Origin of the sequence: Anaerobacterium chartisolvens (assembly GCF_003337415.1) — a bacterium.
GTDB lineage: Bacteria > Bacillota > Clostridia > Acetivibrionales > DSM-27016 > Anaerobacterium > Anaerobacterium chartisolvens.
The window spans coordinates 73,645-175,290 of the sequence record NZ_QPJT01000002.1 but is presented as its reverse complement, the minus strand read 5'-3'; the positions used below and the strand labels follow the sequence as shown (position 1 = coordinate 175,290).

Genomic DNA, 101,646 nt, shown 5'->3' with positions numbered 1-101,646 from the left:
CCATCAGTTGCAGCACCCGGCGGACGCGGCTACATGACTCCTCAAGCTGTAATAGCAAAGGATTCCGCCGGCAACCCGCTCCCCGGTATCCCCGTCACGTTTGAAGTCCCTGCCAACGGCTACCTGACATGCGTTATGCGAGGATATAATAAAAACACAATAACGGTGACTACAGACTCAAACGGAATGGCCTCCGCTGCAAATACCCACCAGGATTTTCTGGGAGAAGGCTTCCAGGTATACTCACAATACCCCGCCATCACCCAGACATTGCAGGTGAAGGCAACCGCCCCCGGCGCCAATACAGTTTCGTTCAATGTAAAGGTAGCAACGGTAATTCCCGGAACCACGCCTGTCGATCCTCCTACCAACGGAACATTATTTGCAGTCTCCCCCGTGGAACAGCAGATTAGCCTGTCAAATCCATCAGCCGCAGCACCCGGCGGACGCGGCTACATGACTCCTCAAGCTGTAATCGCAAAGGACTCCGCCGGCAACCCGCTCCCCGGTGTTGCCGTTACATTTGAAGTCCCTGCCAACGGCTACCTGACATGCGTTATGCGAGGATATAACAAAAACACAATAACGGTAACTACAGACTCAAACGGAATGGCCTCCGCTGCAAATACTCACCAGAGTTTTCTTGGAGAAGGCTTCCAGGTATACTCGCAATACAGCCACATCACTCAGACATTGCAGGTGAAGGCAACCGCTCCCGGCTTAAAAGCAGTTACATTTAATGTAAAAGTAGGGACTGTAGGCTATAAATTTTAAATCCCTGTTTAATCAGATAGGCCACAAGAGCTAAAAAACTAATACATAGGGGGACGCTGGCAACATATGTTAGCAGCGTCCCCCTTTTTTGTTTCACAATATAAACACAGCATATGTGAAAATACAATTGAAAATAATTGTTTTTAATGATAAAATATTGTAGTAAATTACATAATATGATTTTACAGGCAATAACCTCCGTAAAATCAGTTTCACACTGAATTTTTGTTATGCATTTTTTTTATAAAGGAGGTCATTTATTTGAATAACGCAACCAAAGATAATGCTATGCTGCAAGTAAGGTACCCGCTCATTACATCCTATACATCCGACGCGCATATGCTGGCTATACTTAGCGCCTATCCGCATACTGAAGAGTGGGTATTCAATAACTACATCAATCTCTTGGGTGAAGAGCCTTCAATTAGGAATGATTTTTCAATATTAAGATTTCACTCCTGGTTAATAAGAAAAGCATGTCCCTATTTTAAAATAAGATATTTTGACAAGAAGTTTTTTGACTCGGATATAACTGAGTTTATTATTTCAAAAATAGACTCAGGCAATTATGTCACTATATTATACGATCAATACTATATTCCAAGTTCAACAAACTATAACAGAACCCATTTTGCACACGAACTGTTAATTTACGGTTATGATAGAAAAATGAAGGTATTTTATGTGGCGGATTTCTTCGAAAACAGCAGATATACATTTGCGGCCGAACCCTTCATCCATGTAGAAAGAGCAATAATTAGCGCATTGGAATCTGAACCGTTCTCATGCAATGAAATAGAATTCTGCAATGTAAATTATAAGTTTAACAATTATTTTCTGTACAATTCTTTAAACAACTTTCTATACTCTAAAAACACAATAGCAGAAGGCGAAAATGTCGTCTTCTCAGACTGTGAAAAGGAACAGATACAAAAAGGTAAATATATATTCGGCATAAAGACCTACGGTTTACTGAAGCGAATATTGTCGGAGGTATTGCATGATATAATGGATTTCAGCGATATCAGGCCCTTACACGTGATCCTTGATCATAAAATAATGATGTGCGAACGGCTAAAGTATCTGGTAAATGCCGGTGTGCTGGATGGTACTGATCCTATCATAGCCCAATACTCAGACATAAAGGATATATGTCAAGCCAACCGCAACCTTTTTATTAAATTTGGCATGACAAGGGACTTAGGTCTAATAGATAAAATATTTTATAAGATGGACATAATGGAATCCTTAGAAATAGAAGCAATAACTTATTTTATCAAAAAATTGTCCGTTTAACATATGTTTAAAAGAAGGTCTGTTCAAGGAGAGACCCTTAAATAAAGAGAGGAAACAATTTAAAATGAGGACTAAAATCGAATTGGAGAATATAGAACCATTTTGTGAGGCATGGTATATAGACTGCTTTTATAATTTAGTCTTTTCCGTACTTAAGCATTTTAACAAGGATATAAGGGAGCTGCTGGTTAACGACATCTTTTTGTATAAATATTCCAAGAACTCCCTTACCATGACTGTAAAAAGCATAAGGCCACTCAACGAGCTGCAGAATGATATTGGCATAGCAGTTGAAGAAATAGCCCCCGGCGAAAACCTGATAGTGGATTTTACGGAGCTTTTATCAAAAGGCAGCCCTCTTATTGTATTGCAGGATCTTTACTTTGCATCGTACAGGAATGAGTTTTACATGAAAAATCATCACCTACACACTGTGCTTTTATATGGATTTGACAAAGACGAAAAATACTTTAATATTGTTGAACAAAGCTTTATGGACAGTTATTTTTATAAAAAAATGTATGCGTCATTTTCAGATATATTTAATGCCTGTGAAGGCGCATTCAACAATTTTTCGGACAAAGCCGTTTCCAATATGGGATTTTATTTGAAGGATCCATCTGCGCCATGTAACCGTCCAACGGATTTAAATATATACCGGCAAAAGCTTATTGAAAATTATTTAAAGCATAAGTCAGAGGTTGAGGAGTCTATTATTCATATTGAGAATTTTTATAATGACTTCAAAGATATAATCTTAAGGGAGGCTTTATTTTGGGAGAATGTCGATTCGATCATTGAAAATTGTAATTTGATAATTAGTAATAAGAAAGCCGATTTGTATAAATATATTAAACTATTCGACTCGCAGCCGGAGTTAAAATTGCATCTGATTGAATCGATTATAAACGAATGGGAAACAATCAGAGGATTGCTCCTTAAGCTCAGACTGACAATGTCGTATAAAATGCAATTATTAAATTCTTCAATGAACAGAATAAATAATATTATCCGGCTGGAGCATGAGTTCCACAATGAGTTTAATAAATTTGCCGAAAAAACAAGGGGAAATAAATAATGACAGAGTTCTTTTGTATGGATTTAAAAAGCTATTTTAACCATAAGCTTATTGCCGAAGATAATTGCTCCGACATGGTTAAGTCAAGATTTGACAGCTATGGAATATCAGAGCCCGGCCGCAAGGAAAGAGTGCTTTATAGCCCCCGCTCCCTTCCGAATTCCCTTGAGCATATCAAGCCCAATAATATATTATTTATTTTCCCGGATAGTTCAATAGATAAGTACGATAATATTTCGTGTGAGGGAGAGGTCATTTATACTCCTGATTTAATGTGTACATCCGTATGCTTTCTTGGATTATCCGATACCTCCAATTTAAAAGATAAAGTCAGGCTGATTTTTTCAGACGGCTCGTCCGGGGAAATTGAAATCTTATTCTATAAATGGCTTCAAGGTGAAAACCTATATATAACCGATATCAAAAATGAAGATTGTAAAATAGCGCTGAAATCAATTAAGGATAACGCATCAATAGGATATATATACAGCTATGAAGCAAAGGTACCGGAAGACGGGAAAAGGTTGTCATGCATAGTGCTTCCTATCAACCCCTGCTTGCATATATTATCCATAACCCTTAAATTCGCCCCCGATTCACTATAATTCCAAGTAATACTGCGTTTTTAACAATTGAACGCCCATCACCAAGCAAGCCTTGCAGACCAATGCCCATGATTATTTTGATTTTATCATAGAAAGCTTATTTTACTGCGGCTTATTTCACAGTCTCATTAAACAGCATTTTATTAGCCACAATAGCAACCGGGCCGATGTAGTTTAATTTCTGCATAATAGAGCTTGTGACTATAAAATCCTCTTTATAGCTCCCATTATTAATTAACTTATAGTTCTCCACAAATCTGTTATATATCTCTTTATTTTCAAAAGCCTTTCCAAACAGCAACACCCTCCTCGGCGAAAGCAGGGTTACCGCATTGCTTAATATAATAGCAAGATTTTCAATTATACCGTTAATATATCTCTGTATCGGTTCATCACTTGAATCAATGTAATCAAATACATTATCAACATTAAGATTTTGAATATTCCCCGAAAGCCTTTCCAAAAGCTCAACTGCATTTTCTTTGGAAACAATCTCCTTAATAGCCTTATACACCGCTCCTTTAGAAGCAATTGTTTCTATACAGCCCCTTCTTCCGCATCTGCATAAGCTGCCGTTCCTGTCCACAATAAAATGCCCCAGAGAGGATGATTTGAAATTTTCCCCCACATATATTTCTTTGTTAATTACAACAGCCGACCCCACCCCGGGCCCCCATTTCATAAACAGCATATTGTCAACATCCCTTGACCTGCCATATACAATTTCCCCTAATGCAAAGGCTCTTACATTATTATCAATGAACACAGGAAGCAAAAGCTCCTTTTCAATAATCTCCTTAACCGGAACTTCCTCCTGCCAAATGTCGTATGCCGCCCTGCTTATACCATTATCTCTGTCTACAGAGCCTATTATTCCAACGCCTATGCCAAGGATGTCATTTTTTTGTATGTCGGCCTCCCAAAGCATTCTGATACAATTATTGTTTATCATTCTAAGGTAGCTCCCGGGAGAAACGGTGTTGTCGGTATCAATTTTTTTTGAAAGAATACTGTCTCCTTTCAAATCGGCTATGCTAAGATAAGTAAAATCAGGCTCAATATTTATGCCTATTATATATTTATAATTTCTATTTATATCAATCAGCAGCTTTTTTCTGCCTGCGCGCTTTTCTTCCTCAACCTCGCCTTTCTCAATAATAATGCCTTCCTCGATTAACTCATGGCAAAGAATAGTCACAGCCGCCGGTGTCAATTCCAAAATTGCGGCGATGTCCTTTCTTGGCATCGCTCCATTGGCATTAAGGGTTCTTAAAATTGATACCCTGTTTTTTATCCTTACATTTTCCAAGTTAATCCCGGCTTTTGCCATTGCGCTTATCCTCCGCTTATATACTACTATATATATTGTCTAATATTTAATAAACTTTGACAAGAAATATTTTAATATCGGTGTATCCTTTGCCTTCGAGGCCGAATAATTTCCCCTTTGAGTTAAAAGTCCCGCTATATTAGCATGAACACTCCCGAAATCAGCAACACTCCGTAAACAACCTTTGTAAAGGAATTCCCCTTTATCTTTCTATGGGCATAATTCCCAAGTATCATTCCCACCACAAGGAATGGCAGCGTCCATAAAAGCAGCTCCAGCACCGGAGGGGTCATTGCCCCCTGCCTGACATTTTTAAAAATTATAATGCTGTTAAGAGTAAACCACAGCATACATATCGTCGCCCTGAAATTGCTTTTATCGGGAAGCGCCTCAGCGGCGTAAATAACAATAAAAGGCCCTCCCGAGCCAAAGGCTCCGTGAATAATGCCTCCAAGAAAGAGAATAAAATTAAGCAGATATTTTTTTACTTTCGACATCCCTGTCGCGGCCTTCCCAGCAGCACGACCAGCCTCCCCGCACCCGCAAGCCGCAGCCGGCTTTGCTTTAAAAGCCGCATAAAGCCCCCGGACAGATACGGCAATCATAAAAATTCCCAGTACCCTTTTTAATATTGCATCGGGCAGAAAGGTAAACAGCCACATTCCAATAGGAAGGCCCAGTATGACAAAGGATACTATTTTTATGAATTCCCTCCAAACAATGCTTTTAAAGTCGATAATAATGATATAGAGGGCCAGAAGCCACGCAATAACTACAAGAACGGGCACGGCTGTTTTTATGCCTGCAAGTGAAGTACAAAAGGGAAGGGCCAGGACAGTGCATCCAAAGCCCGTTATTCCCTCAATAAAATGTGTTACCATAACAACCAGGCCAAACAATAGAATACGCAATAGGCTCATCTGGATTTCTCCTTCAAGCTCCTGTACATTTTCAGAATGCTTTCCAGATCCATGGCAACAGGATTATTCAACATATTTGGATGCTGGCTGAGCCGCGCCAGTTCCTCCAGTTTTTCTTCAGGAATGCCTGCGTCAGCCAGAGTAATCTTCATGTTCATCGCCCTTTTCATTTCAAGTATGCTGTCTGCCATGCCGTATGCGTCGGTAAAGCCAAGCATCCTTGCAAAGCCATGAAGCCTCCCGTTTTCCGCTTCCGCATTAATCCTTGTAAAAGCGTCCAGTGTGAAAGCGCAAGCCTCCCCATGGGGAATGTGATATACACTGGTAAGCGGGAAAGAGCAGGCATGAGATCCAGCCGTCTTAGGAAGGCCGAAGGCGAGCCCCGCCATTACCGACGCTTCGCTCATTTTTTCTCTTGCTTCCAAATTCCCTGCATCTAAGTAAGCCGGCAGCAGATATTCAAAGACCAGCCTTGCGGAATGTAATGCCATAGCGTCACATATGGGCTGGTGGTTTTTGCTCCAAAAGCCCTCCAGAGCATGGGACAAAACATCCATGCCGGTGGATGCTGTAATAGCCGAAGGCACCGTCAATGTCAATGCGGCATCAATAATGGCGCACATGGGAAAGAAGTTGTCCGATACCAGAGGTGCCTTAACCCCTCTTTCGGGATCCGAAAGCACAGCCACAGGCGTGACCTCGCTTCCCGTACCCGATGTCGTCGGGATGGCAATCAGAGGGATAAAATCCTTTTCAAACTTCCTTTTTCCGCTGTGGAACTCAACCACCGAATAAGGAGTCCTGCAAACCGAGCAGGCGGCCTTGGCACAGTCAAGGGAGCTTCCGCCCCCAAGGGCCGCAACAAATTCAATATTTTTTTCACGGATAAGCCTTGCACAGTCATCAACATTTGTTACCGTAGGATTTGGTGTGATATCCGAGAAAACTTCGATAAGAGCCCCCCGAGAATAATCAGACACTTTAGATGCCAATCCGTTTTTCACAAAAACCGGGTCGCTGACTAAAAGGCCGTTTTTTAAGCCAAAGCCGGCAAATATTTTATCCAGCGATTCTACCTTTCCTGTTCCGAAAATCAGCTTTACCGGTTGAGAATACGTCCATTCCATTTTCTATCCTTCCTTTCGCTGTGCTTAAGCGGCATAAATATTTTTAATTGCCGGCTCATGCTACTCTCCGTAAATATCATTTTCAATATCCGCCACTTTTCCAGCGGCCTTTTTGAGGAATTCCTGCCTCCACTCCTCCAGACCCTGTGTGAATTCAGTGTTAAGGAAGGCATCCACCAGTTCAAAGCCCATATTTTCCGCTATAATCCAGCCACCCATTGTCAGAATATTGGCATTATTGATGGCTCTGCATTTGACAGCACCGTATAAGCTTTCAACCACCGCGGCATAGACACCCTTGTATTTGTTTGCTACTATGGCCATGCCCATTCCAGTACCGCAAATCAGGATGCCTCTTTCATATTCCTTATTTTGTATCTTTTTGGCCACTACCGGCGCAACCTCAAAATACGGGATTCCTTTTTCAAAGTCCTGTGTCCCAAAGTCATCCACCTCATACCCTTTTTCCGTCAAATATTTCTTTATTGCTTCCTTCAAATAAAACCCCGATTTATCCGCTCCTAATGCAATCCTCATATTATCAGCCCTCACCTTTCTTCTTAATTACTTCAAAAGCAGCTTCTACTATATCTTCCGCCGTCATTTTATACTTTTTAAGCAAATAGTCCGTTTTGGCAACCTCGCCGAAGTGGTCGTTAACTCCTACAGCCTTTACAGGAGCGGGGCAATCCTCGGATAAAACCTCGCACACGGCTGATTTCAACCCTCCTATGATATTGTGATTTTCACATGTTACGGCGGCGCCTGTTTTCCTGACCGAATTTACCACCGCTTCCCTGTCAATGGGCTTGATTGTATGGATGTTAATCAGCTCGGCTTGGATTCCCTTTCCCTTCAGTATTTCACACGCCCGTGCGGCATGAGCCACCATTATCCCACTGGCAAAGATCGAAACATCCCCGCCCTCTTTGATAACATCTGCTTTGAAAAGGTCAAATTCGTAATCCTCGCCAAAAACAGCGGGTGCGGGCTTCCTGAAGAGCCGTATATATACCGGGCCGTCATACTTAATAAGCTCCGGCATTGCCTTTGCCATCTGCATACCGTCCACAGGCTCAAAAATAACCATACCCGGAATACTCCTTAAAACACCTATGTCCTCCATACTCATATGCGTACCGCCGTTTAACTCCGCGGATATTCCCGGATCTGAGCCTACAATCTTAACATTCCGTTTTGCGTACGCAATTGAAATTGCTACCTGGTCGCAAATACGCCGTGTGGCAAAAGGAGTGAACGAACCGATAAACGGTATGAATCCGTACGCAGCAAGCCCGGCGGCAACCGAAGCCATATTTTGCTCTGCAACACCCACATCAAAAGCCCTGTCGGGAAATTTGCTTCTTAGCCCCAAAGTCCCGTTGGCTCTGGCAAGATCCGCGTCTATACATACCACTCTTTCATCCTCTTGCATGATCCTTTCAAGCTCGCCGGCAAACACCTGTCTCATTTCCATATTCTCATACATATCCTCTTGCCCCTCCTATTCAAGTTCTTTCAAAGCCTGCAGCCTCTGTTCTTCCGTCACAGGCATATTGTGGCTGGCAGCCCCTGCATTTTCAGCAAATTTAACGCCCTTGCCTTTAATTGTATTAAGTATAATCATTGTGGGCTTTTCGTCACTTTTCTTAGCCTCCGAAATAGCTGCGGATATTTCCTCCACATCATGTCCGTCCTTTACTACAATGGCATTCCAGCCGAAGGCTCTCCACTTAAGGTCAAGAGGGTCCAGCCCATTTACTTCTTCCACGCTCCCGTCAATCTGAAGCTTGTTGTAATCTGTAAAGCCTATAAGATTATTGAGCCTTTGCTGAGACGCAAACATGGCCGCTTCCCAAATCTGGCCCTCCTGACTTTCCCCGTCGCCTACGATAGTATATATTGTGGCATTGTCCTTCTTTATCTTTGAGCCCTTTGCCATCCCTACCGCACAAGAAAATCCCTGTCCGAGAGAGCCTGCCGTCATATCAATGCCTCTGGTTTTCAGCATGTCGCAGTGGCTTGGCAGAGATGTCTCAGGACGGTTCAGCGTATCGAGAAGGCATACGTCAAAATAGCCCTTATCTGCCAGAACAGAGTAGAGCGCCGGTCCCGCGTGCCCTTTGGACAGTACAAACCTGTCCCTCCCTTCCATGCCGGGATTCTCCGGGTCTATATTCATTTCCTTGTAATAAAGCACTACCAGCGCTTCCACAACGGATAAGCATCCTCCAACGTGTCCGACACCCAGCTTACCAATGGAATCCATTGTCAATTTTCTGATTTGCCTGCTTTTTTCAATTAAAAAAGCAGATCCGCTATTGTTCATTGTCAGTCCCCCTTATACAAATAATTGGTTAAATTTTTTAATCAATAAGCCCGCAAATATCCAAATATATACTAAAAAATACTTCTTCCTTAAAAGCGGCAGAATAAATATATAGAGCTGCCGGAGCTTAAAAAGAGCCTAAGAAACCTTTATGATGACCTTTGTTCCTGATTTTGAATTTAAAGCTTCTTCATAAGCCTCATTCACTTCCTCCAATTTATATATTTTATCTGTCACTATTTTGCTGAAAATCTCCTTTAAAGGAGTGGACATCAGCTCCGCTGCCTCTACCAGATCCTTCTTTGTATACATCTGGCTTCCTATAAAGAAGGTTTCATATTTGCACATCTGGAAAATGCTTGTTTCTATTTCCCTTGAAAAGGTTCCTAAAATAACCATTACTTCAGGAGAAGGCACAATATCCCTTAGCATCTCAAAAACCGCTTTATTTCCAGTGCATTCAAAGGCTACCGGCCTTGCTCCCTCTTCCCCGGTAAAATCTGTAATTTTATTAATGACCTTAAAGCCCAACCCCTTGGCAAAATTTATTCTGTCCTGATTAATCTCCACAATGGTAACATTGCAGCCCCTGACCTCCTTTAAAAGCAGCCCGATAAGAACGCCAATTGTTCCCGCTCCTGTTATAATGACCTCCTTGCCGCTATACCTCACCTTTTCTAATAACCCCGTGCTGTGAACAGCAACAGCCGCAGGCTCCAGCAACGCCCCCTGCAAATCTCCGCAGTCATCGGGTAAAACAATCAAATTATCTACAGGTATAGCTACTTCCTCCGCAAGGCAGCCGGAGGTCTGAAAACCTATTACTTTTCTGTCAATGCATAAATTGGGCTGTTCCAATTTGCAATATTCACATTCCCCGCATCCCATCAGAGGCACAACAGCTACCCTGTCACCCAACTTCAGCCTTTCCTCGCCTGTACTCACCTGAGTTACAACTCCAACCGCTTCATGTCCCAATACCACCGGCGCCTTAACCTTGGGGTGGTGCCCGATATATACATGCAGATCGGAGCCGCATATTCCGCAATACAATATTTTTACCACAGCTTGGCCTTTGTTGGCTTTAGGCTTGTCTGCTTCTTCGATAATAAATTTTTTTGTTTCTACCAGCCTTGCTTGCTTCATAAAATTCCCTCCCAAGCTAATCTTACCCCAGCCTTTGCTTCCAATCGTCAAATATTTGAGTGAGGACTACCACCACTTAATCATATCCGTCACCTTTTGACGTATATCAATAAACCTTGGATCAGCTATATTCCTCGGCCTTTCCAGATCTATAACAACCTCCGATTTGACAGTAGTAGGCTTCTGTGACAGCACCAGGCATCTTTCTGCAAGATAGACCGCTTCTTCGATATTATGCGTAATAAATATAACTGTACTCCCCGTGGCCTTCCAAAGCTTTATTACCTCATCCTCCAGATAATAGCGCAGCTTTATATCCATCTGACCGTAAGGCTCATCCATCAAAAGCAGGTCGGGGTGCATGGCAAAGGACCTTCCTATAACTATCCTCTGCTCCGTACTGGCTGAAAGCTGGTGCGGATACGACTTCCTGAACTTTTCAAGACCAAGAAGTCCGATAATCTGATCCGTCCTCTCTTTAATTATCCCTTCGGCTACCTTTTTTGTTTCCAGTCCATACCTTATATTCTGTTCCACAGTAAGCCATGGAAATGCCGAAGGCTCCTGAAACACAAAGGACAGGTTATGCTTCTTAGGGTCTGCCGGTTCCCCGTCAATCAGTATCTGCCCCTCTGTTGGTTCAATAAGCTTTACCAAAAGATTTAAAAAGGTAGTCTTCCCGCAGCCTGTAGGACCAACGATACACAAGAATTCTCCCTTTTTTATATCAAAGGACGCATTGTCAAGCACCAATAAATCACCGAATTTCTTTGTCAGGTTTTTGACTTGAACTTTTATATCACTGCCCATTTCCGTTTCCTCCAAACTCCACAAATTTTTTCTATAAAGCCAGATCGGTGTTATCCGCTATTTCCTTTCTCAACTGGAGAAATTCAAGGGCCATGTAGTCTCTCGGCCTTTCCAGCTTGGGAATGTATTCGGCCTTAACCGTCGCAGGGCAGCCGCTTAACAAAATGATTCTGTCCCCCAGATAGATTGCTTCCTCTATATTATTGGTAACAAATATTACCGTTCTTTTATCCTTTCTCCACATTTTCAGAATTTCTTCTCCCATCTGATAACGCGTCTGTGCATCCAAGGCACCGAAGGGTTCGTCCATCAACAATATATCCGATTCGCTGGCATACGCCCTTGCAATTCCCACCCTCTGCTTCATACCGCCGGAGAGCTGTTTGGGATATGAATCCTCAAAATTCTCAAGGCCCACCAGCTTTATATAGTTTCTGGCACTTTTTCTTCTTTGCTCCTTGTCAATGCCTTTTAGCTTCTGGCTCATTTCTACATTTTCAATTACCGTTTTCCATGGAAACAGAGCATACTTCTGGAACACCATCCCTATTTCTCCCATTTTCATTTCCTTTATATCTTCTTTTCCATTTTCGTTCCCTTTAATATAATTGATTGTTCCCGATGTGGGAGTATCCAGCCCTGCCAGTATGTTCAGAAGCACCGTCTTTCCGCACTGTCCGGGTCCCAGTAATACAAGGAACTCATTTTCCTTCACATCAAGGGATATATTGTCTAAAACCTTTGTCTCCCCGCTTTTCTCAACAAAGGTCTTACAAAGATTTTTGATTCTTATCTTGTCTGCCATGGGCACATCTTCCTTTCAAACTTGGTTAAAGAGAACGTTATCAATGCGCTGACAAGTCCAATAACTATCATGCATACGATTATCAGCGACGAATCTCCCGACTCCATTCCTCTTACAATCAAAAAACCGACGCCCTGCTTTGCAACAACCATCTCTGCGGCAAGCACGCACATCCACCCGCTGCCAAGAGCAGTCTTCATTCCCGCAAGTATTGCAGGCAGGCTTGCAGGCATCGCAACATCCCAGAGAAGCTGTCTTTCATTGGCGCCAAGAACCTTTCCGGCACTAATCAACAGAGAATCTATCATTTTTATTCCGGAAAACGTATTGAGCACAATCGGAACAAAGGAACCGATAAAAACAATAACCACCTTTGGAGTTTCACCAATTCCAAACCACAGTATAACCAGAGGTATCCACGCAATGGGAGGAATTGGGCGTAAAATTTCAAATATCGGACCGAAGAAGGCATTGAAGCGTTTATTCCATCCCAGCATAACCCCAAGGAATATACCTGCAAAGCTTGCAATAAGGAATGCGATAATAACTCTTTTTAAGCTTACCAATAAATGTATGAAAATAGTGCCATTGGCTACAGGCTTATAAAGGAGCTCGATAAACCTCTTGAAGGTTTCAAAGGGAGTGGGGATAAGCCCTCCGCCGCTGATGGAGACATATGTCCATGCAAGCAGAAGCAGAAGCACAGATAAGGCGGACAAGCCCAGATAAAATTTATTTTTCAATATATTAGTTTTCATTTTTTTGCCCTCCATGGTGCTATTTTACTTTCAAACCGATTAAGGACAAAGGCCATAAGCGCTCCTGTAAAACCGATTGTCAGCATTCCCACAATAATGATGTCGGGCCTTATCAGAGTCCTTCCCATTTGGATCATATACCCCAGTCCGCTGGTTGAGGCCAGCAGCTCCGCTGCCACCAGAGTTGACCATGCTGCTCCAAGGGAAATCCTAAAGCCCGCAAACACCATAGGAATGGCGGAGGGAATACAAATTGTTTTGAATATGTGCCAGTTGGAAGCGCCAAAGGTTTTGGCAACATTTATTAACACCGGATTTGTAAGCTTCACTCCCACATAGGAATTTATTACGCACGGGACAAAAGCAGAAACAAATATTATAAACGCTTTTGCAGGCATTCCGATTCCCAAAAGGAGGATTATAATAGGAATCCATGCTATGGGAGGAATCGGCCTCACTATTTCAAAAATAGGGTTTGCAAAATACTCGATGGCTTTATACCATCCCATTAAAAGACCCAGCGGCGTTCCGATAACAATTGCCGCTATAAATCCGTATAACGAAAGCTGAAAGCTTGTTAAGAAATGATTTTGGATTGTATCTCCGTCAGGCTGCACTTCAGACAGCTTGGCGATAAACGTGCTTACAACCTCCCCTGGCTTGGCCATAGTCCTTTCAGAAATCAAACCGAGCGATATGGATAAGTGCCATATTAAAAAGAAAGTGGCAAGTCCGCATACAGACAAGATAATATTAGTTATATCATATTTTCTGGTTTGCAAAGTTTCAACCCCTCCTGATTTTAATATGACGGCGGCGGGCAGCAGTTGATACCCGCTGTCGTCATATTAACTACTAAATTACATTTCTATTTCTGTGTCAAGGCTTGAATAAACTGACCGTCAATAAAGTTGTTCTTCAGAAGCTTTTCCTTGTCTGCAGCCTTGATGGTTCCCTGTTCTATAAAGAAGTCAATAATTTTCTCCATTATGGTGTCAACCTCACGCTTTCCATACTCCCCCTTAAAAATCTTTGCTTCATAATCAAGGGTAGGAAGCGGACGATCCTCAACAAATTTCAGGGCTCCTGCTTCGTCATTCTTTATACCGTTATCAGTCTGCATCTGCAAAAGGAATTTGGCCTGTACGTTGATATCCTGATTGAGCTTATCACAAGCTTTAAAATACTCCTCCAGCCATTTTTTCACCGCATCAGGCCTTTCCTTAATAGCCTTGTCGCTGGCTACAATAACAGTAGGCATTACCTCACCCGTTGCAAGCCCGGATGAAACCTTAACCCAGCCCTCTGCGGGAGCATTATTATTAATGGGTGACCACAATGCGACTATATCTCCCTGTCCGGCTTTGAAAGCTGCAAACGCTTGCGGCACCTCCATATGAACTATCTTAACATCGTTCACTGTAAGTCCAAGCTTATCCAGAGTTGCAATTAACATAAAGTGTGCACTTGTAGCTGTGGGGCACAAAATTGTTTTACCCTTCCACAGCTCCGCCGTACCATAAATATCAGGGTGATCCTTCACTTCACCCTTCACCTTGGCAATAGGGCTGTCCGGCCTTACCCAGTAATCCACAGACACCGTATCGTCTACTGCAAAAGCGATAATGTGTGAATTATAGCCGACACCGCCTAAAATTGCCGGCGGCGAGCCCATTGCTCCCACTTCCCACTGATCTGCGCCTAAAGCTTCATTTTGTGAAGGCCCCGAAGTGAAAAATAAGATGTTGGCATCCAGTCCAGCCTCCTTAAACCAGCCTTCCTTCTGGGCTACATAGCTAGGTAATCCATGGCTGTAGGGCTGATGGCTGACATTAATCTTGACAACGCTTGGCTTCTCATTTTTGCCCCCACCATTCGCATCCGTACCGCCCTTCTGCGTTTCACCGCATCCGCCCATCACAATACCTGTCAGCAATGTAATCAGCACTACTGATAACACAGCCAGTCTCTTTCTCATACTATTTCCTCCTCATAATTAGGTTTTAAGGCTACATTTCAGCAACCCCATTATAATTCAAGGCTTTTAAGCCTTAAAATCTTGAGTTTTCTTAACTGAAGGAAAAGCAATAGAATTATTTTGAAATTTTTATTTGTGTTGAAATATTTATAAATCGCTGCTTGCTTGTAAGGTAAGTATCCCTATACGTATTTGTAATGATTTAATATTTTAATCAAACTTAGAAATCTGATACTGTACTGTATTCATATCGTTCTTTACTATCAAATCACAAATCATCATCAGGCTTGTAAATCAACGTTCTTAGTTCGCATTTATATCTTACTTCATAAATCAGTATATGTCAACTAATTTGTTAAAAATTCATTAAAATATTTAATTAATTATTTTTTGAGGATTATCTTTTTAGATACTATAGCAGAAACAGGCAGTAATAAGCTAAGTATACTTCAAAACAAAACATGTGAATTATGTTTTTAGCATGTGTAACAACATACCTTATTCGACAATTATTATAAAATTTATATGATATAATCCTATAAAGAAAGATAATTATATGTTATTTGCCTATTAATGATAGTATATTTGGGGGAGGGCTCAATTTATGTCGCAAGCATACAAAGGACTTGAAGAATATGATAGGCAACATCTGAAGGATTTTATTTCAGAGCTTGAAGGTAAGAATATAAGGCTTTGGCTTGAGAATGACTTGCTGTGTTATGAAGCACCAAAAGGTGCTATGGATGAAGAAGTAACTAAATTGCTGAAAAGCAGAAAAAATGAAATTATTAAATACTTTAAACATGAGCAAGGTTCACCTTCGGTTGATAATTTATCAGGGCATGCCCAAGAAAAACAATTAAAAGTGGCTATGCAGAGAGAAATCACCACATATCTTCACAGGAGCTTGCCTTTGTGCATTATTCTTGCCCACGAGAAGCTTCTTCCATGGTATTACTGCAAGTTTATTCAAATATTTTCCCATGCTGACAGCAACTGTTATGTGGAATTTAATTATTTGGAGAATTATGACTGCTGCAATGAGGTAGCGGACATTATATGCATGGGATATAACCTGCTAAAACACACTCCCGATATAATTGACTTTATTATTGAAAATATTAATATGGGATATTATTTAGTTATCAATGTGGATGAGTATTACCTGTGTAATAAGAATGCCTACAACAATAGTCATTTTGTCCATTCCTCCCTTATATATGGGTATGACAGCAAAGAAAGAAATTTAAAAGCGATAGGCTTTAACCATGATTACCTGTTTACTGAAATGACGTTTAGCTATAGTAAATTCAGGCAGGCTTTTGAAAGCGGGAAGCTTTGCTATAAGGAATCCGCTCCATGGTGTGAGTGGTCGTGCGTACAATTAATAAGGGCCAAACAATGCGATACAGAATACCCTTTTAGCTTAAATAAATTTACAGAGGAGCTTAGAAGCTATATATTTTCAATAGGGGACAGAGGAAAAATGTACTCTTTTGGATACAATGAGAATCAGGTTAAGTATGGGTTTGAAGTTCATAACGTGCTTACGGAGAATATAAAAAATCTCATCAACGGTACATTTACTATAGATTATAGAGCTATCCATCTTCTGGCTGAGCATAAAAAATGCCTCTATGACAGGCTGGAATATATAGCCTCCCGATATAATATATCTGAAGACTTTAAAGCCTTCAATTGTCAATATTTCGAAATAGTGGAGGAGTTTAATAAACTGAGAGTCAGATTTCTTGTTCAATCCTCAAGGCAGCCTGATGCCGGGGGATTGTCGGATGAGAATAAAAATGTATTCAACACCATAATTGATGGCATTAATGCTATTAAAAATCAGGAGTACATTATTTTAAAAGACATATATGAGTATCTTAAAAAAATACAGATTGAGACCATTTACTGATACCCTGAGTATAAATTATTCTAAAACTACATTCTTACAGGAGATATAAAATGAGAAAATATAGTTTTATAATTCCGGCCTACCAAAGTAAAATACTGCTTAAAAATACTTTAGAGGCTTTAAACCATCAACTGGGGTTTACCGGTGAAGGCTATGAGGTTATAGTGGTTGATGACGGTTCCACCGACAGCACCTATGACTTAATAAAAAATATTGGCACAAGCTACAGCTTGAAATACATTTATCTCGAAAGATGTGCTGTTTCCAGCCGTTCAAGGGCAAGAAACCATGGTCTGAAGAAGGCATGCGGAGATATAATAGTTTTCATAGATGCAGATATAATAGTAAGAAATAACTTTCTGCTGGAATTGGATAGGTGCTATTCAATGGACAGTAACCTGCTTATAGCTGGCACCCGCCTGCTTCTGCCTGAAAGGGTTGACTATGGAATGCTTTTGGATGGGAGCGTATATGAAAAATATCGGTTTAGTAAGGAAAATGAAGAGCTTATGGAATTCAGGCATAAAATATTTGACCACCTGTCATATAATGCCGCTGCTATGAAAAATCCGTTTCTGTATACATTATCCTGCAATATGTCAGTACCAAAAACATGGCTTGAAAAAGTGGGAGGGTTTGATGAGGATCTAAAAAGATGGGGCATAGAAGATATAGAATTGGCTTACAGGCTGTTCAAAAAAGGAATAAGAATAGTATTTAACAGCAGGAATGAAGTTCTGCACCAGTTCCATGGAAAACAGGAGGATTTTGTGACGGAAGATAAAATCTCCGGTCTTGATGAGAATATTAAGGTGTTTTTAAAAAAGCATCCCGGTGCATTAGGCCTTAAGGAGCATGAGATATATCAGCTTTTCAGGAGCATAGCAACATACTACAAGGACCTCGAAAAAAGATATGATGCGGGTGAGACTATTATGCTGGAGTTTAGAGACAAGCAGAGGCTTGGGCAGTTTAAAGAGGAGCTTATTATGCTTGCAGAGGATAAGTCAGGTGAAATTATTGTAAATGACTTTGTCGAAGATACCGATCTGGATATATGGATACAGCTGCAAAGCTATAGCAGGTGCATAGTAAAATACTATCCTGCTTCAAAATCATGTATATAAGCAAGGGGCTTAATGATAAACTGTATGCCCTCAAATCCTTTTAAAGCATAATAATATGGATGTATTAACTATAAAATTTTCAAAAGTACAATAAAAATTGCATCCTATACAGATTATGTAACCTTATATATTAATTTTTACAACATATCGCTATATAGGACGCGATAAAGATTTTACATGGAGGATATAACTTGATGGAAGAAATTTTTTTGACCCGTAAGGAATACATCTAAGAAAAGTGCCTGATGACAGACCCGTGAGACATTTCCTCGCAAGGCATCTTTTCGTTGTAGTTAAAAATTTCTGTAAGCAATTATATCCTCTATGTTTGTAAAATCTTTATCGCTACATATATATATTAATTATTTTGATAAGTAAATATAATATTAAATTTAAGTAATATATTTACATTTATGCATATTATATGATAATATATTGTTGTCAATATGAACATTTGTAAGCTTTAAACTGCTGCAAAAAGTCTGGAATAAAAATATATTTATACTTGGAGGAGATAAAAATGATTAACCAGCATAATAGCCACATTCACAAAATGAGACTTGAATCCTTCGATATTCCTATCATCTATAGCACGTTTCCAGGAAACTTTGATATGCATATTAATGGATGGTCTTTCCGGAATGATAAAGACAATAGCATGATAGAGGTTGAACTCACAAAAGAAGAAATAGAGGAGCTTAGCCAAAAGGGGCTTATTTCAAAAATACAGCAGATTGGGGATCAAAGATACCTGATTAAACGGCTGCGGACGCTGGACATTGAAATAGCTTCCGATTATGCTATAGACACAATGAATAGTTTAAAAAGCAGATATGATGAAGGCCATTACACAAAGAAGGATGGGTCTTATGATATTGATGCTCTAAAAATGGATTTTGCAAGTATATACAGAACAACATGCACCCAGAGATGCCCTCATTGTTTTAATCAGGAAGACGATTTTTATATACAGAAAATAATAAAAGGCCAAAAGCTTATGAAGTGGTCGGAAACTTTGGCTTTACTTAAACAAGCCAAGCGTTTCGGACTGGAATCTGTAAAATTTCTGGGAATAGGAGAAATCTTTTCAAATGCTCAGTTATTTAATATTTTAGATGATATCCGCAATGAAGGCCTTATTATTGCAATCTTTACAAAAGGTACGGCATTAGGAGATGACGAAACAGCTAAAAATTGTAATTATAAAGGCATAGAAACTGCCGAAGATCTGGTGGAGCGAATTTCGCAATATCACAATGTCAGCATTTTACTGGGCGCTAATTCTTTTGTTCCTGATTTTCAGGACACAATGGTCGGCTGCGGAAAAGATGGAGGTGTAAAAGATTATACTTATAAAAGGAACCGTGCTCTAAAGCTGCTTATAAAGCATAAATTCAACGATCCCCAATACGGAAAAAGACTGGCGTTGATAGCCGCACCAGTAACTCCAAAAGTAAGCGACGAAACGGTAGAAATGTACGAATGGGCTATAAAACGGAATATGCCGGTTGTAACCATACCAACAATGGTAAGCGGTAAGGGATCGGGTGAATTGGAATGGCTTTTAGGACAATTTGAATATGATGAAACTCTTATTAAAAGATATGATCCACAGAAGGTATTAACCAGAGAGCAAAGGTATACGCAATGGCTTATAGACTTTTATTCCGATATATATGTAAAAGCTCTCCAATTGGGAATATATGATATGGATACCTTAAACAACGAAGGCTTGTCCGGATACGCCGGTGCGGCGAAATGTCAGCAGTCACATAACGGAATGTATATAAGGCTGCCCGGCTCGGTACAGGAATGTCCCGGCCGCTGTATAGGCGCCGAAATTATTGAAGATTTGAGGGAGCAAAGCCTTCTGGCTACCTGGATAGGAAGCATAAATCATGACAGGACGGTAAATTGCAGGGCACTATGCTCTGTAAAAATGAAAGATTTGACCAACAGCAATGTACATGTCTGCGACTGCTGCAGGGTGTATGACAATGTAGGCTCAATGCCTCTGGAACTGGAGCAAAAGGTTCTTGAAAACTTAAACACAATGTTGTATTGTAATTTTAAAACTGTAGGAGGGTATTAGTTTGAATAGTGATAATAAGTTAAGAAAAAGTTCCCAGACAGTTCAGGAGGTTTTGAACAAATATGGTCTTGAGTTAAGGGTTGTGGAATTTGACGAGTCTACAAGAACATCTCAGGACGCAGCTAATACTATAGGGTGTGAGCTGGGTCAAATAGCCAAATCTCTTATATTCAGGAGCAAGGAGTCCAAAAAACCTGTATGTGTAATTGCAAGCGGGAAAAACCGTGTAAACGAGAAAAAGATAGCTCAATATATCGGTGAAAAAATTGAAAAAGCAGATGCCGCTTTTGTTCTGGAGCATACGGGCTTCGCTATAGGAGGTATTCCTCCTGTGGGCCATGCCACAGAAATGTCTCCCCTTATAGACGAGGATTTGATGGAATATATCGACATCTGGGCTGCCGCCGGTACTCCTCATGCTGTATTCAAACTTTCTTCAGAGGATTTATTAAAAATTACAAAAGGCCAGATCGTTTCCGTTAAATAACTAATAACAGGATTAGGCCATTAAAGGGCCTAATCCTGTTATTAATACAAATTGTTCACTGTGTACCGCTTGCGCTTATATTACAAAAGTTCTATTATCTTATCCACTATTGGCGCATAGTGCTTATCGGTTATGCCAAAATCTTTTTCTTTATATGTCCAGGCGGCCCTGCCGATATGATATTTCTCAAACAAGGCGTGCATATCGCAATACCAGTTTAAAGTACTGTCAAGCGGCGCCTGATCTATGACTCCATATTCTCCGCAGTAAAGCGCCACGCCTCTTTCCTCCGCTATGGAAGCAGCCTCCTTAATGTGCTTTTCAATAAATTCCTGTCCAATCTCTTGTAATGTTTCTTTCAGCATTTCTGCTCCTTCGTCGCCAAGTCGCTCGGAATGTTTTTTATATACTTCCGCCGCATCGGGGTAATATGTTGTTATATCTTTAGGCATCTGCTTTACCCAATGGGCTTTTTGATGTGTAAAAAGCTTAGGCTCATAAAAATGAAAATTGTAAATGATATTTTCATCGCAAGGGCTGTCAAGCAGTCTTAACGAGTAAGCATCATTCCAATTTGGCCCTCCCAAAATTATTTTTGTATCAGGCGCATATATTCGGATAGTCCCGATTGCCTTTTCGCAAAGCGCATTCCACGATTTGCCGTTATTTGCTTCCACCATTTCATTTAACAGCTCAAAAGCAATCATATCGGGATATTTTCCATACCTTTTTGAGATTTCAACCCATAGATTAATAAATCTCTCTTTTAACAGCTCATTGCTAAAAAATGTATTGGCAGCTTTGTTCCCATTTTCGAGTATATCCGTGAACATATATCCCGCTGTCTTATGTAAATCAATGATGAGGTTAAGTCGATATTTTTGGCACCATGCAAAGCAATTGTCAATGTACTTAAACCCTTCCTCCTTATATTGCCCCGACTCATTTTCAATCGCTTCATAATCAACGGGAAGCCTTACGTGATCAAGTCCCCATGATGATATTTTTTTTATGTCGGCTTCAGTTATAAAAGAGTCATAATGTTGTTTGTTATGCCAGCCTTGGGATAACCAGCCTCCCAGATTAATCCCTTTATAAAACCCTGCAAATGTTTTCATGCTATATTCTTCCCCCCATTATTCTTATTTAATATTACCGCGTCCCAATCGTTTGGAAAACGGATAGTATTTTGGCGTACTGCTTCTACGGCCTAAAAGCTGAATCCATATATCCAGATCAGTGTCCTCCACATAATCATTTACAATTATTTCTTTGTTTTTTTCGTTTGAAAGGCACAGCAGCGTCTCTTTGAGCTCCGGCAGCCTTTCTCTGTCCCTGAATTCGACTAATTCGAGTGTTGGAAGCTTCTCATGGTATAAATTGAAATCAATATCCTCTCTTCCCTTAAATATTTCGTCAATCAATTCCCTTGGCTTATCAATAGCGCAAGGATGCCTGTCAATAAAATATTGAATATTCTTCTCGTATGCCGCAAACTTGTCCTCCCCAATTATATCACTGCCTCCATGAAACTGGTGAAGAACCTCTAGCTTGCTGTTAACAAAAACTTTTATACCGGCTTCATAGCACCTGCACGCAAGCTCTATATCTTCAGCGCCCCACCCCCTCATGCTTTCATCAAAGCCGCCCGCTTTTTCAAGCCACGCCTTTGGTATTATAAAATTGCAGCCGTATGCCTTAAGCCATGGATATTTCAATGCCGCGGCATTATACGAGTATGTATCAAACAAAGAATATCTGTTTTCCAGAATTTTAGAATTTCCGCTTGCAGAGGAATATTTCTTAAATACACTCCTGTCCCTCACACTCTCCCTTGTAACCTCATCATCCAGCATTAGTCTGGTGCCTATTAACAAAAGATTCTCTTCCGCATTATAGTATCTGTTTACTTCCTCTAAATAATTTTCATTGACAATAATGTCAGAATCAATAAACACTATCACATCTCCTGCCGCATTTCTCCAGCCATGGTTCCGCGCCCTTGATATGCAGGATTCATCACACCTTCTTAAATAAAAGTATTTAAGCTCATAATTCCTGTCGATTTCTCTTATACTGCTGTATAAATCATCGCAAGAGCCATCGTCAACCAATATTACCTCATAGCAGCCTTTATAACAATCCCTTTGATGTCCCAGAGCCTCCAGCGTATTTATGATATGGTCTTTCCTGTTGTAAACGGGTATAACGAAACTAATTTTCATCATGTTATCTCCTTATGATATACATACCGAATATTATTCTATTGGACTTAATTCTTTCAATGGTATGATACTCCTTACCACCTCCACAACCATTAAATACTGCCTGAAGCACCGAGATATTTAAGTAAGCTGGCTGATGTGCTAAAAAAACAATACAGACATTGATTCTGTATTTCCCAAGATTGGCATTGCAGCATAAAATTTTACATTTTGCTACACAAGCCTAACAATTATATTACTAAAATACTTTATATATGTCAACTTATAGTATTAATACTTATATATTAGGAAATAAACTTAAACACTTTGAGCAGCGTCCCCATAAGGGGACGTGCAAAAACCCGGGATAGCAAGCTCCCGGGTTTTTAAAATCCATTTACATTTATATTTATAATATTATGCATATCAAGCCGCCGCTGCCTTCATTGATTATTTTCTGCAGCGTCTCCTGAAGCTTTAGCTGCGCATCCTCGGGCATTCTGAACAGCTTGTTTTGCAGCCCCTCGTTTACAAGCTCATGCAGCGACTTTCCAAATATGTTCGACTCCCATATCTTTCCCGGATCGCTTTCAAACTCCTTCAGAAGGTAGCTGACCAGCTCCTCGGACTGCTTCTCTGTACCCACAATAGGCGCTATTTCAGTTTCTATATCCGCTCTGATCATGTGAATAGAGGGTGCGCTGGCTCTGAGCTTTATTCCAAATCGGGCACCCTGCTTGACTATTTCAGGCTCCTCCAACGACAGCTCCTCCATCTGCGGCATAACCATACCATAGCCCTTAATCTTTACCTCATGCAGGGCATATTCAATTTTTTCATACTCCCTTTTTATTCTCGACAGATCCTTCATCATTCCCACCAGTCTGTGCTCGCCTTCGATTTCCAGCCCCGTGGTTTCACTTAAAACCCTGTAGAACAGCCCGTCTGAGGTGCTGAGGTCCACCAGTATATTGCCTTCCGCAAGGTTTATTCTATCTATATAAGCCCTTTTTATAAAATCATATTCTCCGAACATTCCTATGGCATCCTTTGCCTCGCGTATCTTGGCTACGCCCTTAAAGGTATCCTTTATCGCATTTATTATATCGGCCTTCAGCCAATGCTCATCCTCTAAAGTCTCTATCCATCTCGGAATATTTATCCCCATCTGGTCGATAGGGAATTCATAAAGTATATTTTCCATTATGGAATTTATATCCTCTACTCTAAGCTGCGCACAATTCACATTAATAACAGGTACTGAATATTTATCCTCAAGCTCGTCTCTAAGTTTAATTGTTTCGGCATCCGACGGTCTTGTTGAATTAAGTATGATTACAAAAGGCTTGTTAATGGATTTAAGCTCATTTATAACTCTTTTTTCCGCTTCAATATACTCTTCCCTGTCCAGATCCGTTATGCTTCCATCAGTAACCACCACTAATCCGATAGTAGAATGCTCGGTAATAACCTTTTTTGTCCCAAGCTCGGCGGCCTCCTCAAAGGGAATCTGGTGGTCATACCACGGAGTGGATACCATTCTTGGGCTTTCATCCTCCATATATCCCAGAGCACCCTTTACAAGATACCCCACGCAGTCAACCAGCCTTACCTTAAGCCGTACATTTTCATCAACTGTAATTTCAACAGCCTCATTGGGCACAAATTTAGGCTCGGTTGTCATTATTGTACGTCCTGTGGCACTCTGAGGCAGCTCATCCTTTGCCCTCTCCTTCTGATATGCGTTTTCTATATTAGGTATAACCAGCAAATCCATAAATCTTTTAATGAATGTGGATTTACCCGTTCTCACAGGGCCTACTATACCTATATAAATATCTCCCTGCGTCCTCTCAGCTATCTGCTGATATATGTTATATTTCTCCACCCCTAGAACCTCCCTTAAATTATTATCCTATGGCTTGCAAATTCCACGGCTAAAAGTATGCATTTGATATTTTTACAGCCAATGAGGCTAAAAAGTGCTGTCCCTTATCAATATAATATATGTCCGTATTTATTTAATATTACAAAAAAAGTGAACGCCTTTTAGCGGGCTTTATTTGGGTATGCAATTTGAACCATACTTTTTACCCAGATATTCATATCTTCGAATGTGCCCATGATATTACAGTTGTTGACCAGTCTGCCGGAATATGTATAGCCATGCTTGCTCAGCACAATATTGATTCCGCCGGAAAGGGCACGTGATAAACTGTAGAAAGTTTTAAAGCCTTTTGCTGACAGCTCCTGCTCGAGATGATATACCAATTGGCTCAATAATCCTTGCCCTCTGTATTCGGGCAAAGTCGCACAATCCGTAATTTCAGCGTGAAGCATTTGAGGGTCTATGTCCGCAGAGGCGGTGCTTACCAGCTTGCCGTCAGCCAAAGCAACCTTAAACAAAACATGTTCGCCCATCACTTTTTTAATATAGTCAGGATTGTCCATGGGAGTGGGATAGGTTTTAAAGACTTCTTTAAACAAATTCGCCACACTGTCAGCGTCGTCAGGCAGGGCTGTTCTTACCTGAAAGGAACTCTGGCGGAAAACAAACTGATTTTTCACTTCATTGGCCTTCCGAACTATCCGGTCTTCCTCGTCGGTATTTTTACTGACGAGCCTTTTTTTATCTGCAAAATAAGAAAGGCAATAGCCTTTTACACCTTTAAAATAGCCGTCCATCATCCCTTCCTCCAAATATCCGGCATCAAGAAAATTCGTTATGCTTCTTTCAGGGATAGTACAGATTACTTTACCCAGCCGATACTTTTTACAAAGCAATATCAGCTTGCCGGGCAGCCCTTCAACCTTACCGGTATAATCAAGCAGTTTGATTCTTTGATTATGCAGGTCGGCATAGACATTCGCAGCTAAGCCTTCCTCTTCCAGTACAATAGGGAATCCATACTGTGGGCTTTCTATTTCCGCCATTCCTTTTGTCTCCTCAAACGGTTATTTTCGTGTGGTACCAGACTTAACTTTTTTTCCATAAAAAGCTTTTCAATCCCTGTGACGGGACGGTCTAGGTATTCATCACAGAAAGCACAGTCCAAGCACGAGCTTGATTTATCCTGAGGCTCGGTGTAGGTACAGATGATGCCTTCATAATTTCTTAAGATTACCTTGTCGGCTGATTGAGAAATGAGGTATTGGGGAAAGACTGGGATCTTCCCTCCACCGCCTGGGGCATCTATGACATAAGTAGGAACGGCAAAACCCGAAGTATGACCTCTCAGCAATTCAATGATCTCGATGCCTTTACTGACGGGCGTCCTGAAATGTTCGATACCCGATGATAAATCGCATTGATATAAGTAGTAGGGCCGGACTCTTATTTTGACCAATTCCTGTACCAATTTGCGTATGATGTACGGGCAATCGTTCACTCCGCGCAAAAGAACGGTCTGATTTCCCAGCGGCACGCCGGAATCGGCAAGCTTGGCACAGGCTTCCTTGGCTTCGGGAGTAATTTCATGCGGATGGTTGAAATGTGTATTCAGCCATACGGGATGATAGGCTTTAATAATGCGGCATAAATCATCCGTAATCCGCTGTGGCAAGACCACAGGAGTACGGGAGCCGAAGCGGATAACCTCCACATGGTCGATTGCGCGGAGGCTGCCGAGAATAAACTCAATGGTCGCATCTGCAACCAGCAGGCTGTCTCCCCCTGAAATCAAAACGTCCCTGATTGCCGGGGTATTTTTAATATAATCTATGGCCTTTTGCAGGCTTTTCCGCGGCAGGGCGTTATCAGTGCTGCCGGCCATCCTCCGCCGAGTGCAGTGGCGGCAGTACATGGCACACTGATCCGTGATCAGGAAAAGAACCCGGTCAGGATATCGATGAGTGATCCCTTTGACGGGAGAGTCAACCTCTTCGTGAAGGGGGTCATCCATGTCACACTTGGATTTCTCAATTTCAAATGGGAGGGGTATGGCTTGCTTGCGGATGGGATCCTTTACGTCTTTGGGATCGATAAGAGTGGCATAGTACGGTGTAACGGCCATCCTGAGCTTGCCCAGACATTCCCGGACACCATGCTTTTCGTCCTCTGTCAGCACAACGACTTGCTCCAGTTCCTCAATTGTGGTTATTCTATTGGCAACCTGCCATTTCCAGTCATCCCATTGGCTTTTCAATACATTTTTCCATAACGGCACGTCGGTGTATTCTCTTCGCATTTTTTTTAAATTCTTTCCTTTAATATAGTTTATTCAACAATCCATTATTATTCTGCCGCATAAAACTATATTTATAAGTATGAATTTATATTCATGTCAATGCTTATAGGACAGCCGCCAATTATTTAGATTTGTATTCCCTGTTAGACCACGCCTTTATAGACCGCTCACCTTTTTGTGAATTCCGCTTCCAAAAGCAGATAAAATTGTGGCATATGGACTCCATTTACATCCATGCCTTTCGTCCTATTGTAAGCAAGTTTTGGGTACCGTTGAAGTTCCCTATTTTCGTAGCAAAGTTCCTTAATAATTTAATCTATAATACAAATACTATAAAAAAGGCATTTACGAGGAGGTTTCATATGCAGAATCTTTCAACAAAGGAAGTAAATTATATAAAAGATCTATTATCATGGGAATTACTCACTACAAAGAAGTGTTTTCATTATGCAAACCAGGAGATAAACCCTGCTCGCCAGAAAATATTCTTTGATACGGCAAATATGCACCAGCAAAACTATTTAGGTCTTTTAAACTATGTTGATCAAATTATTAAAAAGCAAGGAGGGCAAATACAATAATGGATACTCAATCTATGGTAACTTCAAAAATGGGAGTACAAAAAATAGGCAAAACCGTATCCGATGAACTTCCCAAGGTAAAGGATGTTAACTTGAATATCAGAGACAAGCTGAATGATATCCTGTTTTATGAAAAACACAACCTTGTGAATTATCAGATTGCTATAAATGAAATGATAAATGATGATCTTCGGGCCCTGCTGTTAAGCAATCATAGCAAAATACAAAATACACATACAACCTACTTCAGCGAATTATTCAACTTGGGTGAATACCAAGCCGATATTGCAACACCCCCTCAGGTAAGCGACATATTTGATGTTTTTAATGGTTATAAAACCCAGCTTCCAATTAAGCAATAACTATTAGTACAACCCGGCTTGCCGGGTTTTTTTATATAGGGAGCACTATGGAAGCACTTGCAGTTGTTACAAGGAATCATTATATAGAAAGCATACACTATGGCTATGTTTGTACCGTTCTTAAAGTCAGGCGCTGCTGATACTTTGGGCTTTTCGAGCTGGAGAACTTCCCGGTAACCGGCAATTTCAAGCATAACATTCAAAATATCCGGCTTTGCTTCAATAAATAATTCCTGCTATGCATCTATTTCACAAATACCTCTATGGCTTTATTTATGAAGCTGACCGACATTGGAAGCCCTTCCCCCTTTTCTCCGTCTATGCTTACGTTGATATCGCTGCTGGATATTATGGTGCAGGCTTTGGCCTTCAGCTTCACGACATTTTTGTTATTGATATAAGAATTGCTGAGTACGTTAAAAAACAGGTTCGCCAAATCCATATGAGAGCAGCTTTTTATAAGCACAATGTCCATTATGCCGTCTGAAATATCCGCTTCCTCAATAAGGTTATGAAAACCTGCCGCGTGCTTTCCGTTGAGTATTATAAATAAAAGAATATCCTCCTCTATGGATAATTCTTCGGTCTTTAAAACAACCTTGAACGGCTTTATGCTCGTTACCTCGCTTAATGCCTTGAGATAGTACGCAAAAAGCCCGAAATTCTTTTTAAGCTCACTGTGAGTGCTGAAGGAAACATCTACAAATACCCCTCCCGCACAGGTGCTTAAAAAATAATGCTTGTCATTGATTAGCCCTACATCAATCCTTGACGTATTGCCCCCCAGCACTATATCTATAAGCTCGTCGGCATTTGCGGGGAGCCCTAAGCACCTTGCCAGATCATTGCTGGTTCCCCACGGAAAAATGCCCAGAGGGATACTGATGCCGTGCTTTAAAATTATGTTCACTATGAAGTTAACCGTTCCGTCCCCTCCCGAGACAGCGGCAAACTCATATTTATCCAGCTTTAAGACTGTCACCAGCATGTCTTCACATTCCAGATCTATTCTAAAAGGCTGAAGCAATATACCGTGAGACTGAAATCTCTGTATGATATGATCCAGCCTGTTTATTATGCTGTGATCCCCCGACATGGGATTATAAATTAAGATGGCCTTTCTCATAGCTTTAACCTCCGCCTTTTGCAAAACACGCTTTTTTATGCCTCCCAACTGCTTTCGTGGACTACCTCCTCGATTTCATGGGTTTTGTCCCTCATCATTAAATCCACCACCGCCTGCTTGGGGTTTTTGCCGTTAAACAATATGTTATACGCCTCAACCGTTATGGGCATGGATACCCCCATTTTGTGTCCAAGCTGGTACGCCGGCTTTGTGGTGGAAATTCCTTCAACAACCATTTTAACCTCCTCCAGTGCCTGGCTTACCGATTTGCCCTGCCCTATGAGAATACCGGCCCTTCTGTTTCTGCTGTGCATACTGGTGCAGGTAACTATCAAATCACCTATGCCGGTGAGCCCGCTGAAGGTTTGAGGCTTGGCGCCCATAGCCTTTCCCAGTCTGGCTATTTCGGTTATACCCCTTGTCATTAGAGCCGCCTTTGTATTGTCTCCGAAGCCCAGTCCGTCTGAAATCCCCGCACAAAGCGCGATTACATTTTTAAGAGCCCCGCCCAATTCCACTCCTATTATGTCGGGGTTTGTGTATACCCTGAATTTAGGTGTCATAAATATTTCCTGAACCGCTTCCGCCGCCGCCCTGTCAGGACTTGCCGCTACTACCGTGGTGGGTATGTCTCTGGCTATCTCTTCAGCATGGCTCGGCCCCGACAGCACCACCGCTTCCGCTCCGGGAATTTCCTGCTTTATTACATCGGACAATATAAGACAGGTATTTTCCTCAATCCCCTTAGAGCATGTTATCAAAAGCCCTCCATCTTTCATATACTTCCTTATACCCGCGGCATTTGCTCTGGTCGTCTGCGCAGGCACGGCAAGCACAACCGCATCGGCCCCCGCAAGAGACTGCTCCAGATCACAGGTGCAATTCACACCCTCGGGAATAGCCACGCCGGGAAGCCTGTGTATATGCTCCCTTATATTATTAATCATGTCGGCCTCTTCACTGAATGGCGACCAAATTTTTACGCTGTGTCCGTTTTTGGAAAGAAGAACAGAAAGGGCAGTTCCCATACTCCCGGCGCCTATTATGGCAATATTTTTTTTCATAAAGACCTCCATTCAACTTATTTTTTTTCTCCCAGCTTTCGCTCGGTGCCTCCCAGTATTCTCTTTATATTTTCACGGTGCTGAAAAACAGCAAGCAGCGCAAGTATACCGGAAAAAATCACAAACACAGGCCCCTTTCCCAACAGCAACGAGCCCACAGGCAGCAGCGCAGCCGCAATAATAGACCCTAATGAAACGTACCTTGTAAGTGCGACAATGATTATAAAAACCCCAAGAAGCGTAAGAGCCATTGCGGGGGCCATCATAAGAGCTACCGATAAGGTTGTCAGTATGCCCTTTCCCCCTTTAAAATTAAAATACAGAGGCCAGTTATGACCCGCTATACTGAAAATTCCTCCCATCATGAGTCCCATGTCCCCAAGATAGTCTCTGTTGAATATTTCTGCCGTCACGCCTCCGCGCATTATATACAAGCCTGCAATACATGCCAATACGCCTTTTAATATATCTCCTAAAATAACCAGTGCGGCGGCTGCCTTCCCCAAGGTTCTTAAGGTGTTTGTCATCCCGGCATTTCCGCTGCCGTGCTTTCGCACATCCACTCCATAGAATTTACCCACAATAAGAGAGCTGTTTGCACTGCCCAAAAGATATCCTATAACACCCGCTATCACCAGCTTGACCACGACAATAAACATCAGGAATACCTCCCTTATCCAATTTATTTTTTTATACTTATATACAAGGATATTTTGTCATGACTTTTCCTTTTCTCTGTGTATTAATTTTATAGGCGTCCCCTCAAACCCAAAATTCTTTCTTAACTGGTTTTCAAGGTATCTTTCATAGGAATAGTGAAAAAGCTCCGAATTATTTATAAATATAACAAACGTGGGCGGCTTGACCGCCACCTGTGTAGCATATAATATCTTGAGCCTTTTTCCTTTATCCGAAGGCGGCTGAACCATGGCAACCGCTTCCCCCACAAGATCATTGAGCATCCCTGTGGAAATCCTGAGTGCCGCCTGATTTGCAACATACTTTATCAGTTCATAAATTTTGTTTACCCTCTGCCCGGTTTTGGCAGAGATAAATATTACCGGCGCATAGGTCATAAAGCCCAGCTTTTCGTGCACCCTCTTGCGGTACTCCTCCAGTGTGCCGGTTTCTTTCTCGACTATATCCCATTTGTTTACCACAATAATGGAAGCCTTCCCTGCTTCATGTGCATATCCCGCAATCTTTGTGTCCTGCTCGGTAACTCCGTCCACGGCGTCAATCAATATAAGGCATACATCCGCCCTGTCTACTGCTCCCCATGCACGCATTACGCTGTATCTTTCAATGTTTTCCTCCACCTTGCTCTTTCTTCTTATCCCTGCGGTATCAATGAACACAAACTTATCGCCGTCTACCTCCGCATATGTATCTATAGCATCTCTGGTAGTCCCCGCCACCTCGCTTACAATGACCCTTTCCTCTCCGAGTATCTTATTTATAAGAGAAGACTTTCCGGCATTGGGCTTTCCTACCACCGCCACCTTTATTACCTCGGCGTCGTATTCGTCCTCCACATCCTCGGAAAAATACTTGAATATCTCATCCAGCAAGTCTCCCATTCCAAGACCATGAACGGACGATATCGGCATTATATCCCCCAATCCCAGATTATAAAATTCATAAGCCTCGGCAGGAAGCTCGCCCACCCTGTCAACCTTATTAACGGTCAGTATAACGGGCTTGCCCGACTTCCTGAGCATGACGGCAACCTCTTTGTCGGAGGCGGTAAGCCCATCCTTCATGTCTACCATAAAAACTATTACCTCTGCCATCTCGACAGCCATCTCCGCCTGCCTTTTCATTTGCTGCATTATCTTGTTTTCACTATAAGGCTCTATTCCCCCGGTGTCTATCAGCGTAAATTTTCTGCCTCTCCACTCCACCTCTGTATATATCCTGTCGCGGGTAACTCCCGGAGTGTCCTCAACAATAGATATTCTTTTACCTGCAACATAATTAAAAAAAGTCGATTTACCCACATTAGGTCTTCCAACTATTGCCACAATAGGTTTTGCCAATATTTTCACCTCTATATTCCATAATAAGTCCTACTTATTATATAATCTTTCCCACTACTTTTTCAATAAAGTCTTTGCCGTCATTCTCAACAACGGCTATTTTTACATTAAGCTGCCGCTCCATTGCCTCTACACTGCAATCGTCCAAAAGAACCCTCTCTCCCGCACGGAGCATACTTGACGATATAAGAAGCTCCTCTCCCAGAGCCTTGTCCTTTAATTGGGAAATAATGTCCCCTCCCGTCAGCAGACCCGTTACTGTAACATTTTCTCCAAAAAATTCATTTTTTATAGCAAATACATTTACCTTTACAGTGCCAAGCCTTCTTTCAAGCACATCCGACAATTCCCGTATAAGAGCGAATGCAGAAACACCCGTAGCTATACTGACCTTCCTCGGAGACACGCATTTTAAATCCGCTGCTTCAAGGAATTCATAAAATTCATGCTTTAGCGACGCGGCAAGCCCCACCCCGTTCTCTATCTGCGGGAAATCCTCATACTCCTCATATCGGGGCAAAGGCACTCCCGCCATTATATAGAACTCATCGGAAAGATATGCAAGCCTTGAGCGGTATTTTTTATGCAATCTCTTTTGCCATTTATGCATCTGGCCTATAACCTCGGCAGACGCTTCCTTCCCATAAGGCTCCAGATGCTCAAGCCCTTCTCTGTACCTGCTTATTCCCACAGGCACTATTGAAATGCTTTTTATCCCCGGATACAGCACGGCAAGCTCGGAGATTGTCCTGTCAAGCTCTTCTCCGTCATTTATCCCTCTGCATAGGACAATCTGGCAGTTTATTTCGATCCCGTGAGACGTCAGCTTTTTTATCCTGTCCAGTATATTGCCTGCAAACCTGTTTTTAAGCATATACCTTCTAAGCTCTGGATTTGTACAGTGTACAGATACATTAATGGGAGACATCCTATACCTTATAATCCTGTCTATATCGTCGTCACTCATATTTGTTAAGGTGACATAATTTCCCGTAAGAAACGAAAGCCTTGAGTCGTCATCCTTAAAGTACAGTGTATCTCTCATTCCGGGAGGCAATTGATCTATGAAGCAGAATATGCATTTATTTGTACAGCTTTTCTCGCGGTCTATCATTGAGAATTCAAAATCAATTCCCAAATCCTCATATTCGTCCTTTTCTACCTCTATGCTCCATATCTCTCCGTTCTTTTTAAGAACCTCAAGCACCAGCTCCTGATCTGCAATAAGAAACCTGTAATCAAATATATCTTTAATTTTTTCACCGTTTATTGATAGTATGGCATCACCCTGCTCAATGCCCGCCTCCTCAGCTATACTCAGCGGTAAAACGCACTGAACGGCAGCCGGCTGATGTTTCAAAAATTAGTCCTCCTCAAGAAAAAAGCAGCAGTTTTAAAAACCTGCCGCTTTTCCGGTTTATAACATATTATTTAGCTTCAACTTTAATGACTTCTTTCCCCTTGTAATAACCACATTCCTTACAAACTCTATGAGGCAGTTTAAAAGAATGACACTGGGGACAGCTTACCAGCCCTGGTATTGTCAGCTTCCACTGTGACCTTCTGGCACCGGTCCTGGCTTTGGACCATTTACGCTTTGGATTTGCCATGCATTACACCTCCCTACCACTGCAACCGTAAAACGCTGCTTACATATAAAATTAAATATTTTAATTGTTAAAAAAATTTTTTAATGCTTCCATACCTGGATGTATGGCATCCGTTCTGCAGTTACATTCATTGTGATTTAAGTCTGCACCGCATGTCGGACATATCCCCTTACATTCCTCCGAACACATCTTCTTCATTGGAAGATTCAATATGATATTATCTATAAGCACCTTATCAAGCTCTATGAAGCCGCCTTCATATGTATATACCTCTACATTCATATTTTCCCCGGCATTCACAAACTCCTCACATATAAGCAAATCCAGCTTATCATGGATCTCCTTAAGGCACCTGTAACATCCTACCGTATAATCGGTCTTCAGTCGCCCATTCAGCTTTAAAACTCCCCCTACATTTGCCACACTTCCGTTAAACTCAACGGGGGCATTAAATAAAAACTCATGGTCTAAAATAGAATTTAAATCCTCAATCAAACTATTATACTCTATTTGCAATGAGGATCCATCAGTTTTTTCAATACCTGAAATATCAACCTTCATAAGCCACCTCTTAAACCGACAAAAGATATTATACTAACTAATATATCTTTTGTCAATAAATTATCCTGATATTGCGGGGTACTTATTTTATTATGAGCCAAATAAGCTTTCTGTATGTACCCATGTATTGAAGAATTTTTATTATATGCAGGACACGATAAAGATTTTACAAACATAGAGGATATAATTGCTTACAGAAATTTTTAATAGCAACGAAAAGATGAATTTGGGGGAAATGTCTCTAGGGCACGAGCATTCATTCACTTTTCTTAGATGTATTCCTTACGGGTCAAAAAAATTTCTTCCATCAAGTTATATCCTCCATGTAAAATCTTTATCGCTATATATAAATGGAATAATTTATGTCCTTATTCCATATCCTTCAGATTCTTTTCAAACGGGGGATAAGCTATTCCCTTTTCAGTGATTATAGCCGTTATATACCTGCTCGGCGTTACATCAAACGCGGGATTCATTACGTCTATTCCCTCGGGAGCAACAGGGATTCCCTTTATATGAGTAACCTCCTCACGACTTCTCTCCTCTATGGGTATGCTGTCACCCGTCTGCATTGAAAAATCAATTGTGGAAACAGGGGCCGCAACATAAAAGGGTATATTGTTTTCCTTCGCCAGAACCGCCACCGAATATGTCCCTATCTTGTTTGCGGTATCACCGTTTACGGCAATCCTGTCCGCCCCGACAATCACACAGTCTATTTTGCCCAGCTTCATAAAATGCCCCGCCATATTGTCGCATATTAGCGTAACGGGAATACCGTCCTGCTTAAGCTCCCATGCCGTAAGCCTCGCTCCCTGAAGGTAGGGCCTCGTTTCATCTGCAATAACCCTTATGTTTTTCCCCTCGCTGTGCGCCATCCTCATCACGCTGAGCGCGGTGCCGTAGTCACAGGTTGCAAGCGCACCTGCGTTGCAGTGTGTAAGTATTGTGTAATTGTTTTTTATGAGCTTGTTTCCATGCATTCCTATTGCCTTGTTGGTTTCAACATCCTCACAATCCATATTGCAGGCCTCTTGTGCAATAATGTCCTTGATCTCCGAAACAGACCTGTCCCTGTTGTCCAAGGCCTTGCGGTACACCCTGTCTATGGCCCAGAAAAGGTTTACCGCCGTGGGTCTGGTTCCGCGCAGAACATTGCATATCTCATCCAGCTCGCAGAAAAACTCCTCCTTTGAGCCATCCCGCGCCGAAAGCGCACCTATGGCCACGCCATATGCCGCTGAAACTCCTATTGCAGGAGCCCCCCTCACTATCATATCCCTTATGGCGTCAGCCACCTCCATATAGGTGGCACAGTCTACTACCTTATATTCAGAAGGCAGCTTTGTCTGATCTATCAGCTTTAAAATACCGTCCTTATACTCAAGCGGTCTCATGTTCTTCCCTCCTTAAATTGCATGAATCAAAAACATTATACCATATCACAAGGATTTTACGCCTTTGCCCTTTTGCGCTTAAGAATAACATACACTATCCCCGACGCCGTCAGTACGCACAGCAGCGCAAGCCCAATGCCGTTGTAAGTTTTGAGAACACTGTTTATACGGGAAATATTATTTCCTATGAACCTTCCAAGTAAAAGCGCCAGCGTGTGGTGTACGACAGTTGAAGCCACAACAGACAGGTACACATCTCTGCGCCTGACCTTGAACATTCCCGCCATCAAAAGCATTATCGCATTTACGCCCGGCACAAACTTGCTTATTACTATTGCATACACCCCATATTTCTTAAATATCCTGTCCGCTCTTTTTCTGTGCTTTTCGTCAACGTATCTTTTTATGAGCCTGTACTTAAACACATCGCTTCCCTTGTTATACCCAAATATATAAATTACTATAGAGCCCAAAACAGTCCCTGCCATGGCATTTAAAAAAACCGTGGGAAAGCTGTAGAATATACCCAGTGTCGTAACATACCCCCCGAAAACCAGTATCGTATCCCCGGGGTGCGGAGGGAAAACCATCTGAAGCACGGAAGAAATAAATAAAATGAAGTATACCAAAAAAACATTCTTTTCAACAAATTCCTTTAAGAATTCAATTATAGCTGCTTCCATCCATGCTGTCTCCTTTTTCGCAAACCCGCATTATGCATAACTTATCTGGAATTTTCAAAAATAAGCTTGCATTTATCCGCGCGGTATTTTGTTATAACATGCTCCACCGCCTGAGAGCTCTTGGAGTACAAAACATTCTCTATTCTTATAAGGGCTTGTCCCGTCTGAACCTGCAAAAACTGCGAATCACACTGCTCGGCATATATGACCTCAAGGCAGCTCTTTGTTTTAGCGGGTATTAACGGGTACTTCCCTCTCATTATATCGTAGGACGGCTTTTTGTCTTTTATATCCTCAACTATATTGGGAAACAGGCTTATGGGTATATAAGAGACATTTAACGCAAATACCTCTCCGTTCCGTACGGAAACATACTTTATCTCGGCAAAATCCACCCTCTGGTTCCGCAAAATAGTAAAAACCTCGTCCAGCTTCTGAAATTCGGTGTTTTTTATAACAGCTATAGAAATAATCTCTTTTTCTCCGGGTACCTCACTGTCTAAAAGTGAATCGGTAAAGCCTGAATAGCTTTTTATGTCAATATGCGTCTTGGATTTGGAAACAAATGTGCCCTTGCCCTTCTCTTTATACAAATATCCGCTGTTTGTCAATTCGCTTATTGCCTGGCGGACAGTCGGCCTGCTGATATTGTATATATCACACAGCTCCTGCTCGGAAGGTATTTTTGAGTCCTGTGCATAGTCGCCGCTGTCTATTTTCTTAAGTACTAATGCTTTTAGCTGGCAATATAAAGGTACATCACTATATTTGTTTATCACAAGAGAGCCTCCTCACACAAACATTTCCTGACATAATTACGCCTTAACTAATTCTATAGTATTATCGGTTATTCTTCAACAATATTTTACAGCCTTAAACCTTGAGAATTACGTCTATATCTCCTGTATAATTCTTTTCCAGAACAGGCCTCACAAATTGGCTTATAAAGTCGTCAACCTGCTCGGGGGCTCTTCCCACATAATTTTTAGGCTCCAGCACCGAATACAGCTCCTCGAGAGTCATTCCGAACATGTTGTCGGAAGCTATTCTTTCCATAAGATCGTTCTTTTTCCCTTCAACCTTAACCTGCTTTGCCGCCTCAAGGGAATGAACCCTTATCCTTTCATGCAGCTCCTGCCTGTCGCCTCCGCGCTTAACAGCCTCCATCATTATGTTTTCGGTTGCCATGAACGGAAGCTCCTCCATAACATGCCTGTGTATAACCTTAGGATAGACCACAAGCCCCTCCGAAACATTGATGTATATGTTAAGTATGGCATCGACAGCCAAAAATGCCTCCGGCACGCTTATTCTTTTATTTGCGGAATCGTCAAGAGTCCTCTCGAACCATTGGGTAGAGGCTGTAATGGCAGGATTTAAGGCATCCACTATTACATACCTTGCAAGAGATGAAATCCTTTCGCTTCTCATGGGATTTCTCTTATATGCCATTGCCGACGAGCCTATCTGCTTTTCTTCAAACGGCTCCTCAATTTCCTTCATGCTCTGCAAAAGCCTCATATCATTGCTGAACTTATACGCGCTTTGGGCGATCTGGCTCAATACATTCAATACTCTGCTGTCAAGCTTCCTTGTATATGTCTGGCCCGATACCGGGAACACACTGTCAAAGCCCATTTTATCGGCTATAATAGCTTCAAGCCGCCTCACCTTTTCATGATCCCCGTCAAATAGGCTTAAAAAGCTGGCCTGCGTGCCGGTGGTGCCTTTTGAGCCCAGCAGCTTCATTGATGAAATGACAAACTCAACCTCTTCAATATCCAATAACAGATCCTGAATCCACAGACACGCCCTTTTGCCCACCGTCACAAGCTGGGCCGGCTGGTAATGTGTAAAGCCTAAGGTAGGCATATCCTTGTAATTTACGGCAAATTCCGAAAGCTTTTTCACGACATTTACAAGCTTATTCTTTACAAGCTTCAACGCCTCGTTCATTACAATTATATCGGTGTTGTCTCCCACATAGCAGGAGGTAGCCCCTAAATGTATTATTCCCCTTGCTCCGGGGCACTGCTCTCCATATGCGTGTACATGCGCCATTACATCGTGCCTGAATTCCTTTTCCTTCTTCTCCGCAACATCATAGTTTATATCATCCTTGCGGCTTTTCAGTTCTTCAATCTGCTTATCGGTTATATTAAGCCCCAGCTCCTTTTCCGCTTCAGCTAAGGCAATCCAAAGCCTTCTCCATGTTTTGAACTTCATATCCGGGGAGAAGATCTCCTGCATCTCGGGGCTTGCATATCTTGCATTAAAGGGACTTTCATATGTTTTTCTCAAATTATATCTACCTCCAGTGAAATTATGTTATTTATTATACATATTTTTATTATTTAAATCCAGTGGCTGTTGCGGGTAATGTTAAAGTCATGGATGTTCAATTAGCGATTTGTCCGCAGGCAAAAAAATTGCGGGGCATTTGCACTCCCCGCGTAGATATTTATAAATATGAGATTGATACTTAAGAATTCCCGACAGTGCCTGCCCTTTTTAAAAGGGCTTGCCCATTTGAAATCCAAAATCAATTATAATACTGATAAAGCAACAAATCAAGTCAATTGTTTATCAATGCCAAAACAGGGCAATCGCATTATAATTAATACGCATATAGAAACCCCGGCACCGTCATCCTGAGCGACTAGCGAAGGATCTCTTCACTACAGTAAGATTCTTAGCTCTCGCTATAAAAATTTCATTTTTACCCGCAAATATCTCGATATAAGTCTTTCCAGTCCTTGTTCATAATATTTATTAGGTTGATTTTCTTTTGTCGAGTAATTCCTTTAATTTGCTTTTCCCTTTGTATTGCCGATTTAATATCACTAAATACCCCATAATATACAAGCTTGTTAACATTATATTTTTTTGTAAAACCCTCGACCATTTTTTCTTTATGTTCAAATATCCTTCTTACTAGATCGTTGGTTACACCTGTGTAAAGAACTGTATTTAATTTGTTGGTTAATATATATACGTAACAGTGTTCACTCATTACGACCACCCAAATATTACTTTCTCTAGTTATTCCGTGTCTAATACACATTTATACCGCTTCTGATGTCTATTCTTCAGTGTATATATCGTACTTTTACAGATATTCTTTACTGTATCGCAGAGATCCTTCGCTGTTCGCTCAGGATGACGGTCAAGTGGCAAACACAGATATTCTTTACTGTATCGCAGAGATCCTTCGCTGTTCGCTCAGGATGACGGTCAAGTGGCAAACACAGATATTCTTTACTGTATCGCAGAGATCCTTCGCTGTTCGCTCAGGATGACGGTCAAGTGGCAAACACAGATATTCTTTACTGTATCGCAGAGATCCTTCGCTGTTCGCTCAGGATGACGGTCAAGTGGCAAACACAGATATTCTTACTGTATCGCAGAGATCCTTCGCTGTTCGCTCAGGATGACGGTCAAGTGGCAAACACACATATTCTTTACTGTAGCGCAGAGATCCTTCGCTGTTCGCTCAGGATGACGGTCAAGTGGCAAACACACATATTCTTTACTGTAGCGCAGAGATCCTTCGCTGTTCGCTCAGGATGACGGTCAAGTGGCAAACACACATATTCTTTACTGTAGCGCAGAGATCCTTCGCTGTTCGCTCAGGATGACGGTCAAGTGGCAAACACACATATTCTTTACTGTAGCGCAGATCCTTCGCTGTCCGCTCAGGATGACGGTCAAGTGGCAAACACACATATTCTTTACTGTAGCGCAGATCCTTCGCTGTCCGCTCAGGATGACGGTCAAGTGGCAAACTTCGAAAATTTTAAATACGATTGCCCTGTTATCCAAACAAGCCTCTATGCGATTTCTATGCCTTGTGCGCCCGCCGCCTGAAGCTTCCTCTTAGCGCTTACCAGCTTTATGCATATGCACAAAATTTCTATCGCGCTCTTTAAATCCTCAAGGGAGGGATATGTCGGAGCTATGCGAATATTCCTGTCTCTGGGGTCCTTTCCGTAAGGGAAGGTATCCCCGACGTTTGTCAGAGTAACCCCTGCCTTGCCGGCCATGTCGTACACCTCTCCCGCACACCCGTCAAGAGTGTTCAGGCTTATAAAATAGCCTCCCCGCGGCTTATTCCACCATGCAATATCCCTTCCTCCCAGCTCTTTTTCCAATATGTCGAGCACCGCATCGAATTTGGGCTTTATTATTGCGCTGTGCTTTTTCATATGCTGCTTTATATCATCAAGGCTTTTAAAGTATGCCGTATGCCTGAGCTGGTTTATCTTGTCGGGGCCTATTGTCTGCTTGGACAGCTGCTTCCTTATAAAATTAATGTTGTCCTCACTTGCGGCCATTGCCGCTACACCGGCTCCCGGGAAGCTTATTTTTGAGGTGGAGGCAAATATAAATGCCCTATCGGGATTCCCCGCTTCCTTGCACGCCTCAAGCAGGTTCTTCAGCTTATCCCCTTCGTCCTCTAAATGATGGACTATATACGCATTATCCCAGAATATTCTGAAATCATCCGCCTTTGTCTCCATTTTCGCCAGCCTGTCAACCACTTCATCGCAAAAGGTTATTCCGTCAGGATTACTGTATTTTGGGACACACCATATTCCCTTGATTGCTTTGTCCTTTGAAACAAGCTCCTCCACCGCATCCATATCAGGCCCATCTTCTGTCATATCGACATTTATCATTTCAATATTCATAAGCTGGCATATCCCGAAATGACGGTCGTACCCCGGCACGGGGCATAAAAACTTCACCTTCGGAAGCTTTGACCATGGCGTCTTCCCTCCGCAGACTCCCAAAAGCATTGCGCGCGCAACGGCATCATGCATCATATTCAGGCTTGAATTTCCGCCTATAATAACCTCTTTAGTGCTTACCTCAAGCATTTCGGCAAATATTGCCTTCATTTCAGGCAAGCCGTCAATACCCCCGTAGTTTCGGCAGTCGGTTCCGTCAGATGCCTTGCAGGTATCGGTGCTGAGCGGAAAGTCAAGAATTCCCGCCGAGAGGTCAAGCTGCTCCGGACATGGCTTTCCGCGGGACATATCAAGCTTAAGCCCCAGATCCTTAAACTGCTTGTACCTGCCCTCAAGCTCTGATATATACTCCTGCATTTGTGAAATGTCAAATGACTCTAACTCCTTCATTTTTACAATGCCCCCATTTATATGTTATTAAAATATTCCCCGCCTTAAGTTTACAATGTATCCTATGAAATTAATTTTAATACATCATATTAACTTTTGCAAGTTTACGCTTATAAATATGCAAATATTTTTTACTTTGAGGTCATTTGAAACTTTTATGGGAGTCTTTATGAAGGTTTGATGCTCCAAAACTACATTTTGAAGTATTCAATATCATATATTAAGTCTCAAAACAATTTTCAGTCCATCATGATCCGAAAGCCCCTGGTGATAAATGCCTTTATATTCCTTAATCTGTATGTTTGTATTATCACGCGGTATGAATGCATAGTCAAACCTCCAGAATTTTAATCCCTTAAAGTTAAATGTAAGAGGAATAAGCTCATCCGAGTATTTAACGGCATCTGTGTTATCTTTCGTAAGCATGTCCATAACCCCCATTGCTTTGGTGGAATTGAAGTCTCCCGATATAAAATAAGGCATAGACGTATTTTCAATATCCCTCCTCAGGTTGTCAAATCCTATCCGCCTTGCAGCATACCTCCTTTCCATAGTCTCATAGAAATGCCGCGTAAATGGGTTTACAGGTTCTATATGGAGCAGCATATGAACATTAAAAAACCGCACTGCTCTGCCGTAGATTTCAATATCATTTACCGAGTATTGGTCAGAATAATCAGCATGAGAGGCTTGTATCGGAAAACGCGAGATAACGACAAATTGCTTATTGACCGCCAGATAATATCCCGGAAATTCCTTCCTCATTCTTTCAGTGTCGTCAATTTCCAAATAGGCAGGAGGAAAGCCCGGGACGGCGGAGCAAATATTAAAAAGCCTCGATTTGTCGATCCCCGGGCTTTGGGGATCTATGGAGCCATATAAGTATTCCTGAAGAATATATATATCGGCATCCTGTTTTTTTAAAAAGCGATACAGCTCATCCTTGTCCTTATTTTGATCCCAGCACTCAGTATTCCAGTTGAATATTTTTATTTCCTTATAAATATCCGAGGCTGCGTTGCCGCCCTTCTGCCGGAAAAGATTAATATCAAGCTGCGTAAATCCCATAACCAGTGATATTGCCGCCATAAACAGCGCAAGCACATTTTTTTTCTTCCCCAGCACCTCACAGACAAGAAACGCTAGCGGAATTATTACAAAAAAGAATGTGGGTATGCTTCCAAAAAAGCTCCATAAAAATACTTTGCCTGTAAGCATCACATGAAAAAACATGAATATAAGCCACAGCACTGACAGAATTCTTAGTGTGGAGCCAAAAGGATTTTTTATTTTATGCATTTGCAATTTTCCTCTTTCCTGTATATTTAGCAATAAAGATTTTACATGGAGGATATAACTTGATGGAAGAAATTTTTTTGACCCGTAAGGAATACATCTAAGAAAAGCGCCTGATGACATACCCGTGAGACATTTCCCCGCAAGGCGTCTTTTCGTTGCTATTAAAAATTTCTGTAAGCAATTATATCCTCCATGTTTGTAAAATCTTTATTGCATCCTATATATATAAATATAAATAAGCTCTAATATTTATGCTTCAGCAAATAATAGTCCAGTATACCCCCCGCAAAGCCTAGAATCATGCTCCATACATAAAGAGCAAAAAGGCCCATGGAGGCAAGCATAAATAAGAAGCTTTTTTCTTTGCACATAAATAAGAAATATTTCTTATTGCATAAAAAAATCATCAGAATTAAAAGCAGAAAAACGGCAGGAGCTATTTTTGCACTTACAAATACCAGCAGCATTGACGGTATCAATAAAAACACCATAAGCATGGAAAATATCATTAAAACGGGCAAAGAACCCGCAGTATCACTCTTAACCAGCCCGCGCTTCCTGTTCCTTGTCCTGAGCATTAATTTAACTACCCCGAAGGCTTTTCTTAAGTCCGTCCTGAACAAACTTGCGGAGGTATAGTGCTTTCTATGTATAAACGGGATATCCTTATCTAAAATAATCCTGTAGCCCATTGCCCAAATTCTGTTGGAAAGATCCCAGTCCTCCCCCGCAAGAATCCTTATGTTTTCATCAAAGCCCGATACCGAATCAAAAACCTTCTTTTTTATCGCAACGCAGCTTCCGTCAAATACATGCACTTCCTTATTCATAACCATTCTGGTATACCGAAGGTGCAGATTTTTATAGTTGGAGGCGGCCTCCTTAAAGGGATGGTCCGAAGAATATATTCCCACTATCGCGTCGGCGTTGTTTTCTCTAAAGGAAGCCTGTATCTTTTCTATTGTATCGGCCATAATTACCACATCTGAGTCAATAAACAAAAGGATATTCCCTCCCGCATGTTTAGCCCCCTCATTCCTTGCCACAGCCGCTCCCCTGTTTTTTTCCATGCAAATCAGCTTTACATCCCGGTATTTTTTTATAAGCTCAACAGTTCCGTCACCGGAAAAATCGTCCACACAGATTATTTCATAGTTTGCGGAGGTGGATTTTTTTATTGAATCAAGGCAATATTGTATTACCTTTTCCGCATTGTAGCATGGTATAATAACCGAAAAAAAATTATCCATGTTTCATCTCCTTCCCTGACACCAGTCTTATGCAATTGCCCAAAAGAGGAGGAATAAATCTGAAATTGGAAATAATGTTTATACTCCAGGCACACTCAAAGCTGCACGAGCATTTTGTTTTTCTAATCAGCTTACGGAATTCATCCGACCTTTGGTTTTTCCACAGCACTAAAAAATCCATGTCATAGTCTCTCAGATTTCCAAGCTTAAAGCTTAACATTTCACATGGGTGAACCTCTCCGTTGGCATAAATAATCCCGAACAGGCTTGCCGCAGAACAGTTAACCACAAAATTTCTTTTAAGATATACCCCGGGAAGCAGCCTCTCTAAAACAATATTTTTTGAGTTCATAACGGTGCCCTGAAGGGTACTGCCAAACCCTTTTGTGCTTTTTGCGAGCTGATCCTCATGTATTTTGCGGGTAAGTGCCATATAAGAATCGAGAATGGCCTCCTTATTCTTTATTTTTGCCTTTCCGGCCTCCCTCATTAATATGGAAACAACCGCCCCTACTCCCATTTCCTTTAAACGCGAATACACCTCAAGCACCCTGTCATAATTGGTGTCGGTGACTGTAATAGCTATGTTTGCTATAAGGCTTTTGTTGTTGTATGCCTCAATTGCCCTATATGTCTCAATGGCTTTATCAAAAAGCCCGGGTACTCCCCTGTTTTTATCATGCTCCTCTGCAATTCCGTCTATTGATATTGAAAAAATAACCTTTCCCTTTATACCCGAAGCTGTAAACCGATCCGCAAAGCTTTTAATCCGTGAGGTGTAGGTGCCGTTTGTGGTTATAAACAGGGATTTTATAGATGTATTTCTGAAATAGATTTGGGCTATCTCAAAAATATCCTCTCTTAAAAAAGGCTCTCCTCCTGTAAGGTTAATATTAAACAGGCTTTTTCCCAGCTTTTTTGACAGCCTTTCTATCTCCTCAAGCGTCAGCTCGTTTTTAAACATTTCGGGGTTGTCAAAATCAATAAAGCAGTGGCTGCAGGAGGCATTGCATTTATTGGTTATAAAATGAATGAGACTGAAGGGCTGTCTTTTTAAAAAATATGAATTTAAAAATAGTCTTATCATAAATATCACCCGTACATAAAAATACTTAATGCCTTCATTATAAATCTTGACATTCTGTCATCTTCAATTTTTTTCATAAAGTAACTGAAATTTCTCCAGTATTCAATTTTCTGCTTCCCAGTGTCAACAGGGTGCAGCAAATGGTAGTTCACTATGGAATAATCCCTTACCGCCCTCAGCCCATTTCTCGACAGCCTGTACCCTAAGTCTACGTCTTCAACCCCCCATCCTGAAAAATTTTCATCAAACATTCCTGTCTTAAGCAGCTCATTCCTTGGCACCGAAGAATTGCCTGTGGTAAAGGTAACACGCTCAATAGCCTGCCCCAGTATGGCTCTTGCCGCTTTTTTCATAACATTGTACCTTTCTTTAACAGAGTTCTTCCTCATTTGCTCCAACACCTGACGGCTAAAGCCTGTCTTGCATATCTCCAAAAGCTTCTCTTCAGAATAATGTATTTCCGCCCTTTCGCCTATAACCATATATCTCCCGTTTTTATGCCTGTTTATGTGTTTTGTCACAAAGCCGGCGCAGGGAATCCTGTCGTCATCCAAGAAAATCACTATCTCTCCGCATGCCCGCAGTATCCCTGAATTTCTTGCCCTTGCCCTCCCTACATTGCTGTCATGTATTACTGTTATGGTTTTATACGGCAATTTTATGTCATTAAACCTTTTAACAACCTCATCACTGCACCCGTCAAAAACGATCACAACCTCTACCGCATCATTGATCTGACCCTCCAATGCCTTTAGAACCAAATGCAGCCTTGACAGCTTGTCCCTTGTAGGAATGACAATACTCGCCTCTTTCATCCATGTCCCTCCCCGTCCATAATTACGGCAATGCTTTTACCCGAAATACCTTTTGATATATTTTTTAGCTATCTCTATGAGGTTCATATTCAGAACGTCATCCAGAGCCTCTATAAAGCGATCTATCTCCTCCGTGCTTATCACGAGAGGGGGAGATATCAGCAACTGATTGGTGTCATGCGGAGGCGTTTGAATAAGTATATGATGTCTTTCATACAGCTCTGTTATAATCCCCCCCGTCGTTAATTTTGCAAACATCTCCTCAGGGACGCCGGGGATCAGCTTTGCAAGCTTATACGCTACGTTTTCAAAGCGTACGCACAGCAGCAGCCCCACTCCGTTAACATACTGTACGATGGAATGCTTTTGCTGTACTTCCTTAAGCCTTTGCAAAAAGTACTCTCCTTTTTCGGCTGCCCCCTCAACCAGCCTCTCCTCTATAAGTATGTTGATTGCCTCAATGGCCGATACCACCTCTTCCCCATAGCCATTATAGGTTGATGAGTGCAGAGCGGCCTCGTTTATTCTCCCATATGCCCTCTGGAAAATATCCTGCCTTGCGATGTATGCGGCAAAGGTGCCCTTTCCTCCTCCGAAAGCCTTTGAAAAGGTGCATATATCGGGACTTATTCCATGATGCTCAAAGGCAAACATTTTTCCCGTGCGCCCAAACCCTGAGTAAACCTCATCCATAATCAGCACCACATCATACCTGTCGCATATCTCCCTTACCCTTCGAAAATATCCCTCAGGAGGTATAACCACTCCCTCTGTGCGTATCGCCTCCACTATAAATGCACAAACCTTCGATTTAGTCATTCTTCCTTTATTCTGGGCAATAACCCTTTCTAATGCCTCGGCATCTCCGTATGGAATCTCAACGCATCCCGGAAGAAGCTTAAAGTGCTTATTCTGGTGCTTTTCCGAGCCTGAAACCGATAACGTGGCATGGGTTTTACCATGGAAGGAAATATCGGTATATACTATAATATCTCTCCCGATCCCTCCATATTTCTCAGCCATTTTTAATGCGCCTTCGTTAGCCTCTGCCCCGCTGTTGCAAAAAAACACAACCTCCAAGTCCTCAGGAAATATCTGCGCCAGGTTATTACATAACACAGCCTGATAGGGTGAGGGATGAAATTTCCAAAACTCTAGCTGCTCCTGCTCCGCCCACTCCCTTCTGGCCTTCAGCACCCTTGGATGGTTATGCCCGATATTCATTACACCCAGATGCCCCGACATATCAAGAATCTCCGTTCCATCCTTAAGGTAAAGCCTTGTGCCTCTGGCACGCACCGGCGGCGATTGCGCAAAGCCCAGCATATTAAGCAGCTTTCCCAGATTGGGATTGATGTGCTTTTTAAACAGGTATAGCGTTTCCTTTGGAGTCAGCCTCTCCGCATCCTCTATAGTCAGCAGTCTTTGTTGTGTTTTATGTACCGTAAGCATGTTATTCTCCTCCCAGCTTATATAAATTAGAATACAAACTATCTAAAAAGGATGTAAAATAATATCCGGAGGATATTATTTTACATCCTCCGTTATCGGATATGCAAAAGCCTAAACCATATAGCGTATTTAGAAAAAATATTTTGCATACTTTACAATTCCCCTGTTCCAGACAGCATTATTTCCGGCTCCTGCTTTATAATCCCTTTTACCCGCATTTTCTAAATACCAGTGATAATTTCTTATTAAAGCCTCACGATTAGAATACAAAGGAGAGTATCCTAATTTCTCTCTGGCTTTATCAATGGAAACATAATAATCTCTGTTTAATTTCATATAGAGCCTTTTATAAAAGGGAGAAAGCTTTAATTTTTCCAGAATATTAAGAGCGGCCAGCATAGGCAGAGCTGGAAGGCAAATAATTTTCCTTTTATATCCGGCTTCATCCAATACCGCCTGATAGTCCTCCTTAATAGTGGAAAACTCCGCGGCGCCTATGTTAAACAGGTCATTGGCCTTTTCCCGCTCCGCCGACATGGCAAGGTAAATGGCCTGGCAGAGATCCTCCACCGCAAGCAGCTGATACTTGTTATTCCCCGACCCCAGCATAGGGAAGCCCCTTCCTTCACTGGCCCATTCGTATAAAATCCCGAAGGTTCCCAGTCTTTGCGGCCCTATAAAGGATCTGGGCCTTAATATGCTGACGCATTTTCCCCTCTTTCTCCACTGGCCGCATATCTTTTCAGCCTCTATCTTACCCTTGTTATAAGCGTCATAAGGCTTAACCTCATCGCTCTCATAAACGGGAACCTTTTCCGGAACTCCGTATACCGACGTGGAGGATATGTAAATAAACCTTTCAACATTTCCGCGGCTAAATGCACATTCCAGCAAATTTGCCGTACCGTTGATTATTATGTCATATATCTCCTTTTCCTGATACGAAGGGGAGGCTGAAGCACAATGAACCACAATATCAATTCCCTTAATAATCCTGTTAACCTCTCCCCTGTTCCTTATATCTCCGCTATAAGCCTTAAAGCGGGAATACAGCCTCATATCCTGCGCTATGTCAAAAAGCACAAGCTCATATAAATCACTGTACCCGGCCTCGAGATACTCAACTAAATTTTTCCCCAGAACCCCGCTGCTTCCCGTTATTAGTACCTTTTTCTTCATCCCTTCACCCCGCTCACATATTTTAAACGAACCCTTTTGCCAAAAAAATTATATTATTGCATTATCCTTTTACAATAGGACTCATGGCGCTGATATTATATTTTAAGTACAGTCGTTTTATTGTCAGAATGAACATACCTATAAGCACCAACTGAGCTATAAGTGACGATACCATAGCTCCCGTTATGCCGAAGCTTTTTGTAATCCAGACAGTAGCCGCCAGCAGTAGCGGCAGTGGCACGCCCACAACCCACAGGCAAAGCACCGCACCCCTTTTTCCCTCTACTGTAAATGCAGAATTCAGCATCCAGTAAATTGAATGAAATCCTGTGCTTATCGAAACTATTCCTATATATAGCCAATTGAATTCATATGTGCCTCCATACATGAAATACATAACAATGCTGAAGGCTGCGTTGGCAAGCACCGAAAAAGGAAGCAGCAAGGGAATAAGACCTATAATTTTTCTATATACCTTCATTTTGTCAATTTCCGCAATAGTGGGAAGGAACACCACAGCAAAAACCTCATGGAACATTATGTTAAAAAAGTTCCTCACATTAGTATGGTAAAGTGAGTAAAGGCCAACGTCATATGCTGAGCAGTAATGGCCGACAATAAAAATGTCGGTGGAAAATAAAGCATACGATAAAATCCAGCTAACCATGTTTATTGCGCCATAGCTGTAAATAAGCCTGACTGCTTTCATAGAAAAGCCCATTCTCTCTATTTTTATATCTCTAAATGCCAATATTGCAAACACACACTGGTTTATTATCATTGCAATGACAAAGTAATAAAAGCTTTTCATTATGAAGCCGCATACCAGCACAATAGCAAAGAAGAACAAAGACCCCACCATTTTCAGGCAGCTTAGTCGAAAGAACATTTTTTGAGATCTAAGCACCGACTCCATTACCATTGAGAAGTTTAACGCTGCCGCGAATATAATGCTCAGCACCCACTTATCGGTTGAAAAGCCGGTTATTTTACAAAACAGTTCCGACGCTGAGATATAGGCAAGCACTAAAAGCGCTGTGACAGATATGTTAGCTAAAAAGGCAGAGACTATAAACTCATTTCTTTCCTTAATGCCGCACTGAGGAAGATATTTTATTATAGAGTAGTTTATGCCCGATACAATAGGGATAACAAGTAAATATCCCGCATTCTGAACCATTGTAATATCTCCCATAGCCGCCACACCTATATATCGCACCGTCAACGCAATGCTTACCATGTTTAAGGCCGCGGTTGTGAACCTGAAAATAAATACAACTCCAAGGCTGCTGAAGAATTTTTTGATATTTCCGTCGCTTATTAAAATTACAACCCTTTGACTGATGCTTTTCACAAGCTGCTGTGTCATACCCATAAACCCGCCCGTACCTTTCTTTTGCTGTATGTGTAGCGATAAAGATTTTACATGGAGGATATAACTTGCTGGAAGAAATTTTTTTGACCCGTAAGGAATACATCTAAGAAAAGCGCCTGATGACATACCCGTGAGACATTTCCCCGCAAGGCGTCTTGAAGACTCTTAGAGTCTTACGTTGCTATTAAAAATTTCTGTAAGCAATTATATCCTCCATGTTTGTAAAATCTTTATCGCATCCTATATGCATATGCCTTTACACTTTGAGAGCTATACTGTATAAAAAGTATATTAATCCCCATAACAACACCGTAAAAATAATGCCCTTGTCCTTAAGCAATACCAACTCAGGGCTTTCACCATAATTCTTTTTCACTGTAAGCTGCTCATATCTCAATATACCGTACATGACAACAGGGACAGTAATGAGCATATATTGGGCACTCATTTCATGCCATATATGGAGTATATACGAGACCACAGTACATGCCATTATCATAGGTATAGCGGCATCTATAAACTCAATGGAGTATTCACCCAAGGCCTTCCTGTGCTTATGCGGGCAATCCTGCATAGAAAGCATCTCTTTTTTCCTCTTATTCAGTCCCAGAAAAAATGTCAGAAAGGCTACGCTTAATAAAAACCATACATATATATTTGCGTTTAGTACTGCTACTCCCGAAATGTATCTTAGAACAAAGCCTGTTGAAATTATTATTAAATCCACGAGAAAAAGCTCTTTTAGCTTAAACGAATATAACAAGTTTAAAATAAAATAGGCAATAATAATTGCGCCCAGCTTGCTGTTAAACCCAAAGGACGGCAAAATAACCGAGGTGCTTAATATAAACACAAGTATAACAGCATTCTTTACACTTATTTTCCCTTTTGGAATGGGTCTGTTTCTTTTGACAGGGTGCAGCATGTCCCTTTTAGCATCCACAATGTCGTTTATGATGTAGACACAGCTCGAAATACCGCAGAACATCACAAAGGCAAAAATTGATTTCATTACCGCACTGAGGCTGAAAGCTCCGTTATAAAATAACAGCCCCGAAAATACAAATATGTTTTTTGACCACTGGCGGGGACGCAGCAATTGTACAAAGCATACAAGGCTGTCGGGTATGGTGGGATGAACCCCCTCCTTGCTATCCTTACGATCTCTATATAAAACATTTTCCTTGTTCATTTAAGCATCAACATCCTCTTATTTTTTATACTTTTATTTGTAAATATTTGAATTATTATGTTGTTTATAAGTATAATGTAAGAGAATTTAAACATCTACTGCATTAATGTACAGTTAATATAAAATAACAGGCATACTGGATCATGCTCCAGTATGCCTGTTATTTTATATTCAAATATATTCTTATTCTAAGCATCAATATCATTTAAGGATATAAGTCTGAGCTTAAGTGCTGTAACCACTGCCTGTAAGGCACTTTCCACTTTTAATTTTCTGAATATATTGGTTTTGTGATATCTGATAGTTCCAACATTTATCCCCATTTTTAATGCAACCAGCATATCTGTATCACCTCTTGCAATCATTTTTAAAACACCGAGCTGTCTGGGGGTAAGACCAATGCCGCCGTTAATTGCAATGGCATAGTTTTTTTTCATATTTTTAGTTTCATTTGAAATTTTATAGGCAAGTAATTTTGTTATTAAAATAAATTCATTTGTTAAATGCTCTGTAGAGAACAAAGAAAGATATCCCTCGGTATTTTTATCAATTATCAGAAGCTCCGAGAATATATGCCATTTCTTTAAGAAAAGGCAATAGTGCTGGTGCGGAAGGGTGTAAATACTGCTTTTAAGCCTCATTGCCAGTGCTATGGAATTGGTGCCGGAAGCAGACTCGTCAAGACATACTCCTATATGGATAGATGAGCTGTCCGAGTACTCTAAAAGCCTCTTGCTTCCTTTTTTTCTTAGTACAACCCCGGTAGAATCAAGCAGTGCGAAAAATTTTTTGATTCTTAAAACAGTTTTTAATGTCATCGGTTACTCTCTCAAACACCGACACCAATGCTTGGTTTTTTGCATCAAGGCTTTCTGTACGTTGTTTCATATCCTTTGGGATATTTTCGGTGGAGAGATTTTTAGCCATGCATCTTTGCCAGGATAAAAGGACCTCATTGGCCAGCCTAGAATCATTCATAAGTCTTATATACCTCCATATTATTAGTTTAATTTGAATTATTATACATTATGGGACAAACTAATTCAATTGAATCATAGTGTATAATAATCCATATCGGAGGCAGAAGAAAAAAGAGGGGAACCTATTTCCTTTACCCTAAAACCTGCTGTATCACCCTCATGAAGTTGGCTCCTGCAAGCTTTTCTATGCTTTGCTGCGTGTAATTTAAGCGGGCAAGCTCGTTAAATACTTTTATCATATCCTGTATCCCGTCTATCCCGTCCGGCACAAGCTCTATGCCGTCAAAGTCCGCGCCTATTCCTATGCTGTCCTCTCCCGCCAGTGATGCAATATGCTCTATATGTCTTATTATGTCAGCCATACCTGCACTGCCGGAATCATTGAGAAATACGGGATAAAGGTTTATACCCATAACCCCTCCGTTACGCTTCACCTCTAAAATCTGATCATCCCGGAGGTTTCGCCTGTGCCGGCATATCCCCCTTGCATTGGAGTGGGATACTATAACGGGAGACTGCGTTATATCCATCACATCCCAGAATCCCTTTTCAGATATGTGAGACAAATCTACCAGCATACCCAAGCTGTTCATTTCGCCGACTACTCTTCTTCCGAAGGGCGTAAGCCCTCCACCCGAGTCCTCGTCAGCCACCCCGTCGGCAATCTCATTCCTGTGGTTCCAGGTAAGGCATATGCTTCTCACCCCAAGCCTGTAAAACATTCTCAGGGCCGACAGCTCACCCTGCAGCGCGTCTCCTCCCTCTATCGAAAGCAGCGCGGCGGCCTTGCCTTGTGCAAACGCAGCCTCAATATCCCCATAATTCAAGCATGGGGTTATATAGCTCTTATTTATATTAATTTGCTCATAGTATTTGTCTATAATTTGAACAGCCCTTCTCATTGCGTAGGCCTGCCCGAATTCAGGCGACACAAAGGCGGCAAAGAATTGCAGGTGTTTGGCGTACCAAGACATTCTTTCAATATCAATATGGCATGTGTTTTTAAAAAGCTCCTCGCCCGTATCCATTATTCTTGTTACGGTGTCACAGTGTGCATCCACAAATATCATACCGGCCTTGCCCCCGTCAGAATGCGTTTTTTATAATATTTATGCTGTTACCCGAGGCTTGAATTAATACCTCTACAACATCAAACCTCACATCACAGTCCATAAGATTATGACTCTTCAAATATACATATGCAAGTCTTCTTATGTTATTCCTCTTTTTAAAACCGACAGCCTCGGATGGCATTCCGAAAAGAGTGTTTCTTCTCGTCTTAACCTCTATAAAGCAAATGTAGCCCGACTCCCTCGCTATTATGTCCAGCTCACCCAGCTTGCCTGCCCTGTAGTTTCTGTCAAGTATACTGTAGTTATTCCTGCCGAGGTAATCGGCGGCTATTTCCTCCCCCATCCTGCCAAGGCCGCACCTATTTATACTTTCCATATTTATCTCCGTACCCTCTGTCTATTGTGCTTACGAACACAAGTATTTCCGCGATGACCTCATACAGCTCCGCAGGTATCTCGTCACCTAAGCTTAAGGTGTTAAGCGTCTCCGCAAGCCCGGCATTCTCATAGACAGGGACATTATTTTCTTTTGCCTTTTCCAGTATCCTCTCGGCTATTTCTCCACTGCCCAGAGCCACAATCCTGGGCGATTGATCCTCTTCGGGGACATATTTTAAGGCGGCAACCTGTTTGGGCCTTTTTGCCTTATCACGGCTCATTTTTTCAGTGCTCATTCTAACCCCTCTATGCATTCAGCCCTGCTTTAAAAAATAAAAGCTTGCAACAAATTCACAGTCTAAAATCTATAGACCCTTTGTTTAATTCCAATTCGCGTCCCGCCACCCTTTCGGCATTCATAAGATGCGGGTCCTCCTCTGTTTTACGCACCTTGAAGTCTACCAGCTTAAAGCCCTTTTCGCAGAGCCTCTCATATAAATCCTTATGGTAGCCCTTTATAAAGTCGATTACCCTTTCGTCACTTGCCCTTACACTCAGCGTAATATTTTTTTTATTTACGCCTATAAGCGAGTCTATTTTGCCTATATTCTCAGTGTTCAGAGACACAAGCATTGTAACGTTGTCAGGATCAATGCGCTTCCTTTTAGGATCCCTTTTAAGCACGTACAGCTCTCCCGTAGCAGTACCTCCCGGCATACTCACGGGTATCTGTATGTATGTTGTGCAGTTGTTGAGCTGGTTCATAAACCTTATATTGTTTTCAATATTGTCTATGCGGCTTGCTATTTCATTTTTTTGCATAAGCCCTGAAAGCCCCGCAGCATCTTTAAGCACATCCAGCTTTGCAAGCAGCTCCCTGTACAGCTTTTTTACATTTATCTCTCCCTTAAGCCCATCGGGTTCAATTTTTACAGCCAGCCTTTCAAAGGACTGTCTTATAATTTCTCTCCCCTCATCCGGCTTAATACCACCTCCGGTCTTATCACCGGCATGGCCTTGAAGCTCTTTATTCTGCGCTCCGGCTTTCCTCAAGGCGTTAAGCACCGACACAAGGCTGTCCTTCAGCACGCCTGCCCTTTCAAGCGTTGAAGCCTCCGCCCCGCGAGTGCCTTCCATAAGCTTATCAAGACTGCTTATTGTTTTTTCCAGCACACTTTGGTTTACATTCCGGCTCTGCCCGACTGCCGCCTTTACCTTATCCATAAGCTTTATTAACGCCTCGCTGCTCGGCCCCTGGCCTTTGCCCGTCTGAGGCGCTTCCCTCTCAAGCCCGAGGTTAAGGGCATTCATAAGCAAGTCGGCGTTGGAAGCCTTGGCAGAGGCATTTTTTGCCTGTACCGCCGCGTGAATCCCCTGCTTGTCTAAGCTAATCAGCCGGTCTGCAATATCCTTTATTATATTGTCATCCTTAATATTGTCTATTTGCACAAGCAGCTCTCTTACACTGCCGGATATCTTAACCTGTAAATCGGTGAGCTGCTTTAAAGCGTTAATGTTCTTTTCCTCTATCCCCAGCTTATTTGCTATCAGGAATGCTGCCTTAGCGGCATTGACATCCTTAAACCGCATAAGTGCATCGGTTATTTTTTCAAAGGTTTCCTTGTTGAGGCTAAGATTGTTGGACTGTATTTCTTTTGCTATCTCCATATTTCTGGCGCTGGCAGGAAGTCCAAGATCTTTAATGACAGCCTTAAGCCCGGCGGTCTGGTCTGCTTTCACCGTCTCGCCGTTTTTTAGCTGCTCCAGTATAAGCTGGTTGTCATTTTTGCCTTTAACGGCAAGCTCGATAAATTCTCCCGGCTTTGCGTCGATATTCTCGCTTCCGCCTGCCACTGAGGCAGATATTTCAGAACCGTCAAAAAGCTTAAGCAAAAGGTCACTAGAGGTCATGTCCAGTATCTGGGCCCTGACGATATCGCCTGTATTTAAGCGTTCAAGTATTTTGGAAAGAACCGCCGCATTTATACCGTGGCCTTGTACTAATGTATCTACCCTCATAACTAACTCCCCTTTAGGCAAAAGCTTTTTTAAAGCATATACAATAAAGCTTTTACATATATATCAGCCCACAAAATTCTTTGTGAAGCTTATTCTATGTATCGGACAAATTCCGAATTTTTTTATAGCCTCTATATGCTCGCGCGTGCCGTATCCCTTATGCTTTGAAAAGCCGTACTGGGGATAATCCCTGTCCATTCCGTCTATAATCCTGTCTCTTGTAACCTTTGCAAGAATAGATGCCGCCGCAATCGACATGCTCAGGCAATCTCCCTTTATAAGGGCCCTCATCCCCATGCCGTCAGCCTTAAGCTCCACCGCATCTATAAGGAGAAAATCGGGAGCGGGCTTAAGTGCCTCCACAGCAAGCCCCATTGCCTTTTTTGTGGCGTTTAAAATGTTAATTTCGTCAATGCATTTCTCGTCGGCAATACCTATTCCATAGCAAACAGCCTTTTCTTTAATTATATCAAACAAAGCGTCTCTCTTAGCAGCCGAAACCTGCTTGGAATCGTTTATGCCCTCTATCATCGCATTTTCCGGCAGTATCACGGCAGCCGCCACAACAGGGCCTGCCAGAGGGCCTCTTCCCGCCTCGTCAATGCCTGCCACCAGCTTAAAGCCCCTGCTTGCCGCTTCATCTTCATAAGCCCGCATTTTTCTAAGTCTGTCAAGCTCTTTTTCATGGGCCTCTTTTTTTCTCAGATATTTTATTAAAAGCTTTTCAAGCCTCATGTTCCCGTTTTGGCGCAAGTCTTCTATGTATTGCACGGCATCATCAGGCGTCATATGCCTTATCTTCTCTTCAACATACTTAACTGTAAATTTATCAGACATGCCTATATCCCCTGTTTTATAATTTCCCCAGGCGTTTCCAGACTGATGCTTCCAATCCTTCCTCCCCTGAATTCATCCAGTACAATAGCGGATATCCTCGAAAAGTCTATTTGTCCCCCCGATATAATGCAGCCTCTTCTTCTCCCTGCCATTTCCAGAAGCTCAAGCCCCGTCTTATCCTCCAACGGCTCCAGCTTAAACCTGCCCTTAAGGTTTTCCGGGTATACTTGGGCAAGCCTTTCAAGCAGAGAAGCCGCAAGCTCTATAGTATCAATTATATCATCCTTAATGGCACCTGTAAAAGCCAAATTCATGCCCACCCTTTTGTCCTCAAACTTAGGCCATAAAATGCCCGGGGTGTCTAAAAGCTCTATTTGCTCATTAATCCTTATCCACTGCTTTCCGCGCGTAACTCCCGGCCTGTCACCGGTTGCGGCACTGGCCTTTCCTGCGATCCTGTTTATAAAGGAGGACTTTCCTACATTTGGTATCCCTACAACCATGGTCCTGATTGGGCGGGAAATGCGTCCCTTTTGCTTCTCCCTCTCTATCTTTTCCCGCATAATTTCACGCAGTCTTGACTTCAGCTCATTTATTCCCCTGCCCTTTACTGAATCAATAAAAATATTGGTATAGCCATTTAAGCCATACCATTTGCTCCACTCCGACGACACTGCCTGATCGGCAAGATCAGACTTGTTGAGCGCAATGAGCCGTGGCTTGCCCTTAATCAATTCATCTATCTCGGGGTTCTTGCTGCTTACGGGAATCCGGGCATCCAGCAGCTCTATAACTACGTCTATCAGCTTCAGATTTTCCGAAACAAGCCTTCTTGTCTTTGCCATATGTCCCGGAAACCATTGTATATTCATTATCTTCCTCCATTTTTCTTTCTCGGCCCTTACTTCAAATTATCGTATAAAGTTCCCCAATCCTTAAAGGGAAATATCCTGTAAACAGCCTTTCCCCTTATCCTGTCAAAGTCTATCAGTCCGATTTGCCTGCTGTCGCTGCTGTATTCCCTGTTATCTCCCAGAACAAATACCTTTTTCTCAGGTATCGTTATGGGAAAAACCATTCCGTTAGGAGCCGTGACTCCCTTCACATAAGGCTCCTTCAGCCTTTCGCCGTTGACGTATACGTACCCGTCGCCGTTTATATCCACTACATCCCCCGGAATTGCTATAACCCTCTTTATGTAATCTACTTCATCAGGATCGGGGAAGGGCAGATACTTAAACATGCCCTGCTTATACTCAAGAATGATTATGTCGCGTCTTTCAGGCGGACTGAAATAATAACCGAGCTTGTATATTATGAGCCTCTGATTATTGTGAAGAGTATTATCCATAGAGCTTCCCTCCACCATAGCCTGCTCAAAAATAAAGCCCCTTATTAAAAACGCAAGGACAACGGCAATAAGTATTGCCTGCACCCACTCCATTACTTCCCTAAGACCGCTCCTTTTATCCCTTTTTCCGCTTGCCACAGGTTCATTCAAATCCATAATATCAACTACCTATCTTTATATTTATATAACAAAAGGGACACTAATATTGTCCCTTTTGTTATATATGTTATTGTTTTGATTTAACATCCAGCTTTTCCTTGACCTTTGCAGCCTTGCCCACTCTGTCACGCAGGTAGTACAGCTTGGCTCTCCTTACCTTACCTTTTCTTATAACCTCAATATGTCCGATTTTAGGAGAATGCACCGGCAGAATTCTTTCAACACCTACGCCGTAAGAAATTCTTCTTACAGTAAAGGTCTCTTTCAGACCCGAACCCTTAATAGCTATTACAGTGCCTTCAAAAATCTGAAGTCTTTCCCTCGTTCCCTCTTTGACCTTTATGTGAACCTTAACATAATCACCGATTTCCAGCTTTGGCATATCAGTTCTAATCTGTTCCTGTTCTATAGCCCTTATTATATCCATTTATATTCCTCCTCTCTTTCCTGAACGTTCTTGCACTCGATATATACAGTACAGAGGACCGTCCGTAATACACACGCAGAGTATTATATCATAAATACCTATAGATGTAAATAACTTTTTCCGTCTTTACCAAAATTACAGACCGCCTAAAAAGCTATGAATTGGAATCCATAAATTTGCGGTATAAATCGGGACGCTTTGTGCGCGTTCTCTCTATGGACTGCTTCCGCCTCCAATTTTCAATGTTGGCGTGGTGCCCCGACATAAGAACGTCCGGCACAGTCTTTCCGTTAAACTCATATGGCCTTGTATATTGAGGGTACTCAAGCAATCCGTTGCAGTGGGACTCCTCGACACAGGAGGCCTCGTTTGAAAGCACCCCCGGTACAAGCCTGCTTATGCAGTCGATCATAACCATTGCGGCAAGCTCTCCGCCTGTCAGGACATAGTCGCCTATTGAAATTTCCTCATCCACTATCTCCTCTATTATCCTCTCATCTATTCCCTCATAGTGGCCGCAAAGGAGAATCAGGTGTTCCTCACGCTTTAGCTCCTCGGCCCTGCTCTGATTAAAGCAGGCTCCCTGCGGGCTTAAGTATATCACCCTGGGCCTGTAGGGAAGATCACCGATGACATGTCTGTAAGCATCATAAATGGGCTGTGATGTCATTACCATACCATTACCGCCGCCGTAAGGATAATCGTCGGTTTTTTTGTGCTTGTCCTTTGAAAAATCCCTTATGTTTATTGCGTTTACTTGTATTATGCCGCTTTCCCTTGCCCGCCCTATTATGCTCTCACCCATGACGGCGGAAAATATACCCGGAAAAAGCGTAAGCACATCAAATCTCATTAGAAAATCCTCTCAATATGCCGAAAGGCGTTTTAAAACCCCTTGCACTCTTTGTTGATTATGGCATCAGTTGGGGCGGAACGCCGCAAACGGAATGCCGCAAACGGAACGCCACGGGGGGCGTTCCCTACAAGCCGTCGGGCAGCTCTACCTCTATAATTCTATCTTCTATAGAAACTCTCTTGACCACGCTTTTTAAGGCAGGTATGAGAAGCTCCTTGTTGTTTTCGTCCCTTACAATGTATACATCATTGCTCCCCGTTTTTAATACGTTACTTAAAATGCCTAGCTTTTTTCCCTCTTCATCATAAACACCACAGCCTATAAGATCACAGATATAGTAGCTCTGGGGGGGAAGCTTTACGGCATTTTCCCTGTCAATGACAATATACGTATCTTTAAGTCTTTGCGCATCGTCTATGCTGTCAATATTCTTCAGCTTTAACAGAACGAGATTTTTTGAATACCTGACACTGTCAATGTCATATTGCTTGTTAGTCCCCTCTGTTTCAATAAAAATACTTTTTAAGTCTTTAAATCTCTCGGGATTATCAGTCAAGGGTATTACCTTAACCTCTCCCCTTACACCATGCGTGTTGCAGATCTTTCCTACCTGCAAATATTCATGCATCCATTCCACCTGCCCGGCTGCAACTATATATGTAGCGATAAAGATTTTACATGGAGGATATAAGCTATTAAAAATTTCTGCAAGCAATTATATCCTCTATGTTTGTAAAATCTTTATCGCGTCCTATATAGTTAAATTATTCGGGGACACTTTAGGAGTGCCCCCTTTAGAACAACGAATTGTTAAGCATTATTGCATTATTTCTACAACCACTCTTTTGTCGTCCTTTATTGCCGCAGCTTTTACCACCGTTCTGATTGCCTTGGCAATTCTGCCCTGCTTTCCTATAACCTTTCCCATGTCCTCTTTTGAAACCTTTAATTCAAGGATAAGGGATCTCTCGCCTTCAACCTCATTTACCGATACCTCGTCAGGATAATCAACCAATGCTTTCGCAATAGCTTCGAGAAGTTCTTTCATAATTAATTACCTCCCGTCAATCAGTGTACTTATAAAATTTATCATTTTATTGTATCACTCCGACCTTCTTAAGTAAAGATTTTACAGTATCTGTAGGCTGCGCTCCATTTTTAAGCCATGTAGAGGCTTTCTCTCCGTCTATGTTGATGACGGAAGGGTTAGCTATGGGATTATAAGTACCTATTTCCTCTATGAATCTTCCGTCTCTCGGATACCGGGAGTCGGCAACAACCACTCTGTAAAAAGGCGCCTTTTTAGCTCCGATTCTTTTCAATCTTATTTTAACTGCCATTGTTTTCACCCCTTTCTTAGTTCTCATGGACAGCTTACAATTTGTAAATTGACAATTATAAACGCCCGAATTATTAATTTTATATTAATAGCGGAGGGATAGCACAAGCTTTAAGTCTCTGTTATCCAAACCGGCTACCATATTTTATCCTATCGGAAAATTGAATTTCCCAAGCTTCTTTTTTCCATGCTTATTCATGTCGCTCATCATTTTAAACATTTTCTTCATTTCCTCAAAGCTCTTAAGCAGCTTGTTCACTTCCTGAACAGATGTCCCGCTCCCGGCGGCAATCCTTTTTCTTCTGCTGCCGTTAATAATTGAGGAATCATTTCTCTCCTGTCTGGTCATGGATTTTATTATGGCCTCGGTTCTGGCAAGATTCTTTTCCTCTCCGTCTATGTCAACTCCCTGCAAAGCCTTGGCATTCATACCCGGAATCATGTTCAATACCTGACTTAAAGGGCCCATCTTTTTTACCTGCTGCATTTGCTCAAGAAAATCGTCAAAGGTAAACTGCATTGTACGCATTTTCTTTTCCATTTCTATGGCCTTTTTCTCGTCAAAAGCATCCTGCGCCTTTTCAATCAGGCTTAATACATCGCCCATTCCCAGTATTCTAGAAACCATCCTGTCAGGGAAAAAGGGCTCGAGATCACTGAGCTTTTCTCCCATACCTACAAACTTTATCGGCTTTCCCGTTACCGCCTTTGTAGAAATGGCGGCACCGCCTCTTGTATCACCGTCAAGCTTGGTAAGCACCATTCCGTCCACCCCAAGCTTCTTATTGAAGCTGTCGGCAACGTTTACGGCATCCTGTCCTGTCATTGAGTCTACTACCAAAAGAATTTCATGAGGCTTAACGGAATTTTTTATGTTAAGCAGCTCATCCATAAGCCCCTCGTCTATATGAAGGCGTCCCGCAGTATCTATTATTACCAGATCATGCTGCTTTGAAGCGGCATGTTCTATTGAAGCTTTTGCAATATCAACGGGGCTTAAGCTGTCGCCCATTGAAAAAACAGGTATTCCAAGCTGGTTTCCCACAACCTGAAGCTGCTTTATGGCTGCGGGCCTGTATACGTCACATGCGACAAGAAGAGGATTTTTGCCCTGCTTTCGCATAAGGTTTGCCAGCTTCCCGGAGGTTGTTGTCTTACCCGAGCCCTGAAGCCCTACCATCATAAACACCGTGGGGGGCCTTGAAGAAAAGGATACCTTGCTCTGCTCCCTCCCCATCAAATCTATCAGCTCATCGTTTACAATTTTTATAACCTGCTGCCCCGGAGTGAGGCTTTCCAGCACATCCTGCCCCACAGCCCTTTCCGAAACCTTTGCTATAAAGTCCTTTACCACCTTAAAATTCACATCGGCCTCAAGAAGAGCAAGCTTTATCTCCCGCATCATTTCCTTTACATCTTTTTCAGTCACCCGACCCTTGCCCCGGAGCTTTTTCATAGTCTCCTGAAGCTTCTCGGACAAGCCTTCAAATACAGCCATATTAAAAACCTCCGTATAATCCAACACCATCAATCGGTATCCGGCTAGCTGTTGGAGATAATCACCTTTATTTTATCTTCAATAGTGTCAAAAATCCTTCTGTTTTGCTGATCCAATACCTCTTTGTCTATTTTTCCCAAGCAGAGCAGAATCTCTTCCGCCTCTTTTTTTTGCTCCGCGAATTTTTTTACCAGACCCAGCTTATCTTCAAGCCCGTCAAGTGCCGTCTTTGCCCTCTTTACATTGTCAAATACTCCCTGTCTGCTTATGTTGAGCTGCTGCGCAATCTCCCCAAGGGAATAGTCGTTATTGCAGTGCAAATCGAGAATTTCATACTGCCTCTCAGTCAAAAGCTGCCCGTAAAAGTCCAAAAGCATAGAGGTTCTATAAATATCATCCATAAAAAGCACCCAAAGCCTGTAAAGTATTTTTACTTTACACCCTATTCTAATTTATAGAGCACCATTTGTCAAGCGAAAGATTGCCTTTATTCCTGCAAGAAAAAATGTTATTATAGCTGCAAAGGCTATTACATTACACAAATCATCAATTCGGAAAGGTTAAATATTATGCTTAAAAGAGCTTTAAGAACTGCAATAGGAGTTAGTATAGGTGTAACAATCGGCTTTGTGGTTTTACCTCGTATCTTCCTTCCCCAGCTTTATAACAGTACATATCCCCCTGTATTGCAGCAGGCATTGCTGTATTTGGCTATTTCCTATGCCATATGCTTTTTTGTTTGTCTTTTAATCGAATGGATAAAATCAAAATGCGAAAAGAAGGGCTGAATTTAAAAATGCACCTCCAAATATTAGATTTTTGCATCTAACCTTTGGGGTGCATTTTTAAAATAAAATATATTTCTTTAATCCGAAAGAGCCTACCTGTTCAGCTCCTCAATAAGCTCTCCAAGCTCGTCAAGCTGCTTCTTCATATCATTGTATTTCGAGGTAATGTTGTCTATTACCTTTTGCTTATCGTCATTTACCGTTTCTTCAGGAGGCGTCGCTCCCTCACCGGGGACTTTGCTGTCATCAGGCTTTACAGGAGTATCGGATATCCCTTTAAACAGGTTTTCCAATGCCGAGTCCAGCGTATTTCCCACACCGTATTTAAAGTCATTCCCCTGCTGATACCCTACTACTATTTTTCTCACCTGAGGTATGGATGAATTTCTTGAGGATTTTATATATATAGGCTCCACATAAAGAACACTGTCCTCTATGGGTATTACAAGCAAGCTTCCCTTAAACACCTCCGAACCGTTTTGCCCCCACAGCGTTATGCTTTCGGATATCTCACCTATCTGGTTTATGTTTACCTCAACCTGATCAGGGCCTAATATATTGGTATTCTTGGGGAAGTTAAACAGCACCATCTCGCCGTAGTTTTTGCTGGAATTCCTCACCGCCAGCCATGAGACCATATTGTTCTTTTCCCCGGACGGGGTGAACGGCCTCATAAGAACAAGCTCCTCCTTTGTCCCAAGGTTTCCGGGCAGCTTTATCATGTTATAGTAGGACTCTATGTCCTTTACCCCCTCAGGGCTGCTCCTGTCGGGATATTTCGCAATATCCCACCTGTCCTGATTTCCGTAAAATACCGATATGTTATCCCTTTCCTGTGAGTCGGGATCTATATGGTAGCGCTTGAGCACCTCTGTCTGAACGTTAAACAGATCCTCGGGATATCTCATATGGCTTGAAATGTCCTCGGGTATCGCCTCATCCTTAAATATTCCGGGATACATTTTTGCATAGGTGTTTATTATGGGGTCGGTACTGTCAATTATATAGCCTTCGACGGTACCGTCATACGCATCCACCGTAAGCTTCACAGAGTTTCTTATATAATTGTAGCCGCCCATGTCTTGAGAATACGGGTAATAGTTTGTAGTGGTATATCCGTCCAGAACCCATTTAAGCCTGCCATCGGAGGTTATAACAATACAAGGGTCCCTATCGATTATTATAAAGGGTAGTGCCATCTGTGCCCTCTCTATAACGTTTCTGTTTAAAAGCAGCCTTGATTCCGAAAAAATATTTCCCGATATAATCATATTGATGTCTGCATATTGCAGGGCAAACAAAGCCCTGTTAAACATATTCAGCTTTATTCCGCCGCTTCCGCTGTAATTAGTCTCGGCGGAGCCGTCATAGTCTATTTCCCTGAGCTTTCCCGCCCCCTCAGGGTTTACTATTACGTAGTCGTTTGTCATTTCTCCGTAGTAAAGTCTGGGTTCGGTAAGATGCAAATTCTCCTTATCAACCGAATCCATTCTAAGCCCGCTTAACAGAAAATCCACCTGTCCCTGCTCCGTCAGCTTATTTATAGGGTTTATAACCAGCCCGTAGCCGTGCGTATATCTGAACACCCTGTTAATATATGAGTTTTCAGGCAGCCTGGACTTATCGGTTTCTCTGGCGGTAAGGAAAACGGGTATTTCCTTTCCGTTTACGACATAATTTACTATATCCCCGTTTTTAAAGGTATAAAAATTAGTGTTGCTCTGGAGCTGTATATTGCTCCTCAGTGTGGCATCATAGTCAACTATTCTTATATTGTTTTTGGTCTCTAAGTTTCTATTTATAATCTCAGGCGTAAGCTCCTTCATCTCGGGAAAGTCATGGCTTTTGATTTTGTCAAGCCCATAGGCTGCTCTGGTCTGCTGCATATTGTACCTAAGATAGGGTCTTTCCATCTGAACCTCATTGGGCTTAACAATAACACCATGCACCACCATTGAAATGATGGCTACAACAATCCATGCAGCCGGAAATACCGCTATGGAATACACCGCCATTCTCATCTTTTCCTTCCACATAAACCAAAACGCCACGGCAACAATCGCCACAAGCAGAAACGGCGCCACTGAAAAATAATTCATCCATACGTTTACATCAACATACCCTGCGCCCTTTACATTAAAAAATTCCGAATACAGAAGTCCTTCCTTCTGAAACCTGTATGTAACGGCTTTTATGAGGAAAAAAACGGCTATATTGATAATATTGTGCCGCAATATGCTCTTTACCTTCATATCCTGCAACGTAACATTGTTAAACACAAGCAGGAACATTATTATATAATATGCAGCGGTGTATAGAATAATAAACATCCACAGAGACGAAATAAACTGGTATATCGAAATATAGAATGGCCTTTGAAAAATGAAATAGCCTATATCCAGATTATTGAATAACGGTGCCGCCTCATTAAAGGCTGTAGAATTTATAAAGCTTAATGCCTTATCATAGAAAAATTCACGGCTAATAAACGCACCTATTGCCGCTATAACCAAAGCGAGAAGAATATTTGGCATTTTACGCACAGGCAGGCTGTTTTGTTCAAGATACCTGTTAAAATTCTTTTTTACAAACCTGTTTGTTACAGTTGTTGCTATAAATATAACAACAAAGGCTCCTGCCGCAAATATAAGCTTGTATACAAGATTTTTTATATATATGCCGGAAAACCCTCCAATCTCATCCAATTGAATTACATTCAGGTACACCCGGCATGTGGCCAATATTCCGGCAATTGCCACCGCAATCAGCAGCAGCGCTACAATCTTTCCCTTTAAATTTTTCACATTAAGCTCCTTATAGTAATCGTACAATTCACACACTCCTTTAATTTTCAGAATTTATACCAGAGTTTTGTTCTATATATGTAGCAATAAAGATTTTACATGGAGGATATAATTTGATGGAAGAAATTTTTTGACCCGTAAGGAATACATCTAAGAAAAGCGCCTGATGACATACCCGTGAGACATTTCCCCGCAAGGCGTCTTTTCGTTGCTATTAAAAATTTCTGTAAGCAATTATATCCTCTATGTTTGTAAAATCTTTATTGCATCCTATACAGGTTAAGCAAAAAGAGCCTCAACAAACTCAGAGGCATTAAATTTTTGAAGATCCTCCAGCTTCTCTCCAACCCCTATTAGCTTAACAGGTATTTTAAGCTCGGATTTTATAGTAATTACTATCCCCCCCTTTGCAGTGCCGTCAAGCTTTGTAAGCACTATGCCCGATATTTTAGCCGACTCGCTGAAAACCTTGGCCTGCGATACGGCATTCTGCCCCGTGGTTGCGTCCAGAACAAGAAGCGTCTCACGGCTTGCCCCGGGAAGCTCCTTGTCAATTATTCTCGATATCTTTTTAAGCTCCTCCATAAGATTCTTCTTTGTATGCAGCCTCCCCGCGGTATCGCATATTAAAACATCAGCCCTGCGGGCTTTTGCCGACTGTATGGCATCATATACCACAGCAGCCGGGTCGGCACCCTCCGTATGCTTTATTATATCAACCCCAACTCTGTTTGACCATATCTCAAGCTGATCAATGGCGGCGGCCCTGAAGGTATCCCCGGCGGCAAGCAGCACCTTCCTGCCCCCCTCCTTCAGCAGCCCTGCTATTTTACCTATTGATGTAGTTTTACCCACTCCGTTTACTCCTATAACAATTATTACCGCAGGAGATGAGGACAAATCCAGATCGGCATTCTCCTCACTCAATATTTCGGTAAGCTCCTCCTTTAAAAGCTCCTTGACCTTCATAGGATCTATAATCTTTCTCTCTCTCACCTTTTCCTTGAGGTCTTCAATAATCCTCATTGTAGTATCCATTCCCACGTCTGAAGTGATGAGAATTTCCTCAAGCTGGTCAAACAGCTCGTCGTCTATCTTTCCGAATGAAACCAAAACCTTGTCTATCTGCTCCGTAATACCTTTTCTTGTCTTCTCCAATCCCTGCTTCAGTCTGTCAAAAAAACCCATATGCACAATCCTCCATTTTAATATTTTTGAATGCAGATTATAATGGGTGTGAGACATTTCCATCGAAGGCATCTTTCCGGTGCTTAACGTTGTTCCAACGTTTTGAAAATTTCTGTAATCCATTATACTCTGCACAAACACAGCTTCTTTATGACGCCTACGTCATTTATGACGCCTTGTCCCCCATTTTGAGTGAAACCATTTTAGAAATTCCATGCTCCTGCATTGTCACTCCATACAATGTATCTGCCGCCTCCATTGTTCCCTTTCTGTGAGTAACCATAATAAACTGCGTATTTTGGGAATATTTCTTTATGTACTCCGCAAACCTGAACACATTGGCATCATCTAGGGCCGCCTCAATTTCATCAAGTATGCAGAAGGGTGCCGGCCTCAGCCTTAAAATGGCAAAAAGCAGCGCAATAGCTGTAAACGCCCGCTCCCCGCCAGACAAAAGCATCATATTCTGCAGCCTCTTCCCCGGAGGCTGTGCCTGTATCTCTATCCCGCTTTCTAATATATTTTCCCTGTCAGTAATTATAAGCTCCGCACGCCCTCCCTCAAAAAGCTCCCCGAATACAATATTGAAATTGTCATTTATCAGCTTAAATTGCTCTGTAAACTGTTTTTTCATTATAGAGGTCATTTCATATATTATCCTTTGCAGCTTTTCCGCCGCCATCACCATGTCCTTCTTCTGCCCCGACATAAACTCATAGCGTTCCTTCGTTTTAACATACTCGTCTATGGCAGCCACATTTACATGCCCCAGCTCCTTTATGCCGCTTTTATACTCGCCTATTTTTTTCTGAGCCTCTTTTATGCTTCCTATGTCTCTTCTTAGTTCGGCAGCGTTGGTATAAGTGATTTCATATTCATCCCACATACGGTTCTGAATAGCTTCCATATCCGCCTCCGCCCGGGCCTTTTTAATGTCTATTCTGTTGTACTCCTCCTGCAAAAGGGCGGTGTTTTTATTAATCTCGGTAATGCTGCTTACAATATCATGCAGCTCCTCCTCAACCACCTTTTTTTCTTCAATTATTCTGTCCATCTCAAGCGTCTTTCCGGTTCTGGCTTCCTCGCTTCCCTTGCGCTGTCTGCGCAAGCCTTCATTCTGTTCTTTAAGAGAGCATATTTCCTTTAAATTTTTAGTTTTCTCCTCTATCCTTTTATCAATGCTCTTTAAAGTCAGCTCCTTTTCGTGAGCTATTCTCTCTATTGCTTCCTTTGTACCCTGAATACTTTGCTTAACGGAGCTTATTGATACCTTAAGCTCTGTAATTTCAGCGCTGAGATGATCACAGGCGTATCTTTCCTCCTTGTGCTTCTCCTGATGACTTTCTATAGCCTTCTTTGTCTCTTCTATAACATTTTCAATATCGCAAAGCTCCCTTTCATACTTGGAAAGCTCGATCACCGCCGCTTCTTCCTGTCTTTTATCCTGCAGCTTTTCCTCCGTCAGCATTTCCGCCTTGGCCCGAAGCCTGGATATGCTTTGCACTACCTGGGCAAGATGGCTTTCATCGCGTATTTTCAAAAGCTCCTTTTCTCTCACTTCCTTCTGTTCTAGGGATATCTCTGCCGAAACCTCCTCTAGCATACCTGTAATTTCCCCAATATTTTTTTCCGCTTCACGAAGCTTTTTTTGAAGAGAGATCACAGTCTCTTTGAGCTCGGAGATTTCTCTGCTCCTGCTTAAAATGCCCGTACCCCTCTTGTCCATACTTCCCCCCGACATTGAGCCTCCGCTGTTTAGTATATCTCCTTCAAGGGTCACTATTCTAAAGCTGTAGGCAAATTTTCTCGCAATTTTTATCCCCGACTCCAGGTTTTCCGCAACAACCACCCTCCCCAAGAGGTTTAGGATTATTCCTTCGTAAATCGGGTCATAGCTTATAAGCTCGGAGGCAACACCGCAAAAGCCCTCCATCTTGCTTATTTCATTAATTATACCGCTGTCGAAGCGCCTTCCCTTAACAGAGCTTATGGGCAAGAATGAAGCCCTTCCGAGCCTGTCCCTCTTTAAAAATTCTATAGCCCTTTTAGCTTCCTCCTCCGTAGAGGTCACAATATTTTGAAGGGCTCCGCCCAGAGACATTTCCACCGCCGTTTCGTATCTTAAGTCAACCGTTATAAGCTGTGCAAGCGCTCCGTGAATTCCCTTCCCAAACTCAGGCAGCCTGCCGCAGGCATGGAGTATTTCCTTCACACTTCGGTTGTATCCCTCAAGGCCCTTTTCCATATCCTGAAGCATCTTATACCTTGAAGCCTTAAGCTGCATCTCCGATTTAAAAGCACTCTCCCTCTTGCGCTGCTCCGAAAGGCTGCTGTCAAGCTCACCCCTCTCTCTTAAAAGTCCGTCAAGCTTCTCGTTTGAATGCTCTATTGCATCAGAAGCCTTTTTAATATTGTGCTCCAGTTCCTGCTTTTTAGCCTTATCCCTGTCCTCCTCAAGAGAAAGCCCAAAAATCTCATTCTCCAGCGACACCTGTCTCTTCCTTATTCCCTCTATATGAAGGTTTAAATTATTTATCTGCATTTTCTTGTCGGACAGCACATCCAGTTTATCCATAACACTCGCTTTTAAAGCCTCTATGTGCCTCTCGGATTTGCTCTGAGTATCAATTATTTCCTTAAGCCTTAGCTCATGCGCCGAAAGCTTATCCGAATAATCGCCGTACTCAGTATTTAAACACACCAGCTTATTATTCCTGTCATCCTCTTCTTCGGTAAGCCGGCGGAGCTTATGATTTGTTTCAAGCATCTCACTGTCCAGCCTTGAAACATTTCCCTCAAGGCTATCCATCTTTTCCTCGTTAAGCTTTATTTGAGATTCGCATCTTTCCAAATGCGTCTCAAGGCTGTAAAATTCCTTCCTCGATGCCTCAAGTCTCTCTTCTAACAGCTTGAGCAATTGAGTTTTTTGCCCGTTGCTCCGTATAATCTCTTCCATACGCAGGCTCTCTTTATCAATGCTCTGCTTTAACGACAAATACTGCTGATCGTACTCCCGTATCTTCTCCTTGAGACTGGATATGTTTTCGACATAAACACTTACCTCCAGCTCCTTTAAGCCCTCTCTCAGTTCCATATATTTTCTTGCTACCCCGGCCTGATGCTTTAAAGGCTCTATCTGGGCTTCCAATTCATTAATGATATCATCTATTCTGACAAGGTTTTGCTTTGTAAGCTCCAGCTTTTTTTCCGACTCCAGCTTTCTCACCTTGTATTTCATAATTCCTGAGGCCTCTTCAAAAATCTGCCTTCGGTTGTCGGACTTGCTGCTCAAAATATCATCCACCCTGCCCTGGCCGATTATTGAATATCCCTCTTTTCCTATTCCGGTATCCATAAACAGCTCATGTATGTCCTTAAGTCTGCAAGGCGTTTTGTTAATATAGTATTCGCTTTCTCCCGATCTGAAAACCCTCCGTGCAACCGTTACTTCACAAAAGCTCACAGGCAAGGTGCCGTCGGAGTTATCTATGGTTAATGAAACCTCTGCGAAGCCAAGGGGCTTCCTGTGCTCTGTTCCGGCAAAAATAATATCCTCCATTTTGCTTCCCCGGAGGGCTTTTGCACTCTGTTCTCCCAGCACCCACCTGACTGCATCCGCAACATTGCTCTTTCCGCTTCCGTTTGGACCCACAACACCTGTAATCCCTGAATTAAACTCCAGAGAAATTTTATCTGCAAATGATTTAAACCCATATATATCCAATGCTTTAAGATACAATTTTTCACACTCCAAAAAAACAAAATTAAAAAGCACCGACAAGGCCACATCTTAGAATCAAGCATCCTTAAGACATCCTCTATCGATACTTTTTAATTTTAACATAAATCATATAGTTTTCAAGTTAACACTAACCCTGATTTTGAAAAACAACATCTTTTAACACGGATCTTTTCGCATATCCCAAAATATTTATTGCCGGGAAATGCCGTAAAACCTCTCAATTCTCACCTTGCCTCAACAATAAATCTGATTGCCGTTCTCTGCTCCCCGTCTATACTAACCTCGGAAAATGCAGGGACTGCTACCAGATCAATTCCGTTTGGCGCGACAAACCCCCTTGTTATCGCAATGGCTTTAACAGCCTGATTTACCGCCGCAGCACCAACTGCTTGTATTTCCGCAGTTTCATTCTCTCTTAGGACTCCTGCAAGCGCACCTGCTACTGATTTGGGTTGTGATTTTGCTGACACTTTTAAAACTTCCATAACTTTTCCTCCTAAATACATTAATTTAAGTAACTTTTTCTCTCTTTAAAAAATAAGGTTTGGAAAATATTTTATAGTAACCTTAATTAATGTATTCGGCATTTTCCATAAAAATCCTTCTTTTTTTTATATTTTTTTCAATTTTTGTAATAATTATTTGCATATATATTGTCAATAAGTGTCTCATCAGGTAAAATATATATTTCGGTGAATTTAAACTTTTTTTTAAGGTATGAAATATTCTCTCTCCTGTGCCCTATTGCGTCGGATATCTTTTCCTTTTGCACATAGATTGCTATCCTGTCCGCCTTGTCCAGCCCCGATTCAATTATTACTTTTTCCATTCTGCTAAGAGTCAGCCTTGATTCAACAAGCTGTCTGAAGGCAGGATGAAAAGGCCCCGCCACAACATCCATCCCCAAATTAATATTATCCGTCGGCTGAAGCCCTATTCTTATAACCTTTATATTATTTTGTTTATAAAGCTCAAGCAATGCTGAGGATATCTCAACAGCCTCCTCAAGCTCAAGGGGAATATATTCCCCTTCCCTGTACAGCTTCTCCATATAGGTGTTTTTGATTACAAGCGTGGGGTATATTCTTACGACATCCGGCCTCATTTCAATGACCTTGCGAGCAGTACACAAATCCTTTTCCATTGTGTCTCCGGGGAGGCCTATCATCGTCTGTATACCAAGCTTAATGCCCGATTTTTTTATAAGCTGTGATGCCACGATTGAAGCCTCCGCCCCATGTCCCCTGCTGCTTTTTCTTAAAACCTCCTGGTCAAGGCTCTGAACCCCAAGCTCTATTGTATTTACACAATACTCCTTAAGATAAGCCAGTATCTCCTCACTGATATAGTCCGGCCTTGTAGAGAGGCGGATTTCCCTTACCAATCCCCGCTTCACATATGCTCTTGCCACATCAAGAAGCTGTATTTGCCGTGCCCTGTCTATACCTGTGAAGCTTCCTCCGTAAAAGCCTATCTCAACAAATGTACGTCTTGGATCAAGGCTTGACAGGTAACGCTCAATAACCTGTACCATCTCCTCCTCCGTGATGTCCTCCTGCTGTCCGCTTATAAGCTTCTGATTACAGTAAATACAATCATAGGGGCATCCCTTGTGAGGAATAAAAACAGGTATTACCATGTGCTTGCTTTTCACTCTAAAGTCACCTCAAACCGTCTTAAGTCAGCTTATCAAGAGCTGTCTTTGCCGCATTCTGCTCAGCTTCCTTTTTACTTCTGCCCTTGCCTGTGCCCATGTGCTTTTCATTGACGCTAACCCGTGATACAAACATCTTATTATGGTCAGGTCCGTTTTCATCTATAATTTCATAAACAATCCCGCATTCATGCTTTTTTTGTACTATCTCCTGAAGCTGGGTTTTGTAATCCTGAAATATAGTGCCGCTGATTGAATTTTCGATTATTCCGTTCATATGGACATAAATAAATTCTTTAGCAGCAGCTAAGCCTCCGTCAAGATAAATAGCGCCTATAACCGCCTCAAAAGCATCCGAAAGAATTGACGTCCTTGTTCTGCCTCCCGTTAATTGCTCACCCTTGCCAAGCAGGATATAATCTCCAAGGTTAATGTTATTTGAGCATACAATAAGAGAGGACTCACATACAATTCCCGCCCTTATTCTGGTCATTTCTCCCTCGGGAAGCCTGCTCTGGCTTAAGTAGATTTTTTCGCTTATTGATATGTTTAAAACCGCATCCCCAAGGAACTCAAGCCTCTCATTGCTCTCAAGCCTTTTATTCTTAATCTCGTTTGCATAGGAGCTATGGGTGAGAGCCAGCACGGCTTTATCGGGGTCGCTGAAGGAGTATCCTATAGCCTTCTCAAATTTACCCAGATTTTCAAGTAACTCATGTACGTTCTTCATATCAGCCTCCGTACCTTTTCTCTTTTCTGATCTCCCGCCTCTTTATTACATTATGCTTTTCCCTCCCATGCCATCCGCAGTTTAAGAAGCATGGGAGGGTTATGTATAAATCATTCGTATTTTTTAAGAACAATTGCAGCATTGTGCCCGCCAAACCCCAGAGCGTTTGAGATAGCGTATTTTATATCGGCATTTCTGCCCTTGTTAGGAACAAAATCAAGCTCATATTCGGGAACATCGGAATGATGGCTTATTGTAGGAGGAAGAAAGCCCTCCTTAAGCGCAAGGGAAGTAATAATTGCCTCAACAGCTCCCGCTGCTCCCAGAAGGTGTCCTGTCATCGACTTTGTAGAGCTTACCGACAGCTTTTTTGCATGTTCTCCAAATACATTCTTTATAACCTGAACCTCTATAGGATCTCCCACAGGAGTTGCCGTCCCGTGTGCGTTTATATATCCTATGTCCTCGGGAGCTATTCCCGCATCTGCTATGGCTGCTTGCATACATTTTATTCCCCCCAGGCCTTCAGGGTGTGGAGCTGTAATATGGTAAGCATCGCAGGTGCATCCGTATCCCACTATCTCAGCAAATATTTTTGCTCCCCTTTTCAACGCATGTTCGAGCTCCTCAACAATTATTGCTCCGGCGCCCTCACCCATAACAAAGCCGCTTGCATCGGCATCAAAGGGCTTGCACGCATTGTCCGGGTCCTCTACGGTGCTCATTGCCTTTGCAGAGCAAAAGCCCGCAAATGCTACGGGAGTGAGTGAAGCCTCGGCTCCCCCCGACACGATAATATCGGCGTCGCCTCTCTGTATAACCTTAAAAGCGTCTCCGATTGCATTGTTTGAGCTTGCACATGCCGTAACTACACACTCGGTAAAGCCGTTTATTTTATACTCCATTGCTATCCTTCCCGCAGCCATGTTTGGTATCATCATAGGAATAAAAAAAGGGCTGACCCTTCCCGGGCCCTTCTCAACAAGCACGCTGTGCTGATCTCCAAGTGTTTCTATGCCTCCTATTCCAGAGCCGAAAATAACTCCGCACCTGAAGCTGTCCTCCTTTTCAAAATCAACTCCAGAGTTCTCCACAGCCAGCTTTGCGGCAATAAGCGCAAAATGCGTAAATCTGTCCATTCTTTTTGCTTCTTTTTTGTCAATATATTTTGAATAGTCAAAATCCTTTATCTCAGCCGCCACCTTTGTGGGGTAATCGGAAATATCAAATTTTGTAACCCTGCTTATTCCACATTTGCCTGATTTTATAGCTTCCCAGAATTCCTCCGCACCTGTCCCTAAGGACGATACTACACCCATTCCTGTGATTACAACACGCTTTTTCATTCTTTAACCTCCCCGTTGGAAATTGTTCGATAATTAAATTTTAAATTGCTTTAACAGGATGTATATAAACTCAAGCCTCATTTGAAGAACAATTATACCATGAAGCAATGTGAGAAATTATATCTTGATATCAATTTTATAAAAAAAGTCCCACTCACGGGACTTTTTTTATGTGTTATTTTTAATGTAATCTACAGCATCACCTACTGTTGTGATTTTCTCAGCCTCGCTATCGGGAATTTCAATATCAAATTCCTCTTCGAGAGCCATGATTAACTCAACCAAGTCAAGTGAATCTGCCCCTAAGTCGTCTATGAAAGAAGATTCCATCGCTACTTCCTCTTCTTCAACCCCTAGCTGCTCAGCGATAATTTTTTTTACTTTTTCTAAAACCATACATTCACCTCCTTCCATAAGGGGGTAATTACAAAATCCAAATGGCCAAATATGTAAAAGACAATCTAAGCTTTTACATTAAGATATTATTACATAACCAAGCCGCCGTCAATATCAATTACTTGGCCAGTCACATAATCCGAGTCCGATGAAGCAAGAAAAGCTACTACATTTGCCACGTCTTCAGGTGTCCCAAACCTTCCGAGGGCTATATTCTTTAAATAATTTTGCTTTACATCCTCAGGCAATACCTCAGTCATTTTGCTTTGAATTAACCCCGGTGCTACGGCATTGCAGGTAATCCCTCTCGAGGCAAGCTCCTTTGCGGTTGTTTTTGTAAGCCCTATTAAGCCCGCTTTTGAAGCAGAATAATTTGCCTGCCCGGAATTTCCATACTGCCCTGCCACCGATGCTATATTAACTATTTTTCCCTTTTTCTGCTTAATCATCTGCTTACCCGCAGCCTTTGTGCATATAAAAGCCCCTTTAAGATTTATGTCAAGGACGAGATCCCACTCCTCCTCCGACATCATAAGCATAGGCTTATCCTTGGTTATTCCGGCGTTATTCACCAGAATATCCACGCTGCCAAAGGTATCAACCGCAACCTTTACCATGCTTTTAGCATCATCGAAGCTCCTTACGTCGCCCTTGGTAACCGCCACATTGTACCCCGCAGACCTAAATTCATCAGCGGTAGCGTCTATGCTGTCGGAAGCCTCAATATCGTTCAAAACGATATTTGCGCCCATTTGGGCAAGCCTTAAGGCTATTGCTTTTCCCAAGCCCCTTCCAGAGCCTGTTATAACAGCAGTTTTCCCCGTTAATTGCATGTTATTCATACCCCTTCCTTATTTATGAGAGCGTCTCGTTTACGAGACCGTCTCGGCTACGAGACGAGTTCACTAAGTGCTTTTTCCAAGGACTCAATATCTTCAACATTCAATACCCTTACATCCTTGCTGATTTTCTTTATAAAACCGCTCAATACCTTTCCGGGTCCTATTTCAACAAAGGTGTCCACCCCGTCTGCAAGCATTGTCCTCACACATTCCTCCCACAGCACCGAAGTGCTGACCTGCTTTATGAGCAGCTCTTTTACCTGCGCGTAATCGGTTATGTACTCTGCCGTAACATTTGTAACCACCGGCAGCTTCATGGGTGCAAGCTGAATGCCGTCCAGCTCCGCCGAAAGCTTTTCTCCCGCGGGCTTAAGCAGGCTGCAATGGAACGGCGCGCTTACGGGAAGCAGCATGGATCTTTTTGCTCCTTTTTCCTTACACAGCTCGACAACCTTCTCTATAGCCTTTACCTCTCCGGCTACCACCACCTGGCCGGGGCAATTGAAATTCGCGGGCTCCGCCACACCGGCAGACGAAGCCATTTTGCAGCACTCCTTCACGGTCTCGCTGTCTAAGCCCAAAACTGCGGCCATTGCTCCAACACCCGCCGGAACTGCCTCCTGCATGTACTTTCCTCTCTTTTTAACCAGAGATACCGCCGTTTTAAAATCCATGGTGCCTGCCGCAACATGGGCAGAATACTCTCCAAGGCTTAAGCCCGCCACGACATCCGGCTTTATCCCTTTTTCAAGCAACGGCTGCATACAAGCAATGCTCACCGTCAATATGGCAGGCTGCGTATTCTCTGTTATTTTTAATGTTTCGTCATCACTGTCGAAAATCATTTTCCGGACATCAAAGCCCAATGCCTCCGAGGCCTGATCAAAAATGTCATCCGCACACGCATATTCCTGTGCAATTTGCTTGCCCATACCAACATACTGCGCTCCCTGTCCCGGAAATATAAATGCTGTCTTTGCCATATATTAAACCTCCATAATTTCTTAGCTTAAAACCACCTTACAACAGCCGAAGCCCAGGTCAAGCCCCCTCCAAAGCCCACAAGAGCCAAATTATCGCCCTTTTGCACCTTTCCCTGCTTTACTGCCTCGTCAATAGCAACAGGAATTGAGGCCGACGAAATATTGCCATACTTCTGTATAATGGGATGAACCTTGTCGGTGCTGGCACCCAGTCTCTTCATAGCTCCTTCAATTATTCTGGTATTAGCCTGATGAGGGAATATAAGCTTTATTTGATCCATAGTAAGCCCTGCCGAGTCAACAACATCCGCTGTCGCCTGCGCCATAGCCTTTACCGCAAATTTAAACACCTCTCCCCCGTCCATCCACATCACACGCTTATTTTCATGCAGCCTTAAGGAGTCATCCTCCTCGTTGCTGTAAAAGCACGGAAGTGTCACAACCCTTCCTGATTTACCGTCTGCAGCAATTTTAGACGAAAGTATGCCGTAGCCCGCTTCAACGGGGCCGACAACAGCAGCTCCGGCAGCATCCCCAAAGAGAACACAGGTGTTTCTGTCTTCCCAGTCAAGGGTTCTTGACAATGCCTCACAGCCTACAATCAGCACATACCTGCAATAGCCGGTGGAAACAAATTGCTGTGCCACCGTCATGGCATACACAAACCCAGAGCACGCAGCATTCAAATCAAATGCCGCAGCCTTTTCGGCTCCTATTTTGCCCTGTATCAGGCACGCCGTCTGAGGAAACATGTAGTCGGGAGAAATGGTTGCGGCTATTATAAGCCCGATGTCCTCCGCACTGATTCCGGCATCCTCTATTGCCCTCATGGCAGCCTCAGCACCCATTTCATACGCGGGAGTGCCTTTATCCAAAATCCTTCTTTCAGAAATTCCTGTTCTCTTTGTAATCCATTCGTCAGAAGTGTCCACCATTTTTTCAAGGTCAGAATTTGTCAATATTTTTTCAGGCAGGCTGCTGCCTATTCCAAGTATTCCGGCTTGTATAACTTCATGGTTCAATATCCTCTACCTCCCAATCCTTAAATTGATCATTCAGCTTTTTCAATATAGCAGTTTTTCCAAGAGCATACGCCCTGTTTATTATTACATTTTTTATGGTTTTGGCATTTGAAGAGCCGTGACTTTTAATTACCAGACCTTTAACTCCAAGGATCGGCGCTCCCCCAACCTCATCGGCGTCAAGCCTGTGCGAGAACTTTTTAATATCCTTGACAATTATTGCCGCCGCTATTTTATTTAAGAAATTCTTAGACAAAATCCTTTTTATATTACTGAAAAAATATATTGCCGTACCCTCTAAAAGCTTTAATGCCACATTGCCCACAAACCCGTCGCATACGGCAACATGCACTCCTCCCAGCATTATATCCTTCCCCTCGATATTTCCCATAAAGTTTAAGGACGACTTGGTAAGCAGCGAATGAGCCTGCTTTATAAGATCATTGCCCTTAGACTGCTCGGCTCCCACATTTATCAGTCCAACCTTGGGATTATCCACATTAAAAATTTCTTTCATGTAAACAGATCCCATTATACCGAACTGAAGGAAATTTACAGGCTTGCATACGGTGTTGAGACCCGAATCTATTATAAGAGCGCTTCCTGTCTTGGTAGGCACTATCGCAGGAAGTGACGGCCTGTCGACGCCCTTCATCCTTCCCACAATGAACAAAGCCCCCGCCATCAATGCCCCGCTGTTGCCTGCCGACAACAGAACATCCCCTTTATTTTCCTTCAAAAGCCTGAAGGCCACTACCATTGAGGAATCCCTTTTACCGCGGATGGCTTTAGTAGGCTTATCTTCATTTGTAACTACGTCCCCTGCGTGATGCACTGTTAATCTGGGACTGTCAAACTTCCTTTCATTGATTATACGGCTGACTTTCTGGCTGTCTCCAACCAGTACTATATCAAACCCTTCAGCCTCGTTAATAGCATCCATACTTCCGTTTACTATGTCTTCCGGAGCATTGTCTCCTCCCATTGCGTCTACTAATATAATCAATTCTTTCACTCCCGGATTTTATTTTAAATAAAAAGCCCGCCGAACTATTGCTTGCTATGCTAAAGCTATTTAATAGCTACCAGAATAAATTTGCCTCTGAAAACTTCCATCTGCTTCTCTGTTATTTTCACCCATACCATAAAATTATTTTCTTTAATTCTCCTTACCTCCGCTCTGGCAATCAGCTTGCTTCCGGCATAGACGGGGATTTTATACTTGATGTTGGCAACGCCCACAAGTGCCACCTGCGCGTCAATAACCGCTATTGCGATGGATTCGGCAAGAGAGTATATGAAATTGCCTCTGACTATTTTTGTTTTTTCAAAAACCATTGAGTTATCTGTTTCCAGCATGGAAATGGCTTTTTTATTTAAAGATATATCCAGCAGCTCGCCTATTATTTCCCTGCTGTGCAGCGACTTTACCTTGCTATGGTTTTCAGCGGCAACATTCTTTATCCTTTCCCTCAGCTCGGGTATTCCAAGCTCAAGCCTGTCAAGCCTTATAGTAGGAATACTAACCGAAAATATTTCAGAAAGCTCTTCGTCAGTTAAAAAAGGATTATCTTGAACCCTTTGCGTAAGCATACTTTGTCTTTCCTTTTTCATAGAGGAAGACCTGCTCATTTATTACACCTCTCAAGCCTAGCTATATGTAGTTATCAGCTCAGCCTCAAAATAATTATTACCTGATAATAATTGCTGATACTATGAGTATATAATACATTTAATGTTTATGCAATAATTTCCGGTAAATTTTTTATTTATTTTTATTGCTGCCGCATCTCTATTCCTTAACATTAATAATCTTAATATTTTTACTTAAGTAATCATACCCTGAATATGCGGTAATTATAACAGCAGCCAGCATGGTCCACCTGTCAAAACGGAACTCAGGGAATATAAGGGAAAAGGGAAAATTGTTCAGCAGTGTAAGTGAAATTGCTATCATTTGAGAAACGGTTTTTATTTTACCTAAGTTGCTTGCCGAAATAACTATGCCCTCTCCGGCAGCTATAAGCCTTAAACCGGTAACAATCCATTCTCTTGCCATAATAATCATTGCAACCCATCCCGAAATTCCTCCTCCCGTTATTGCATTCCTTTCCACCAGAGCTATAAGCGCGGCAGTCACAAGAAGCTTGTCCGCAATGGGGTCGAGAAATTTCCCCAGCTTTGTTACTTCTTTTCTCTTTCTTGCTATGTAGCCGTCTACTCCGTCGGTGCTTGACGCAATAATAAAAATTACCGCCGCAATATAATTTCCGTAGTTAAGCACAAATTGGTTAAACTGCAGCATCTGAGGACGGATAAATTCAAAAAGTCCGCTGTACAAAACCGAATCGGGAAACGGAATAACAAAAATCATAAATACCGGCACAATTAATATCCTTGAAAAAGTTATTTTATTGGGCAGATTCATTTACAACCTCTCCTATCAAATCATAATGGCTTGCATCTAAAATTTTTATTTTTACAAGTTGACCCGCATCCAAAGGCTCGGGGCTGGTAAAATAAACTGTTCCGTCGATTTCGGGGGCCTCTCCGAAGGTTCTTCCAAGGTAAAATATACCATCGTCGGCCACCCCTTCCACAATAGCATGGCATACGCTTCCCACTCTTGCAGCGTTATGTGTAAGCGTAATTCCCTTTTGAAGCTCCATAATCTTGTCATGCCGCCTCTGCTTTATCCTTTTGGGCACCTGCTGTTCAAAAGCTGCCGCAGGAGTATCCTCTTCCTTTGAGTATGTAAACACTCCCAATCTGTCAAACCTGTACTCATTTACAAATTCAAAAAGCTCGGAAAAGTCCTCCTCCGTTTCCCCGGGAAATCCCACAATAAGAGAGGTTCTTATAACCACTCCGGGAATTCTTTCCCTTATGCCTGAAATAACCCTCCCTAATTCTTCACGCGTTCCCCGTCTTCCCATAAGCCTTAATATCTTATCTGAGGCATGTTGTATGGGTATATCCATATATTTGCATACTTTTTTATTTATAGCTATTTCATCTATAAGCTGCTCATCAATTTCTTCAGGATAACAGTAAAGGAGGCGTATCCATTTTATACCGTCAATTCCGCTTATACTCCTTATAAGCTCTGAAAGTCTTTTCCTTCCGTAAATATCGGTCCCATACCTTGTGGTATCCTGCGCCACAAGTATAACCTCTTGTACACCGCCGGCAGCGAGTATTTCCGCTTCTTTTATTATATCCTCAAGCCTTCTGCTTCTGTACGCGCCCCTAAGTGACGGTATTATGCAATAGGTACAGCAATTATCGCAGCCTTCGGCTATTTTTATATAAGCATATCCTTTATTTGTTGAAACTACTCTGGAATTTTCGAGATAGTCTGTTCCATGAAGCCCTCCGCATACCACCCTTTTACCTTCTGCGTATACCTCTTCAATAATACGCGCTATATCTGAATAGCTTCCGGTTCCTACTACCGCATCCACCTCAGGAATTTCCTCAATAATTTTCCCCTTATATCTTTCGGCCATACATCCCGTAACAATAAGCAGCTCACATTTCCCTGCCTTATGCCCCGCCATTTCTAATATCGCATTAACGGATTCCTGCTTGGCGGACTCTATAAAGCCGCAGGTATTCACTATAATAATTTCAGCCGCCGCTTCATCATTTGTTATCTCGTAATCACAGCTTTTAAGCAAGCCCAGCATTATCTCACTGTCTACAAGATTTTTGGGGCAGCCCAATGAAACAATGCCAATTTTCCTTTTCAAAATTATACTCTCCAATCTTAAATGCCTATGTTTATTATTCTTGCAGACTGTAGCTCATTCTCTACTATTATTTATTATCAATACATAAATGTCAACTTAAAAAACTTTCTCTTAAAACTTATGTTGAAATTAAAAAGCATTTGAACTAGAATAATTATAGACTTTGAGTCAACAATACTGAGGAAAGAGGAGGGTTCACGACTTTGAATTTATTTAACTCATTAAAGAAAACTAACTCGCCGATAAGGAAAAACATTAAAGACAGCCTTCCCATAATCGCCGAAGCAGCATACTGGCTTTTATTTTTAGCCGCAATTTTTACAAAGGCCTTTTATTTTCAGTTTACCTCCAAAATTAATGCTCTGCCCTTTACAGGATGGCTCAACAGAAACATGTATGTGTCTTCAATATGCACCCTTCTTATAATAGCGGCGGCAGTGCTTATTGTGTTTAACAGAAGGAGGCACGTTGCCCTTTTAGTGGTACATATCGTGCTGACAGTTATACTGTTTGCCGACACAGTATATTTCCGTTATTATTACCACCCCATTTCCGTCCCCACATTGTATCAGATTGGTGTAGTGGATTCGATAGGGGGCAGCGTTGTAAGCCTTTTCAAACCCAAGGATGTTATATTCCTCCTTGATCTCCCCTTTATGGCTGCTCTTTTTGTGGCAACGGTAAAAATGAATACGGGAAGGCTTCACATATTGAAAAGGCTAATCCCTGCCGTGCTTATGGTGGTTATAGGCATATCGGGAATATATTTCTCCTATTCCAAGGCCTACAAGCCCTCCTTTTCCATTGATAATAATTATGTGAGCCAGTACATGGGCGTTCTTTATTATCACTGCTATGACACTAAAAACTTTATCAATGAAACGATATTGGAAGACCGCACGCTGTCTGCTTCTGAAAAGAGGGAAATTCAAAGCTTTTACCAAAACCGTGAGGCAGCGGGAACCAAATACAGAGGAGCCGCAAAGGGCAAGAACCTTATAATAATTCAAGTAGAAGCCCTTCAGGATTTTGTAATAGGCAGATCTATAGACGGTCAGGAGATCACGCCTAATCTCAACAAGCTAATGAAGGAGGGCACCTATTTCAGTAATTTCTATTACCAGATAGGTGACGGCAATACTTCGGACGCAGAGTTTCTGGTCAATACCTCTTTATATCCCATAAGACAGGGAAGCGTAAACTTCAGGTACCCCGGAAACAATTATCATTCCCTTCCCAAAATGCTCAATGAGGAGGGTTACAACACCTATGCCTTTCACGCCAACAGGCCCAGCTTCTGGAACAGAGCGGTAATGTTTAAATCTCTCGGCTTTAAGGAGTTCCATACCAATTCAAGCTTTGAAATGAACGAAAAGGTAGGCTGGGGATTAAGTGACTGGTCCTTTTTTAAGCAATCTCTCTCTCTGATTGATACCGGCAAGCCTTTTTACAGTCTGCTGTTGACTCTGTCCAGCCATTTCCCCTATAATTTCGACTATTCCAGCAAAAGCAGTCTCAATCCTGGTAAATACAAGGGTTCGGTGCTGGGGCAATACTTTATGGGTGCAAATTATGCCGACATATGTATTGGAGAATTTATACGGGATCTTAAGTCCCAAGGCTTATATGACAACAGTCTGCTGGTAGTTTACGGTGACCATTATGCCATACCAAAGCACGATACCACCGATCTGGATGAGTTTCTGGGCTTTACCTATAGTGAATTCGAGTGGCAGAAGATACAAAAGGTGCCGTTAATCATACGCTGCCCCGGAGTAGAGGAGGGCAAAACAATCGTCACCACAGGAGGAGAAATTGATATACTGCCTACAATCGCCAACCTTATGGAGCTGGATGCACCCTATGCCATAGGCAAGGATCTGCTCAATGCCAAAACAGGATATGCCCTTTTAAGAAACGGATCTTTAGTAACCGATGAATACATTTATATGTCGGGCCTGTCGGGGGCATTTGATATAGAAACGGGAGAACGGTACACAGATAATCATTATGAGCAGGATTTGTCACGGTATAGAAAGGAATATGATATTTCACAGATAATAGTTGAAAAAAACGGACTGAAAAAATAAACGTATTCAGAGCCGGCAGCGGGGTTTCCGCCACCGGCTCTGTTTTTTTATTCACTGCAGGCTTTTTTAAAACGTGCAATAATTTCTTTCATTTTTGGTATATCCGTCTGCAGCTTTAAGATGGTGCTGCCTACAAATACGGCATCCGCCCCCGCATTTTTTGCCATCTGGATATCTTCGGTTGTGTAAATTCCCACACCGGCATAGATTTCTCTTGTAATGCCCCTTCTTTTCAATTCATCTATGCAATCCTTTAAAGTCGGATATAATGGGTTTATATTATTGGCCGTAGGCTTTGCCTGCATATAAACAAATCCGTTGGAGGCAAGTGCCGCTTTTATTTCTTCCTCCGGCATATGAAACTGCACATAACAGGAAATCTTCATGCCGCTTTTAATTATACTGCTTTTTACCTCTTCATTGTCGCCCCCTACATAAATCATGTCGTGAATTTGGTTTTGAGTACAAAATTCAATAAAGGGCTGTGTGCCAATCTTCAAAATGGTATCCTCATAGCAAAGCAATACCAGCTTTGTATTGGGATTATCGCTTTTAATAGCTTTAATGCTATCCATATACCGGCTGTAATCGCTGCACCCTTCAAGCGCCGATTTCATTCTCCCCGCAATATACTCCCCCTCGAGAAACGGGTCTGAGGACGGAAAATCCACCTCAATTATATCGCAGCCGGCTTCTACATACTCCTTTGCAATACGGATACCAGACTCCATAGTGGGATATCCGTTTGATAAATAGCAAATTAATTTCATTTGTAAATCTTACCTTTCTATAGTCATATATCTGTGTATAAAAACACTTAATTTATTTATATATTTAGCAATAAAGATTTTACATGGAGGATATAATTTGATGTAAGCAATTATATCCTCTATGTTTGTAAAATCTTTATTGCATCCTATATAGCTACAATAATTTCAATTGCCTGAATATGCCTGTACAAACAATGCTTTCAATTGCTGTACCGTGGGAATAACGGGGTTTGTCTTTGTACAGCCGTCATTTTTAGCCATTTCCGCCATCTCATCAAGCTTTTCCATATATGCGGCACTGTCTTTAATAAGCCCGCTTAAGGAGCCTGCAATTCCCAGAGCGCTATTCAGTTCCTTGACCACCGAAATAAGGTTATCGGAGCCAAGCTCCTTTGCCAAAGCCGTATAAATATCCGCGGCAGATTCCTCCGCCTGATTAAAAGCCATGACATAAGGGAGCAGAACCGCATCCGCCAAGCCATGAGGGATGCCGAAAAAGCTTCCAAGCGTATGTGCCATTGAATGGACTATTCCCAGAGAAACATTGGTAAACGCAAGCCCCGCCGTCATGGAGGCATTGAGCATAATTTCCCTGTATTCAACATTAGAGCCATCGTTATAAGCCTTGGGCAAAAAGCGGATGATGTCCTTTGCCGCTGCAATTGACAATATGTTGCTTAAATAGTTGGCCCTTTTAGATACAAGTGCCTCCAACGCATGGGTGAGAGCGTCCATTCCCGTCTCCGCCGTAATAGAGGGAGGCATTGTAACAGTGACCTCCGGGTCACAAATTGCAACGTCCGGCATCATTTCCATGTTTCCTATGCCATATTTCACATGTGTCTCATCATCGGTGATTACAACCGAGCGGCTGACCTCGCTGGCAGTACCGCTGGTTGAAGGCACGCACACCAGTATCGCCTTGTTTCTGAGCTTAGGTATAGGGCTGGGAGGCACAATGTCCGACAGCCTCGTAAGCTCGGGATGCTCATAGTACACCCACATGGCCTTAGCGGCATCCATAGCGGAGCCTCCGCCAAGCCCCACAATTATATCCGGGCCGAAGGCCTTCATCGCTTCAGCTCCGCTGTATACCGTACTGAAAAACGGATCGGGCTCCACGCCGGAGAAAACCTCGCTTTTTATCCCCGCCTCACAAAGCAGGTCTATCACCCTCTGAAGAATTCCGCTCTTCCTCATACTGGAGCCGCCCGTCACTATAAGGGCCTTTGTTCCTTTTAGCGTTTTAAGGTGCTCAAGGCAGCCCTTTCCAAACATTAATTCTGTTCCCGCAAGCTTCATAGGTCTCATCATATTCATCACTTATCCTTTTAACGCGTTTATTAATTCCTTTGCCAGTTTAGTTGAAACGGGGTTTTCAATACGCCCTGCCTCTTTAAGGCTTGAGCCCACAATGGCACCGTCGGCTATGGAAAGCTGCTGCCTTATATTGGCTGTATTAACCCCGCTTCCCGCAATGAGAGGAATTTTTGTAACCTTTCTTACCCTCTGAATAATTTCAATGGGCGTTTCAACACCGATATGCGTGCCGGTAACAATAATAGCATCGGCCCCGCATGACTCGGCTGCCTTTGCCGAATCCTCAATAGCGACATGCGGAAGAAGCATATGGGTATGCTTTACCTGTATGTCGGCGAGAATTTTGACGTTCTCTGCATTAAGGTTTTTTCTTAAAATCATGGCCTGCCTCGCGCAGGGAGTTATTATCCCTCCAAAAAACTCAACAGTATCCACAAACACGGGAATCCTTACAAAAGCTCCTCCAATGGCTTTAGCTATAGAAAGTGAGGTTTTATAGTCATTCATTGCCGCGTCTATTCCCACCGGAATTTTTACTTTTTGGGCTACAATTGCACTGATAGCCGCAAGTGCGCACGACTGCTCGGTATCCATGACAATTCCGAAGGGGCCGTCGCCCATGTTCTCAATTATAATGGCATCTATGCCCGATTCTTCGAGCACTAAGGCGTCATTTACCGCCTGCTCGGTAATCTTTTTCATATCCCCGCAGAATCCCGGCGTTCCGGGCAGGGGAAGGCAGTGCACCATGCCTATTACAAATTGCTTGCCTCTTTCAATAAAGTCTGAGTTACTCATCTTCAATCAGCCTCCTTATTATATATACGAAGTCCGTCAAGGACGATTTTGCACAAGTCCTCCTCCGATTTCTTTCTGTCGTCACCCCTTAACATATCCTTCAGATTCTCAAGAACCGTTGTCATAGTGACAATGCAGGCTTTGATACCCATAAGATTTGCCAGCACAAGCATACAGCTTGACTCCATATCGGCAGCAAGCACATTGTACTTTTTAAGCCTGTCAAAAGTCTCATTAATATCCACCTGCATTTTTTCACTCAGCCGTGACTGGCGCATCTGACTGTAGAAGCCGTCCATGGTGCAGGTAATTCCGTTTAAATAGCTTCTTCCGTTGTTGACAACACTTTTATTCATGCAATTTATAAGCCCAATATCGGCAACAGCCGGGTACGACAGAGGGACATAGGTCGTGCCGGTGGACTCCTCACGCATTGCTCCCGTGGGTATTACCAGCTTCCCAAGCATATCGTCCTTAAGCCCCATAGTGGTTCCCATTCTTACCGCAATCTCCATGCCGCATTGGTACATTTCCTCCATGGCTATTGCGGCAGACGGCGCCCCTATCCCCGTTGATGAAACAGTTACGGGCATTCCCTTATATGTGCCTGTATAAGTGTTGAATTCCCTGCTAAATGCCACATGCTTAGCATTATCAAGCAATTTTGACAACGTCTCAACACGCCAGGGATCGCCTGAAAAAATTACGTATTTAGCAATATTGTCTTTATCAGCATGTAAATATAATGTCTCCATTTTATTTTCCTTCCCGAAGTATAAATTTATTATAGCGATCCATAAGCTCTTCCCTTGTTGGCGCATTTGTGGTGCATCCCACAGCTTCAATTATGAAGGAGGATAAAACGCTTCCAAGCTTGCAGCATTCCTCAACATGCCTTCCGCTGAGATATCCGTAAAGAAACCCTGCCATGTAAGCATCTCCCGACCCTGTGGTATCTATGACCTTTCCAAATTCGGCAGCCTCAATGCTGTTTGAAATTATGCCTTGGTTTGTTTTATGGAAATACACGCTTCCGTTTTTACCAAGTGTCGTAACTATAATGTCGGCACTCCCTTTTTCAAAAAGCTCCGTTATAGATGAAAGCTTGAACATTCTTTCAATTTCCTCGCGTTCACCCTGATTGGTAAAAATAATTTTGCTTGAAAACATCACTTTTTTAAAAAGCTTCTCAGGGAAAGCGTCAAAATCGCATTTCATTCCGAAAACCAATGGAACATCATGCTTCATGCACTTGTTGTAGAACTCCTCATTATCCTCATAAGAGCCTACCGTCATAACTCCAAGCCGCGCCTGCTGAAAAAACTCATCCTTTAAGCTGCCGGCATATTTACCGTCCATTGCCCCCGGATAAAAAATAGTTATATGGTTGTTATTTGCATCGGCAATCAGGTAGCTGTTGGAGGTCGTCTCATCAGGGACACTTTCAACGGCATCCAGGCAAACTCCGCCGTTTTTTAAATACTCATAAAACCCCGTTTCGGTGTAGTCCTCCGCCCCTACCCTGATTATAGGAAGAGCATTCAGCCCAAGCCTTGCCAGAAGATAGGAAATATTAGAGGAGCATCCTCCGTAATGTATTTTAGCATTGCCGCTGTTCTCTATAAGTGAGGTGTAGCCATATCTTACAAGGGTACTTGTTTTTATTATCCTGTCGAGGCTGACATAACCGCTTGTTATTACATCATATTTCATTTGGTTATCTCTCCTTTATCCATAAGATCAAAAAGCTCCTCAGAGGTTACCACCTTGCCGAGATACTTTTTAATGTCTGTCAGGTGTACCTGGTTGACAATTTCGTCGTTTGTCGCCACACAATCCGATACTACAACAGGGATGTAGTCAAGATTATATGCATCTGTAACGGTGGCGCGGATACAGCAGTTGGTTTTTGTACCTACTATTATTACATTCTCAATTCCGTTTTCCCTCAGAACCATATCCAGATCAGTGCCGACAAAGCCGCTATACCTGCGCTTTTTTATAACATAGTCCTTAACGGGATCTACATGAAGCATGGAATCTATTTCATCCCCGTCCGTCCCTTCAATGCAGCTTGGCCTCATGTTCTGAAGATTTTTGTCAAACTTGTCCCTTCGGTAGCAGTGCTTTAAGAATATAACCAGAAGCCCGTGCTTTCTGCTCTCCTCCAGCACTCGTTTTATTTTGGGAAGCACCTCCCTGTTCTGAGGGTAAAACACCAAGCCCTGCGGATCTGTAAAATCCTTCAGCATATCTACAATTATTAAAGCTGATTTACTCAAGTTTAAACCCCCTCATATTATTGCTGCGGTTCTGTATGACCGAAACTGCAAAGAGTACGGCCACTATGGTCAGATAGGGCACAATCTCAAACAACCCTGATACAGGGCCGGCATACAAAGCCATATTTATAGCCAGCGATTTGGCAAGCCCGAAAAGCAATGCGTACAGCGAACATTTCAGAGGTTCTCCTCTTCCGCAATAAATGGCGGCTATGGCAATAAAGCCTCTGCCAGCAGTCATATTATTAGTAAAGAGCGCCATTCTTTCAACAGCAAGCTCAACTCCTGCAAGCGCGCACAGCGCGGCACCTATAAGCACAGCAATGTACTTTATTCTATTTGCATTGATACCTACGGATTTTGCGGCTTCCTCGTTTTCTCCCACAACTCTTACATATACTCCGAATTTTGTATTATACAGCAAAACGGAGGCTATTATTATAAGAGCAAAGCCTGCATAGGTAATAACGGTATGACCGCTTAAAATCGCACCCAGAACAGGGATGTCGGCAATAAAGGGAATATGGATTTTGAGTCCCGCCACATCCACAACCGAGCTGACATTAATATTGGCAAGCTTCATGAACTTGAGTACAAACGCGCTTAATGCAGCCACGAACAAGTTTATTCCAAAGCCTGTAATTATAAAATTGCTCTTTAGAGTTACGCTGAAAAAAGAGAATGCAAGGCCAAGAACAAGCGTAAGCAGAACACTAATAATAACTCCCAGCCACAGGCTTCCTGTAAGCATAACTATTAATGCACTGGAGAAAGCGCCCATAAGCATCATTCCCTCAAGCCCTATATTTAAAACATTTGCCTTATGTGCGAATAATCCTCCCACAACGGCCAAAATGATGGGTGTGCTGTGGTAAAGCATATCATACAATATATTATTAATAACATTCATACCGATTCCCCTTCCGTTACATCCTGCATCAGCACTCATTTCTCCCGCTCTTTTGCTTCTTAAGCTTGCCAATCAGCCCTGCCAGCCTCCCTGCCACATTACTCCTCTGGTTTACAAACCTTACGGAAAGACACAGTATGAGTATTCCTTGAATAACACCCACAATATCCTTTGGTACATTGGTAAACAGACCTATATATTCACTTCCGGTTTTTAATGCGGCATATAATATGGCGGCAATCAATACACCCACGGGGCTGTTGCCTCCAAGCAGCGCAATCAGCATACCGTCCCAGCCAAGGCCGGGGCTGCCTGAAAAATCAAGGGTAAATCTGTATTTTTCGCTCATAAGGAAGCCCGCTCCTGCCAGACCGCTCACAGCACCGCTTATAAGCATTATGGAAATAATCTTTTTAGCCACGTTCATTCCGGCGGCTTCAGAGAACTCAGGATTTTTACCTATAGCAGTGATTTCAAATCCCAGCTTTGATTTTTTAAAAACTATATATAGAATACCGAATACAAAAATCGCTATTAAAAAAAACAGCGTCAAATCACTGCCCAAAATCTTTTTAAACATCGCACTCTCAGCAATGGCATACGTCGCAACATACCCGGAAGTCGGGTCCTTGAATACACCCTGGGCAAGAAATTTCACAATCTCAGCCACCACATAGTTGAGCATCAAGGTAACAACCATTTCATTAACCTTGAAATAAGCCTTCAGTATGGCAGGAATAAGCGTAAAAATCATTCCCGCAAGTATCCCTGTGAGGAGGCAGAGAGTTACATGAAGCACGGGATTCACTCCCTTTATGCTGAAGCCTGCCACACCCGCAAAGAAAGCTCCCAGAACCGCAGCGCCTTCAACCCCCATATTGAAAATATTGGCTTTAAAGGTAATGGCAATCGCCAGACCTGTAAGAATCAGAGGAGCCGCAAAATGCAGCGTTTTTAAAATACCCCTTGTACTGAAAAGAGATTTCTGTATCATTACCTGATAGGTTAAAAACGGATTTTCCCCAATTGCGGCAATTACGATTCCTCCCACAGAAAGTGCAATAATTACAGGCACCAATACACTATATATATTAGACAAAACCGCATTTCTACTTTTCATAATATACCTCAAATCATAGCCTTATTGGGTAATACCGGCCATCAGCATTCCAAGCTGTGAGCTGTCTGCCTTATCCCCGTCAATCTCTCCTACAATTTTACCTTTGTACATGACAATGATTCTGTCACTTAGTCCCATAATCTCGCTAAGCTCACTTGAAACCAGTAATATGGCCTTATTTTCCCGTCTTAGCTCAAGTATCTTATTATGAATAAATTCTATGGAGCCTATATCAACCCCCCTGGTAGGCTGGCTTGCAATCAAAACCCTTGGGTTGGAATCAAACTCCCTTGCTATAATAACCTTTTGGGCATTTCCTCCAGAAAGCTGCGACACCGCGCCTTCCGGGTCCCCCACCCTTATGTCGTACTTCTCAAGCAGGGCGTCCCTATTTTCATATACACTTTTTTTATTCAAAATTCCGTATCTGCAAAACCTTTCATCGGAGTGGTAGCCGGCAATCAGGTTGTCACTTAAAGACATTTCCTTGCAAAGCCCCTGAGCATAGCGATCCTCGGGTATTATTGCAACCCCTGCCCTGCGAAGCCCGTTTGGCCACATGTTGGTTATATCATCATCATAGAGCCGGATCTCGCCTTCGGTGGAGGCCATCAGCCCTGACAATACCTTTACAAGCTCACTTTGCCCGTTGCCTTCCACTCCCGCAACTCCCAAAATTTCGCCTTCCTTTATTTCCAAGCTTACGCCGTCCAAAACCTTTTTACCTGAATAGTTTTTGGTGGACAAGTCCTTTACTGTGTATGCCGTCTTATTTTTCAGGACAGACCGTTTTTCCTTTTTGACGTGAAGCACAACCTCATGCCCCACCATCATAGAGGCGATCTCTTCAGGACTTGTCTGATTTGTCGGCTTGCTCCCGACAACCTTTCCTCTTTTGATAACTATGACCTGATCGCTGACTTCCATAACCTCGCGAAGCTTATGTGTTATAAGAATAATGGTTTTGCCCTGCTTCTTCAATTCCCTGAAGCTTACCATCAGCTCATCAACCTCCTGAGGTGTCAGCACAGCGGTAGGCTCGTCAAAAATAAGGATATCGACATTGCGGTAAAGCATTTTGAGAATTTCCACACGCTGCTTCGCGCCTATGGAAATGTTCTCAACACATTCATCCGGATTAAGCTCAAACTTATAATTATGAATGAGATCTCCAATTTCTTTTCTTTCAAGCCGTCTGTCTATAATAGGCCATTTAATTTTAAATCCTCCGCTTGAGCCTGTAATTTTATTTATCTCGGTCCCAAGCATAATGTTTTCAAAAATGGTGAGGCTGGGCACCAGCTTAAAATGCTGATGCACCATTCCCAGACCACAATTTATAGCATCTAGGGGAGATCTGAAGCTCACTTTTTTATCGGATACATATAATTCTCCGCAGGTGGGAGTCTGCAAACCGTAAAACATGTTCATCAGAGTAGTTTTACCCGCTCCATTCTCTCCTACAATAGCAGTGATTTCGCCTTTTTTAATAGAAAGATTAATATTGTCGTTGGCAACGAAATCTCCATATTTTTTTGTTAAATTCACGGCTACAATTGCGTTCATAATTTCCGCCTTCATTTTTTATTATTTATTAGTCATTCGGCATGGAAAGATTTTTGAGCTTTGTTTTGTCAAAGGCTTCTCCTGCCTGTGCATTGGTTACTTTTATTTCACCGTCGGCTATCTTCTTTGAAATGGAATCAAGCTGGCTCTTTATCTCATTCCATTTGTCTTTTCCTTCAGGAGCAATCTTGGACTCCATAACGCTTAAATCAGTAATGCCTGTCGCACCGGAAGCAAGGTTATAGCTTAAAGCCTTGCCATTTATTTCACTGAGCTTATTATCCTTATACTTCCCGACAATCTCCAAAACAGGAACCTCTGTATTCTTTAAAACACTTGTAAGAATATGACCTGGCTGGTTTTCATCTTTGTTTGCGTCCACCTCAATTGACAGCTTTTTAACTTCCTTTGCCTTTGAGTCCACACCATCGCCCACTGCTCCCGCAACGGCATTTACGATATTGGCTCCATCCTGATAGTAGGTGTTAGCCTTGGTTGAGCCTGCCGCCGGATCACTGAAGCCGGCATTGTAATCACTGAGATAGGTGTATTTGACATTAAGCTGCTCCGCCATATAGTTTATACCTTCGGCAAAGCCATAGCTGAATACCGTAATACCATTAGACTTGGTTCCTCCAAGGAATCCTATTTTCCTGCCTTTATCTCCTTCTGTGAAATTATAGTCCTTGTCACTAAAGAGAGTTTTTGCGTTTTCATTGACAAGGGTGCTGAGCGCTCCGGCGAGAAATGATGCTTCATGCACGTCAAAAATTACCGAAATAACATTTTTGTTAATTACCGTACCATCTTCGTTGACATTGGGATTATCATTAAAAATTACAAAGGTTGTATCGGGGTATTGCTCGGCAATGGATTTATTTCCGCCGACACCCTTGATAAGCGCATCAAAATTGTACTCAAGGCTGAATATCACTTTATACCCTGCCTCTGCAAGCTGGGTAAGGCTTCCCGGAACATCTGAGGATTCAACCACTTTATAGTTTATTCCCATCTCTTCCTTAGCTTTTTCAAGACCTTTAATAGCCGATTCATTATAGCCCTTATCATTTGCTCCCGCCGCAGAGGTAATAAGCGCAACCCCTAAGCTGTCGGAATTGCCTGAACAACCGGTAAATATAAGAGACATAAGCAACATTGCTGCAACTGCAGTAGAAATGATTTTTACAAAACCGCTTCTTTTCATGTCATCCACTCCTTAATTATTTTTTAATAGCTGCTGCTCCCCCGTAGTTTTGGTCGCGACACTAAAACTGCAGGATTTAATATAATAATCAATTCTTCGGTTAGAGCTCGTTCCGTATAAGAATTGACTAATAAGCTATACTTGCTATGATATTGCTTTATTTTATTTAGGATTTATTATTTGCCTATTTTACTTGATTGATGTAAAATTTTAATTTATCTGTTCTGTAATAGCTTTTAAATGTTTCTATGGGGATCTCCTTCCCATTTACAATACCAAGGGTGACAGCCCTAAATAAAAGTATTGGCTCTCCCTCATCTATTTTAAGAATTTCAGATACCTCATCCGCTGCCAGTACAGCTTCAATAGTTCTTGTAGCTTTGGTGATGCGTGTGTTATATTTGCTTTCAAGCACATGGTAAATGGATTCCGCCCCAAAATCATAGCCTTCTATTCCGGGAAAAAGCTTGCAAGGCAAATAAGTGGTTGTCAGGTTTAAGGGATGATTATCGGCTGAGTATACACGCTTTACCATAAAAACCTTATCTCCTCTGCAAAGCTGAAGCTTCCTCATGCGTGCCTGATCGGCAGCCATTACCTCAGCCGCCAGAAGCTGCTTCGACGGTGTCATTCCCATTTTTGCAATGTCCTCGGTACAACTGGTGATTGACACTAAATCCTGATTCAGCGTGTCATTTTTAATAAACGTCCCTTTCCCCTGTATGCGATAGAGGTAGCCTTCCTTTACCAAATCGTCCACAGCCTTCTTAGCTGTGATCCTGCTCACCTCAAACATACTCATGAGCTCCCGTTCGCTGGGAACCATACCGTCAGGGCCAACCTCTTCCCTGTCAATCATTTCAAGTATCTTCTTTTTCACGATATAGTATTTAGGCGCCATTTCATTAAGCAAATTTATATCACTCCATTCAGATAAATTCCTCAAGCGTGTTAGCATGTTAACATTTCGATATATTAACATGTTGATATGTCCACTTATAATATTAATATATACTTAACATAATGTCAACAATTATCCTGTTTCTCATAGCAAAAAAGAGTTGGCATGGTATCGCCAACTCTTTTTCAATATAATGTAAGAATTTTTACGGCTCTAATTCAGAACAAGTTCCGTTATAAGGCACAGAGCATTCCTAGCAAGCTCCACATGCCGTATTGCTGAACGGTCCGAAGCCATAATTGCAATAGAACAGTAAAAGGAAGAGGATAATAAACCAAAGAAGCTCGTCATTCTTAAAAAATCCGCCAAAGCCGCCACATCTATCCGACATACAAAACATCCCTTTCATAAGATATATTTTAATGTACCTATATTTATCTTATTCAAGGACAATTCCACCTGTTACATAAAGAGGATTAATATTTTACTTTCTGGATTTTTTTCTTTACTTTTATTATATGTATCCTTTCTTTACCCTTCCATTGAGTAAATTAATAATTTATAATACTTAATATGAAGGGATGTGAGAAAAATGGATGCTGTAAAAATACAGAGAATTAACGAATTATCCAGAAAATCAAAAGTAGGTTCGCTTACACCGCAAGAAAGGGACGAACAGCAGCAGCTAAGACAGGAGTATATTTCCGCTTTTAAGGGTAATCTAAAAGCAACTCTTGATTCAATTGTGCTGTGTGATAAAGAGGGCAATACAAAAAAGCTTAGGAAAAATTAGATGCTGCAAGCGAAGAGCATAAATATTACTTTGTGCTTAACAGTAAAATCAACGAGGTGACATAATGCAAGGGAAATTTGAAAGGACCTACGGTGTGTTTTTAAAGTATATCGTCACGATGGCAAACCCGTTTAAAAAGGTTATAATCCGAACAGAATGCCAGATTCATAAATTTATAAACCTTCAGGCGCTGGATATAATAAAAAACGATAATTTTTTAGATGCCCACAGCTTTTTCAGCGATTACACAGCAGCCCTTAACGACGGGGTGACATGGGCCGACCAGAACTTTAAAAGCATGGGACATTTTTATAATCCTATAAAAAACAAAGGCCTTTATGGTAATAAAAACGCACTGTTACTTGCTAACGAGTATTACGCAAAATCACTTATGCACTGGACACAGAACCAGCCTGAGATGTCAATTTTTTATCTCGGCGCCGCATTGCACCTCGTACAGGATATGACGGTGCCTCAGCATGTGAATATAAGGCTTCTTGACAGTCACAGGAGATATGAAAATTATATAAAGCGCATATACATGAGCAGTCCTGAGCTTGCCGTGTACAGAGGAGGCTATTATGTAGAGAGTATAGAAGAGGCTGTGAGAAGCAACGCGCACAATACGCTGCGTATTTATTCAAGGCTGAAGGGAATTAAGGATGACGAAAAGAGGTATTACTCAATAGCCAGATATACCCTCCCTCTGGCTCAAAAAACTACGGCAGGCTGCCTTATGAGATTCTACAGGGACATAGGAAAACACCACTTTGAGTTGCGCCTTGACATAACCCAATACGGCAAGCAGCTTATGGAACACAGCCGCGCCAAAAGCACTTAAACGGCATAGACAGCTTAAAATCAAAGGTGCTAGCTGTTTTCCACGGAAACACTTGCTATAGCATATTCTATTACGTCAAATCCAAAGCCTCTATGCCTTAAAAAGGAATAGGCCCTCTTAATTATTTTTTCATCCTTGAGGTTGTATTTCCCGAATTTCTTTTTTATAAGACTAACAGCAATAGCAGCTTCATCTATTTCCATTTCATCCAGCCCACTCTGTATCAGTTCTTCCTGTATTCCCTTTCTCTGCAGCTCAGCCCTGAGCATTTTTTTTGATTTTGGTTTTAATTTACTCCTGTCGTACAGGTATTTCTGCACATAAAGCACGTCATTCAAATAACCCATGGACTTAAGCTCATCAACAGCACTGTCTACCGTCGAAGCGTCATATCCCATGTACTCAAGCCTGCTACGCACTTCGCACTCCGTCCTTATCCTGAGTGCAAGATGCTTTATTGCAGAAGACTTGGCAGAATTAAAATTGAGGTTTGTTTTTATATAATCAATCTCTTCTTGAGTAATTTCTCTTTTTTCATAAAGGTTGAGCCTTATGTAGTCCTCCTCCGAAATAGAAAAAAGGTAGCTTTCGTCAACATATACAGACAACCTGTCCTTATTTCTGCTGTTCTTTTCGATTGATGTAATATGCAAAAAAGCCCACCCCCTTTATATATTCGCTTTCCCGTCCATCCCCTCGTAGGGGCAGGCCCCCGTGCCTGCCCGGCATTTCCCGTGCCGCATTATTATGTTTCCTCTTCGTCCTCTGCTGTGTCAACGTGCGCGTCTATGCTCTGGACAAAAGCTTTATTGTAGTTTTCTCTTATTTTAGCCTCTATCTCATTGGTCATTTCCTTGTTCTCTCTTAAAAATTGCTTTACATTTTCCCTTCCCTGGCCTATTCTCTGCCCATTATAGGAAAACCACGATCCGCTTTTATTGACTATGTCCAGATTAACAGCCACATCAAGCACATTTCCCTCTCTCGATATCCCCTGCCCGTAAATAATATCGAACTCAGCCTCTTTGAAGGGAGGTGCAACCTTATTTTTAACAACCTTGACCTTTGTCCTGTTTCCAACCATTTCATTGTTTTGCTTTATGATTTCAATTTTTCTTACGTCCAGCCTGACAGATGAGTAAAATTTGAGTGCCCTGCCTCCGGGAGTTGTCTCAGGATTGCCGAACATAATCCCCACCTTTTCCCTTAGCTGGTTGATGAAAATTGCAGTTGTTTTTGATTTGTTCACTACTCCGGCAAGCTTTCTCAACGCCTGCGACATAAGCCTTGCCTGCAAGCCTACGTGTGAGTCTCCCATTTCTCCGTCAATTTCAGCCTTTGGCACAAGAGCCGCAACGGAATCTATAACTATTACATCTATCGCGCCGCTTCTTACAAGGGCCTCTGCTATTTCAAGAGCCTGCTCGCCGGTATCCGGCTGGGAAACTATGAGATTGGCTATGTCTACGCCCAATTTTTTTGCATAGACGGGATCAAGCGCGTGCTCGGCGTCGATAAATGCCGCTTCGCCCCCCGCCTTCTGGGCCTCGGCAACAATATGGAGCGCGACGGTTGTTTTGCCGGAAGCCTCTGGTCCGAATATTTCAACAATCCTTCCCCTCGGAACTCCCCCTACCCCCAAGGCAATATCAAGTCCAAGCGCACCAGTGGGAATGGTCTCAATATTCATATGTGTGCTTTCTCCAAGCTTCATAATGGCACCCTTGCCAAACTGCTTTTCTATCTGCCCAAAAGCCATCTCAAGTGCCTTTTTCTTTTCAATCATATTTAAACTACCTCCCGGCATTATTATAGTCTACGTACTCTAAAGCTCAATACCTCCCGAACGTCTGTTCTCGTTAATTATATATCATTATTGGGACAGAGTCAACAGCTTTTTGTAATTTCTGCCTACCTGCTTAAAAATTTTTTTATAGCGGGAAATACCCTTTCAGCTTTTCCTTGGATCAGCCTCAGCATGTACCGCGCCTCCTCAAGGCCCATAAGCATTACCACTCCGAAGTATACCGCTACACCTGCAACCACCTCTCCGAGCAGCCATGCGAGCTCTCTCATCTTTAACGATGAGCTGAAGGGAGCATATATGTCAACAGGCACAAGCATATCCCCAAAGTACAGCACCATTCCCATTATGGCAGCAGCAAAAAACACCTTTGAAACGAATATTAAAAGTCTTTTTAAGCCTATGCCCTTCATCCTTCTGTTTAATATATACGTGAGTATGCTTAAATTTACAATGCCCGTTATGGAATATGAAAGCGCCATTCCTGCCGGGCCGAGGCTTGTGACCCTTGTAAATATATAATTTAACACCACCGTCTGCAATACCGCTCCTATTCCCACATAGAGAGGTGTCTTTGTATCATTGTTTGCATAAAAGGCCCTGTTTATTATCGCAAGCATGGAGTGTGCAATAACAGCAATTGAAAATACCATCAGTATATTTCCGGTGTTATCAATAAGACTTAAGTCAAATCTGGCTGTCCATTTATAAATAGCGGCTATTATAGGCTTGCCCAGCACTACAAATGCTATTGCGGACGGAACTGTAAAAAATATAACGGACTTTATGCCCTTTAGCAGTATTTCCTTATAATCCTCCACCTGGCCTAAAGCGAGCTTTTCGGACAGAGAGGGCAATATCGCTGCCCCCATTCCCACCGCAAATATTCCAAAGGGCATCTGCCATACATCGTTTGCCATTGTATATGCATTTATACCGCCGCTGAATAAAACAGTAAAGAATGATGAAATCAGGACATTCACCTGCATTACCGATGATGAAACAAGCGATGGCACAGCAAGCTTAAAAAGCCTTTTAAAGCCCTGATGCCCTAAGTATATCTTGAACCTGTAATACTTTAAATTTTTAAGTGCAAATGAAAGTTGGAAAAAGAAATACACTGCAGCGCTGCATGCTATGCCGAAAACTGCCGTCTCAACGCCGAAGCGGCTAAGAAGCAGAATGCTTAAGGCACTTCCTATGTTGTAAAGAGAAGGCCCGTAAGCCGCCGCCGCAAACCTCTGGTAAGAGTTCAGCACCCCATTGGTCATGCCGGCAAGCATTAGAAAAGCAACCGAGGGAAATAATATTCTGGTAAGCGTAACCGCTAAAGCTCTGGTGCGCTCGTCAAACCTCGGAGCCATAGCCCCCACTATCTGAGGTGCGAATATTATTCCAAGCACGCTTACCGCAACCATGCTTATAAAGGTAATGTTAATAAAGGTGCCTACCGCCTTCCAGCCGTCCTCCTCCTCATCCTTTGCAAGATATCCCGAAAGTACGGGAATTAATGCGGCGGCAATAGCTCCTCCCACAAGAAGATTAAACATAAAATCAGTAATTCTGAAGGAGAGATTGAACGCCTCCATTTTCCATGCCTCGGCGATCATATTGGGGACAAGTGTAGACCTTAGGAACCCCGTAATTCTGCTTATTACCAGAGCCGACATAACTATAACCGCTGCCCCGGCAATTTTTTTCCTCTGTGCATTCTCCAAAATGCTTCCCCCTGACTGCTTCAGTCAAATTAATGCCCTGCGTCCCGAAAATTCCTTCCGTCACACAAGAACATCCATATTTTTTATTTTTGCTCCAGCACATGCCTTCTTATTATATCCAGCGCGTTAAGCACCGTTACGTTTCTTATTCTTTCTCTGCTTCCCCAAAGCCTGAATTCCTTACACTCCACTCCGCCGCTGTGAGCAAGAGCCACATAGACCAGCCCCACGGGCTTCTCCGCCGTGCCACCCTCCGGCCCGGCTATTCCCGTCACAGACAGCCCCAGATCGGTTTTTGAAGTTTTAAGAATTCCCTGAGCCATTTCAACCGCGGTTTCCCTGCTCACCGCCCCATGCTTCTCAAGTGTTTTTATATTCACTCCCAAGTTTTCAATCTTAGATTGGTTGCTGTAGCATACAATGCCCCTGTTGAAAACCCGCGATATTCCGGGTATTTCGGTGAGCCTGCTTGCTATAAGTCCCCCTGTGCATGACTCCGCGAGCGCAAGGGATATGCCCCTGCTTATCAGAAGCTCGCCCACCGCCTGATGCATATTTTTATCCTCAGTCGAATACACGGTATTTCCCAGTCTTTTTTTAATTTCCTCTATTACTGGGTCCAAAAGCTGTTGCGCGTCCTCATCCCTTACACATTTTGCGGTAACTCTTAAGGTTACCTCTCCTTCCTTTGCGTAAGGAGCTATTGTTGGATTGGCCTGCCCCTGTATCAAATCGAGTATCTCAGTCTCCATAGCCGACTCGCCTATTCCAAAAACTCTTATAAACCGGGACACCAGCTTATAGCTCGACTTAGCCTCAAAGTACGGAATAACGTTTTCTTCAAACATGGGCCTCATTTCCGACGGTGGTCCGGGAAGCATGATTACCGTCTTTCCGTCCTTTTCAATTATACAGCCGGGTGCGGTTCCGTTATTGTTCTTCATGACAATGCAGCCTTCGGGAAGATATGCCTGCTTTACGTTATTGTCCGTCATTGTCCTGTGAACGCCCTTAAAAAAGTTCTCAATTTTTTTAAGGCTTTCCTCATGCAGCACAAGCCTTTTATCTAAAAGCTCCGAAACTGTCTCCTTTGTCAAATCATCCTGCGTAGGCCCCAGCCCTCCCGTCATTATCACGGCATCCGAGCGCTTCAATGCCAGGGTAAGGCTTTCCTTCAGCCTTTTGGGGTTATCCCCCACAACACTATGGTAGTATACGCCTACCCCCACATCGGGAAGCCTCTTGGAAATATATTGAGCATTTGTGTTTGCTATTTGTCCCATAAGCAGCTCTGTCCCCACTGCCAAAACCTCTGCGTTCATAATCATGTCCTCCAAAACTATAGTTAATACTGAAAATAACAGCACCATTTTATTCCTTCACAACATTATATCAGCTTATTGGCTTATTAATCAATGCTTCGAATATTGGGGCACAAAATAATTCATGTTATATGCCCTGCCTTTTGAGGTATAATATAACAGACAGCATTTTATTGATAGGAGGCGGCAAAGATTTTACAAACATAGAGGATGTAAAATCTTTATCGCTGCATAATATAGGAGGCGAATTTGTATGAATGATAAGACCATAAATAAGATAGCAATTATAGGGGCCGGTTTTGTAGGCTCTACAACAGCTTATACGCTTATGCTGAGCGGGCTGATTTCAGAGATAGTTCTTATTGACAAAAATACCGCCAAGGCAGAGGGCGAGGCCATGGATCTGAATCATGGTATGCCGTTTGTAAGTCCGGTAAAAATATATACGGGGGATTACAGCGGGTGCGCGGGTGCGGATATAGTCATTATAACCGCCGGCGCAAACCAGAAGCCCGGTGAGACGAGGATGGATCTTGTCCACAAAAACACCACAATCTTTAAGGATATTATCCGTGAGGTTGTAAAGCACAATAAGGAGTGCATTCTTCTTGTTGTAACCAACCCCGTGGACATACTTACATATGTTACGTATAAAATATCCGGCTTCCCGGCCGACAGGGTGCTTGGGTCGGGCACGGTTTTAGACACCGCCCGTTTCAGGTATCTCTTGAGTGAGCATATCTCACTGGATACAAGAAATGTCCACGGCTATATAATAGGAGAGCACGGAGATACCGAGGTTCCTGCCTGGAGCCTCACAAACATCGCCGGCATACCCATGGATAATTACTGCAATGAC

The 101,646-nt window shown here is 42.3% G+C and carries 100 protein-coding genes (1 of these 100 only partly in view); 15 read left to right on the top strand and 85 right to left on the bottom strand.

The features are described from left to right. The 4 genes from DFR58_RS21735 to DFR58_RS02405 all read left to right on the top strand — a co-directional run. Nucleotides 1-774, top strand: a 774-nt coding sequence (locus tag DFR58_RS21735; RefSeq protein ID WP_170138000.1) for an Ig-like domain-containing protein, incomplete at its 5' end; no start/stop codon positions are given. Between the two features lie 261 nt (nucleotides 775-1,035). Further along, nucleotides 1,036-2,070 (top strand): BtrH N-terminal domain-containing protein, encoded by a 1,035-nt coding sequence (locus tag DFR58_RS02415; RefSeq protein WP_114296213.1) that lies wholly within the window; start codon nucleotides 1,036-1,038, stop codon nucleotides 2,068-2,070. Nucleotides 2,071-2,134: 64 nt separating this feature from the next. After that, a complete protein-coding gene (locus DFR58_RS02410) occupies nucleotides 2,135-3,148 on the top strand; it encodes a hypothetical protein (RefSeq protein WP_114296212.1) in 1,014 nt (337 codons plus the stop codon). Next, entirely contained in the window at nucleotides 3,148-3,753 is a 606-nt protein-coding gene (locus tag DFR58_RS02405) for a hypothetical protein (protein WP_114296211.1), read from the top strand. The genes DFR58_RS02410 and DFR58_RS02405 overlap by 1 nt, the downstream gene beginning before the upstream one ends. 112 nt (nucleotides 3,754-3,865) lie before the next feature. Here DFR58_RS02405 and DFR58_RS02400 read toward each other — a convergent pair whose 3' ends face one another. The 12 genes from DFR58_RS02400 to DFR58_RS02345 form a co-directional block, all read right to left on the bottom strand. Next, nucleotides 3,866-5,083, bottom strand: coding sequence for an ROK family protein (locus tag DFR58_RS02400; RefSeq protein ID WP_114296210.1), 1,218 nt, complete (start codon nucleotides 5,081-5,083; stop codon nucleotides 3,866-3,868). A gap of 134 nt (nucleotides 5,084-5,217) precedes the next feature. Further along, nucleotides 5,218-6,003 (bottom strand): sulfite exporter TauE/SafE family protein, encoded by a 786-nt coding sequence (locus tag DFR58_RS02395; RefSeq protein WP_114296209.1) that lies wholly within the window; start codon nucleotides 6,001-6,003, stop codon nucleotides 5,218-5,220. Continuing rightward, nucleotides 6,000-7,130 carry an iron-containing alcohol dehydrogenase family protein gene (locus DFR58_RS02390; protein ID WP_114296208.1) on the bottom strand — a complete coding sequence of 377 codons (1,131 nt, stop codon included), beginning with the start codon at nucleotides 7,128-7,130 and terminating at the stop codon, nucleotides 6,000-6,002. The genes DFR58_RS02395 and DFR58_RS02390 overlap by 4 nt, the downstream gene beginning before the upstream one ends. Before the next feature lie 60 nt (nucleotides 7,131-7,190). Then, a complete protein-coding gene (locus DFR58_RS02385; RefSeq protein WP_114296207.1) occupies nucleotides 7,191-7,667 on the bottom strand; it encodes an RpiB/LacA/LacB family sugar-phosphate isomerase in 477 nt (158 codons plus the stop codon). Nucleotides 7,668-7,671: 4 nt separating this feature from the next. Further along, a complete protein-coding gene (locus tag DFR58_RS02380) occupies nucleotides 7,672-8,619 on the bottom strand; it encodes a transketolase family protein (protein WP_114296206.1) in 948 nt (315 codons plus the stop codon). Between the two features lie 15 nt (nucleotides 8,620-8,634). After that, complete coding sequence (locus DFR58_RS02375; protein WP_114296205.1) at nucleotides 8,635-9,459, bottom strand: transketolase; 825 nt, start codon at nucleotides 9,457-9,459, stop codon at nucleotides 8,635-8,637. A 138-nt stretch (nucleotides 9,460-9,597) separates the two neighbouring features. Next, a complete protein-coding gene (locus DFR58_RS02370) occupies nucleotides 9,598-10,605 on the bottom strand; it encodes a zinc-dependent alcohol dehydrogenase (protein ID WP_114296204.1) in 1,008 nt (335 codons plus the stop codon). A 66-nt stretch (nucleotides 10,606-10,671) separates the two neighbouring features. Further along, nucleotides 10,672-11,415, bottom strand: a complete 744-nt coding sequence (locus DFR58_RS02365; RefSeq protein ID WP_114296203.1) for an ABC transporter ATP-binding protein — start codon at nucleotides 11,413-11,415, stop codon at nucleotides 10,672-10,674. 31 nt (nucleotides 11,416-11,446) lie between these two features. Next, entirely contained in the window at nucleotides 11,447-12,220 is a 774-nt protein-coding gene (locus DFR58_RS02360; protein WP_114296202.1) for an ABC transporter ATP-binding protein, read from the bottom strand. Next, nucleotides 12,205-12,978 carry an ABC transporter permease gene (locus DFR58_RS02355; protein ID WP_114296201.1) on the bottom strand — a complete coding sequence of 258 codons (774 nt, stop codon included), beginning with the start codon at nucleotides 12,976-12,978 and terminating at the stop codon, nucleotides 12,205-12,207. Before DFR58_RS02355 ends, DFR58_RS02360 begins: the two co-directional genes overlap by 16 nt. Next, entirely contained in the window at nucleotides 12,975-13,760 is a 786-nt protein-coding gene (locus DFR58_RS02350) for an ABC transporter permease (protein WP_242987358.1), read from the bottom strand. Before DFR58_RS02350 ends, DFR58_RS02355 begins: the two co-directional genes overlap by 4 nt. An 86-nt stretch (nucleotides 13,761-13,846) precedes the next feature. Then, a complete protein-coding gene (locus DFR58_RS02345; protein ID WP_114296200.1) occupies nucleotides 13,847-14,956 on the bottom strand; it encodes an ABC transporter substrate-binding protein in 1,110 nt (369 codons plus the stop codon). A gap of 604 nt (nucleotides 14,957-15,560) precedes the next feature. Between DFR58_RS02345 and DFR58_RS02340 the strand changes: the two genes are divergently transcribed. From DFR58_RS02340 to DFR58_RS02325, 4 genes are all read left to right on the top strand, one after another. After that, on the top strand, nucleotides 15,561-16,874 hold the full coding sequence (locus tag DFR58_RS02340) for a TubC N-terminal docking domain-related protein (RefSeq protein ID WP_114296199.1): 1,314 nt from the start codon (nucleotides 15,561-15,563) through the stop codon (nucleotides 16,872-16,874). Nucleotides 16,875-16,924: 50 nt separating this feature from the next. Next, on the top strand, nucleotides 16,925-18,001 hold the full coding sequence (locus DFR58_RS02335; protein WP_114296198.1) for a glycosyltransferase family 2 protein: 1,077 nt from the start codon (nucleotides 16,925-16,927) through the stop codon (nucleotides 17,999-18,001). A gap of 658 nt (nucleotides 18,002-18,659) precedes the next feature. After that, a complete protein-coding gene (locus DFR58_RS02330) occupies nucleotides 18,660-20,093 on the top strand; it encodes a radical SAM protein (RefSeq protein WP_207659095.1) in 1,434 nt (477 codons plus the stop codon). Between the two features lies 1 nt (nucleotide 20,094). After that, on the top strand, nucleotides 20,095-20,580 hold the full coding sequence (locus DFR58_RS02325) for a YbaK/EbsC family protein (protein WP_114296196.1): 486 nt from the start codon (nucleotides 20,095-20,097) through the stop codon (nucleotides 20,578-20,580). An 80-nt stretch (nucleotides 20,581-20,660) separates the two neighbouring features. Here DFR58_RS02325 and DFR58_RS02320 read toward each other — a convergent pair whose 3' ends face one another. From DFR58_RS02320 to kamA, 5 genes are all read right to left on the bottom strand, one after another. Then, nucleotides 20,661-21,698 (bottom strand): glycoside hydrolase family 5 protein, encoded by a 1,038-nt coding sequence (locus DFR58_RS02320; RefSeq protein ID WP_114296195.1) that lies wholly within the window; start codon nucleotides 21,696-21,698, stop codon nucleotides 20,661-20,663. Nucleotides 21,699-21,722: 24 nt separating this feature from the next. Continuing rightward, nucleotides 21,723-22,808: a glycosyltransferase family 2 protein gene (locus tag DFR58_RS02315; protein WP_114296194.1), complete on the bottom strand. Its 1,086-nt coding sequence runs from the start codon at nucleotides 22,806-22,808 to the stop codon at nucleotides 21,723-21,725. Between the two features lie 385 nt (nucleotides 22,809-23,193). Further along, nucleotides 23,194-24,672, bottom strand: a complete 1,479-nt coding sequence (gene spoIVA / locus DFR58_RS02310; protein WP_114296193.1) for a stage IV sporulation protein A — start codon at nucleotides 24,670-24,672, stop codon at nucleotides 23,194-23,196. Nucleotides 24,673-24,833: 161 nt separating this feature from the next. After that, the gene (gene ablB / locus DFR58_RS02305) at nucleotides 24,834-25,718 is read right to left on the bottom strand and encodes a putative beta-lysine N-acetyltransferase (RefSeq protein WP_114296192.1); all 885 of its coding nucleotides are present in this window, start codon (nucleotides 25,716-25,718) and stop codon (nucleotides 24,834-24,836) included. After that, nucleotides 25,706-26,971 carry a lysine 2,3-aminomutase gene (gene kamA, locus DFR58_RS02300; RefSeq protein ID WP_114296191.1) on the bottom strand — a complete coding sequence of 422 codons (1,266 nt, stop codon included), beginning with the start codon at nucleotides 26,969-26,971 and terminating at the stop codon, nucleotides 25,706-25,708. The genes ablB and kamA overlap by 13 nt, the downstream gene beginning before the upstream one ends. A 362-nt stretch (nucleotides 26,972-27,333) precedes the next feature. Here kamA and DFR58_RS02295 point away from each other — a divergent pair, with 362 nt between their 5' ends. Then, nucleotides 27,334-27,552, top strand: coding sequence for a hypothetical protein (locus DFR58_RS02295; RefSeq protein ID WP_114296190.1), 219 nt, complete (start codon nucleotides 27,334-27,336; stop codon nucleotides 27,550-27,552). Next, nucleotides 27,552-27,914 carry a spore coat protein gene (locus DFR58_RS02290; RefSeq protein ID WP_114296189.1) on the top strand — a complete coding sequence of 121 codons (363 nt, stop codon included), beginning with the start codon at nucleotides 27,552-27,554 and terminating at the stop codon, nucleotides 27,912-27,914. Before DFR58_RS02295 ends, DFR58_RS02290 begins: the two co-directional genes overlap by 1 nt. Nucleotides 27,915-28,158: 244 nt before the next feature. Here DFR58_RS02290 and DFR58_RS02285 read toward each other — a convergent pair whose 3' ends face one another. From DFR58_RS02285 to ylxM, 37 genes are all read right to left on the bottom strand, one after another. Beyond that, entirely contained in the window at nucleotides 28,159-29,040 is an 882-nt protein-coding gene (locus DFR58_RS02285) for a YegS/Rv2252/BmrU family lipid kinase (protein WP_114296331.1), read from the bottom strand. 35 nt (nucleotides 29,041-29,075) lie between these two features. After that, nucleotides 29,076-30,104 (bottom strand): NAD(P)H-dependent glycerol-3-phosphate dehydrogenase, encoded by a 1,029-nt coding sequence (locus tag DFR58_RS02280; RefSeq protein WP_114296188.1) that lies wholly within the window; start codon nucleotides 30,102-30,104, stop codon nucleotides 29,076-29,078. Nucleotides 30,105-30,121: 17 nt separating this feature from the next. Continuing rightward, nucleotides 30,122-30,763: a glycerol-3-phosphate 1-O-acyltransferase PlsY gene (gene plsY / locus DFR58_RS02275; RefSeq protein ID WP_114296187.1), complete on the bottom strand. Its 642-nt coding sequence runs from the start codon at nucleotides 30,761-30,763 to the stop codon at nucleotides 30,122-30,124. 57 nt (nucleotides 30,764-30,820) lie between these two features. Then, a complete protein-coding gene (gene der, locus DFR58_RS02270) occupies nucleotides 30,821-32,143 on the bottom strand; it encodes a ribosome biogenesis GTPase Der (RefSeq protein ID WP_114296186.1) in 1,323 nt (440 codons plus the stop codon). Between the two features lie 37 nt (nucleotides 32,144-32,180). Next, nucleotides 32,181-33,503, bottom strand: coding sequence for a DUF512 domain-containing protein (locus DFR58_RS02265; protein WP_114296185.1), 1,323 nt, complete (start codon nucleotides 33,501-33,503; stop codon nucleotides 32,181-32,183). Nucleotides 33,504-33,570: 67 nt separating this feature from the next. Further along, a complete protein-coding gene (gene rpmF, locus DFR58_RS02260) occupies nucleotides 33,571-33,753 on the bottom strand; it encodes a 50S ribosomal protein L32 (protein ID WP_114296184.1) in 183 nt (60 codons plus the stop codon). Nucleotides 33,754-33,813: 60 nt separating this feature from the next. Beyond that, complete coding sequence (locus DFR58_RS02255) at nucleotides 33,814-34,314, bottom strand: YceD family protein (protein WP_114296183.1); 501 nt, start codon at nucleotides 34,312-34,314, stop codon at nucleotides 33,814-33,816. 368 nt (nucleotides 34,315-34,682) lie between these two features. Continuing rightward, nucleotides 34,683-35,711: an S-methyl-5-thioribose-1-phosphate isomerase gene (mtnA, locus tag DFR58_RS02250; RefSeq protein WP_114296182.1), complete on the bottom strand. Its 1,029-nt coding sequence runs from the start codon at nucleotides 35,709-35,711 to the stop codon at nucleotides 34,683-34,685. 56 nt (nucleotides 35,712-35,767) lie between these two features. Further along, a complete protein-coding gene (locus DFR58_RS02245) occupies nucleotides 35,768-36,394 on the bottom strand; it encodes a DedA family protein (RefSeq protein WP_114296181.1) in 627 nt (208 codons plus the stop codon). Between the two features lie 41 nt (nucleotides 36,395-36,435). Next, nucleotides 36,436-37,173 (bottom strand): GntR family transcriptional regulator, encoded by a 738-nt coding sequence (locus tag DFR58_RS02240; RefSeq protein WP_114296180.1) that lies wholly within the window; start codon nucleotides 37,171-37,173, stop codon nucleotides 36,436-36,438. A 94-nt stretch (nucleotides 37,174-37,267) separates the two neighbouring features. Beyond that, a complete protein-coding gene (gene purB / locus DFR58_RS02235) occupies nucleotides 37,268-38,695 on the bottom strand; it encodes an adenylosuccinate lyase (protein WP_114296179.1) in 1,428 nt (475 codons plus the stop codon). 418 nt (nucleotides 38,696-39,113) lie between these two features. Then, a complete protein-coding gene (locus DFR58_RS02230) occupies nucleotides 39,114-39,407 on the bottom strand; it encodes a GIY-YIG nuclease family protein (protein WP_114296178.1) in 294 nt (97 codons plus the stop codon). An 817-nt stretch (nucleotides 39,408-40,224) separates the two neighbouring features. Then, nucleotides 40,225-41,535 (bottom strand): aspartate aminotransferase type Ic, encoded by a 1,311-nt coding sequence (locus DFR58_RS02225; RefSeq protein WP_114296177.1) that lies wholly within the window; start codon nucleotides 41,533-41,535, stop codon nucleotides 40,225-40,227. Nucleotides 41,536-41,748: 213 nt separating this feature from the next. Beyond that, entirely contained in the window at nucleotides 41,749-42,834 is a 1,086-nt protein-coding gene (locus DFR58_RS02220) for an endonuclease/exonuclease/phosphatase family protein (RefSeq protein ID WP_114296176.1), read from the bottom strand. Nucleotides 42,835-43,076: 242 nt separating this feature from the next. Continuing rightward, nucleotides 43,077-44,084, bottom strand: coding sequence for a glycosyltransferase family 2 protein (locus tag DFR58_RS02215; RefSeq protein ID WP_114296175.1), 1,008 nt, complete (start codon nucleotides 44,082-44,084; stop codon nucleotides 43,077-43,079). After that, on the bottom strand, nucleotides 44,077-45,171 hold the full coding sequence (locus DFR58_RS02210) for a radical SAM protein (protein WP_114296174.1): 1,095 nt from the start codon (nucleotides 45,169-45,171) through the stop codon (nucleotides 44,077-44,079). Before DFR58_RS02210 ends, DFR58_RS02215 begins: the two co-directional genes overlap by 8 nt. 5 nt (nucleotides 45,172-45,176) lie before the next feature. Next, nucleotides 45,177-45,986 carry a glycosyltransferase family 2 protein gene (locus DFR58_RS02205; RefSeq protein WP_114296173.1) on the bottom strand — a complete coding sequence of 270 codons (810 nt, stop codon included), beginning with the start codon at nucleotides 45,984-45,986 and terminating at the stop codon, nucleotides 45,177-45,179. Nucleotides 45,987-46,022: 36 nt separating this feature from the next. Further along, nucleotides 46,023-47,438, bottom strand: coding sequence for an aspartate aminotransferase family protein (locus tag DFR58_RS02200; protein ID WP_114296172.1), 1,416 nt, complete (start codon nucleotides 47,436-47,438; stop codon nucleotides 46,023-46,025). Nucleotides 47,439-47,567: 129 nt separating this feature from the next. Next, on the bottom strand, nucleotides 47,568-48,617 hold the full coding sequence (locus DFR58_RS02195) for an NAD-dependent epimerase/dehydratase family protein (protein WP_114296171.1): 1,050 nt from the start codon (nucleotides 48,615-48,617) through the stop codon (nucleotides 47,568-47,570). A 61-nt stretch (nucleotides 48,618-48,678) separates the two neighbouring features. Next, entirely contained in the window at nucleotides 48,679-49,992 is a 1,314-nt protein-coding gene (locus DFR58_RS02190) for a lipopolysaccharide biosynthesis protein (RefSeq protein ID WP_170137999.1), read from the bottom strand. Between the two features lie 256 nt (nucleotides 49,993-50,248). Next, a complete protein-coding gene (locus DFR58_RS02185; protein ID WP_114296169.1) occupies nucleotides 50,249-51,184 on the bottom strand; it encodes a decaprenyl-phosphate phosphoribosyltransferase in 936 nt (311 codons plus the stop codon). 188 nt (nucleotides 51,185-51,372) lie between these two features. Further along, nucleotides 51,373-52,002, bottom strand: a complete 630-nt coding sequence (locus DFR58_RS02180; RefSeq protein WP_114296168.1) for a helix-turn-helix domain-containing protein — start codon at nucleotides 52,000-52,002, stop codon at nucleotides 51,373-51,375. Further along, nucleotides 51,953-52,162 (bottom strand): hypothetical protein, encoded by a 210-nt coding sequence (locus DFR58_RS02175; RefSeq protein ID WP_114296167.1) that lies wholly within the window; start codon nucleotides 52,160-52,162, stop codon nucleotides 51,953-51,955. Before DFR58_RS02175 ends, DFR58_RS02180 begins: the two co-directional genes overlap by 50 nt. A 133-nt stretch (nucleotides 52,163-52,295) precedes the next feature. After that, nucleotides 52,296-53,234, bottom strand: coding sequence for a dipeptidase (locus DFR58_RS02170; RefSeq protein ID WP_114296166.1), 939 nt, complete (start codon nucleotides 53,232-53,234; stop codon nucleotides 52,296-52,298). Between the two features lie 16 nt (nucleotides 53,235-53,250). After that, entirely contained in the window at nucleotides 53,251-53,613 is a 363-nt protein-coding gene (locus DFR58_RS02165; protein ID WP_114296165.1) for a YraN family protein, read from the bottom strand. Beyond that, on the bottom strand, nucleotides 53,597-53,911 hold the full coding sequence (locus tag DFR58_RS02160) for an EscU/YscU/HrcU family type III secretion system export apparatus switch protein (RefSeq protein WP_242987357.1): 315 nt from the start codon (nucleotides 53,909-53,911) through the stop codon (nucleotides 53,597-53,599). The genes DFR58_RS02165 and DFR58_RS02160 overlap by 17 nt, the downstream gene beginning before the upstream one ends. A 55-nt stretch (nucleotides 53,912-53,966) precedes the next feature. Beyond that, nucleotides 53,967-55,634, bottom strand: a complete 1,668-nt coding sequence (locus DFR58_RS02155) for a flagellar hook-length control protein FliK (protein ID WP_114296164.1) — start codon at nucleotides 55,632-55,634, stop codon at nucleotides 53,967-53,969. 63 nt (nucleotides 55,635-55,697) lie between these two features. Then, nucleotides 55,698-56,471: a ribonuclease HII gene (locus DFR58_RS02150; protein WP_114296163.1), complete on the bottom strand. Its 774-nt coding sequence runs from the start codon at nucleotides 56,469-56,471 to the stop codon at nucleotides 55,698-55,700. A 2-nt stretch (nucleotides 56,472-56,473) separates the two neighbouring features. After that, nucleotides 56,474-57,343: a ribosome biogenesis GTPase YlqF gene (gene ylqF / locus DFR58_RS02145; RefSeq protein WP_114296162.1), complete on the bottom strand. Its 870-nt coding sequence runs from the start codon at nucleotides 57,341-57,343 to the stop codon at nucleotides 56,474-56,476. A gap of 29 nt (nucleotides 57,344-57,372) precedes the next feature. Continuing rightward, nucleotides 57,373-57,978, bottom strand: a complete 606-nt coding sequence (lepB, locus tag DFR58_RS02140; protein ID WP_114296161.1) for a signal peptidase I — start codon at nucleotides 57,976-57,978, stop codon at nucleotides 57,373-57,375. A 70-nt stretch (nucleotides 57,979-58,048) separates the two neighbouring features. Then, nucleotides 58,049-58,408, bottom strand: coding sequence for a 50S ribosomal protein L19 (rplS, locus tag DFR58_RS02135; protein ID WP_114296160.1), 360 nt, complete (start codon nucleotides 58,406-58,408; stop codon nucleotides 58,049-58,051). A gap of 154 nt (nucleotides 58,409-58,562) precedes the next feature. Beyond that, nucleotides 58,563-59,261, bottom strand: coding sequence for a tRNA (guanosine(37)-N1)-methyltransferase TrmD (gene trmD / locus DFR58_RS02130; RefSeq protein WP_114296159.1), 699 nt, complete (start codon nucleotides 59,259-59,261; stop codon nucleotides 58,563-58,565). Nucleotides 59,262-59,388: 127 nt separating this feature from the next. Then, the gene (gene rimM, locus DFR58_RS02125) at nucleotides 59,389-59,892 is read right to left on the bottom strand and encodes a ribosome maturation factor RimM (RefSeq protein ID WP_114296329.1); all 504 of its coding nucleotides are present in this window, start codon (nucleotides 59,890-59,892) and stop codon (nucleotides 59,389-59,391) included. Nucleotides 59,893-60,081: 189 nt separating this feature from the next. Next, on the bottom strand, nucleotides 60,082-60,312 hold the full coding sequence (locus DFR58_RS02120) for a KH domain-containing protein (protein WP_114296158.1): 231 nt from the start codon (nucleotides 60,310-60,312) through the stop codon (nucleotides 60,082-60,084). 46 nt (nucleotides 60,313-60,358) lie between these two features. Continuing rightward, nucleotides 60,359-60,604, bottom strand: coding sequence for a 30S ribosomal protein S16 (gene rpsP / locus DFR58_RS02115; protein WP_114296157.1), 246 nt, complete (start codon nucleotides 60,602-60,604; stop codon nucleotides 60,359-60,361). A gap of 144 nt (nucleotides 60,605-60,748) precedes the next feature. After that, the gene (gene ffh / locus DFR58_RS02110) at nucleotides 60,749-62,101 is read right to left on the bottom strand and encodes a signal recognition particle protein (RefSeq protein ID WP_114296156.1); all 1,353 of its coding nucleotides are present in this window, start codon (nucleotides 62,099-62,101) and stop codon (nucleotides 60,749-60,751) included. 44 nt (nucleotides 62,102-62,145) lie between these two features. Beyond that, nucleotides 62,146-62,502, bottom strand: a complete 357-nt coding sequence (gene ylxM / locus DFR58_RS02105) for a YlxM family DNA-binding protein (RefSeq protein WP_114296155.1) — start codon at nucleotides 62,500-62,502, stop codon at nucleotides 62,146-62,148. A 168-nt stretch (nucleotides 62,503-62,670) separates the two neighbouring features. Between ylxM and DFR58_RS02100 the strand changes: the two genes are divergently transcribed. Continuing rightward, nucleotides 62,671-62,889 carry a hypothetical protein gene (locus DFR58_RS02100; protein ID WP_114296154.1) on the top strand — a complete coding sequence of 73 codons (219 nt, stop codon included), beginning with the start codon at nucleotides 62,671-62,673 and terminating at the stop codon, nucleotides 62,887-62,889. A gap of 92 nt (nucleotides 62,890-62,981) precedes the next feature. On the opposite strand, the gene DFR58_RS02095 is transcribed toward DFR58_RS02100, so the two are convergent. From DFR58_RS02095 to rimO, 15 genes are all read right to left on the bottom strand, one after another. Further along, complete coding sequence (locus DFR58_RS02095) at nucleotides 62,982-65,693, bottom strand: UPF0182 family protein (RefSeq protein ID WP_242987356.1); 2,712 nt, start codon at nucleotides 65,691-65,693, stop codon at nucleotides 62,982-62,984. Between the two features lie 279 nt (nucleotides 65,694-65,972). After that, nucleotides 65,973-66,881 carry a signal recognition particle-docking protein FtsY gene (ftsY, locus tag DFR58_RS02090; protein WP_114296328.1) on the bottom strand — a complete coding sequence of 303 codons (909 nt, stop codon included), beginning with the start codon at nucleotides 66,879-66,881 and terminating at the stop codon, nucleotides 65,973-65,975. A 166-nt stretch (nucleotides 66,882-67,047) separates the two neighbouring features. Then, a complete protein-coding gene (gene smc, locus DFR58_RS02085; RefSeq protein WP_479722722.1) occupies nucleotides 67,048-70,635 on the bottom strand; it encodes a chromosome segregation protein SMC in 3,588 nt (1,195 codons plus the stop codon). A 212-nt stretch (nucleotides 70,636-70,847) separates the two neighbouring features. After that, the gene (locus tag DFR58_RS02080) at nucleotides 70,848-71,108 is read right to left on the bottom strand and encodes a stage V sporulation protein S (RefSeq protein WP_114296152.1); all 261 of its coding nucleotides are present in this window, start codon (nucleotides 71,106-71,108) and stop codon (nucleotides 70,848-70,850) included. Between the two features lie 137 nt (nucleotides 71,109-71,245). Further along, nucleotides 71,246-72,277, bottom strand: coding sequence for an elongator complex protein 3 (locus DFR58_RS02075; RefSeq protein WP_114296151.1), 1,032 nt, complete (start codon nucleotides 72,275-72,277; stop codon nucleotides 71,246-71,248). 22 nt (nucleotides 72,278-72,299) lie between these two features. Then, nucleotides 72,300-73,007 (bottom strand): ribonuclease III, encoded by a 708-nt coding sequence (rnc, locus tag DFR58_RS02070; RefSeq protein WP_114296150.1) that lies wholly within the window; start codon nucleotides 73,005-73,007, stop codon nucleotides 72,300-72,302. Nucleotides 73,008-73,117: 110 nt separating this feature from the next. Next, nucleotides 73,118-74,353, bottom strand: a complete 1,236-nt coding sequence (gene fabF / locus DFR58_RS02065) for a beta-ketoacyl-ACP synthase II (RefSeq protein ID WP_114296149.1) — start codon at nucleotides 74,351-74,353, stop codon at nucleotides 73,118-73,120. Nucleotides 74,354-74,521: 168 nt separating this feature from the next. Further along, nucleotides 74,522-74,749: an acyl carrier protein gene (gene acpP / locus DFR58_RS02060; protein WP_114296148.1), complete on the bottom strand. Its 228-nt coding sequence runs from the start codon at nucleotides 74,747-74,749 to the stop codon at nucleotides 74,522-74,524. An 89-nt stretch (nucleotides 74,750-74,838) separates the two neighbouring features. Next, on the bottom strand, nucleotides 74,839-75,582 hold the full coding sequence (gene fabG / locus DFR58_RS02055; protein WP_114296147.1) for a 3-oxoacyl-[acyl-carrier-protein] reductase: 744 nt from the start codon (nucleotides 75,580-75,582) through the stop codon (nucleotides 74,839-74,841). A gap of 56 nt (nucleotides 75,583-75,638) precedes the next feature. After that, complete coding sequence (gene fabD, locus DFR58_RS02050; protein ID WP_114296146.1) at nucleotides 75,639-76,574, bottom strand: ACP S-malonyltransferase; 936 nt, start codon at nucleotides 76,572-76,574, stop codon at nucleotides 75,639-75,641. 26 nt (nucleotides 76,575-76,600) lie between these two features. Continuing rightward, on the bottom strand, nucleotides 76,601-77,596 hold the full coding sequence (locus DFR58_RS02045; protein ID WP_114296145.1) for a beta-ketoacyl-ACP synthase III: 996 nt from the start codon (nucleotides 77,594-77,596) through the stop codon (nucleotides 76,601-76,603). Then, nucleotides 77,586-78,611: a phosphate acyltransferase PlsX gene (gene plsX, locus DFR58_RS02040; protein WP_479722721.1), complete on the bottom strand. Its 1,026-nt coding sequence runs from the start codon at nucleotides 78,609-78,611 to the stop codon at nucleotides 77,586-77,588. The genes DFR58_RS02045 and plsX overlap by 11 nt, the downstream gene beginning before the upstream one ends. A gap of 56 nt (nucleotides 78,612-78,667) precedes the next feature. Next, nucleotides 78,668-79,210, bottom strand: coding sequence for a transcription factor FapR (gene fapR / locus DFR58_RS02035; RefSeq protein WP_479722720.1), 543 nt, complete (start codon nucleotides 79,208-79,210; stop codon nucleotides 78,668-78,670). A 178-nt stretch (nucleotides 79,211-79,388) separates the two neighbouring features. Then, on the bottom strand, nucleotides 79,389-80,024 hold the full coding sequence (gene pgsA / locus DFR58_RS02030; RefSeq protein WP_114296142.1) for a CDP-diacylglycerol--glycerol-3-phosphate 3-phosphatidyltransferase: 636 nt from the start codon (nucleotides 80,022-80,024) through the stop codon (nucleotides 79,389-79,391). Then, nucleotides 80,008-81,348, bottom strand: a complete 1,341-nt coding sequence (gene rimO / locus DFR58_RS02025) for a 30S ribosomal protein S12 methylthiotransferase RimO (protein ID WP_114296141.1) — start codon at nucleotides 81,346-81,348, stop codon at nucleotides 80,008-80,010. The genes pgsA and rimO overlap by 17 nt, the downstream gene beginning before the upstream one ends. A gap of 203 nt (nucleotides 81,349-81,551) precedes the next feature. Between rimO and DFR58_RS02020 the strand changes: the two genes are divergently transcribed. Then, nucleotides 81,552-83,438 carry an LTA synthase family protein gene (locus DFR58_RS02020; protein WP_114296140.1) on the top strand — a complete coding sequence of 629 codons (1,887 nt, stop codon included), beginning with the start codon at nucleotides 81,552-81,554 and terminating at the stop codon, nucleotides 83,436-83,438. 47 nt (nucleotides 83,439-83,485) lie between these two features. Here DFR58_RS02020 and DFR58_RS02015 read toward each other — a convergent pair whose 3' ends face one another. The 12 genes from DFR58_RS02015 to DFR58_RS21730 all read right to left on the bottom strand — a co-directional run bounded on the left by DFR58_RS02015 (nucleotide 83,486) and on the right by DFR58_RS21730 (nucleotide 94,700). Further along, nucleotides 83,486-84,208 carry a tryptophan synthase subunit alpha gene (locus DFR58_RS02015; protein WP_114296139.1) on the bottom strand — a complete coding sequence of 241 codons (723 nt, stop codon included), beginning with the start codon at nucleotides 84,206-84,208 and terminating at the stop codon, nucleotides 83,486-83,488. A gap of 165 nt (nucleotides 84,209-84,373) precedes the next feature. Beyond that, nucleotides 84,374-85,522, bottom strand: coding sequence for an iron-containing alcohol dehydrogenase (locus DFR58_RS02010; RefSeq protein WP_114296326.1), 1,149 nt, complete (start codon nucleotides 85,520-85,522; stop codon nucleotides 84,374-84,376). Between the two features lie 9 nt (nucleotides 85,523-85,531). After that, a complete protein-coding gene (locus DFR58_RS02005) occupies nucleotides 85,532-86,326 on the bottom strand; it encodes a BtpA/SgcQ family protein (RefSeq protein ID WP_114296138.1) in 795 nt (264 codons plus the stop codon). Between the two features lie 2 nt (nucleotides 86,327-86,328). Continuing rightward, nucleotides 86,329-87,081 (bottom strand): nucleoside phosphorylase, encoded by a 753-nt coding sequence (locus DFR58_RS02000; RefSeq protein WP_114296137.1) that lies wholly within the window; start codon nucleotides 87,079-87,081, stop codon nucleotides 86,329-86,331. A 1-nt stretch (nucleotide 87,082) separates the two neighbouring features. Next, nucleotides 87,083-88,039 carry a carbohydrate kinase family protein gene (locus tag DFR58_RS01995; protein WP_114296136.1) on the bottom strand — a complete coding sequence of 319 codons (957 nt, stop codon included), beginning with the start codon at nucleotides 88,037-88,039 and terminating at the stop codon, nucleotides 87,083-87,085. Beyond that, nucleotides 88,036-88,608: a cysteine hydrolase family protein gene (locus DFR58_RS01990; RefSeq protein WP_114296135.1), complete on the bottom strand. Its 573-nt coding sequence runs from the start codon at nucleotides 88,606-88,608 to the stop codon at nucleotides 88,036-88,038. The genes DFR58_RS01995 and DFR58_RS01990 overlap by 4 nt, the downstream gene beginning before the upstream one ends. Beyond that, nucleotides 88,601-89,590, bottom strand: coding sequence for an ABC transporter permease (locus DFR58_RS01985; protein WP_479722719.1), 990 nt, complete (start codon nucleotides 89,588-89,590; stop codon nucleotides 88,601-88,603). The genes DFR58_RS01990 and DFR58_RS01985 overlap by 8 nt, the downstream gene beginning before the upstream one ends. Then, nucleotides 89,547-90,638, bottom strand: coding sequence for an ABC transporter permease (locus tag DFR58_RS01980; RefSeq protein ID WP_114296134.1), 1,092 nt, complete (start codon nucleotides 90,636-90,638; stop codon nucleotides 89,547-89,549). Before DFR58_RS01980 ends, DFR58_RS01985 begins: the two co-directional genes overlap by 44 nt. A gap of 21 nt (nucleotides 90,639-90,659) precedes the next feature. Further along, complete coding sequence (locus DFR58_RS01975; protein ID WP_114296133.1) at nucleotides 90,660-92,204, bottom strand: ABC transporter ATP-binding protein; 1,545 nt, start codon at nucleotides 92,202-92,204, stop codon at nucleotides 90,660-90,662. A 28-nt stretch (nucleotides 92,205-92,232) separates the two neighbouring features. Next, a complete protein-coding gene (locus tag DFR58_RS01970) occupies nucleotides 92,233-93,408 on the bottom strand; it encodes a BMP family lipoprotein (RefSeq protein WP_114296132.1) in 1,176 nt (391 codons plus the stop codon). Nucleotides 93,409-93,592: 184 nt separating this feature from the next. Continuing rightward, nucleotides 93,593-94,309, bottom strand: a complete 717-nt coding sequence (locus tag DFR58_RS01965) for a GntR family transcriptional regulator (protein WP_114296324.1) — start codon at nucleotides 94,307-94,309, stop codon at nucleotides 93,593-93,595. Between the two features lie 253 nt (nucleotides 94,310-94,562). Then, nucleotides 94,563-94,700, bottom strand: a complete 138-nt coding sequence (locus DFR58_RS21730; protein WP_170137998.1) for a hypothetical protein — start codon at nucleotides 94,698-94,700, stop codon at nucleotides 94,563-94,565. Between the two features lie 201 nt (nucleotides 94,701-94,901). Between DFR58_RS21730 and DFR58_RS01960 the strand changes: the two genes are divergently transcribed. After that, nucleotides 94,902-95,102 carry a DUF896 domain-containing protein gene (locus tag DFR58_RS01960; protein WP_114296131.1) on the top strand — a complete coding sequence of 67 codons (201 nt, stop codon included), beginning with the start codon at nucleotides 94,902-94,904 and terminating at the stop codon, nucleotides 95,100-95,102. Nucleotides 95,103-95,166: 64 nt separating this feature from the next. Continuing rightward, complete coding sequence (locus DFR58_RS01955) at nucleotides 95,167-95,943, top strand: zinc dependent phospholipase C family protein (RefSeq protein ID WP_114296130.1); 777 nt, start codon at nucleotides 95,167-95,169, stop codon at nucleotides 95,941-95,943. A 29-nt stretch (nucleotides 95,944-95,972) separates the two neighbouring features. Here DFR58_RS01955 and DFR58_RS01950 read toward each other — a convergent pair whose 3' ends face one another. The 4 genes from DFR58_RS01950 to DFR58_RS01935 form a co-directional block, all read right to left on the bottom strand. Next, a complete protein-coding gene (locus DFR58_RS01950) occupies nucleotides 95,973-96,596 on the bottom strand; it encodes a regulatory protein RecX (RefSeq protein WP_114296129.1) in 624 nt (207 codons plus the stop codon). A gap of 92 nt (nucleotides 96,597-96,688) precedes the next feature. Then, nucleotides 96,689-97,729 (bottom strand): recombinase RecA, encoded by a 1,041-nt coding sequence (gene recA / locus DFR58_RS01945; protein ID WP_114296128.1) that lies wholly within the window; start codon nucleotides 97,727-97,729, stop codon nucleotides 96,689-96,691. Between the two features lie 125 nt (nucleotides 97,730-97,854). Then, entirely contained in the window at nucleotides 97,855-99,465 is a 1,611-nt protein-coding gene (gene murJ, locus DFR58_RS01940; RefSeq protein ID WP_278278793.1) for a murein biosynthesis integral membrane protein MurJ, read from the bottom strand. 83 nt (nucleotides 99,466-99,548) lie between these two features. Further along, nucleotides 99,549-100,787, bottom strand: a complete 1,239-nt coding sequence (locus tag DFR58_RS01935; RefSeq protein WP_114296127.1) for a competence/damage-inducible protein A — start codon at nucleotides 100,785-100,787, stop codon at nucleotides 99,549-99,551. Between the two features lie 253 nt (nucleotides 100,788-101,040). Here DFR58_RS01935 and DFR58_RS01930 point away from each other — a divergent pair, with 253 nt between their 5' ends. After that, a protein-coding gene (locus DFR58_RS01930; RefSeq protein WP_114296126.1) for an L-lactate dehydrogenase crosses the window boundary here: on the top strand, nucleotides 101,041-101,646 show its 5' portion. Its footprint extends 345 nt past the window's final position; only the first 606 of its 951 coding nucleotides appear in the window; its start codon is at nucleotides 101,041-101,043; its stop codon lies beyond the right edge, outside the window.

What these genes read in the sequence shown, in the direction of transcription:
- DFR58_RS02215 (WP_114296175.1), bottom strand. Translation starts at nt 44,084, where the DNA reads ATGGATAATTTTTTTTCGGTTATTATACCATGCTACAATGCGGAAAAG.
- DFR58_RS02345 (WP_114296200.1), bottom strand. Translation starts at nt 14,956, where the DNA reads ATGAGAAAGAGACTGGCTGTGTTATCAGTAGTGCTGATTACATTGCTG.
- DFR58_RS02185 (WP_114296169.1), bottom strand. Translation starts at nt 51,184, where the DNA reads ATGAACAAGGAAAATGTTTTATATAGAGATCGTAAGGATAGCAAGGAG.
- DFR58_RS01975 (WP_114296133.1), bottom strand. Translation starts at nt 92,204, where the DNA reads ATGAACGCAATTGTAGCCGTGAATTTAACAAAAAAATATGGAGATTTC.
- DFR58_RS02170 (WP_114296166.1), bottom strand. Translation starts at nt 53,234, where the DNA reads ATGATATTTGTGGATGCACACTGTGACACCGTAACAAGAATAATGGAT.
- DFR58_RS01970 (WP_114296132.1), bottom strand. Translation starts at nt 93,408, where the DNA reads ATGAAAAGAAGCGGTTTTGTAAAAATCATTTCTACTGCAGTTGCAGCA.
- DFR58_RS02205 (WP_114296173.1), bottom strand. Translation starts at nt 45,986, where the DNA reads ATGAAAGAGGCGAGTATTGTCATTCCTACAAGGGACAAGCTGTCAAGG.
- DFR58_RS02180 (WP_114296168.1), bottom strand. Translation starts at nt 52,002, where the DNA reads ATGACATTAAAAACTGTTTTAAGAATCAAAAAATTTTTCGCACTGCTT.
- trmD (WP_114296159.1), bottom strand. Translation starts at nt 59,261, where the DNA reads ATGAGATTTGATGTGCTTACGCTTTTTCCGGGTATATTTTCCGCCGTC.
- DFR58_RS02355 (WP_114296201.1), bottom strand. Translation starts at nt 12,978, where the DNA reads ATGAAAACTAATATATTGAAAAATAAATTTTATCTGGGCTTGTCCGCC.
- DFR58_RS02000 (WP_114296137.1), bottom strand. Translation starts at nt 87,081, where the DNA reads ATGGAGACATTATATTTACATGCTGATAAAGACAATATTGCTAAATAC.
- fapR (WP_479722720.1), bottom strand. Translation starts at nt 79,210, where the DNA reads ATGAAAAAGGAAAGACAAAGTATGCTTACGCAAAGGGTTCAAGATAAT.
- DFR58_RS02330 (WP_207659095.1), top strand. Translation starts at nt 18,660, where the DNA reads ATGATAGAGGTTGAACTCACAAAAGAAGAAATAGAGGAGCTTAGCCAA.
- pgsA (WP_114296142.1), bottom strand. Translation starts at nt 80,024, where the DNA reads ATGAATCTGCCCAATAAAATAACTTTTTCAAGGATATTAATTGTGCCG.
- DFR58_RS02160 (WP_242987357.1), bottom strand. Translation starts at nt 53,911, where the DNA reads ATGAGCACTGAAAAAATGAGCCGTGATAAGGCAAAAAGGCCCAAACAG.
- rplS (WP_114296160.1), bottom strand. Translation starts at nt 58,408, where the DNA reads ATGGATATAATAAGGGCTATAGAACAGGAACAGATTAGAACTGATATG.
- DFR58_RS02370 (WP_114296204.1), bottom strand. Translation starts at nt 10,605, where the DNA reads ATGAAGCAAGCAAGGCTGGTAGAAACAAAAAAATTTATTATCGAAGAA.
- DFR58_RS02005 (WP_114296138.1), bottom strand. Translation starts at nt 86,326, where the DNA reads ATGAGTAACTCAGACTTTATTGAAAGAGGCAAGCAATTTGTAATAGGC.
- DFR58_RS01980 (WP_114296134.1), bottom strand. Translation starts at nt 90,638, where the DNA reads ATGAAAAGTAGAAATGCGGTTTTGTCTAATATATATAGTGTATTGGTG.
- DFR58_RS02080 (WP_114296152.1), bottom strand. Translation starts at nt 71,108, where the DNA reads ATGGAAGTTTTAAAAGTGTCAGCAAAATCACAACCCAAATCAGTAGCA.
- ylqF (WP_114296162.1), bottom strand. Translation starts at nt 57,343, where the DNA reads ATGAATATACAATGGTTTCCGGGACATATGGCAAAGACAAGAAGGCTT.
- kamA (WP_114296191.1), bottom strand. Translation starts at nt 26,971, where the DNA reads ATGCGAAGAGAATACACCGACGTGCCGTTATGGAAAAATGTATTGAAA.
- DFR58_RS01965 (WP_114296324.1), bottom strand. Translation starts at nt 94,309, where the DNA reads ATGGCGCCTAAATACTATATCGTGAAAAAGAAGATACTTGAAATGATT.
- DFR58_RS02225 (WP_114296177.1), bottom strand. Translation starts at nt 41,535, where the DNA reads ATGAAGGAGTTAGAGTCATTTGACATTTCACAAATGCAGGAGTATATA.
- DFR58_RS02010 (WP_114296326.1), bottom strand. Translation starts at nt 85,522, where the DNA reads ATGATGAGACCTATGAAGCTTGCGGGAACAGAATTAATGTTTGGAAAG.
- rpsP (WP_114296157.1), bottom strand. Translation starts at nt 60,604, where the DNA reads ATGGCAGTTAAAATAAGATTGAAAAGAATCGGAGCTAAAAAGGCGCCT.
- DFR58_RS02100 (WP_114296154.1), top strand. Translation starts at nt 62,671, where the DNA reads ATGCTTAAAAGAGCTTTAAGAACTGCAATAGGAGTTAGTATAGGTGTA.
- fabD (WP_114296146.1), bottom strand. Translation starts at nt 76,574, where the DNA reads ATGGCAAAGACAGCATTTATATTTCCGGGACAGGGAGCGCAGTATGTT.
- DFR58_RS02195 (WP_114296171.1), bottom strand. Translation starts at nt 48,617, where the DNA reads ATGAAGAAAAAGGTACTAATAACGGGAAGCAGCGGGGTTCTGGGGAAA.
- DFR58_RS02360 (WP_114296202.1), bottom strand. Translation starts at nt 12,220, where the DNA reads ATGGCAGACAAGATAAGAATCAAAAATCTTTGTAAGACCTTTGTTGAG.
- DFR58_RS02295 (WP_114296190.1), top strand. Translation starts at nt 27,334, where the DNA reads ATGCAGAATCTTTCAACAAAGGAAGTAAATTATATAAAAGATCTATTA.
- DFR58_RS02285 (WP_114296331.1), bottom strand. Translation starts at nt 29,040, where the DNA reads ATGAGAAAGGCCATCTTAATTTATAATCCCATGTCGGGGGATCACAGC.
- DFR58_RS02400 (WP_114296210.1), bottom strand. Translation starts at nt 5,083, where the DNA reads ATGGCAAAAGCCGGGATTAACTTGGAAAATGTAAGGATAAAAAACAGG.
- DFR58_RS02175 (WP_114296167.1), bottom strand. Translation starts at nt 52,162, where the DNA reads ATGAATGATTCTAGGCTGGCCAATGAGGTCCTTTTATCCTGGCAAAGA.
- DFR58_RS02255 (WP_114296183.1), bottom strand. Translation starts at nt 34,314, where the DNA reads ATGAAGGTTGATATTTCAGGTATTGAAAAAACTGATGGATCCTCATTG.
- DFR58_RS01960 (WP_114296131.1), top strand. Translation starts at nt 94,902, where the DNA reads ATGGATGCTGTAAAAATACAGAGAATTAACGAATTATCCAGAAAATCA.
- DFR58_RS02220 (WP_114296176.1), bottom strand. Translation starts at nt 42,834, where the DNA reads ATGCATAAAATAAAAAATCCTTTTGGCTCCACACTAAGAATTCTGTCA.
- DFR58_RS02230 (WP_114296178.1), bottom strand. Translation starts at nt 39,407, where the DNA reads ATGAGTGAACACTGTTACGTATATATATTAACCAACAAATTAAATACA.
- DFR58_RS02375 (WP_114296205.1), bottom strand. Translation starts at nt 9,459, where the DNA reads ATGAACAATAGCGGATCTGCTTTTTTAATTGAAAAAAGCAGGCAAATC.
- rnc (WP_114296150.1), bottom strand. Translation starts at nt 73,007, where the DNA reads ATGAAGAACGTACATGAGTTACTTGAAAATCTGGGTAAATTTGAGAAG.
- DFR58_RS02165 (WP_114296165.1), bottom strand. Translation starts at nt 53,613, where the DNA reads ATGGAAAGTATAAATAGGTGCGGCCTTGGCAGGATGGGGGAGGAAATA.
- DFR58_RS02155 (WP_114296164.1), bottom strand. Translation starts at nt 55,634, where the DNA reads ATGAGGGTAGATACATTAGTACAAGGCCACGGTATAAATGCGGCGGTT.
- DFR58_RS02200 (WP_114296172.1), bottom strand. Translation starts at nt 47,438, where the DNA reads ATGCTTACGGTACATAAAACACAACAAAGACTGCTGACTATAGAGGAT.
- DFR58_RS02210 (WP_114296174.1), bottom strand. Translation starts at nt 45,171, where the DNA reads ATGATAAGACTATTTTTAAATTCATATTTTTTAAAAAGACAGCCCTTC.
- DFR58_RS02190 (WP_170137999.1), bottom strand. Translation starts at nt 49,992, where the DNA reads ATGGGTATGACACAGCAGCTTGTGAAAAGCATCAGTCAAAGGGTTGTA.
- DFR58_RS02405 (WP_114296211.1), top strand. Translation starts at nt 3,148, where the DNA reads ATGACAGAGTTCTTTTGTATGGATTTAAAAAGCTATTTTAACCATAAG.
- rimM (WP_114296329.1), bottom strand. Translation starts at nt 59,892, where the DNA reads ATGCATGAATATTTGCAGGTAGGAAAGATCTGCAACACGCATGGTGTA.
- DFR58_RS02120 (WP_114296158.1), bottom strand. Translation starts at nt 60,312, where the DNA reads ATGAAAGAACTTCTCGAAGCTATTGCGAAAGCATTGGTTGATTATCCT.
- ftsY (WP_114296328.1), bottom strand. Translation starts at nt 66,881, where the DNA reads ATGGGTTTTTTTGACAGACTGAAGCAGGGATTGGAGAAGACAAGAAAA.
- plsY (WP_114296187.1), bottom strand. Translation starts at nt 30,763, where the DNA reads ATGTTTATTGTCGTGGTCAAGCTGGTGATAGCGGGTGTTATAGGATAT.
- DFR58_RS02315 (WP_114296194.1), bottom strand. Translation starts at nt 22,808, where the DNA reads ATGATGAAAATTAGTTTCGTTATACCCGTTTACAACAGGAAAGACCAT.
- acpP (WP_114296148.1), bottom strand. Translation starts at nt 74,749, where the DNA reads ATGGTTTTAGAAAAAGTAAAAAAAATTATCGCTGAGCAGCTAGGGGTT.
- DFR58_RS01955 (WP_114296130.1), top strand. Translation starts at nt 95,167, where the DNA reads ATGCAAGGGAAATTTGAAAGGACCTACGGTGTGTTTTTAAAGTATATC.
- lepB (WP_114296161.1), bottom strand. Translation starts at nt 57,978, where the DNA reads ATGGATTTGAATGAACCTGTGGCAAGCGGAAAAAGGGATAAAAGGAGC.
- ablB (WP_114296192.1), bottom strand. Translation starts at nt 25,718, where the DNA reads ATGGCGGAAATAGAAAGCCCACAGTATGGATTCCCTATTGTACTGGAA.
- recA (WP_114296128.1), bottom strand. Translation starts at nt 97,729, where the DNA reads ATGATTGAAAAGAAAAAGGCACTTGAGATGGCTTTTGGGCAGATAGAA.
- DFR58_RS02385 (WP_114296207.1), bottom strand. Translation starts at nt 7,667, where the DNA reads ATGAGGATTGCATTAGGAGCGGATAAATCGGGGTTTTATTTGAAGGAA.
- DFR58_RS02395 (WP_114296209.1), bottom strand. Translation starts at nt 6,003, where the DNA reads ATGAGCCTATTGCGTATTCTATTGTTTGGCCTGGTTGTTATGGTAACA.
- DFR58_RS02015 (WP_114296139.1), bottom strand. Translation starts at nt 84,208, where the DNA reads ATGAAATTAATTTGCTATTTATCAAACGGATATCCCACTATGGAGTCT.
- DFR58_RS02320 (WP_114296195.1), bottom strand. Translation starts at nt 21,698, where the DNA reads ATGAAAACATTTGCAGGGTTTTATAAAGGGATTAATCTGGGAGGCTGG.
- DFR58_RS02340 (WP_114296199.1), top strand. Translation starts at nt 15,561, where the DNA reads ATGTCGCAAGCATACAAAGGACTTGAAGAATATGATAGGCAACATCTG.
- DFR58_RS02280 (WP_114296188.1), bottom strand. Translation starts at nt 30,104, where the DNA reads ATGAAAAAAAATATTGCCATAATAGGCGCCGGGAGTATGGGAACTGCC.
- DFR58_RS02410 (WP_114296212.1), top strand. Translation starts at nt 2,135, where the DNA reads ATGAGGACTAAAATCGAATTGGAGAATATAGAACCATTTTGTGAGGCA.
- fabF (WP_114296149.1), bottom strand. Translation starts at nt 74,353, where the DNA reads ATGAAAAAGCGTGTTGTAATCACAGGAATGGGTGTAGTATCGTCCTTA.
- DFR58_RS02150 (WP_114296163.1), bottom strand. Translation starts at nt 56,471, where the DNA reads ATGTCTGATAAATTTACAGTTAAGTATGTTGAAGAGAAGATAAGGCAT.
- DFR58_RS01935 (WP_114296127.1), bottom strand. Translation starts at nt 100,787, where the DNA reads ATGAACGCAGAGGTTTTGGCAGTGGGGACAGAGCTGCTTATGGGACAA.
- DFR58_RS02365 (WP_114296203.1), bottom strand. Translation starts at nt 11,415, where the DNA reads ATGGGCAGTGATATAAAAGTTCAAGTCAAAAACCTGACAAAGAAATTC.
- mtnA (WP_114296182.1), bottom strand. Translation starts at nt 35,711, where the DNA reads ATGAGACCGCTTGAGTATAAGGACGGTATTTTAAAGCTGATAGATCAG.
- DFR58_RS02245 (WP_114296181.1), bottom strand. Translation starts at nt 36,394, where the DNA reads ATGGAAGCAGCTATAATTGAATTCTTAAAGGAATTTGTTGAAAAGAAT.
- rpmF (WP_114296184.1), bottom strand. Translation starts at nt 33,753, where the DNA reads ATGGCAAATCCAAAGCGTAAATGGTCCAAAGCCAGGACCGGTGCCAGA.
- DFR58_RS21730 (WP_170137998.1), bottom strand. Translation starts at nt 94,700, where the DNA reads ATGTCGGATAGATGTGGCGGCTTTGGCGGATTTTTTAAGAATGACGAG.
- DFR58_RS02380 (WP_114296206.1), bottom strand. Translation starts at nt 8,619, where the DNA reads ATGTATGAGAATATGGAAATGAGACAGGTGTTTGCCGGCGAGCTTGAA.
- ylxM (WP_114296155.1), bottom strand. Translation starts at nt 62,502, where the DNA reads ATGGATGATATTTATAGAACCTCTATGCTTTTGGACTTTTACGGGCAG.
- DFR58_RS02290 (WP_114296189.1), top strand. Translation starts at nt 27,552, where the DNA reads ATGGATACTCAATCTATGGTAACTTCAAAAATGGGAGTACAAAAAATA.
- DFR58_RS01995 (WP_114296136.1), bottom strand. Translation starts at nt 88,039, where the DNA reads ATGAAATATGATGTAATAACAAGCGGTTATGTCAGCCTCGACAGGATA.
- DFR58_RS02335 (WP_114296198.1), top strand. Translation starts at nt 16,925, where the DNA reads ATGAGAAAATATAGTTTTATAATTCCGGCCTACCAAAGTAAAATACTG.
- ffh (WP_114296156.1), bottom strand. Translation starts at nt 62,101, where the DNA reads ATGGCTGTATTTGAAGGCTTGTCCGAGAAGCTTCAGGAGACTATGAAA.
- DFR58_RS02390 (WP_114296208.1), bottom strand. Translation starts at nt 7,130, where the DNA reads ATGGAATGGACGTATTCTCAACCGGTAAAGCTGATTTTCGGAACAGGA.
- fabG (WP_114296147.1), bottom strand. Translation starts at nt 75,582, where the DNA reads ATGCAATTAACGGGGAAAACTGCTGTTATAACAGGCTCTGGAAGGGGC.